We start from the raw sequence: 115,343 nt of genomic DNA on the forward strand, positions 1-115,343 counted from the left end.
ATCAGCCGCTGGGCAAGCTGGATCAGCACCTGATCGCCTGCTGGATGTCCATATGTATCGTTGATGGTCTTGAAATGATCGATATCGAGCGAAAGCAGGGACAAGCTCTCGCGCTGCTTCGCTGCCTGGAGCAATTCGCTCTCCAAATGCCGCTGGAACTGCTGGCGGTTATTCAGTCCGGTCAGAAAATCGGTCGTGGCCCGCACCTCAAGCTGGTTGAACAATTCATTAGAGCGCTGGATATACTCTGCAACATAATAGATGATAAGACCTGTGGCAAGAGAGGCGGCAAGCTCTATTGGAAAGACCTTCATGACAGCTTGGAAACTGTCCAAATTGTTAAGCAGCAGGGCAAACACGAGACCCATAGTAAGCAGATTACTGACGGTCATTTTACGCAGACGGGTCCAGGGTTTAAGCGCGATCCAACTGCAGCATACGCCGCAGAGCAGTAAGGAAAAGGCTGCAGAAAGAGAATTATAGGTAATATCATAGAAGAGGAGTCGGCTGACGGCCAGCAGGACAGAACAGACAGCAGCAGGAAGCCAGCCGAGATAAGCGCCAGCGATAATGATGGCCAGATGTCGCAGATTCGCGTAGGTGTTCGGTCCAATAGGGAATGAGTAACTCATCAGAATCATGCCGAAGAGCCCGAATATCAATCCGGCGACGATGCCTGCCTGAGGCGACATTGTACGGCCCAGAAAGTTGTATCGCTTGGAAAGACTGCCGGAGAGGAAGACGAATGTAACGAGAATGCAGAAATTAGTGAACAAGCTGGTAAGTAGGTCAATCAGCATATCTTTCAAAGGCCCCTTGCTTGGAGAATTGGCTAGATCGGATGAATTCAATGAACGGATAAGTCCATTTTAGCGAATTTTGCGGAAATGGCTATATAAAATATATAGGAGTCCTGACTATGGTTATTGACCGCATGCACTTTAGTATTTATACTTGATCTAAAAATAAATAAGAGGATGATCGCAATGAGAAACCTTAATCTGACTTCTCAACGACAAGCCGTTTACGATATCGTCCGGAATTCGCATGATCACCCAACTGCTGCGGAAGTGATGAACCGCCTGGTAGAGCAGGGACATAATCTTGCTTATGGTACAGTGTATAACTCGCTTCGTTACCTATCCGACAAGAAACTGATTCAGGAGCTCAAGCTCGGTGAGTCGGCGAGCCGATATGATGCCCGGATGGATGATCACCAGCATATTATATGCGAGGTGTGTGGGGCGGTGGATGAAGTGATGAGTCATGTTCCGGAAGAGTGGATCAACGAAGTCGCCAGCGAAACAGGGTATACCATTGGGCATGCCCATGTCGTATTCGGCGGAATTTGCCCGACTTGCAAAGGGAAAAACATGAATTAAAAAAACAGGGACTTTCGTCCTTGTTTTTTTAATGCTCCATTTACATTGGATATAAGAAAAGATCGCTTCCATAAGAAACGGTCTTTTTCGGTTTTATATGAGGATTATCAAGAAATGTATGAGAATATTAAAGGGATCGAGAAGGAAAAGAGACTGTGGAAGCTGAATTATAATTATATACATAAAGTTGTTGTTAACATCGAAGGACTGGCCTACTTAAGACCCAGAAGAAAGAGAGAGTGATCACATCTCATGAACAAAAATACGGTTATTTCTATCCGTACGAAGCTCGTTGCCACCTACATGCTTGTGCTGCTGGTGCCAAGCATGATCATTGGCTGGCAGACTTATCAATCGGCCAGCCATGAAGTGGAGGATCAATTGATCAACAACGCTCAGGAGAGCGTAGGTGCGGTCAACACCATCATTAATGCCAACATAAAGTCTAAAATTAAGGATATTGAATACTTTGCCGAACAGCTGAAGGCGGAAGATATTAACAGCGAAGCGAGCGGAGAGGTATCCTCCGGCATCCGGGCCAGATTACAGGAATATGCGGCGCTACATTCCGATGTGCTCGATATTTATGTGGGGACGAGCCGGGCCAAGTCGCTGCATGCCTCCGAGACCAAGCTGCCTAATGACTATGATCCACGCAAGGAGAATTCCTATGTCAATGCGTTGAAGGACAGCAAGGGGGTAGTGATCTCTCCAGCTTTTCAATCGGCTGATAAGCAGAATGCCGTTGCGATCTCCGCCGTACTGAAGAACGGGGATGGTGTTGTGGCCCTGAATCTGAATTTGGCTGAGCTGGGCGATCTGACAAATCTCAAGGTGGGTAAGGAAGGTTATATCTTAATCGTGGACAGCAGCAAGAAGTATCTGGTCCATCCTACAGAGACGATTGGAGTCGAATCCGGTGCTGATTTTGTGAAGAAAATGTTTGAACAGGAGAAGGGTTCCTTCGATTACGTGTATAAGGATAGTAACAAGAAGATGATCTTTATGGTCAACGAGCTGACGGGCTGGAGAATTGGAGGCACGATCAGCATGAACGAGGTGGACGGTGTAACAGCACCTATCCGTAATACTGCAGCGATGGTTATCGCTGGCTCTGTCTTGGTGGCGCTGGTGCTAATCTATATTAATGTACATTCCATACTTCAGCCGCTTCGCCGATTGAGAAAGGCAACAGAGGTGATCGCCGAGGGTGACTTGTCGAAGGATATCGGCGATTTCCGCAAGGATGAGATCGGCGTACTAGCTGAGAACTTCCAGTCCATGGTGGTCAATCTGCGGGGGATGATCGTTGGTGTACAAGAAATGACGGACAACTTGTCCTCCTCTGCGGAGGAATTGACCGCGAGTGCAGAGCAGACCACAAAGGCTATCGAGCATGTGACCATTGCCATTCAGGAGGTGGCCGGGGGAACGGAGCGTCAGGTCAATAGTGTACATAAAGGCATGGAGAGTACGGCAGCCACAGCCAACGAAGTGATGAAGATCTCGGGGGTTATGGAGCAGGTATCAGCGATGATGGATAAGACCTCGTTATCCGCCTCGGAAGGTGGCGATTCGGTCATCAGTGTCGTGGACAAAATCAATGGTATCCATGAGACGGTGGAAGAGCTTGGCAGTGTGATTGACAAACTCAATAGCCGCACCGACCAGATCACCGGGATTGTAGGGGTGATCAAGGGAATTGCCCGTCAGACCAACTTGCTGGCGCTGAATGCTTCCATTGAGGCCGCAAGGGCGGGCGAGCAGGGCCGCGGCTTCGCGGTTGTTGCCGCAGAGGTGCGCAAGCTGGCAGAGGAATCAGAGCGATCAGCGACCCGAATTGCGGATCAGATTACTTCCATCAACGGGGAGGTGGCGCAGGCCACCACCACGATGGAAGCTGCCAAAGAGCGTGTGTCAGAAGGAATTCTTGCGGTCGATACAACTGGCCGATCCTTCTCGCGTATCCGCAGAGCGGTAAAGGGTGCCGCCGAGAAAATCGAAGACATGAATGAAGCTGTCCGCACACTAACCTCAGAAACAGACAGCATGGAGAAGGCGATTGCCGAGATTCGCTTGATCACCGGTGAGGCTGCTGCCAGTACAGAGACGATCTCCGCTGCCGCACAGGAGCAGCTGGCTTCTGTAGAGGAGATCGCTTCATCGTCCGCCGATCTCAGCCATCTGGCTGAAGAGCTACAAAAGCTGGCGAGCCGCTTCAAGCTGGAGGAACGACAGTAGCTAATAATTCCTTTCCATCTCCTGGTGTTTACAAGTATACTGATAAGCAAAATAACAGGGTTACGATAAGGAGAGAGCAGATTTCATGGCAGAGCAATTAAAAGGTCTCACCATCGCCCTCGCCGGTGCGCGCAAGGCCGAGGAAATGACCAAGCTGGTACAGAATATGGGTGGAACAGCGCTGCTGCGGCCTGCCCAGGGAACCGTATTTCTGGATGATGATGCACTACGAGAAGGCCTGGAGAGCTGGATTGCCAGTCCCCCATACCTGGTGATTCTGACTACAGGCATTGGGCTGGAGGCCCTGTTCACCATGGCCGGTAGTATGGGGCTGGAGGAACGCTTTCAGGAAGTCTTGTCAGGCTCTCTTATTGCTGCTCGGGGCTATAAAACAGTTAATGCTTTGAAGAAAAGAGGGTTCACTCCTGTCGCTCGCGACGATGATGGCAGCAGCACGGGTTTGATCCGGGGGATGGAAGGACTGGATCTGCAGGGCAAGGACGTTCTGTTGCAGCTGCACGGTGACCCCGCACCCGTCCTGACTGACTGGCTGGACACCGTGGGAGCCGTAACCCGGCAGATCTTGCCGTATCGTCATACACCCCCTGAGCCGGGTGAACTGGAGAGGCTGCTGGAGGAGATTGTGACCGGCAAGGTAGATGCCGTGGCCTTTACCAGTGCGCCGCAATTTCGGTTTCTCTCTCAATTGGCTAAGGAGAAGAACAAGCTGGAGGAATTGCGGGAGGCTTTTGAAAATGACGTGCTCGCTGTGTCAGTCGGACGCATCACCTCTGCCGCACTTCAAGAAGAGGGGATTACGCGGATCGTTATGCCTGAACACGAACGAATGGGCAGCATGTTCGTGGAGCTTGGCCGCTATCTAGCTACGAGCCGTTAAGTAGATAAAGGGCGGCGGGAGGCCCGTAAAGCAGGCTGATCTAGAGAGCATTTTCGCCGCAATGGAGGGCGGAAATGCTTTTTTAACAGGAAGACAAATCTGCGGGGAAAGTCCGCTTTGGATGGACATACCGCGAGCTTTTCCTTAAAATAAAGGAAGCTCATACCAATTACACCAGACGAATAATAAGGAGGAGTGCACCTATGGACAAGAGAAAATGTCTGTTACTCGGTGACTACACCCATCCCCGTTTCCACCCCTTGCAGGGAGTGGATCAACAAATCGGTGAAATTTTGCATGAACTGCTGACCGTTCAATGTTCAGAGAATAAGAAACTGTTGCTGAGCGAGCATTTGGCCGGCTATGACTTATGTATTGCTTATAATGAATTATGGAACGAGACGGTGTCTCCCCAGCAGACGGCAGGGCTACTAAGCTATGTGAGCGGTGGCGGTGGGCTCATCGTTCTGCATACCGGCGTATCGCTGGCAAAGCGCTATGAGCTGGCCCAGCTAATCGGCGGGAAATTCACTACTCATCCGCCTTATGGTCCTTTGAAATTCCGCGTGCAGCAGCATGATATTACCGAGGGAATTGAAGATTTTGAACTGGCTGAGGAGCCATATCGTTTTGAATTTGATCCTTTCACAGAGAAAACTGTGCTTCTGGAGTATGAGGCAGATGGCGAATGGCTGCCTGCTGCTTGGTGTCACCGCTATGGTCAAGGACGAGTTGTCTATCTGATGCCGGGCCATCATGAGCCTACGTTCCGGCATCCTGCCATCCGGGAGCTGATCTTGCAGGCTGCCACTTGGGCCGCTCGCATTCCTCATACGTCCTAGAGAATAAAGGTCGCGTCGTTCTTTTGTGAAATGTCTGCTCGGTGGGGTATACTTTAACCATGACTTCTGTTTACAACAAAATGCAATCTTTGGGAGGAAAGAGCCATGAGTGATTTGTTTAAAAAAGCGATCTCTTTAGGAGTGGGCCTCACCATAGTCAGCAAGGAAAAAGTTGAGAAGACAGTCGAGGAGCTTGTGAAGCGCGGAGAGCTTGCGCCCTCCGAATCGAAGGCGCTAGTTGATCGACTCATCGAGCGGGGAGAGGAAGAGCGTAGCGTATTCAAGTCAGCCATACAAGAACAGGTACAACGTGTACTGACCGACCTGAAGGTACCGTCACATAAGGACATTGAGGCTCTTGAGGCCAAAATAGCCGGACTGGAGCACCGCGTAGCGGAGCTGGAGGGCATTTCCCGGCCCCAGGGAACTTTGCCGGAAACGCATAACGATTAAATGGCGGTCCGCATCAGGCATGCTGGACGTTATCGGGCGATAGCCATGGCGCTTATGCGTCATGGCTTTGGCTATATGGTGGAGGAACTGGGACTCTACCATCTTCTATCCCTCCCGCGCCGTCTGGTCACGCAGGAGGTTCATGAAAGCCTAACCCTCGGGGAGCGGATTCGCCGGGTGCTGGAGGATCTAGGGCCAACTTTTGTGAAGTTGGGTCAGCTCGCCAGCACCCGCTCCGATCTGCTGCCCGATTCCATTATTCAGGAGCTGGTGAAGCTCCAGGATCATGTGCCGCCGTTCTCGGCGGACACGGCCCGGTCCATTGTGGAGCAGGAATTGGACCAGCATGTGGACGAGATTTTTCAATCCTTTGAATATAAACCGCTTGCCGCTGCTTCCATCGGTCAGGTTCACCGTGCTGTGCTGCATGATGGGGTGACGGTTGCAGTCAAAATCCAGCGTCCTGGCGTGCTGCGGACGATGAGCCGTGACCTGGAGATCCTCCGCGACTTGTGTGCTCTGGCGGAGCGGCGCATGGACTGGGCCAAGCAGTACGGCCTGAGCCGTATGGCGGATGAGTTCTCCAGGTCTCTCTTGGGTGAACTGGACTACAGCCAGGAAGGGCGCAATGCAGAGAAAATAGCGGGTCAGCTAGGACAACGCGAGGGAATATACATCCCGGAGATTTATTGGGATTATACTTCAACAAGGGTGCTGACCATGGAGTACGTGGAAGGGATTACTTTGAACCGCCGCCAGGAGTTGCTGGACAAGGGTGTCAAGCTCAAGGAGATCGCACAGCAGCTTGTAGAGACGATGCTGAGTCAGGTGTTCATTCACGGCTTCTTTCATGCTGACCCGCATCCCGGTAACGTGATGCTGATGGATAACGGGAAGCTGGCCTTGATCGACTTCGGGATGGTGGGCCGCCTTAGTGATCAGATGCGGGAGCATTTATCTGCACTGATCATCGCCCTGATGCGCAAGAATACAGAAGCGATGGTGCGGGCGATCCTCAAGCTTGGCGTGATACCGGAGAATGCTGACCGGGTAGCACTGCATAACGATGTCGACCGCCTCAGGGATGAATATTATGATGTTCCATTCAATCAGGTCAGTATCGGCAAGGCGCTGAACGATCTTTTCGGCATTGCCCGCAAACACCGGCTGGTGATTCCGCCGGATCTGGCGATCTTGGGTAAGACGATGCTGACTATGGAGGGGGTCGTTGGGAACCTTGACCCCTCCTTCAGCATTGTCCAGATGGCCGAGCCTTTCGGCAAGCGGCTGGCTAAGGAACGTTTTACCGGCAGCCGGATTCAGCGCAAGCTGTGGGACGGGGTAGCAGACCTGGCCGAGAGTCTGATCGAGCTGCCGACACAGGCGCGTCAGCTCTCCGCGCTAGTCAGCTCGGGCAAGCTGAAGGTTGAGGTTGGACTGCCTGAATTGCAGTCGATCCAGCGCAAGCTGGACCGGATCGGCAACCGCCTATCCTTCAGCATCGTGCTGCTGGCCTTCAGTATCATTATGGTGGGGCTGATTATCGGCTCCGCGATGCGGGGCGAACCTTCGCATCTGTGGGATTTCCCTACGGTGGAGATTGGCGCGGTAGTGGCGCTGCTGATGTTCCTGTGGCTGCTGTTCTCGATTTTCAAGTCAGGCAGGTTCTAGCTGGCTGAAGCAAAGACAGCCATTTGGGGTATATTAATAGTGCTGACTAATGAAGCAGGAAATATTCTTGTCCATTTTCACCACAAAAGGCTGAGGATCAAGTACAATATAGAGGAACTTTCTAGACTCAAGCTGGATTCTCATGACGAAAGTGTTGAATATAAAGCAATGGAGTGCCGTCTGAACTGTCCGGTGACTAGCTGCCCTTGTAGAAACCGAACCTTGACGACTCCACTTGGTAATCAAGGATACATTGGGACGGAAGGGCTCCGGTGACGGAGTTCTTCCGCTTTTTGTTTGAAATATAAGAATTTATATGTTCTACACTATAAATTATCCTTATATTTCTCGCTGAAACGGATACCGTCCCTTAGTGGACGGCAAAGCCGTTTCTACTTGAATAGGGATGTTGCGGAAGGTCTGAAGTTTAGGAAGCGAAGAAATGCTAAGAAGCATCATTATTTTGAAGAAACAGTGAGGTGGAGAATTTGCCGGGATTTAAAGATTTGGGAGTTTCAGAGGTGTTGACTGGACTTCTTCAAGGACAAGGGATTGTCCAACCGACCCCCGTACAGCAGGAAGCCATTCCGCCGGTCGTACAGGGATTGGATGTCATTGCGCGGGCTAAGACAGGGACAGGGAAGACACTTGCGTTCCTGCTGCCGATTCTGGACAAGATCTATGTAGAGCGGGCTTATCCGCAGGCGCTAATCCTGGCTCCTACACGGGAGCTGGCTTTGCAAATTACAGAAGAAGCGCGCAAGCTGGCGCGCCACACAGGTGTCAAAATCCTCGCTGTATACGGCGGCCAGGATGTGGAGAAGCAACTCCGCAAGCTGGAAGGCGGCCGTCACTTGATTATCGGAACGCCGGGACGTCTCTTGGACCATTTGCGCCGGGAAACACTGGATCTCAGCGGGGTGAAAATGCTCGTTCTGGACGAGGCGGATCAAATGCTGCATATGGGCTTCCTGGAGGATGTTGAGACCATTATCACGGCTGTGCCTTACCGTCGCCAGACAATGTTGTTCTCGGCAACAATGCCAGATCCGATTAAGCGTCTTGCAGCCAATTATATGAAAGAGCCGCTGGATATCGTAATCAAGAGCGGTTCACCGATTCCACTGGACAATATCCGTCAGCAAGTCGTGGAATGCTCTGACCGGAACAAGGAGGAAGCATTGCAAGCCTTGATCGAGCGGGACCGTCCGTACTTGGCTATGATTTTCTGCCGGACCAAACGCCGGGTATCCAAGTTGAACGAGGCATTGCAGCAGGCCGGTTACGAATGCGATGAGCTGCATGGTGATCTGTCCCAAGCGAAGCGTGAAGCGGTAATGAAAAGATTCCGTGACGCCAAGCTGCAGCTCCTTGTTGCTACAGACGTAGCGGCCCGTGGCCTTGATGTTGAAGGCGTAACGCATGTCTTCAACTATGATATGCCGCTGGATGTGGACAGCTACATCCACCGGATCGGACGGACAGGCCGTGCTGGTGGCAAGGGCTTGGCGATTACTTTCGCCTCGCCGCGTGACCAGCAAGGCCTTGACATGATCGAGCAGGGCATCTCGCAGCGGCTTGATCGCCGCCGCTACGAGAAAGACGAGTTCGGCGTCGGTGAATTCTCCGCCGCTCAGGGCGGCGGAAGCCGCCAGGGCAGCCGCCGTGGTGCAGCTCCCGAAGCGGCACGGGCCGGTCGCGGACCGAAGACCGGCAGCCGTGGTGCAGGCCGCAGCGGCGGAGCGCCGCGTGCGGAGGCTGGTGCGCGTCAAGGCGGCGGTGGCCGCGGACGCGCCAAGGAAGCTGCCGTCTGGGATCAGCCGTCAGCTAGCTCCCGCCCGGGCCGCAGCGCTCAAGGCGGCGGTGGCCGCGGACGTGCCAAGGAAGCTGCCGTCTGGGATCAGCCGTCAGCTAGCTCCCGCCCGGGCCGCAGCGCTCAAGGCGGCAATGGCCCGCGTAGCGGCTACAGCGCTAATAGCTCGCACAGCGAAAGCCAGAGCGGCTATAGCGACAGTGGCTCGCGTGGCGGAAGCCGGAGCGGCTACGGCGGCAATAGCTCGCGCAGTGGAGGCCAAGGCGGCTACGGCGGCAATGGCTCGCGCAGTGGAGGCCAAGGCGGCTACGGCGGCAATGGTTCGCGCAGCGGAGGCCAGGGCGGTTACGGCGGTAATGGCTCGCGCAGTGGAGGCCAAGGCGGTTACGGCGGTAATGGCTCGCGCAGCGGAGGCCAAGGCGGCTACGGCGGTAATAGCTCACGCAGCGGAGGCCGTAGTAATAGTTCCGGCGGCCGTAAAGGCGGCGGGCGTGGCTCATCCAGATAAAGGCGATGGACAGGCGTAAGTAGACCTTGTTACCATAGTGCAGTTGGCGTTTACGCCGGCGACTATGGTAATATTTTTTTGGAATCTAACAAGTCATGGTGCGTCCGATTTTTCTTGATGAAACATTTCCGGTGGTCAGCCGGTCTTAATAGAGAAGAACACTGGCTTAGGAGGGAGAAGCAGTAACATGTCCAAAAAAGTAAGAATCCTGTTCTTATTCATCATTGTCGTTGCTATCGGCTGGGGAATCGGTAAATATACGATTCCTTCAGCCTCAAAGGAACAGGGGGCGGCAGCCAATCAGCAGGATGACCTTCAGGGTCAACCTGTGGCTTCCCCAGATCCATCGGCCGTTTCCGGTGAAAATGGCACGGACAAGCCTGGTAACGACGGAAACAGCGGTCCTGGTGGGGATCATTTAACACCGGTAACGGGGAGTCCGTCTAATTCCACCTCTGAACCGAACAGTATGACAGTAATGGTGAACAAGCAGTACGGACTGCCGGATAATTATAAGCCGGAGGATCTCGTTTATCCGAATGTGCGGTTTACGTTCAAGGAAAAAATCGAGAAACGGATGATGCGCAAGGAAGCGGCTACGGCACTGGAAGAGTTGTTTGCCGGTGCGGAGAAAGATGGCATTTATCTGGCCGGTGTCTCTGCGTTCCGTTCCCAGTCCACCCAGGTTGGTCTGTTCAACCGTTATGTGGAACGCGACGGAGAAGAGAAAGCTCGCAGATACAGTGCGGTGCCGGGGCATAGCGAGCATCAGACTGGACTAGCTATTGATGTGACAAGCAGTGACGGGAAGTGTGCGGCTGAAAGCTGCTTTGCCGGAACGCCGGAAGCCAAATGGCTGGCTGAACATGCAGCGGAGTATGGATATATCATCCGCTATCCGGAGGGCAAGGAGAAAATTACCGGATACATGTATGAGCCATGGCATATTCGTTATGTTGGCAAAGAGATTGCGGCTGATATTGTACAGAGTGGCGTTACGTTAGAGGAATACTATAACGCGGTTCCAGTGTCGCAATAAGCATAGACTTAGTATGATAAAAGGGGATGTCCCGTAAGCCATAGGCTTTATGGACATCCTATTTTGCATGGTCTGACCTAATGAGATGGATGGTGGTGGCTGGCTGAAGGCCGGTGGATTCTGCGTCGTGGCTGGTGGCTCGTAAGTGACAACCCGTACCCCGCAACAGAAATCCCGTACTCCGTAACAGTAACTGCAACTGTAACAGTAACTGCAACTGTAACAGTAACTGCAACTGCAACTGTAACAGTAACTGTAACTGTAACTGTAACTGCAACTGTAACTGCAACTGTAACTGCAACTGCAACTGTAACTGTAACTGTAACTGTAACTGTAACTGTAATCATAACTGTAACCGTGATCCGTAAGCGTGACGCGTATCCGTACCCCGTACCCCGCACCCCGTACCCCGTAACAGGTGCCTCTTACCCTGCGGTTTGAAATAAAGGCAATTTTGTACCTTAATTAATGGTGAAACCGCTGTATTCGCCAAATAAGTGCAATATTGTACCTTATATTCACGAAAAAGGCTCTTTTTCAAGCTGAGATGAGAATTAACATACAATTTTGCACTTAATTACCTAAATCACACGTATAGACACAAATTAAGGTACATTTTTGCCTCTATTCCCGATCCCCTCGACCTTCTAGGCCTAAGGCAATTATTCATTAGAGAGAAAAAGAGTGTTCCATAAGCCAAGAATGGCTCTTGGGACCACTTCTGCTAATACGCAGAGCAGCAGCGATTCTCTAATAATAGGAGAATCGCTGCTCTATTAGCTTTATAGTTTTGAAAATGAAGTGAATCTGTCGCAGCTCGTAGAAAACTCACTTTTGGGACAGCTCCTTTGTATCGTTTAGAGAACTTATCTCTTGATTATTACCGCCGGGAGAGACTCAAGAGAGATCCAAGAGAGATCCAAGAGAGATTCCTTCCAAATTACAACGCAAGCGTAACCTTGGTGAGGATGAGGTTTCATTCCTCTGATTTTGTCGACAGCCTAAGCTGCTCGTTTCGATAGCTCAGAGGGCTTTGTCCATAGCGTTTTTTAAAAGCTCTGCTGAAATAGCTGAGATCGGCGAAGCCGGCTTGCTCTGCTGATTCTGAGACAAGGGCGTCTGGTAGGCGAAGCAGCTCGGATGCTTTTTCCAGCCTGATCTGATTCATCCGTTCCACAATGGTATACCCTGTAAGCTTCTTGTACTGCCGGGATAAATGTCCGTAGCTCATATGCAGCGATGCAGCCAACTCTGTGACGCTCAGGCGGCCGCCTTGATAGTCCTCCAAATAAATCTCCACTTTTCGCACCAGTGGGTCCTGATAAGTCTTGGTTAACCCCGTCTGTCCGTCCATTGATTGCTGAAGGGTGCAGAGTTGCTCAAGCAGTCCGACGAGCAAGAGCTGAAGCCCAAGCTCCGAACGCTGCAAAGTGGCTTCACGTAGAAAATGCATCAGCATGGCTCCAAAGCCAGCTTCATCGCGGTAGGAGCCAGGCTTCCACTTTTGTAGCCGTAGTAGCCGTGCATACAAGGAATCCCCAGGCAAATTCTCCTCTGTTCCGTCTGCACGCCGAATCCGCCAGCGGAAACAGAGACCTTCGTGCGGATTCCCCTTAGTATACGTATGAGAATGGACCATGCCCGGGGGAATAAGGAAGAACTCGTCGGCTTGAACGCCGATGGATTCTCCGACGAAGTGCGTATCCAGCCGCCCGGTCAGCACATAGTTGAGTTCAAACCAGGTGTGGGCATGGGGCGGACATTTACTAGCGGTGCCGATTTGTTCAAAAATGATATCTACCCATTCAATAATGACATCCATCACCTGTATTTCTTGGCATAAGGTATTGAAAACAGGAGGAAGGGCGCTTTTCCAGTCGTTTAGTTCCATTTTGGATTGAGGCTTCTTTCTATTTTTGAAATGATTATATCATAATCGGACAAATATGCGTGTGTTTTGGAAATGTACGCAGACGTCATGCAGCCTCACAATGGAAGGGAGACGAATGACCTTACTGAAGGAGGCGGCAAGAGATGAAAAAATTGCATTTGCTCAGCAATGCCCACCTGGACCCCGTATGGCAATGGGAATGGGAAGAAGGGGCGGCGGCAGCTGTATCAACCTTTCGCGCAGCGGCGGAGTTTTGCGAGGAAGTCGACGGTTATATTTTTAATCACAATGAAGTGATTCTCTATAAATGGATTGAGGAGTATGAACCCAAGCTGTTTGCGCGTATCCAGCGGCTGGTGAAGGAAGGTAAGTGGAGAATCATGGGCGGTTGGTATTTGCAGCCCGATTGCAACATGATTTCCGGGGAGTCATTCGTTCGGCAGATTCTGCTCGGTAAAGCCTATTTCCGGGAGAAATTCGATGCTGAACCAACAACTGCAATCAACTTTGATTCATTCGGACATACTCGGGGATTGGTGCAGATTCTGGAGCAAGCGGGATATGATTCATATATCTTCATGCGCCCTGATGAGATGGATGCCCTTCCGGCGGGAGATTTTATCTGGGAAGGCTTTAATGGCTCTAAGGTGATGGCTCATAAGATCGAAGGCGGCTATAACACCAACATGGGCAAAACCCGTGAGAAAATCGAGCGGTGGCTGAACGACCACGGAGACCGTGACACAGGACTTGTTCTCTGGGGAGTAGGCAACCATGGCGGCGGGCCATCCCGTATCGATCTGGCACAAATCGGAGAGTTGATGGCGGAGCGGAAGGACTTCCAGATTATACATTCCACTCCAGAAGCGTATTTCGCTGATTTGCGAGCGACGACAGAGCTGCCGTCCTTTGCAGGTGATCTCAATCCCCGATTTGTGGGTTGTTATACCTCGATGATCCGCATCAAGCAGAAGCACCGCCAACTGGAAAATGAACTGTTTATGACGGAGAAAATGCTGTCAACGGCTGCGCTTCAGGGCTTGCTGTCGTATCCTGCGAGCGAGCTGCATGAAGCGCTTTGTGATCTGCTGACTGCCCAGTTCCACGATATTCTGCCGGGAACTTCGATACAGCCAGCAGAAGAAGCTTCGCTACGGCAGATTGATCATGGGCTTGAGATTGTGGCACGTTTGAAGGCGAGAGCTTTCTTCGCAATGGCTTCAGGACAGCCCAAGGCGGCGCTGAAAGAATATCCGATCCTGATCTATAATCCACATCCGTTCCCGGTGAAGGGCATTTTTGAATGCGAATTTATGCTGGAGGACCAGAACTGGAATGAAGAGTTCTCTATGCCTCAAGTATACAGGGACGGACAATTGCTTCCTTGTCAGCCGGAAAAGGAACTCAGCAACCTGAATCTGGACTGGAGAAAAAGAGTGGTCTTTGAGGCCGAGCTTGCCCCTTCCTCGATGAACCGCTTCGATACCCGGATTAAAATGTTAAAAGAGAAGCCGCTTCCCCAGTTAACACAGCAGGATGGGGTCTTCCGGTTTGAAACCGCAGATCTGCGCGTGGTTATTAACGCCGCGACTGGTCGGATGGATGAATACTCTGTCAAGGGTATATCATACCTGCGCAAGAATGCTTTTGCTGCGTTGGTGCTTGAGGACAATGAAGATCCATGGAGAATGGACACCATTGCTTTTGGCCCTGTAGAGGGCAGGTTTGAATTGATGAGTGAAGAAGAGAACCGTGTATTCTCTGGGGTGAAAAATCCACTTCCGGCGGTACGGGTTATTGAAGATGGTGCAGTACGCACGGTGATTGAATCGGTTCTGACTTACGGCAATTCCCGCATTTGTCAGCTCTACAAGCTGCCTAAGCAGGGGACAGAGATTGAAGTCGAGCTGCGTGTCTACTGGAACGAGAAAGACAAGATGCTCAAGCTGTCCATCCCTACGGTTTTGGAGCAAGGAGACTTCCTAGGCCAGACAGCCTTCGGGATCAATCCGCTGGATCGTGAAGGCAATGAGACGGTGGCCCAGAAGTGGATTGCAGTGGAGGATATGACGCAGAATATGGCCGTTACTTGCATCAATAATGGGATCTACGGCGGAGATTTCCGGCGGGGCGAGGTTCGTCTGTCACTACTGCGCGGCGCAGGATACTGTGCACATCCGATCGGGGACCGTCCAATTATGGTACAGGATCGTTTCCAGCCGCGGATGGATCAGGGCGAACGCAGCTATACCTTCTGGCTGAATGCAGGGGAGCTTGCAGATCGGAGAGACCGGGTAGATCGGGAAGCGCTGGTTCATAACGAACGTCCTTACGCATTGTCTTTCTTCCCATCAGGTGAGGGAGAACTTCTGGACTCCTTTATTGTGCTGGAAGATGACCGTATTCAACTTAGCGCCTTCAAAAAAGAGGAGCAAGGCGATGGCTATATACTGAGGCTGTTCGAGCCGACTGGCTCCGCTGGTTCCACCACCGTCAGTATTTCTACACTTGGCATCCGCAGGGAAGTCAGTCTGAAAGGATTTGAAATCAAGACATTCCGTATTCAGCCTGCCTCTGGTACCTTTGAGGAAATTCCACTCTGCGAACGTTAATATATTGGCTACGTCTAGCCGCCGGACAGTCCCCATGGACCGCTCGGCGGTTTTTAATTATCTTCAAATCTACAGTGATGTATGCACGATAAAGGATAGATATAGCGTACTTTTGAATTCGGACGGCAATAAGAGTAGAATAGAGAAAACTATTAAATTTTGAAGGGATGGTAGCACAATGTCGATCTATAGTTTTGCCGGGGTTACGCCTGCGGGTAAGGAAGTACCGTTCACAGAATATGAAGGCAAGGTGCTGCTGATTGCCAACACGGCCAGCAAATGCGGGCTGACTCCGCAATATGGAGAACTACAAAAGCTGTACGAGCAGTACGGAGAACAAGGCCTTGTAGTGTTGGGCTTTCCCTGCAATCAGTTTGCCGGACAAGAGCCAGGAACGAGCGAAGAAGCAGCGGAGTTCTGCCAGATTAACTATGGCGTGTCCTTCCCGGTATTTGCCAAGGTAGATGTCAACGGACCAGAAGCCAGCCAGCTCTTCGAGTATTTGAAGAAACAGCAGCCGGGTGAAGGCGAGAGCAGCGACATCCAGTGGAATTTCACCAAATTCCTCGTTGACCGCAGTGGCAATGTGACCGCTCGCTTTGAGCCAAAAGAATCGCCTGAAACAATGAAGGACAGCATCGAGTCCTTGTTATAATTTTGAATAAGCAAGAAATTTAGGGCTTACACCTTCTCCCGGACACGGCTTTTGGCTGTTGTCCGGGAGTTTTGCATATTTGGGCCTATTCATATCATGAAGTGTGAAAATAATCCTTGACGCTTTTCTTAGACCTTGTATCCTTTAATTGCAATGATACATAACAGGAATTCGCATAAGGCAGGAAATCATTCAGAATAATAACCGGCAGGAGGGTTCTGTACACAGCATGAAATTGATTACGGAAGTAGCGGCAGAAGTAGGAATTGGTGAACAACATCTGGAGCTGTACGGTAAATATAAGAGCAAGCTGGCGTCTTCACTCTGGGAGGAGCTTAGCCACCGTCCGGACGGGAAGCTCGTTCTGGTGACGGCGGTCAATCCTACACCGGCCGGAGAAGGAAAGACGCTGACAACGATTGGCCTCGCTCAGGCACTGAACGCTTCTGGGGTAAAGACAGTGGCTGCGCTGCGCGAACCTTCGCTGGGACCTTGCCTGGGCATGAAGGGCGGAGCTACTGGTGGCGGCCAAGCACAGATTGTCCCGGCAGACGAGATTAACCTCCACTTTACAGGAGATATCCATGCGGTAACGTCTGCGCATAATTTATTATCTGCGATGATCGACAATCATATTTTCCACGGTAATGCGCTGGATATCGATCCCCAGCGGATCGTATGGAAGCGCGTTATGGATATGAATGACCGCAGTCTGCGGAGCATTGTAACTGGTCTTGGGGACGGTAACGGTACCGTTCGGGAGGCTGGTTTTCAGATCACGACAGCCTCGGAGATTATGGCCGTGCTCTGTCTTTGTGATGATTTGTCTGATCTTAAGAAGCGGATTGGCCGGATTCTTGTAGGATATAACCGTCTCGGCCAGCCCGTCACAGCACAAGAGCTGGGTGCGGTGGAGGCTATGGCTGCACTATTGAAGGAAGCGGTGAAGCCAAATCTGGTGCAGACGCTGGAAGGTACACCGGTTATCGTACATGGTGGACCTTTTGCGAACATTGCCCATGGTTGCAGTAGTGTGATTGGTACTCGCTATGCGTTGAAGCTGGGTGATCTTGTTGTCACGGAAGCGGGCTTTGGCGCGGATCTTGGAGCCGAGAAATTCATGGACATTAAATGCCGTCAAGCGGGATTAACTCCTGCCGCAGCTGTGCTAGTGGTTACCGTGAAGTCCCTGAAGTACAACGGCGGTGTTGCTAAGAGTGAGCTCGGGTCCGAGAATCAAACAGCCTTGCTTGCCGGCATCCCTAATATGGAGCGTCATATTGAGAACCTGGGCAAGTTCGGGGTGCCCGTTGTTGTGGCCATCAATCATTTCGAGGGCGATAGTCCGGCCGAGATTGAGGCGATCCAGGCAGCCTGCCAACGCCTGAATGTGCCGTCAGCTGTATCCAAAGTATGGGCCGAGGGCGGAGCCGGCGGTCTGGAACTGGCGAGCGAGTTGTTGCAGGTGCTAGAACAGGACGGTGCAAATTTCGAACCGTTGTATGAGAACAACCTTGATATTGCGGACAAAATCACCACTATTGTGCGTGAAATCTATCGCGGTGCAGAGGTTGCCTTCTCTCCCGCAGCCAAGCGCAGCTTGGCTGTAATTAATCAGTTGGGTCTGAATGAGCTGCAAGTATGTATGGCCAAGACGCCGTATTCCTTCTCGGATCAGGCCAAGCTTCTTGGGGCACCAGTAGGCTTTACCATGGGCGTACGTGACATTACATTGTCACTAGGTGCTGGTTTTGCTGTAGTTATTACCGGCAACATCGTAACCATGCCAGGTCTTCCAGCTCGACCGGCAGCCGAAGGGCTGCACGTCGATGAGGGTGGCGAGATACATGGATTAGAATAAGGTTAGCTTCAATTGTAGCCCTGGGCTTTACTTGTCTTTATAGACGGTAAGGCTTGGGGCTTTATGTATTTATAGGCTTGGCTTAACGTTCATAATGACGCTCTGTCATGGAGAAGTTAAAGGTATCCGCGACTCAGCAGGGAGCAGACACAAAATACTTAAAATTGTGAACAATTTGAGGAATTGCAGAAATAGACTTGAAATGTGATAAAAATCACAATATAATCAGTTCATAAAGTGAAATAAATCACAAACAAATAATATATAAGCTTTTCAAATTGGAGGAGGAAGAAATCATGAAAGTAGCAGTCATTGGATGTACCCATGCCGGAACCGCAGCCATCGTTAATACCGCCCAGCTTTATCCGGACGCCGAGATTACGGTGTACGAACGTAACGACAACATTTCGTTCCTGTCTTGCGGGATCGCCCTTTATGTAGGGGGTGTTGTTAAAGACCCTCAAGGACTGTTCTATTCCTCGCCAGAGAAGCTCGCTGAGCTCGGGGTGAAGACGAATATGCGTCATGAAGTAATCGCGGTGGATACCAAAGCCAAGACACTCCGGGCCCGCAACCTCGCGAATGGACAGGAGTTTGATGATACCTACGACAAACTGATCATGACAACAGGATCTTGGCCGATTGTTCCACAGCTGGATGGCATGGATTTGGACGGTATTCTGCTCTCGAAGAACTACAACCATTCCAACACTATTATTGAAAGAGCCAAGCATGTAAACCGCATTACGGTCGTTGGCGCTGGATATATCGGAGTAGAACTGGTAGAGGCGTTCCAGATGAACGGTAAGCAAGTAACCTTGATCGACGGGGAAGAGCGAATTTTGAGCAAATACCTGGACGAGGAATTCACTGCTCCCATCGAGCAGTCTCTGAAGGATCACGGCATTACCTTGGCGCTTGGTGAGAAGGTCAGCTCTTTTGTCGGCGATAATGGTAAGGTTACGAAGGTTATCACAAGCAAAGGGGAGCATGAGACCGAACTGGTGATTCTCTGTATCGGTTTCCGTCCTAATACGGAGCTGTTGAAAGGTCAGGTTGAGATGTTGCCGAACGGCGCGATCGTTGTGAATAATTACATGGAGACCAGTGCGCCGGATGTCTTCGCCGCTGGCGACAGCTGCGCAATTCACTATAACCCAACTGGTAAAAATGCCTACATTCCACTGGCGACTAACGCTGTACGGATGGGTACCCTGGTGGCCCGTAATCTTGTTGCCCAAACGATTCCTTACATGGGTACGCAAGGGACATCTGGCATCAAGATCTATGAAGATAACATTGCCGGAACGGGACTGACGGAGGAAGCTGCCAAGGGTGAAGGTATGGAAGTCGATAGCGTTATGATCTTGGATAACTATCGTCCGGAGTTCATGCCGACATTCGAGCAAGTGCAGCTCAAGGTCGTGTTTGAACGTGCGACACGCCGTATACTGGGTGCGCAGATTATGTCCAAAATGGATTTGACGCAATCGATTAATACGATCTCAGTGTGCATCCAGAATAAGATGACGGTGGATCAGTTGGCCTTTATTGATTTCTTCTTCCAACCACACTACAACAAGCCGTGGAACTTCCTGAATACTGCCGGATTGCAGGCATTGCCGCAAACACTGGCTGTAAAAGAACCCGCGTTAGTATAAAATCATTGTCATTCAGACCGGAGCCAGATTACCCTGGCTTCGGTTTTTTTGCGTGTCCAAACGGTAATTATGACATGTCAGTGAAAATTTTCACTTGTCTTTTACAGTAGTGATTATTATCACGTTAATGTGTTATACGACACGCTACAATGGCATAAAGGAACAAATTTAAAGTATTAAAAGGGGATACGAACCATGGCTTATAACAAACCTCAGCAAATTGCTGAAGTAACGGTGGAGAACGGAATCAAGAAGGCGCACAATCCGCTGAGTACCGTCCTTATACTTGGCTTCCTGGGCGGTGCATTTATCGCTCTCGGGTTTTTGCTGGATATCCGCGTAATTGCCTCCGCGCCTAAAGAATGGGGCTCCATTGCGAATTTCATCGGGGCTGCCGTCTTTCCGGTAGGTCTGATTCTTGTGCTGCTGGCAGGAGCGGAACTGCTGACAGGCAATATGATGGCGGTGCCGCTAGCCTTTATGGCTAAGAAGATTTCATTCAAGGATGTCGTCAAGAACTTGACGCTGATCACGCTAAGTAACTTGGCGGGGGCCTTGTTTGTTGCCTATTTCTTCGGACATGTCGCCGGACTGACGTCAGACGGAGTGTATTTGGAGAAACTGGTGGATATGGCGGGACATAAGCTTGAAGCTGGATTCCTCCCGGCTTTCGTATCGGGTATCGGCTGTAACTGGCTCGTGGCTCTGGCGGTATGGCTCTCCTACGGGGCAGATAGCTTCAGCGGCAAAATCCTCGGCATCTGGTTCCCGACCATGGCGTTCGTCGCCATCGGCTTCCAGCACGTTGTAGCCAATATGTTTCTCATTCCGGCGGCGATCTTTGAAGGGCATTACTCCTGGTATGAGTACTTCATGAACTTTATTCCAGTCTGGCTGGGAAATCTCACAGGCGGGGCTATCTTTGTAGCGGCAGCATATTGGGCAGCTTACTTGCGTAAGGTGCCTACGGCGGTGCAAGCGGTGGACGGCATGTCTGTTGCGAGTGCGAAGAAGCATGCTTAATGCGTAGACCCACGGGGCTGCGTTGATGAACAGACATTCTCTAGGGTTCGCAGGTCCTGAAGTTAAGTGACAGGTCAGCGTCTCTAGGGAGTGTTTTTTTGTACGGTGACATAACAAAAATTCGCCGCACTTCCGACTCGGGGGAACGAAATCGAAGCGCACGGCGATTCTAATAGGGAGTGTTTCTTAGACTTCATTACCCCAGGAATACAGGAGTGAATCAGAATCAATCAAGACAAGAGAGAGCGGTCATTCCATTGGCTCTACTCACTTTGATATAATATTGCAATGCTGCGACAAAGCGGTAGTGTACAGGCTTGCCCTACAACTGCTAATGGGAGGATACTGGATGGAATTGACCACACCAATCTTATAGAGGATGTACATTAGTTATGAAGTTTTTATCTGCTTATCCTAAAGAAGTTAAAGTATTTCTGATTGCCAGCTTGATCAATGCGACAGGCAGTGCGCTGATGTGGCCGCTCGTGACTATGTATGTATTCGATGAGCTTGGCCGCAGCATGAAGGATGCCGGTCTGGTCATTCTGATTCAATCCCTGGGAGGGATTGCCGGTCAACTGCTGGGTGGCTCCCTGTACCATAAAGTTGGCGTGAACCGCCTGATCGTCGGGGCGCTTGCCATGAACGCCCTTGCGTTGTTCACACTTCCGGCAGCCAGTCAGAGTTGGACGATTTTCATGATTGTAATGGGACTTGTGGGGCTATTTAATTCGCTGTCACTCCCGGCGATTCAGGCCTTTATCGGCTTTCGCTTTGCCAAGCAGCGGGGTGAGCTGTTTAACATAGTCTACGTCGCCAATAATATAGGAGTGGCGCTGGGTACGGCCTTAAGCGGTTTTCTCGCCGATATCTCCTATATGCTGAGCTTTGTGATGAACGGTGTGACCTCGGCCGTGTTCGCCGTATTCTTCTTTATGTATCTACGGCGAGTCGGAACGGGACCGGAAGCAGAGGGAGCCGATTATAAAAAACAACAGCAACGCAGCCAGTCTGGCTGGCTGCTGATGGGGAATACAAGAATCTACCTCTATATGTCGGTAGCTTCGCTGTTCCTGCTGGTCGGCAACTCCATTTGGAACACAGGTGTATCACCGTTTATTATTTCGGAAGACTGGCCTAAGAAGGCCTATGGCTTTCTGTGGACGCTGAACGGTATTCTGATCTTTGCTGCCCAGCCTGTGATTAGCCTGCTGAAGCGCTGGCTGGCCAAAGATTCCACGGCCCAAATGACGGCCAGCGCACTGCTCTATTTGAGTGGCTATGCCGTGATCCTGAGCGTGCAGAATTACCCCGGCCTTATTCTGGCCATGGTATTGACCACGTTCGGTGAAATGTTAATCTCTCCGGCCATGCCGGCTTTCATCACCGAACATGCGAACCGCAGTGCCCCGTTCTACCTGGGGCTGAGCGGAGGCATTGGAGCCATCGGCAGAGTCATCGGCCCTTATTTCATGGGCAGTCTGTATGACAGTGGGGGATTGTCGCCAACCGCCTGGCTGGCGTGTGCCATGGCAGTGCTGTCCACCCTGTTCTTCATCATTCATGCCTACATCAATCGCCGGCGTGACTCGGCGGATCAGGCAACCGTATCATCTTAGGCATTGGCATGGGGAGCCATTGACCTGATATATATTCCAGAGTGTTGGGCAGGGGGAGAAGCTTATGCAACGAATGGATAGCGGGACGCTGATAATCAGGCCCTCGGAGATCAGGGATGCCAGTGATCTGATTGCGCTGGATCATCTCGTCTGGACCGAGGAGACGACACCGGGGCCTTTGAAATGGCGCTCGCGGAAGGATTATCTGCAGCATTCACCGCCTGGATCGCAGCTATTGGCTGTACTGGATGGCAGACTGTGCGGGTATGTTGGCTTTGGCAGTCCCAGCCAGATGGAGAGCCACCGGCATGTCTGTGAGATTAATATTGCTGTCCATCCGGAGTTTCGGCGGGCCGGTATTGGACGCCAACTGGTGGAAGCGGTCAAAAGACATGTCAGGGATTATGCAATTCGCAAGCTCCGCCTGCGTGTACTTGCAAGCAATGAGGCGGCACTGGCGTTCTACCGATCCTGTGGATTTCAGGAAGAGGGACGATTGCGGGAAGAATTTTATCTCGGCGGCCATTATGTCGATGAGATCTTCATGGGTCTTATGCTGACCAAGGGCCAAGAAGCGGGGACGGGTTCCACTTAAAAAAGCAACCCGTTCTCCATTGTGCAAGGAGAAACGGGTTGCTTGCTTACGGCTGATTGGCTAGCCCAGCAGCTGCCACTCACTACGCAGCAGGCCGTACACGGCGTGATTCACGTAGCCGTCCGGCAGCTGCTCTGCCTGGCGGATCACACCTTCCAGCACGAAGCCTAGCCGCTCAGGAATGGCACGGCTAGAGGCGTTGCCTTTGGCACACCGGATTTCTATCCGGTTCAGCTCCATCTCCAGCAGCGCGTAGTCGACGAAGACCCGCACAGCACTGGTCATGTATCCTTTGCCTTCGTAGCCTTCGCCCAGCCAGTAGCCGATGCCGACGGAACGATTATTCCAGTCGATCTCGTGGTAGCCGATCACGCCGGCCAGTTCACCTTGCACCCATAGTCCTGCTGAGAAGCCGCCGTTGTCACTACCCAGCTTTATGGCATTCTTGATAAAGCTGGCGATATGGGCCTGCTCCGTGACGCCGTCTACCCACGGTAGCCACTGTCTAAGTCGCTCCCGTGAGCGATCCACGAGCTGGAACATCGGGCGGGCGTGCTCCGGCGCCAGCGGCTTCAGCATAAGTTCTTCGTCTATAACGTAATTAAACAAGTTGCAGCCTCCTCTGCAGCCCATGGCCTGATCTGTCTATCTGCGCTGTTTCCATTCCAGCGCATAAATGTCTTCTTCCAGCGACTGCATCCGCTGCCCTACCAGGCTGCGGCAATCTTTGAGCGCTTCATTGTAGATGGAAGGGCCCAATTCTTGCAGGAAGAAGTCGAGCAGATTATCTGCGGCCAGGTGACCGATTGTCTCACCGCGCTCAGCCTCAAAGTGGTTGCGAATATTCTCTACAAGAAGCTCCCGCTGCTCTTTGGGCAGCTTAATGACTTTCACAGGCGAATCCCCCTTATAGATGTAAATTAAGGTAAAAAGGTTCTATGCTTTCATGCTACTCTATCGCCACGAGTGAAGTCAAAAGATTCATAGGTGCCGGAAGAAACCACTTGGCACCCTGTCCCCTTTTATTGAACAATCCCTGCGTAACGGGTATATTAGTAGGAAACATGTTCATACAAGGTAGTAGTAACATTCCAGAAGCGAAAGGTTGATATCTGTGGAGAATCGTAGTACCCCCTCCAATTTTATTAAGAACGTTATCACTGAAGATCTCCGCTCGGGTAAAGCCAAGGAAGTGATCACCCGGTTTCCACCGGAGCCGAACGGCTATTTACATATCGGACATGCCAAGGCGATTTGGATCAACTTTACCCTTGCGGATGAGTTCGGTGGCAAGACCAATCTGAGATTTGATGACACGAATCCCGTCAAAGAGGATATTGAGTTCGTCAATTCCATTAAGGAGGACGTGAAGTGGCTCGGCTATGAATGGGAAGAGCTGCGCTTTGCCTCCGATTATTTCGAGGAAATGTATGCGCGCGCTGAACTATTGATCAACAAAGGCAAAGCCTATGTGGACGATCTCAGCGCTGAACAGATCCGTGAGCTGCGCGGAACGTTGTCACAGCCGGGACAGAACAGCCCTTACCGTGAACGCAGTATCGAAGAGAACCTCGACCTGTTCCGTCGCATGCGTGCGGGAGAATTCCAGAACGGTGAGAAGGTGCTTCGTGCCAAGATCGACATGCTATCGCCGAACATTAACCTTCGTGATCCGGTCATTTATCGAATTTCCCATGCTCACCACCACAATACTGGCGACAAATGGTGCATCTATCCGATGTATGCCTTTGCCCATCCGTTAGAAGACGCCATCGAGGGTGTAACGCATTCTCTGTGTTCTCTGGAGTTCGAAGATCAACGTCCATTCTACGATTGGGTAATCGCGGAATGCGAAATGCCGTCTGTACCGCATCAATACGAATTTGGACGCCTCAATCTCGCTCAGACCGTAACGAGCAAGCGTAAGTTGAAACTGCTGGTTGATGAAGGCCATGTCGATGGCTGGGACGATCCGCGTATGCCTACGGTTTCGGGTCTGCGCCGCCGTGGTTATACACCTGAAGCGATCCGCAATTTTGTGTTCGAGACCGGAATCTCCAAGAACAACGGTTTGGTGGATTACCCGATGCTGGAGCATTTCATCCGTGAGGACCTTAAACTGCGCGTGCCGCGCACAATGGCGGTGCTTCGTCCGCTTAAGGTGGTCATTACGAACTATCCAGAAGGCCAAATTGAATGGCTGGAGGCGGAGAATAATTCGGAGAATGAAGAAATGGGCTCTCGCCAAATTCCATTCTCTCGTGAAATCTACATCGAACGCGATGACTTCATGGAGAACCCGCCAAGCAAATATTTCCGCCTGTTCCCTGGTAATGAGGTGCGCTTGAAGCATGCTTACTTCATCAAGTGCAATGAGGTTATCAAGGATGAGAACGGTGAGGTTATTGAACTGCATTGTACCTATGATCAAGAGACGAAGAGCGGCAGCGGATTTACAGGTCGCAAGGTCAAAGGTACGCTGCATTGGGTCGAAGCAAGTCAGGCCGTTCCGGCAGAATTCCGCCTCTTGGAGCCGCTCATTGCAGTAGAGGAGCCGGATCAAGCAGCGGACGTGGAAGGTCTGGATGAAGCAGGGGACAAGCCAGAACCAACCTTCCTGGATCAGTTGAACCCGAACTCCCTGGAGATTCTGCAGGGCTTTGTGGAGCCGGGCCTGAAGGACAGTGTGCCGCAGGACAAGTTCCAATTCTTCCGTCATGGCTACTTCAACGTGGACAGCAAATATTCAGCGCCGGGTCAGCCGGTCTTCAATCTGGTAGTATCCTTGAAAAGCTCGTTCCAACTGCCTAAATAAGCAATTTGGAATCACAGATACAAAGACCAGACATACAAAAGGGGAGTTTCTGCAGGCACTGAACAGTGCTGCGGAACTCCCCCTATTTGCATATGAACGCTGATTATAACTCTATTTCTTCCTCCAACAACGCTGGTTCTTCAGAGACAGGCTGATAGCGGCCGCGAATGACGAAAAGCCACATAAACCCGAAGCCGAGCGTTCCGATAAAGGTTAGGAATACGCTGCCTTGATACATGCTGAGGGCTCCGAGATTCTGGTACAACCATCCGCCGAGAATCCCGCCCAGAATCCCGGAGATTCCGCTCCAGGTCAAGGTGTAGAGCGCTTGTCCTGAAGATTGGTATGGACGGGGCACAAGCAGACGAGTTAACTGAGCACCAACATAGAAAAATCCACCAAAGGTAACACTGTGCAGAATCTGTATCAAGGCTACCTCCAGTGGCATCGTTGCATCGGCCATCAGCCACCATCGCAGCACGTACAGGGCGCTGACCAATGTCAGACAGCCGATCAGAACCGAGATTTTACGTTTCAGGAATCGTTCGCACAGGACGAATACGCCTACCTCCAAAATGGACGAGAGGAAGACAGCCAGTCCGATCATGGTTTTGGAACCACCCAAATCAGTGATATACAGCGACATGAACGTCGTATTCATCGTGTTCGGAATGGAAACGAGAATCCCGAAGAGAATAAAGCATAGGAAGAACGGATTAGCAAAAAGCTTGGTAAAGCCTCTGAACGGCAGCGGAGCCATCCCGATGGAATGATTCAGCTTGGGCAGTACCAGTAGCGATATCATTGAAGCGCATAACAGTGCTGCGAACAGATAGGATAATATGGATACTCCCATTCGATCAATAATGGGACCTACAGCTATAGCTGTGACGGCCCACCCCAGCGAGCCCCACAGCCGGAAAGACTGGAAGCGGTAGTTCGTTCCGTCTATATAATTCAGAATGATTGTATTACTCTGGGCAAACAACGGCCCTTGGAAGAAAAAGAACAAGATAATGGCGATGTAGATCATCTCATATGTATTCGCTTGAAAGACAAGTTGGGATAAGAGCAGTGTTCCCGTTAGCATAATCAGCACGATTCGGCGAATGTTCTGGTAACGGTTTGTCCAGATGCCCCAGAACGGGTTGGCGAAAATGGAAACGAGCGCACCCAGGGATATGACACTGCCGATCTCAAGTTTGTTCATCCCTACATCCTGCAGGTATAGTTGAAAAAAGCTGGTGAACAGGACCATGGTTCCATATACGAAGAAATTGAACCATTTCAAGGACGTGAAAGAAGATTGCATATGAAGGTTCTCCCGCAATTTGGGCACTCCTTTCCCGCTAAATGCCGTGTATATATTCGTTACAGCCGTTTTTAGGCAGCTTCTATCACTGTAACACGTGTTGAAAAGGGATACAAACCAACTTTTGAGCGGATTTCCAATTCTCTGGTGGTTTTTGCGTGATTGTCGTTATATATACAAGGTACAAGGTGCTATTTTTTAGATTATCCATGATTCACAGCGGCTATCCTGTCTTTTGCTCACTGGCTTCGCTATGTCCTAGATTTTAAATTGTTTAACTTCAGTTTAAACAGCAAAGGTATCATTGGATTTACGGGAGACAGGAGCTGAAAGCCACCTTCTAAGATATCCGAATGAAAAGGAGAACCTCCATGAACAGTAAAAAAACTGAAAAGACACAGGGGGCGGCACTAAAACCGTTCCTGACTCTGCTGAGAGAAACGAAGCCTTCCTACAGCCTGCTGACGACGGCCATTGCGCTCAGTGTCATCTCTACGCTGGTGGGTCTTGTAATCCCTATGTTCACCAAAACGCTGGTTGACGGTTTCTCACTGGCTTCCATAAGCAAACTGCAGATTGCCGGAATCATCGGAGCTTTTATTGCCCAGACGATTGCCGGAGGCGTGTCCATCTACTTGCTGAATTATGTGGGACAAAGGATGGTAGCGGGCTTGCGGGATCGGCTGTGGCGTAAGTTCCTTGTACTGCCGGTGTCCTATTATAATGATAACCGGACTGGTGAAAGCGTCAGCCGAATGACTAATGACACAGGAATCATTAAAACTTTGATCTCCGAACATTTAGCCAGTTTATTTACTGGAGTCATCTCGATTGTCGGCTCCATTGCCGTTCTGCTTTATTTGAATTGGAAAATGACTTTGGTGCTGTTCGCCGTGCTGCCGCTGTCGGCTTTAATATTGGTTCCGCTGGGTCGGCAGATGTACAAAATCTCCAAAGGGATGCAGGATGAGACGGCTTCCTTTACCGCCACGCTGAGTGGGGTACTATCGGAGATCCGGCTGGTCAAGGCTTCCGGCGCGGAGAAACGGGAATATGAGGCCGGCAGAAACGGGATTATGAACCTGTTGACCTTCGGTATTCGTGAGGGTAAGGTCAGTGCCATGATCAGCCCGCTGGTGTCTTTCGTCTTCATGATGTTGCTTGTTGTGATTATCGGTTATGGCGGCATGCAGGTATCGTCGGGGGCATTGACTGCCGGTGAACTGGTTGCTTTCATTCTCTATCTTATCCAAATCATTATGCCGTTGACTCAATTGACCACGTTCTTCACGCAAATTCAGAAGGCCAAGGGCGCTTCGGAGCGTATCATCGAGACCTTGGCGGCTGAAGAAGAGAACTACGAGGGAGAAGTGGAAGCGACAGCCTCTCATGGGCCGATCACGGTGGAAGATTTGAGCTTCGGTTACAAGAACGGTGAGAAGGTACTTAGCAATGTGAGCTTTACCATGCAACCAGGTCAGGTAACAGCCATTGTCGGCCCCAGCGGAGGCGGGAAGACAACATTGTTCTCCATGCTGGAGCGCTTCTATGAGCCCGAGAGTGGTGTGATTCGGCTGGGTGAGAAGCCTGTTACGGATTTTTCCTTGAAATCCTGGCGAAGTCTGATTGGATACGTGTCGCAGGAAAGTCCGCTGTTGGCTGGTACAATTGCTGATAATCTCTCCTACGGCCTCGAACGGGAAGTCAGCCTGGAAGAGATGCGCAGAGCAGCGGCCATGGCCTATGCCGATGGTTTTATCAACGAATTGCCGGACGGATATGAGACGGATGTTGGTGAACGGGGCGTGAAGCTATCGGGTGGACAGCGGCAGCGGATTGCCATTGCCAGAGCGCTGCTGCGCGATCCCGAGATTCTGATGCTGGATGAAGCAACCTCCAGTCTGGACAGTCAATCCGAGGCGGTAGTGCAGAAGGCGCTGACTAATCTGATGAAGGGGAGAACGACGATTGTCATCGCACATCGGTTGGCTACGGTTGTCCATGCAGACCAGCTTATTTTCATGGAAAAGGGTCGGATTACCGGTAAAGGTACACACGAAGAATTGCTAAACCATCATGCGCTGTACCGGGAGTTTGCTACCCAGCAGCTGCAAATGAATGAACCAGCTGCCTATAGCGGCAGCAAAGAGGAGGTTCTGGCAAGTAATGACCAAAATTCTGGTAGTGGACGACGATCCGCATATCCGCGAATTGGTGGAAGTGTTTCTGAGAGCTGAAGGTATAGAAGAGATTTACGGGGCTTCCGACGGGCTGGAAGCGCTCCGTGTTCTGGAGGACATCTCGGTGGATATGGCTATACTGGATGTTATGATGCCGAATATGGATGGCTGGGAGCTGTGTCGGCAGCTACGGAAATTGTATGACTTTCCAATTTTGATGCTGACGGCCAAAGGGGAAACGATGCAGATCGTGAAAGGCTTTGAGCTTGGCACCGACGACTATCTGGTCAAGCCGTTCGAACCGCCAATCCTGATTGCCAGGGTGAAGGCGCTGCTCAAGCGGTATCAGATTTCCGCTGCACAGAGTGTAGTGGTCGGTCATCTGCGAATGAACCGTAAAACCTACGAGGTGAACACCGGGGATGGGGAGATTACATTGCCGCTTAAGGAGTTTGAGTTGCTTTTCAAGCTCGGCAGTTATCCAGGGCAGACCCTGGCCCGAGAGCGGTTGATCGAAGATATCTGGGGTTATGATTTTGAAGGCAATGAGCGGACACTGGACGTGCATATCAACCGTCTGCGGGAACGATTCCCTAGAGAAAAATACGGATTCGCGATCCGTACGCTGCGTGGTCTGGGGTACCGCCTGGAGAGCGACATATGAATAAATCCAAGAAAGTCATCCGATTTTTGTTGTTCATCGGATTCCTCGGCATGGTTCTTCTTAGCTGGACTGGATCTTACTTCCTAATGAATTGGATATTTTCCAGGACTGGCCGTCCTGCTCAGGAATATACGGCAGGGCTACTCACCACGGTTGTGTCGATTGTGTTCTTCTTCGCGTTGGCGTTTTGTGTGTCCGGAACCTTCCGTGGGTGGGAGCGGGTCTTCTACAAGTCAATTATTGAAGGCCTCCGTAGAATTTCCACCGGTGATTTCAACGTCGTTCTGGCCAAGGATAAGGATTATGGTGAATTTGGCGAAATCGCTGAGAGCATCAACAAGATGGCCAGTGAACTGGGCCGGATGGAGACCATGCGTCAGGATTTCATCTCCAATGTCTCACATGAGATCCAATCGCCCTTGACCTCCATTCGGGGCTTTACCCGTGCGCTTCGATCAGAGACGCTCAGTCCGGATACCAGAATGCATTATCTCGACATTATTGAAGCCGAAAGCACAAGGCTATCGGGGCTGAGCGACAATCTGCTGAAGTTGTCTGCGCTGGAAGCGGGTAATTTTCCTTTTGAAAAGAAGGCTTACCGCCTGGATAAGCAGCTACGAGAGATGGTTCTGGCGTCCGAACCGCAGTGGCTGGAGAAGAATATTGAGGTGGAGGCTGAACTTGAGGGCTTAGAGGTACACGCCGTGGAAGATCTCATGAGCCAGGTCTGGACCAATCTGTTGCATAACAGTATTAAGTTCACTCCGGAGGGCGGAAGTATTCGGGTCCGGATGGAGGCTGTGGATTCAGTCGTTCAAGTCGAAATCAGAGATAGCGGGATCGGGATATCGGGAGAAGATCTGCCACGCATCTTTGAACGCTTCTACAAAGCAGACAAAGCAAGAAGTGCTAGTGGAGGTGGCAGTGGCCTCGGATTGTCTCTTGTGAACAAGATTATTGAGATTCACGGGGGGAGCGTCACGGCAACAAGCCGTCCCGGCGAGGGGACGGCTTTTGTAGTAAGTCTGCCTGTGCGAACCTCTTGAAGTGCCAGTTCATGTGCAGACGATTAATGTTTAAGACCTTTCTCCAGCAGCGCCCACAGCTGTTCGAGCTCTTGATCGATACCAGGGCGCTGCCATTCGTATGCATGGGATGGATGATGATAGCTTGCTGTGGCCTGCACGATGGAACGGGATAGTACTTCCGGCGGAGCCGAATCTGCAAGTATACCTTCCCGGACACCTCGTTCTATCACACTGCTCATCTGCTCATAGATGCGCTGGACATGGACTTCAATCAGTGCGGCCGAATCTACTGTAACATCTGCATACATTTTGAACATCTCCGGGTCTTCTGAGGCACAGCGACGTTTAAGCTCAATTAATTTCAGAATATAAAGCCGCAGCTGTACCAGCGGATCTCCTACTGTTTTCTGCGCAATCTCGGCTAGAGGGGCGAGAATCTGCTCCTCAAGCCATCTCTCTGTCACCGCCTCGCGCAATGCCACCTTGCTTGGATAATGCCTGTATAAGGTACCGTGGCTGACCCCGAGCAGCTTCGCCACATCGGTGACCGATGTTTTGTCCGGCCCGAAACGGCGTAAGGTCTGCTCAGCGGCATCCAGAATTTCTGTTTTGCTTAAGATTGAACTTGATTTGGATTGTGCCATGGATTCTTCCTCCTCCAGTGATAAAAGAATAGCATAACGGGTAGTAGAAGAGTATATTACACAAAAATGCTACAAAATTCGACAAGAGTTTACACTTCTTATCTATTCTTAATGAAGGAACTACATATTCATTACGTTCACTGGGGGTTTAACTATTTTGCAGAAGAAAAAAGTTCGTTCATTGCTAACCGCTGCTCTGGCAGTAATGACATTGGGACAGAACTTGTCGCTGCCTACAGCGTATGGCGCTTCAACGGAACCGATGACTAGTCCACCTTCGGGCGGCACCGGAAAATGGATGACTGGCGAATATCATGTGCATACCTATGAGTCAGATGATGCGCAGGAATCATTGAAGGATGTACTAGATACTGCTTTTGAGAAGAATGGTCTGGACTGGCTCTTCCTGGCTGACCATCTGCGGATGTCCGGACGTGACCATGAAGGCACGCCTCTGCCAGGAGGGTCCATTCCGATGTCCAAAGGAATTATTGACTATCAGACACCTATAATTAAAGGCCTTCAGGCTTCGGGAAAATATGTTGGCAAGACCATCTTCTCCGGATTTGAATGGGATATGCCGCAGTATGACCACGCTGCTATCGGTATTGTGACGAATGATCCAGGCTCAGCGGCATCTTTAAAAGCTGTCAATCAGTTCGAATACTTGTTCACTAACCGAGCTGAGAACCTCTTCGATCCTGCGGATGTTACCAAGTGGGCTGCGTTGGATAACAGAGCTTTCTCAACCAAAGCAGATACCCGAAAGGGGATCCAATGGCTCAGTGAGCACTATCCGGAGAGCTACATGCTGATTAACCACCCATCGCGCAAGAATGGCGGAAGCTCGGAGCTGAAAATTGAGGATGTCCGTGACTTCAACAACATTGATCCGCATGTGGCTTTCGGTTTCGAAGGGATGCTGGGTAACCAGATGTCTCCTGACCGGGGGGAAACAGCTGAAGTATACGGCGGAACTGACGTGAAAGTAGCTAAAGTTGGTGGCTTCTGGGATGCCCTGCTTGGCGAGGGCCGCAGATTCTGGAACTTCGCCAATTCCGACTTCCACTTCAAGACCAGCAGAGATAACAAATATTCTAGCGGATACTGGCCGGGGGAATACTCCAAGAACTATACCTGGGTCGATGGTTCAAGCGTTCAGAACATCGTTGACGGTATGCGTTCAGGTAAATCTTTCTCCGTCTTCGGTGATCTGATCAACGCATTGGATTTCAAGGCGTCCGGCGACGGCCGTGAGGAAGCAATGGGCGGGGAGCTTGAGGTTAAGCAGGGTGACAATGTGGAGGTTACCATCCGCTTCAAGAGTCCTGCGAAGAACAACAACGGTGATGCTGTCTCGGTGGATCATGTCGAGTTGATCTCTGGTGAAGTCAGCGGCAAGGTTCAGCCGAATACCCCTGAATATTCCAAACCAACGAATGATACTACTAAAGTCGTAGCCCGGTTTACTAGTGCAGACTGGACTAAGGATTCCGAAGGCTACAACGTGATTACTTACAAGCCGGGAGCGGCAGACAAGAGCCGGTATTACCGACTTAGAGGAACCAACCTCGGGCTTAACGTACCGGGAGAGACGAAAGACGGTGAGCCTTTACTTGATGTAAAGAATAACACTGTCGATAATGCTACCCGCTTCCAGGAAATCAACAGCCGCAACTATGGCGATCTGTGGTTCTACTCCAACCCGATATTTGTGAACGTAGAGCCATACACCGATAAGCAGGCTGTGGAAGATACGACAGCTACACTTAATCTCGGTGATACTAGCGGAATCATCGCAGATCTGAAGCTTCCAGCCGAAGGCCAGCATGGGGCCAAGGTTCAATGGGAGAGCTCAAACGCAGACGTGATTCGCGTCGCTGACGGAACCGGCTATATTACCCGTCCTGCTGCCGGACAGCCGGATGCGATGGTATCACTCAAAGCAACGATTAGTCGCGGTACACAGAGCGCTGTGAAGACGTTCGAGGTTACAGTAAAAGCCAAGGAATATACAGACCTAGAAGCTGTACAGTTGGCCAAAGAAAAGTTGACACTTGGCGATCTTAGCGCTGTGAAGAGTGACTTGTATCTGCCTGCTGCCGGTGGGCAGGGGACAAGTATCGTCTGGGAGAGTTCTAATCCAGTCTTGATGACCAAGGAAGGCAAGCTGGCTTTCCGTCCGAAAAAGGATACTTCGATTACCTTGACAGCAACGATCCTGCGCGGTAACGCTTCTGAGGTGAAGACCTTTGAAGTCAATCTTAGCGGGGACGACAGCATTACACCGCTTGAGCTTTCTGGGGTGATTCACACTGCAGATGGAGCTCAACAACCAAGTGGTGCCTGGAGTAACCAAGATTTCAATGTGAGTGTATCTGCCAGCGTTTATGTTCCAGGCACTACGGTTTCCCTGCAGGTGTCCCTGGATGGAAGTGGCGATTTCCAGCCTTACGAAAGCAAACATTCTCTGAAGATCACAGCTGAAGGACAGCATACGTTGGAGTTCCGGGCTACGGATTCGCTCGGTAATACGGCTACACTGCCGCTTGCTGTGAATATTGACCGCACAGCACCAGTGATCACGCTGAAGGGTGGCAGCACGATTACGTTGACCCAAGGCGATACCTTTGTTGATCCAGGTGCGGAAGTTACGGACAAATTAGGAATTGCAGGCCCTATCGTGGTTAGCGGTTCGGTGGATACCGGAACGCTAGGTACTTACAAGCTGCAATACAATGCTAAGGACTTGGCCGGCAATAGTGCCGTGGAAGTCGTACGTACGGTAATGGTATCTGCTCGCCCGGGTAATGGTAACGGTAATGGCGGGGCTCCTGCGCCAACTGCTACGCCGGTTCCAACTGTTACACCTACCCCGGTTCCTTCCCCGACTCCGGGAAATACTACGAAGCCATCCGCCGAAGGCGTGGAGCTTCAAGTCAATGCGGTGCAGGGAGGGGCTGCCAGTCTTAAAGATTCAGCCGATCTCAAGATCCCGGCAGGAGCACTGGCTGGCGACAGTAAAGTAGCGCTCAAACCGGTAGCACTTCCAGCTGGCGGAACACTGACAGCCGCTAGCTCTGGCGTTGAGATTACCAGTACTAATGCTGGCCTGCTCAATAAGCCGGTCGAATTGACACTGGTCTATGATAAGAACAAGATCACTTCCGGTCATAAAGCTGCGGTCTATTATTACAATGAACAGCGTAGCAAGTGGATTTATGTAGGTGGAGCAGACAATGCCGCTGGCAGTGTTACTACTAGCATTAATCATTTCTCCACTTATGCCGTGTTCAACTATCAAGCCCTGCCGATGACGGATTTGAACAATCATTGGGCTGAGGCCTACACGGATCGCCTGATTGGTATGGAAGTCATGAAAGGTTACGACGATCATAGCTTCCGTCCTGATGAGAAGGTGACTCGGACTCAATTCGCTACCCTCATTGCCAGAGCTCTGGGACTGCAGTCTTCCGGCAATGCTGTAAGCTTTGCCGATCAGGAAGCTATCCCGGCTTGGGCGGCAGGAGATATTGCGGCTGCTGTAGAAGCCGGAATCATCCGTGGTTATGAAGTCGGTGGCAAGACGATTTTCAAAGGGTCTGAGGTCATCACTCGCGCTGAAATGTCAGTGATGCTTGCAAGCGCACTGAACAGCGCACCACATAAAAAGACAAGCAGCAGCATCACCTTTGTGGATCGTTCCGCAATCCCGCAATGGGCGGCTGCGTCCATTGAGACCGGGGCTGCGGCGGGCATTCTGGGTGGGTTTGAGGATCAGACCTTCCGTCCAGAGCGCACAGCAACCCGTGGTGAAGCCGCAACGGCGATCTACAGATTGCTTGAGGCATTGTCCATTTAATACAGTCGTTATTGTATCTGACGGAATATAACGAAAAAGCCGCTTTCCCTGTTGGCTGGGGAAAGCGGATTTTTTGGCTTCCACATCCCGGTCTAAGGATGTGAGGCTGGTGAATTGCGGAAGAGCAAACAGGGGAGGAGATAGGGCCTACGACATCCCGGTCTAGGGATGGTGAAGGCAAATTGCTAGAGAGCAGCCAGAGAAGGAGATGGGGACCTACGACATCCTGGTCTAAGGCTGGTGGCGCTGTAAATTGCGGATCAGCCCGGCCAAGATGGACAGGCCAGTCTCTAGCTCTGCGACTGAAGCGTAAGTGTAGGAGAGCCGCAGATGGCGGCTGTCCCCGCGGTCGTACAGATCGCCAGTATTGAGCAGCAGGCCGGACTGCAGGGCTGCTTTGAACAGCTTGCGCAGGGGCAATGGCTGATGAAGCGACAGCCAGATGTAGAAGCCGCCCGCAGGTATGTTCCAGGTAGCCAGTTCGCTGAAATGGATCTGAAGCATCTCCAGGACTGCGTCTCGCCGCATTCGCAGTTGCTGTCGCAAGGTATGAGCATGCGCTTCATGATACCCGCCGCTCAGCCATCGGGCGGCGGCAAGCTGAGACAGGGAGCTTGCGCCATAGTCGCTCTGCATTTTAATATCGGCCAGACGCGCGACGACTGGTTCAGGGCCGGCGATCCAGCCAATGCGCAGGCCGGGACTGACGGCTTTGGATAAGGTCCCGAGGTGGAGGACACGTCCTTCATGATCCAGGGCTTTCAGTGGCGGAGGCGGAGGTGCATCCAGCCAAAGCTCCTGATAGGCCCCGTCTTCCAGAATCGGCAGACCAAGGGCGCCTGTAGTGGTCATCAGTGCATTCCGTCGCTCCTCATCCATCAAAATACCGGTAGGATTATGAAAGGTCGGAATGGTATATAACATAGCTGCATTGCTCCGGTAAGCCTCTTGCGCAATGCTGTCCGTCATTAGTCCCCGTTCATCCATTGGCAGGCCGCGAAACTTCACGCCTGTGGACTGGAAGGCATGGATAGAGTAGAGATAGGACGGTTTCTCCAGCAGGATGGCTGCGCCACGAGGCAACAGCCCCATGGCAATAAGCTGCAGTCCTTGCAATGACCCCGAGGTAATTAGGATGGAGGCGGGAGAAGTCTGAATACCGGATGCGGATAGCTTGTTGCTGAGGGCTGTTCGCAGTTCCAGACTACCAAGCGGCTCTTCGTAGGACAGCGGCAACAGTGGCTCGCACGCGAGTCCAGCGAGAATCTCCTGCATAACCTGACCAGGCAGCAGTTCCGGAGCAGGTTCACCTGTGCCAAGGCGGATTAGCCCCCGTTCATACTCCAATCGGTTAATGGCCTGGATGGTAGGCAGATTGGGATAATGGATGCCTTCCTCTACATAATCATTCCAGTTACCTGCCCGGACTAGTCCGCCGAAATTGATGGATTCCTGCTCGGTACTGGAATCACCACACTTGGGGGAGGGAGCAGCAATTCGAGTTCCACCGCCTCTGTTCCCCTCAATCAAGCCCATCGCCGTCAGTTGCCCCAATGCGGTTACAAGGGTGCTGCGATTGACACCAAGCTGTCGACACAGCTCTCGCTGTGGAGCCAGTCGCATGCCAGGGGGCCAGGCTCCACTATTGATTTTGCCGATAAAATAGTCTGTTATCTGGGCATGAAGTGGTAGCGTAGAGTTTATGTCTGGCTGCCATTCACCAGTGCCGCTGGCATTGGCCGTTCCTGATGATGAAGTGACGTTGAGAGTGTCCCCTGGAGACATGCTGTCTTTTGATGCAGGAGAAGGAAAAGCGGATTGCTTGGAAGTGGGCTGCACGGCAGAACTCCTTTATAAGAAAGATAAAATCGACATTGTCGAGGGGTAAGATGGGCTAGGTTAAGTTGCTTATTGTTTATATAGAACCTGTCTACAATCATGGAAGCCAAGGGGTTCACAATGTATATCTTTGCGCTGGTTGGGACTTTTACTGTGTTGAGTATATCCTGCGTTGAAGTATATCCTGAGTTGAAGTGAATTCTGCGTTGAGTATACCATGAACAGGTAGCTTTATTATGTCTTGGTTGGGTGTTGTTGAAGAACTTGGATGGTTACGGTTTATGTAGTGGGAAGGTACTATCAATGGGGCGCAGTTACGCTGCTCCGCACAGATTTCTCATCCTAAACGAATCATCAGGAGGTTCTTGCAAATGCTTGAAGCAGTTATACATGGAATTATATTGGCGTTTGGACTTATTTTGCCGCTGGGGGTACAGAATATATTCGTTTTTAATCAGGGTTCGCTGCATCCACGGTTTCGCGGCGTGCTGCCGGTAGTGCTGACCGCCTCTTTATGCGATACGCTGCTAATTGGTGCTGCTGTTGGTGGAGTTTCGCTGGTTGTCATGTCCGTGAGCTGGGTAACACCTGTAATTTATAGCGTGGGATTGGTTTTTTTAGCTTATATGGGCTGGAAAATCTGGGGTAGCGCTCCGACGCAAGGCGAGGTGAAAGTGCTATCGGCGAAGGGGCAGATTGCCTATGCCTTGTCGGTCTCCCTGTTAAATCCTCATGCACTGCTGGACACTGTTGGTGTCATCGGAACCAGTTCCCTGCAATATGGCAGTGGAGAACGGTGGATATTTGCCGGCGCGACGGCTGCTGTCTCCTGGCTATGGTTCATCGGACTTGCCGCCGCCGGGCGGTTGGTAGGACAAGCCGATCCTTCCGGCCGGATTCTGCGTGTGTTGAACAGGGTATCGGCGCTACTAATCTGGGCGATTGCAGTTTATATGGGGATGCAGTTGTGGAATATATGGAGTGGAGACCTGTGATTCTCTTGGATAGTTCTCCATCTTAGCGACTGGAATTGCTTGTCTTCCGCAGGCATATAATAGTTATAACACGGCTTGCAGAGGAAAATTAGAATCGACTGGGACCTCTGTGGAGATAGTGAAATTGGATGATTCCCGAGCGCCTGCCGATTCGCTGCTGAATTTGACAGATCTGCGACAATTGACGGGAATGGACATAGAATGCTCACTTAAAGCGTTTTATGGTTCCGATATAATTTAGATATAGAAAGAACATTGCATCCTTTTTCCAAGAACACAGCTAGGATACCGGAAGATGCCGAGCGGCTATTCCTTGCCGCGGTACCCGGGAATAACAATAGGGGAGGATTTGTCAAATGACCTTACAATCCGCTTCATCGCTTGTTGTGCCGGAGGCTTACACCCGTTGGCTGGAAAGTCGGGGATTAATATATCAATTGCTGGTGGATTTCTTCGGGAGAAAGCCATCTCTTTCGCTGGTGGCCCAGTGGTGCAGCAGACGCCAGATGAGCGTCGCTGCAGAGATGACCGAAGGTGGCCGCGAGCTTAAGCGTTACCTCTGCAGCCAGGAGCCTGGCGAGCTGCCGCAGGTCTGCAAGCAGGAGACAGAGGAATACACCCGGCTGATGAATGTGCGAGCTGCACGCGAAGCAGCTAACCGGGGCCGGGCTGAAGAATTCTGTAATGTCCTGTCCGATGTATATGCTTCGGCAGGAGTTGTATTTAAGAAATGCGGCGGTGAAGCCGATGATCATATTGCCATTGAACTGGAATTCATGGCAGTAATGCACGAACGGATGTTGTACAACTGCTTTACGGTGAGAAGTGCCATGGAGCTGCTGGAGATTCAGGTGGCTTTCTTAGAAGAGCATCTGTTGAAATGGACCCCGCAGTTCTGCGAAAGTCTTAATTCCTTAACGGAGAGCAAGCTATACCTAGGTTTGAGTCACATGTTGGAGGAATTTTTGCCGCAGGATCTGCAAATGCTGCGAGCCTGGAAGGCTTCGCTGGAGACAAGTGCTACATCTATGTCGTAAGAAAAGCCCGGGCAACCGGGCTTTTCTTCGTATGATCAGGTCAACGAGTCCATACTAGTTGGTTTATGTTTATGTACTTCAATTGCAGCGCGAAGCTGCTTTTGAAAGTAAGAGGGGGCGTCGACCGGGAGACGCCCCCTCTTTGCTTGCAAGTCACCGTTCTGCCCCGTGTCAGCCCCGGGACAGGACGGTGACGGCAACCCCGGCGGCAATGGCTGCCACATCGCCGGGGTTCACGAAGCCGGCAGCGCGCTGCAACGCTGCTGCCGTGCCGCAGGCCGCGCCGAGCGTAAGCCGCGCCGGCCAGTCACCCCCGGCCACAGCCGACGCCAGTAGGCCGGCGGCCGTGGCATCTCCACTGCCGAGTGGACTCACGGCAGTGACCGAAGGCAGCGTCACACGGTAACGCTGCCCATCCGCGGCGGCGACAGCGCCGCGGGGCCCCAGCGTGACGACAGCGTCACGCGCCCCTAGCTCCAGCAGCGCTTCCAGCGCCTGCCGAGCAGTGTCTTCGCTGCCGGTGTCTGCCAGACCGGCCAGCTCGGCGGCTTCGTGCTCGTTGGGCTTCACGAGCTCGGGCCGGCCTTGAAGGCCGAGGCGCAGAGCCTCGCCGCTGGCGTCCAGCATCACCTGGGCACCGCCGTGATGGGCGATATCCGCCAGCTCCGCATAGAGCCAAGGGGGGCAGCCCGGCGGAAGGCTGCCCGAGAGCAGTACCCACCGGGATCGGCGGGCCAGCTTCTCCAGCCTGCTGCGCAGGGCGGAAAGCGCCTCCCCGGTGATGACCGGCCCAGACTCGATCAGCTCCGTCTGGGTAGTAGAAGCAGAGTCGAGCACGGTCAAGGCCAGCCGTGTCTCTCCCTGCGTGACCTTGACGAAGTCGGCGTCGACGCCTTCTTCAGCCAGACCGGCGAGTAGCTGCTCACCCGTATATCCAGCGGCAAAGCCGCAGGCGGTTACCTCTGCCCCTAACTGGCTTAAAACCCGTGCGGCGTTGACGCCTTTGCCACCGGGAAGAGTCAGGGAATCGGTGATCCGGTGAACACCGTTTATTTGGAATCCCGGTACAGTATAAATTTTATCGACAGCCGGATTCAGCGTGACGGTTGTAATCATAATAGTTCTTCCTTTCTATAGGCATCCATAATTTCATTGTACTGTTCAGAAATCGCCTGACACAAGATGCCACACCCCCGTTACGCCGGATCCCTTCTGACGGGGAGATCCCTGTTACATGCCAAGAGGCCCCTCCATTTGCGGAGGGGCCTCTTGGATCATCCAATCGCTTTACAAGTAAAAGCTTTTTGCTTATAAGACAAACTTAAGATCGAACAGAAGGTTCGGTCGTCACTACAGCGGAATGTGTGGACTTCATTCGCTGTTGTCGCCAGATTTCTTCTTTATAAACTACTCCCAGCGGTTGAAATCTGGCGACAGCCTGTGCTTCCGATACGAATATAGTGAAGCTATAGACTTAGTTTTATTCTTCCACAGTCTTTCTGCGGAATTTCATCAGGAATTCGTATACTACCGGCACTACCACGAGTGTCAGGAGCGTGGAGCTGATGAGACCACCGATAACTGTGACACCGAGGCCCTTGGAAATGATACCGGCGCTGTTTTCGAGTCCGCTTACGAGCGGCAGCAATGCGCCAATGGTAGCGAGTGCTGTCATCAAGATCGGACGCAGACGCGTACCGCCTGCTTCCAGCAGGGCTGCCCTGGTGGTGAGTCCTTCTTTTTCTTTATGAATAACACGGTCGATCAGTACGATCGCATTGGTGACGACGATACCAATCAGCATCAGAGCACCCATCAGGGCGGAGACGTTCAAGGTCTCCCCGGCTAACAGCAGGGCAACCAGTGCTCCGATGACGGTGAACGGAAGTGAGAAGAGAATGGCGAATGGAGCAAGCCCGCCGCCAAAGGTAACCACCAATACGAAGTATACGATGGCGATTGCGGCAGCCATAGCGATACCAAGTTGTCCGAAGGTGTCATTAATCTGTTCTGTCACACCACCGAATTTAACAGTTACACCATCCGGCAAATTAAGGTCTTCGATTTTAGTCTTCACACTATTGGAAGCGGCGTTAACGTCATTAGCGATGATATTCGCCGTAACATCTACTTTCATTTTGCCATCCATACGAGTGATCGAGTCCGGTGAAGAGCCTTTCTCTACCTTGGCTACCTCACCGATCGGCACGCTGATGCCTAGCGGCGAAGTAAGATGCGCATCTTCCATCTCTTTGATGCTGGAATACGTATCTTTTTCGGTTTCGATATAGACGTTATAGTTTTTGCCATCCAGCTTGACCTCGGTCAGAACCGGACGTGCTCCAGCAGGGCTGAGCTTCATGGCGATTTGTCCGGCAGTAAGGCCCAGTGAGCTAAGCTTTTGCTGGTCCGCTACGATAGTGTATTGATCATAGGCTGCGGATAGACTTGTTTTGCCATCCTTGAAGTTGGTTGTATCCTTCTGTACAATTCCGGCAATTTCATCGGCTACAGGCTTCAATTGATCCAGATTGTCTCCGAAAATATTTACCGTCAGCGTATTGCCGCCGAGGCCGCCACCGGCCATCTCGGACATGTCGCCCCAGACTCCTTCCGGAACTTCCTTGGTGAGTCCTTCGATCAGATTCTTCTTCACGGATTCGAAATCAGGCGTATTGCTGTCGTATGCAACATAGAACAATCCCGACTTGCCGCTAGAACCGCCTAAGCTGAACGGGCTGCTTCCGCCGATGGAATATTGCATCTTATCCACGTGCGTCTGAGCCAAAATATATTTCTCCGCTTTCAGGCCCAGTGCCTGTACATCCTCCAGACGTTGTCCTGCTTTTGGTGAAAAGGTCAATGTAATGTTCTTCTCTTCCTGGGATGGCATGAAGCTGACGCCAATCGGCTTGATCAGGAACAGACTGCCCACCAGGAGGATAACAGCAACACCAAAAGTGACCAGCTTGTGATTCAAGCACCAATCCAGTACTTTCTGATACCAGGCAGACAATCTGTCCGGTTTATCATGATGATCGTTCTTCTTTTTGAGCCCGTTACGGAACAACGAGTGTGCCATTGCCGGTACAAGCGTGATGGCTACAATGAGCGATGCCAGCAGGGCAAAGACCATAGTCAAGGCAAAAGGCAGGAACAGCTCGCCAACCATTCCGCTGACAAAAGCAAGCGGCAGGAACACGGCGATCGTAACGATGGTGGACGACATAATCGGCACGAACATTTCGCGTGTTGCCGCGCTGATTAACTCTCTACCGCGCAGCTTCTCGCCCGATAGCGATAACCGCCTGTAGATATTCTCAATGACAACAATGGAGTCATCGACTACCCGTCCGATGGCTACGGTCATGGCGCCCAGTGTCATCATATTCAGGGTGATGTTCATCTGGCGCAAGCACAGAACCGCAATCAGCAATGAGAGCGGGATAGAGATGATCGAGATAATCGTCGAACGGATATTCCGCAGGAAGATCAGGATGATAATAACTGCGAACAAGGCACCGAAGGCAGCCTTGGATAACATTGTGCTTACCGAATCCTCAATCGGCTTGCCTTGGTCGAGCAGAACCGTCAGGTCGAGACCCTTGAATTGTTCTTTCAGCTCCTCGGTCTTCTTCTTGACACTGTTGACGACTTCAACGGTATTGGCATCATTGGCCTTAACGATCTGAATACCGATGGATTCCTTCCCGTTGGTACGGGAGATGGATTCGGAACGGCCTACAACTTCAATATCCGCCAATTCGCCAAGCTTGACGGTAGGTAGCCCTGCTCCGAGTGCTGCACGGGCTGCAGCATTCGCACCGGCTCCACCGTTATTTGCAGCGCCACCAGCAGCTTCTGGTGCTCCGGCCCCACCAGGTACTCCTGCACCTCCAGGTACTCCGGCAGAAGCCCCCCCGGTTGCGCCAGCACCGCTTGGCATTACAGGGATGGCGACATTTTTCAAGTCATCAATCGTTGTGACATTTCCATCAACAACGACGGCTTTCTGCGATTCTTCCATTTCGAATAGACCAAGTGGCACGCGTAGGGAAGAGCCTTGAACGATGCCTTTTACTGTATCTTCGGTCAGTCCATATTGTTTCAGCTTATCCTGATTGAATTTCAGCGAGACTTCCTTGACATACTGCCCGGCAATTTGTACGGAGGCCACGCCTTCAAGGTCTTCCAGTGCTGGACGGATGTCGTTCTCCGCAATGCTGGTCAATTCTTCAAGTGGCTTGGAGCCATCACCGGCAAGGCTGAGGGAGACGACGGGAAGAGAGCTGAGACTGAAGCGGGAAATCCTCGGCTTTTGCACGTTGTCTGGCAGGACGACCTCATTCAATGCCTCACGGACGGCCGCTGTCGCATTGTCCAGGTTGGTGCCGTAATTAAATTCAATGAAGATGCTGGAGGCGTTCTCCAGCGATGTGGAGGTCAGTGTCTTAACACCATCCACGTTGCGCAGCTTCTGCTCTAAGGGTTTGCTGACATCGTTCACGACCCCTTCTGGCGCAGCACCCGGATAAATCGTTGTGATACTCAGGTAGGGAATACTGATATTCGGCAGGGTCTCCTGCTTCATGGTCAGTCCGCTGTAGAGACCGGCAAAGACGATGATGATCGTCAGAAGCCAAATCGCAAATTTGTTTTTGAGTGAGAAATTAATCAGACTTTTCATGGCGTACAATTCAGCTCCTCTTGGTTATACATATAAGGTGATAACAACTTTCTTAATTCCTTCAGAGGTTCGGCAAGTTCGGGACAAGCCTGCAGGTTAAATAGCATTCCTTGAACGATGGCTCTCCGCGGGTGGGGAACCAGCATTTCCCCTTCCAGAATGATAAGTGAATCCGCGGCATCCTTCTGTTGTCTCGTCTTGAGAGGGGCGGCGCTGAGCAGGTCTTTCATTTCCTTAATCAACTGCAGCGGATTCTTGCGTAAGCTCTCCTCTTGACCCGCCAGCATCCCTACAACCATCGCATGTGAGATGAGCGGGGCGGGTTTGTCTGCAAGCAGGGAGGCCGTGATGATGTCCATCATATGAATAAGATGATCCGCCATGCGTGCCGTAGGTACATAGGATTCGGGGTGGAAGAGAACACGAACATAAGAACTGATCATGCCGTGGACGATCATGAATAAATCGCCTGTATAGGGCAAAATTTGCTCACCATAGACGTTCTCCATCTTAGACTGGAACCAGCCCATCATTGCCACATTACTCTTTTGCAGCCATTCGGGGATATCGGAATGGCCTTTTCCGGCAAAATCCTGAATTTGTCGCTGCAAAAACTCACGAAGCTCGTATACATGATTGAGGAGAATTTCGACCTGGTTCCGCAGTTTTTCGCGCGGTGTCTTCCCGGTCTCCTGTTCTGCGTGGACCAGCGGGTCACGGATCATCTTGAAGCAGTATATATAAATGCTGCGTTCCAGCTCCTCCTTGGATTTAAACAGGAGATAGAGGCTGCCCTTGGACATGCTGCTTAGCTCCGCGATTTCCTGCATGGAAGTGGAGGAAGAACCTTTCACAGCGAACAGTTGCATCGCCGTCTTGATAATCTGTTCTTTCTTGTCCTGGGTGCGGTCTGCCACCGACGAATCCCCTTTCTGACTAATGAGTTCTGAAATTGACTTGATAGTCATGAAAATTATATTACAACTTTCTGGGTATTACAAATTTACACTAAAAAAGGTTACAATTTTGTCGCAATTATCAATTTGCCATCGATTTTGTAGGAAGAACCCCTGTATTCATGTAATATATAAATGTGTCATTTTCGTGATGTAAAAAGAAGGTAGGTAGAATATGAGAAGAGGACTACAGGCAATTGTCATTATTGGAGCTTTTATAGCTTTTTATTACTTCGGCTTTGGTCTGTTCGGCAGTACCGGCACGACCATTATTAGTATTTTCTCTACATTAACGGTCATATCCATCGGACTTGCTATATCCATGGAGAACCGTAATCCTTCCACAACGATGTCCTGGATCTTGCTGCTGGCGCTGATCCCGGTAGTGGGACTTGTCTTCTATTTTCTGTTCGGACAGAACGTATTCAAGCGTCGTAAATATGATAAAAAGGCCCAGCTCGACCTGATGGCCTATGAGCGAATTGAGAACGATGCGCTGCGCACCCACTTTGATTGGTCGGAATTTGCGGAGCCACATCAGAAGCTGTTGGGGTTGTCACAACGGCTGGCACGGACGCCGATCTCCTGTACGTCGGAGACGCGGGTCTTAACCAACGGGGAAGAGACTTTTGGGACCCTGCTTCTGGAGCTGCGGCAGGCACAGCATCATATTCATATGGAGTATTACATCTTTCGGGCAGATCATATCGGGACACGCATCCAGCAGATCCTGATTGAAAAGGCGCGTGCCGGTGTCACCGTCCGATTCATGTATGATGCGGTTGGCAGCATTCAGCTCTCCAAGTCCTTTCTGAAGGAAATGAGCAATGCCGGGGTGCAAGTGGCGGCCTATGGCAACTCGACCTCCTTTTTCTCCAGTCGGGTAAACTATCGGAATCACCGCAAAATCGTCGTCATCGACGGCGATGTAGGTTTTATGGGCGGGCTTAACGTTGGTGACGAGTATTTGAGCCGCAGCAAAACATATGGGTTCTGGCGCGATACACATATGCTGGTACGTGGTGAGGCGGTACGGACGATGCAAATTATTTTCCTCCAGGACTGGATGCATACGACAGGGGAGAAGATTCTGGAGCAGGATTACCTGTCGCCCAAGCTGCGGTATATGGCTGGAGACGGGGCAGTGCAGATTATTGCCAGTGGACCAGATAATGAACGCCGGGCGCTCAAGAATCTCTTTTTCTCCATGATTACCTCTGCGCAAAAATCGGTATGGATTGCTTCTCCGTACTTCATTCCCGATGAGGATATTCTGACTGCACTGCGCGTTGCGGCAATGTCGGGGCTTGATGTGCGGCTGCTGTTTCCGGCCAAACCGGATAAGTGGATTCCGTTTCTGGCGTCCCATTCCTATTTCCCGGCACTGCTGGAATCTGGTGTGAAGATTTATGAGTATGAGAAGGGCTTTATTCATTCCAAACTGCTCATTACGGACGGGGAAATTGCTACGATTGGCACGGCAAATATGGACATGCGTAGCTTCCACCTGAATTTCGAGGTGAATGCATTGTTGATCCGGACAGAGAGTGTAGCGCGGATTGTCGAGGACTTCGAGCGTGATCTGCTCTCCACAAGGCTGATTGTGCATGAGGAATTCATGAACAAACGGTTGATGGAACGGGTGCTGGAGTCTGCGGCACGTCTGATGTCTCCGCTGCTGTAGGAGAGAATAAAAACCACTTGGACAGCCTTCTGTTAAGGTTCTCCAAGTGGTTTTTTTGAAAATATAACAAATTATATGTTTTACGCTATAAATCATCCTTAGATTTCTCGCTGAATCGGACACCGTCCCTTAGCGGTCGGCAAAGCCGTTTCTACTTGTGTCAGGATCTATTCAAAAAGTGGTGAACCCAATGAATTTCTGCATACGGAACACCATGTATTTGATCCACGTAACCCCACTTTGGTAAGCATCGAAGGGGAGACTGTAAGCTGCACCGTCGTTATTCCATAGAGAGGTGAAGTAGGTCTCCATTTCAGCGTATAGCGGCTGATCCTTCTGTACCGTTACCCACAGGTTATTCTCCAGATTGTAATCATTGAGATTTCGGGCTGTGAAGTTGGTAGATCCGCCGAGGATGACGGACCTCCCATTCTCCCTGGAGATAAAAAGCAGCTTGGCATGGTACTGCTCCTTCGTTGTATTGTACCAGCGGATGGCGATCTTTCCGTCTGAACGGCGGTTCAAATCCATGGCTACAGGCCGGTTAGGGATACCGATTTTATCTCTGCCGAACGCATTTTGATTGGGATCCAGCAGTAACCGGACGTGTGCACCACGTCTCGATGCATTAAGCAGCGCCTTAATGACCTTGTCATCGGCGAGATAGAACATGCCCATCCATACGGTGTCCCCTTGTCCCGCGGAGTTGATTGCTTCAAGCGTGTATTTATAGATTTTACCCTCTGTCAGATATCGGACTTCAAGAGGTTCTCCGGCGCTCCTCTCATTGGCCTGAGAAAATACGGGTTCCTCGCTCAGCAAGGGTCCTGCTCCAGAAAGATTCGCTGCAGCTTGCTCAGTCTGCAAAATATCGGCCAGAATGGGGCCTTGAACCTCCAGGGCGATATTCGAGTTGTAGGCGCTGGCATCGTGTATATTACCCGAGGAGATCAGCGCTGTTGTCTCATTCATAACCAGCTTGCGGTGGTTAGCTTTAACATTCAAGAGCTTCAAATAAGAGCGTACAGTGATTTTCGGACCGTTACTGGCCATCAGATTGGGAATCCACCCCTTGCCGGATTGTCCAAACCACTGAATGAAGGTACGCCAGATGGCAGAATATACGGGTGTGGAGTCTCTCAATTTATCGACATCTGTCATAATTACCGTGATGCCGGCAGCTCTCATCTCTTCTAGCAACGTGTTAGGTGCTGAATTGTAATTCGTATTAACTTCATCGGTAATGAACACAATCTCTATCTCGGGATAGGCTGCCTTCTGGGCGAGCAGTTTATCCGTGAGCTTTTTGCTGATAGGCGGGAAATGCTGATCCTTATGTGTGTAATTATTGAAAAGGAACATATCAATCACCAGAAACTTCCGGGACTCCTCGATGATCTGGAGAATGCGCGGCAGAATTTGCTCCTCCTGTGAGCCGTTTACCGTACCGTTCGCATGAGTCAAGTCATGCCAGAAATGTACTTGGCTGACCTTGTATAAGGGGCTTTCATAAGAAAGGCCGGATGGCAGCGGCTTATGGGTCTGGTAGATCATAACGGCAGTCAGCCACAATATACAGATGCCCACGATGAAAAGCATCCAGCGGCGGAAGGAGCGGGCGTTCCTTTTGGACAGATCTCCTCCACGGATGGTGTGGGATGGAGGCGAAGGGGAGGGCGCAGAGCGCCGACGGCCTGAATTCATGATAGTCCTCCTGTTGGACATTCGATTACTCCTCATCCATTGTATTTTAAGTATTGTAACCATCTATTACCGCTTCTAAAGGAAAACTAAGCAAATGGACTTAGAACAACAGCGGATGACAGCTTACAAAGGCTTATGTATAATGAATGTAAATAATTTGTATAAGGTTTGTGTATTCAAATATTAGGTTTTGCCGTGTGGGAAAGTGAGTGAATGGCAGCATGTATACCATAAAGCAGGTCGTTGAAATGTTAGGTGTCCCTTCGGTGACGTTGAGAGCCTGGGAGAACAGGTATCAGGCTGTAACCCCTGAACGGACAGAATCGGGGTACCGACTGTATACCCGAGATAACGTGGAAGACCTGCGCTGGCTGAAGGAACAGACTGAGCAGCAGGGCATAAGTATTTCACATGCTGTTCGACTGCTCAAGGCGAGGAAAAACCAACATCTGGATGAAGGGAGCGCCTCTAAAGGCGGAACCTCGCAGGATGCTTTCGAGAAGATGAACCATCAAATATACATTGCACTCTATGAGTTTCAGGGTGAACGTGCGAACGCGCTGATCGACTACGGCTTCTCTCTGTTCGGATACGAGGCCATGGTTCATCAGGTGTTGGTTCCGGTTCTGGTCATGGTAGGCGATGCCTGGGAGAAGGGGAACGCGACCGTGGCGCAGGAACACTATATTACGCATATGGTGACTAATCGTTTCTATCAATTTTTCCATGTTTTCCCTGTCGATGAGCATCTGCCGAAGGTGCTGGCCTTTTGCCCGGCGGGAGAACATCATCAGGTCGGACTGCTGTTATTTTCACTTTTTTTACGCAAGAACGGTGTAGAGGTCATCTATCTGGGTGCTAATACCCCTGAAGAAGGGGTGATGACCATGCTGGGGCAGCAGAGTAGCATCGGAGCGATATGCCTGTCCGTGACTAACCCGGAATTGCTTCCTTATACAGAAGAACTAATTCGGCGGCTCCAACAGAAATGTCCGGAAGCGGCGTTTATTGTGGGCGGCAAGGGATACGATGCATCAACTACCGAATCGGTTGCCCGGTATGTTATTAACGAGCCGCCAGATCGCTGGCAGCATTGGTTTGACGATGTATTTGCAGAGATGTTAAGGAATAAGTAAATCCCTGGAAAGGGAGAAGAGGATAACATTGTTTGTAGGGAATCTGCGGACTCACTTTGAAGTGAGTCCGCAGATTCCTTTTTTTGTTTACTCTTGCGCATTTACTAATTGGACTAATGATTGTATGATATTTGTATCATTTTTGTATAAGGTTATTTGTATAAGGTTTACACGAAAAAAAAGGGGTGCAAAGGAGAGATCATGGCGCTGCGAGAAAAGAATGCCGCAAAGGTTGCAGTTGTTGGAGCGGGGCCGGGAGGTTTAGCAGCTGCTATGCTACTGGCTGCAGAAGGATATCGGGTAGAGGTTTATGAGAAGCGGGATACAGTCGGTGGCCGTTCGGGTCTGCTTCAGCTTGGCGCTTACCGATTTGACCGGGGGGCTACTTTTCTTATGATGCCCCATCTGCTGGAAGAGCTGTTCACCGCAGCTGGCCGCTCCTTGGAGAATTACGTCACATTACTGAGGCTAGATCCCCTTTATTCACTGCATTTTGGTGAGACAGTATTTAAACCTTCAACTGATGGACTTCAGACGGAGGAGGAAATTGAGAGACTGTTTCCGGGTAACGGGAACGGTTATCGTCAGTTTATGGCTGATGAAGAGGATAAATTTGAACGGGTCATGCCATTGCTGCAGCGGCCCTTTCAATCTCCCAGGGATTACGTCAAAAAAGATGTACTGCGTGCACTGCCAAAGCTGCATGCAACAGATACAGTATATAATCGTCTCTCTAAATATTTTGCAGATGAGCGCTTACGCTATGCGTTTACGTTCCAGGCTAAATACTTAGGGATGTCCCCTTGGGAATGTCCAGGGACGTTCACTATACTCTCTTATTTGGAGCACCGTTACGGGCTCTACCATCCTATAGGCGGGATCAACAAAGTTCTTCAGGCGATGTCGGAGGTTATTGCCGAACATGGGGGAAGCGTCCACACCTCGTGCGGGGTTAAACAAATCCTGGTGCAGAATGGTCGTGCAAACGGGCTCTTGCTGGAGAACGGGGAGAAGGTGGAGGCTGACTATATTGTTCTTGGTGCTGATTTCGGTACAGCCATGACCGAGCTGTTTGAGCCAGGCCTATTGAAGAGGTACACGCCGCAGAAAATTGACCGTAAACGCTATTCCTGCTCTACAGCAATGCTATATCTAGGGGTGAGCGGGGCGGTGGATCTTAGCCATCACTCTGTGCATTTTGCGGAGGATTACCGTCGCAATGTCGAGGACATTACCCGCCGCGGCGTATTATCCGCTGATGCTTCTATTTATGTGCACAATCCCTCCGTCCTCGACCCAACGCTGGCGCCTGCTGGAAAATCTTCTCTATATGTACTGATGCCGGTCCCCAATTTGACGGCCGATATCGACTGGGCGCAAGAAGGGGCCCGTATACAGGAAGAGATGATGAATCGCCTGCAGCGTCTGCCCGGGCTTGCAGATCTGCCACAGCGTGTCGAGGAGAGTCTATTCTTCTCTCCGCTGGATTGGCAGAATCAGCTGGATGTCTATAACGGGGCTACCTTTAACCTCGCTCATAACCTTGGGCAGATGATGTATCTGCGGCCCCACAATACCTTCCAGGAGGTTGAGGGGATTTGGCTGGTTGGGGGCGGAACACATCCCGGGAGTGGCTTGCCGACGATCTTCGAGTCGGCCAAGATCAGTGTACAGCTACTCAAGGCACACGATGAAACTGTTCGCAGTAGAGCCTTTCGGGCAGGCTTTACCGGAAAGGGGGTCTCGCTGTGAGCCGGATCGCAATCGTTGGCAGCGGAATCGGTGGGCTCACAGCAGCGCTGCTGCTCAGCCAGCGTGGTGAAGAAGTAACGTTATTCGAACGCGCGTCGCAGGTCGGCGGACGGGTGGTTTTTGAAGAGGAGGGTCCGTACCGAATCGACCGGGGGCCAACCATTGTTCTTCTTCCGGAGATGCTGCTGGGCATTCTGGAGGAGGGGGGCCTTCCGCAGGAGAGCATCGAGCTGTTGCGCTGTGATCCGTTATATCGCATTCATTTTAAGAACGGTCAAGTACTGACCAAGGTTAACGGATTAGAAGAACAGGCAGCAGAAATAGAGAGGACATTTCCTGGCCAAAGCAAGGGATTTATACGATTCATGCAGACGATGTCCAATTTGTATCCGCAGGGCAAGTCTTCTTTTCTGGAACGGAACTTCAAGTCTCACAGAGCCTTCTTCAGTCCCAGGAATCTGGCGCTGATGGCCCGGCTTCGAGCCTATAAGAATTTGAGGGAAACGGTAGGACAATATTTTTCCAGTGAGGAAATGAAGGATGCGTATTCTCTGCAAAGTTTGTATATAGGCGGTGCACCCTTCCAGACCCCTGGCATCTACACGATGCTTCCTTATGCTGAGCATGCCTTCGGTGTGTGGATGCTGAAGGGCGGCTATGGCGAACTGCCGAGAATAATGGCCCGCGAACTGGAACGCCGGGGCGTAAGTGTGCATCTGGATACCGAGGTAGAGTCCCTAACAGTTCAAGAGGGTCGCTGTGAGGGGGTAGTGGTGAAAGGGGAGTTACTGTCGTATGATGCCGTTTTGTATAACGGCGATTTTCCGTACCTGGATGAGCTCCTGCCACCAAAAGCCCGGCGGCGTAAACGGCCTCCAGCCACATATACCCCTTCTTCGGGCTGTCTGCTAATCTACGTGGGGGCCTCCAGGCGATGGGAGGAATCGCTGACGCATCAATTCTTTCTCCCAGATAGTCTGAATGCCAGTCTACAGGAGTTATTCCACGATGGGCGTATTCCCCGAGATCCTTCTTATTATGTTTTTAATCCGGTGGCGCTGGATGAAAGTGCCGCTCCGCCTGGAGAGAGTGTGCTGTATTTTCTGGTGCCTGTCCCGTCTGCCTCAGGAGTGGATTGGGAGACGGCCGCAGAACGTGTGGCCTCTCAAGTGCTTGCCGACGCAGAGAAGCGTGGTTTTCCCGGGCTTGCAGCCAGCATGGTATGGCGTAAGGTCCGCACACCAGCTGATGCACAGAAAGAGGGCATGTACGGAGGCGGGAGCTTCGGCATCGCGCCCTTACTATCACAGTCAGGTGTATTCCGTCCACAATCGCAGCCTTATCCCATTAAGGGTTTGTACGCTGCCGGAGCATCCGTTCACCCCGGTGGTGGCGTGCCAATAGTCATGCAAGGTGCAAAGCTGGCAGTTCATGAATTGCTAAAGGAGATGAACTCATGATTGAACGTGTATTGCAGCAATGTGAAGAGATGATTAAGCAAGGATCTTCCTCATTTTACAAGGCCTTTGCCGGACTTCCTAGCCCACGCCGGGAAGCGGTGCATGTCATATACGCCTTTTGCCGGCTCATAGACGACAGTGTCGATGAGCCGGACAAATCGCCTTATAGTATTCATGAGCTTCGTGAGCATTTTCTCCATCTGGAGCAGGCGGAAGGGCATTTCATTTGGCCGGCCATTCGCTGGTTGTTCCGGAGCTTTCCGCAATTGAAGAAAGAGCCGTTTCTGCTGCAAATGGAAGGTCAACTCAAGGATTTGGTGTTTACACACTATGACACGCTGGAGCAATTGGAGTCTTACTGCTATCTGGTTGCAGGGACTGTTGGAGAGATGCTTCTGCCCGTACTTCGGGATGACGGGGGCGATGGGGTTCGTGCTTCAGGCATCGCTTTGGGGATCGGGATGCAATTCGTAAATATTATCCGTGACGTAGGCGAAGATCTGGAGCGGAGACGGCGATATATTCCACTAGAGGTTATGGAACGACATAGATACAGCGAAAAAGAGCTGGCACAGGGTGTGGTGAACGACCGGTTTATAGCAGTTCTTCAAGAGCTGAGAGAGGTGGCGCTCGGCTGGTTTCAAAGAGGGTTGGAGAATATTGAAACCTACCCGCCTGCCAGCGGATTGGCTGTGGAATTGGCGGCGGCTTATTATGCCGGAATTTTGGATAGTGTAGCTGCTGGTGGATACGATGTTTTCCGCCGCCGGGCCTATGTCAGCGATGAATCCAAAATGCTTATTTTTCAGCGAACACTAGCCCGTTATGCATTAATACTGGGAGAACAGGAAACGGCGGCAGGATTCCGATGATTCACTATCTGTTCTGGGTGTGGTATTTCGTAGGTGCGCTGCTATTGCTTCTGTTTGAAGTCCCGCGGCAATTACAGTTTTCCAATGCTCTCTTCCTTATTTTTTATGCTCTTTATGCTATCCATGTTATGAAGCGGGGGAAGCCCAAAATGTTGTCGGACCAATCGGCGATCAAAGGACAGCTTGTAAAGGGGTGGCTTCCTTTCATTGTGATCTGGACTGGAGGAATGACTGTAGAATGGGTCGGTGTTCATTCCGGAAGGTTGTTCGGAAGCTATGTGTATTCCGATATTCTGGGTCCGCAACTGTATGGCGTACCTGTTACGTTGGGTTTTGCCTGGATTGCTGTTGTTATTAATGCGTTCTTGATCACCCGAGATTTAGGGTTGTCCGGCGTTCGGCTGATTGTTGTCCGGGCTTATCAGGTGGGCTTTTGGGCTGTGCTCATGGATCTCGTACTTGATCCTGTTGCCCATGCCAGAGGCTTCTGGCATTGGAATGCGGATGGTGGATTTTATGGTGTCCCGGGCAGCAATTTTGTAGGATGGTTTATGGTGGGCGCTATGTTATCCCTAATCCTTCCCCAGAAGTCTGTAACATTCCAGGCCACACGGCTGGGTACGAGGCTGTATCAGGCGATTCTTATAATGTTCGGACTGCTAGGGGCACGAGAAGGATTGCCACTTTGTACAGTGATAGCCGTCATTGGTATTCTACTGTCGGAAGGGAGTCTGCGTTATGCTGGAAGCCACAAAGCAGAAAAGATTTGATCAGCTGTTTTATCACTATAATGCCCTATATCTGATCCGCCGACACTTCCGCTTTTTTGGCTCTGCCGGTCAGTTGGAGCCTCCGGGCTATGCTGGCAAGCCACTTCTTTATATCATGAACCACAGCTCCTGGTGGGATGGGCTGCTGGCCTATCACGCCGCCCGAATGCTAACGGGCGGCGATCACTATTTTATGATGGAGGAGAAGCAGCTGCGTAAATATGCTTTTTTTCGCAAGCTCGGGGCGTATTCCATCGACGCTAGTCGACCGGGGGAAGTTAGCGCATCTATGCGTTACTCAGCGGGTCTGCTTCAAGCTGGCGGCAGGGTCTGGATCTATCCCGAAGGTGAGATTCGACCGTTGGAGCAGCGGCCCCTGATGCTGAAGTCCGGTGTGGGGCTACTTTTGCGGCTCTGCCCTGAAGCTGTTGTAGTTCCCGTCACACTGTACCATGGCCTGTTCCAGCATTCCAAGCCGGAAGCCACCCTGCTTGTAGGGAAGCCGATGCATCGAAGCTGGAAGGCGCTGCACCGGGACGATATCCGTGATCAACTTCAGGGGATGCTGGAGGGGCAGCTTGATGCTCATCGGAGGATGGTTCAGGAACAGGGCGGACATGTGCCAGAGCTGTTCGCTCCTCTGATGAAGAGTGGAAGGTCCACTAACGAATGGTTCGATGCTGTGTTGGGGAAGCGGGGCAAGCTATGATTCAGTTTCTGCAGCTCCTGATGGCCATCTTGGTATTTCAAGGTATCTTTGCGGTATGGAACATCTCTCGATTTCCGAAGCTCGGCGTTACGACACGTAATATTAGGTCACGGCAGCGTTCTAAGTACAAGGTTCAAGGTTTGGAGTTGTCTATCTTGATCCCGGCCCGTGATGAAGCCACCAACATCGGGCCTTGTCTGGAGTCTGTTCTCAATTGCGGACTCCCTCCCGATACAGAAATTCTAGTGCTGGATGACAGTTCTACTGATGGAACGGCCGATGTCGCGCGTGATGCCGGTCAGGGCAGGGTCAGGGTAATGGCCGGACAACCGCTCCCTTCAGGATGGCTGGGCAAATCCCATGCCTGTGCCCAGCTTGCAGAGGCGGCGCGAGGGGAGTGGCTGCTGTATCTCGATGCAGATATAAGACTCCGGCCCGGCGCGCTGATGGCGGCGCTAACGACAGCCAGGGGGCAGGGCTGCGGGCTTATCACTGGGTTTCCACGGCAGACTACCGTCAGCTGGCTTGAAAGACTGATAGTACCGTTGATGAACTTCACCATTCTCTGCCATTTACCGCTTCCACTTGTCAGGGGATCCGGCGATCCCCGATTTGTAGCTGCACACGGTGGATTCATGCTCATACACAGGGAGACCTATGCTGACGCCGGGGGCCACGCTGGAATTCGCACTGAACTGGTAGATGACATGGCGTTGGCGCGCGCTGTTAAGAGAAGTGGAAATCCAGTCGCGCTGACGGATATAACCGATTACACCGACATGCGAATGTATCATAATGCCCGGGAGGTCTGGAATGGCTATCGCAAAAATATTTATGATGGTCTGGGCCGTCGCCCATTGCTGCTTCTGGCAATCCTGGTATTTTACATCTTGTTATATGTAATGCCGCCCGTGATGCTTGTTTTCGCAATTGCTGAAGGATACGGAACGGCAATGTTATGGTCTGCGGGAGGTATGATGACAGGGATGGCGATCAAGGGAGTCAGTGATGGCTCCGGCAAGCAGCCGTCTTGGTTGTGTCTCCTGATGCCGGTGAGTATTCTCTGTCTGGTAGGCATCTCTATCGCCTCTTGGCGGGGAGGTTTGCCGGGCCGAGGATATGAATGGAAAGGGAGGCGTTATCCATGAAACGGAAAGCTGTCATTCTTGGCGCGGGCTTTGGCGGTTTATCATGTGCCATAACGTTAGCGTCCAAGGGTTGGGAAGTTAAGGTGCTTGAGCGGCAGGATCGGCCTGGTGGCAAGCTGCAACGTATTGAATCGGACGGGTACACGTTTGACCGGGGGCCAAGTACGATTACGATGCCAGGTGTATTCCGCTCCCTATATAAATTGGCAGGTGTGGACATGGAAAACTACGTCCAACTGTATGAATTAGAGCCACGCACACGAAATGTTTTTTATGACGGAACAGTTGTGGATTTCTCCAGGGATATCGAGTTTATGAAGGCGCAGATTGCTGCATACAGTCCTCGGGATGCCGCACGCTATAGCGATTTTCTGGAGGAAGCAGCCGTTATGTTCAGACTGAGCGAAAAGGAGTTTCTGAACCGTCTTCTCCTCTCCTGGCGGGATAAAATGTCCCCCTCCCTGATCAAGGGTCTGCTGCGTGTAAAGCCGTTCCTCACGCTGCAGAAGCTGCTGTTGCGTTATTTCAGCCATCCCCATACCCTTGCGATGTTGGGGCGTTATGCTACTTATGTAGGCTCTTCTCCCTACCGTTCTCCTGCAATTTTCGCAATGCTGGCTTATTTGGAGGGGCAGAAGGGCGTGTATGGCGTGCGAGGCGGCACCTATCAGCTGATAGAAGGACTTCTTGCTCTTTCCGAGCGGTTGGGAGTGGAGATCATTACAGGCACTGAAGCCACTGACTTATCAGTCTTGAACGGAGTCGTGAAGGGGATTGAGACTTCTTCCGGCTTTTATCCGGCATCGACAGTTATTGTCGGCGGCGATGTACTCAGCATGAACCGGCTGCTGCTGCCGGAAGTCAGTCGTCCGCACATGAACGATCGAAACATAGCCGGGTACGAGCCATCCCTATCGGGCTTTGTGACACTTGCCGGGGTATCCCGACAATACGATGTGCTGCGGCACCATACAGTATTTTTTCCCGAACAGTATGAATTGGAATTTCAGGCGATCTTTGATGAGAAGCGTCCACCGCAGAATCCTGCCGTTTACGTCTGCCATTCCGGTTATTCGGAGACGGGGATGGCGCCTGCAGGAGGGAGCAACCTGTTTATCTTGGCCAATGCGCCTTATATGAATGATGCCTGTGTCTGGGAAGAGGAATCGTTGTCATACCGGGAACGCATCTTCAATACACTTGCAGGACACGGCATTGCCGGTCTGAGTCAGTCGGAAGTATTGCTCCATTACACGCCACAGGATATCGAGAGAGATACACTTGCGCACAGGGGAGCGATTTATGGGATTTCTTCCAATTCCGCACGTCAGACCTTTCTAAGACCAGGTAACCGTTCCCCGGATGTGCAAGGGTTATGGTATGTGGGAGGCACGACGCATCCCGGAGGCGGGACGCCTGTAGTTTCACTGTCAGGGCGGCTGGTGGGCGAACACATTGCCAGCAGAACCTAAGCTTTCAGAGAGAGATGGATGGCATTGTAAGTTCCTTTGAGAAGTTGTGTTATAATGAAGCATATTGCCAAAATGAACCGACTAAGGAGAGGATGGCTACTCTTCTGCAGAGGTAGAATAGAGGGCCGGGAACGGAGGAAGACCGAATGAATCATACACCACAGAATATGCCGACCGGGAGGGATGACAGGTCAGGTAACAACCGATCAAGAGAGCCGCAGACATTAAATGCTCGGGCCTCTGAGTCTTTGCTGCCGTCATCCACAACAGGAGAACGTAAAATCGAACATGTACGCCTTTGCCTCAATGAAGAGGTCGGAGGGAATGGAATTACGACAGGTTTTGATGATTACCGCTTCCGGCATAATGCCCTTCCCGAGCTTAATTTTGAAGACATTTCTCTGGACACTGTATTTCTGGGCAAAAAGCTGCGCACCCCGCTGCTGATCAGCTCCATGACCGGGGGCAGCGCTGCTACCGGCGCCATCAATGACCGGCTGGCTGAAGCGGCCGAGCGGCGTGGCTGGTGCCTTGGCGTAGGATCGGTCCGGGCCGCTGTGGAACGTTCCGAGCTGGCGTCGACCTTCCGTGTACGGGACAAGGCACCTGGCATTCCGGTCATTGCTAATATTGGAGCTGTGCAGTTATCGTACGGGTTTGGTGTGGATGAATGCCGGCGGGCCGTGGAGATTGCCGGAGCCGATTGGCTGGTATTGCACTTGAACGGCCTTCAGGAGGTATTCCAGCCGGAAGGAAACACCGGGTTCGCTGGGCTGCTGCCGAAGATTGAGAGGCTCTGCCGGGACCTTGGGGTACCGCTTGGCATCAAAGAGGTGGGCTGGGGCATCGATGGCGAAACTGCAGTCCGGTTGTACAATGCCGGGGCGGCCTTCATCGATGTGGCGGGAGCTGGCGGAACCTCCTGGAGTCAGGTCGAGAAGTTCCGTAGCATCGATCCTGTGCGGCGGGCCGCGGCGGAAGCTTTTGCCGATTGGGGCATTCCTACGGCTGAAAGTATCGCCGATGTCCGGGCTGCCGCTCCCCAAGGCGCCTTGATTGGCAGCGGTGGACTAAGGCACGGTGTGGATGCAGCCAAGGCGCTGGCGCTGGGCGCTGATCTAGCAGGCTTTGGCCGCAACCTGCTTGGCCCTGCTGTAGAGTCGGAGACCGTGCTGGACAATGCACTGGCTCAGGTGGAGCTGGAGCTGCGCACTGCAATGTTCGGTATTGGCGCACCTGATCTACACAAGCTACGAAGTACGCCCCGCTTGCTGAGAAAATAGGCTGTGACCAAGAATACTGATTTTGGGAAGGAATAATGATATGATCAAACTTCTTCAAATGGACGAGTCGACCTTTCAATTCTTTTTAAGCCAATCTACCAGGGAATATGCTGCTGAGAAGGTGAAATCAGGAGCTTGGGACCCGGATAATGCCCTTAAGCTGTCACAGGAAGCGATCACCCGCTTTCTGCCAAGCGGACTACATACAGAAGGTGCATATCTTTATTCGGTAGTGCATGAGGACGTTGAGGAGTCAATCGGGTATATCTGGTTCAATGTGACCGAAGGTCGCGGCGGGCGGGAAGCCTTCATCTATGATATTTACATCTTTGAGCCCTATCAGGGCAAAGGCTACGGCAAACTGACTATGCAGGCACTGGATGAAGAAGCAAGCAAGATGGGAGTCACCAAGATCGGTCTGCATGTCTTCGGCCAGAATACTCGGGCGTTTGAACTGTACAAGAAAATGGGATACATCATTACGGATATCTCCATGTCCAAAGAACTGAAGTTAGAAGAGGACCGTTCATAATTACGCGGCCAATCCATAAATGAAGCATGATGTGTTATGCTGATCAGATAAGACCTCGGGAGAGGTCTTTTTTGCGTTGGAGAGAGAAGGAATGTAAGTGTGAGATATATCTTTGAATTAGCACTAAAAGGAAAATATGATATGAATAGCGAGTTCAAACGGCAGGTCCAGCAATTTATTGCAGAAAGGGGAGACCAATATTGAAATCATTTATCAAATGGGTGATCTTTATAGTTATGACAGCCCTGACTCTCGTTGGCTGCAGCAGAGGTGGCAATTTCACCTCCAACAGAGCTACAGTCCCTGCCACGACCAAGAATATGCAAACTCTAACTTCAGCTACGTCTCCCCATTCAGCAATCTCTTTGACTATGAAGGAAAAGCTGGAGGATTTTGAATACATGTGGACCATTATGGAGGAGAACTACCCTTTCTTTGAGGTGAACAAAAGGCTGCATGGTAAGGATTGGTTGGCTGATAAGGACAAATACCGGAGTCAGATCGAGGCAACCGCAACGGATGAGGAGTTCTATAAAGAAATGAATATCACCCTTATGCAGCTGAATAACGGACACACTGGGCTGCTGGATCGAGCATTTTACAATCAACTGTTTAGCATTTATACTTCTCCTCAAATTTACGGTAGCGGTCCTTGGGCCGAGGTGCTAAAGCAGCCGAAAGTTCTGTCCCGCTATGGGCAGTCTCCTGCAGCTGAGCAGCAACGCTCTAACGAACAAGGTGATAGTGTCAACAACGCTACTGATCAAAGCGGAGCAAACGGCTGTGGGACAGGCAATATAAAAAAACTAATGATCCAGGAGAATGAAGCTGCTTACTTGGGAATCCGCAGTTTTGACACCAAGTTCATGAAGTGTGATGCTACCGAGATCCGTAACTTTTTGACACAGGTAAAAGACTACGATAGCTTGATTATAGATATCAGAGGTAATGGGGGAGGCAACAGCAGTTACTGGAGCAATTACATAGTACCTTTGCTTATCCAAGAACCTATTACCTACAATACGTACTATTTGTATAGAGGCGGAACTTTTGCTGACGAATTTTTAAATGCTCGGGGAATATTGTCGTTGGAACCCATCGCTAATATTGAGAATGAACATCTGCCCGCTCTGCCGCCTGAAGCTACTACTCTGTTCAAATCCTATACGAAAGAAACAAATGTTTTTGAGCCAGTGAATCCTGTTGGTTTTAAAGGGGATATTTATTTGCTTGTGGACAACTTTGTATTTTCTGCTTCGGAAGGCTTTGCGGCATTCGCCAAAGGAACCGACTTTGCTACGATTATTGGCGGTAGAACGGGCGGAGACGGGCTCGGAATAGACCCTCTATTGGTAGCTCTGCCGAACAGCGGATTTGTGTTCAGATTCTCCTTTCAAATGGGTCTTAGTTCGGATGGCAGCTGCAACGAGGAAGTGAAGACTACACCGGATGTAGAGGTCGACCCGGATACGTCCAAACCGTTGCTGAAACAACCTGCGATTAAGAAGGCCTTGGAGCTTGCGGCCTCCAGTTGAATGATCAAACGCTCTTTCCCTTGAGATCCAGTGTTGCTGGACCATTTGTTCTAATATATAATGGTTTAGATCGTACGACTTATCGGAGATCTGTTCCAAAATCAACTGAAAATAGGAGTTGTCATATAAATGGCTTTGAAAGCAGGAATCGTCGGGCTTCCTAACGTAGGGAAATCCACATTGTTTAATGCGATCACACAAGCGGGTGCAGAATCCGCGAACTACCCATTCTGTACCATTGACCCGAACGTTGGCGTGGTGGAAGTCCCGGATGAGCGTCTGGACAAGCTGACTGAGCTGGTTCAGCCGAACAAAACGGTTCCGACCGCGTTTGAATTTGTCGATATTGCAGGTCTCGTGCGCGGTGCGAGTAAAGGCGAAGGGCTTGGTAACAAGTTCCTGGCTCACATCCGTGAAGTGGATGCGATTGTTCATGTCGTACGCTGCTTTGAAGATGAGAACGTTACGCATGTCGACGGCAAGGTGAATCCGATCAGCGATATTCAGACCATTAATCTGGAGCTGATTCTTGCCGATCTGGAGAGCGTGGATAAGCGTATCGAGCGTGCACGCAAGAACCTTAAGGGCGGAGACAAGAAAGTTGTGCAGGAAGTTGAACTGCTGGAGCGTATCAAGGAAGCCCTGTATGACGATAAGCCTGTCCGCAGCGTAGAATTGACTGAGGACGAGCGTCTGATTATCCGCGACCTTCACCTGTTGACACAGAAGCCGGTATTATATGCGGCCAATGTCAGTGAAGAAGAAGTAGCGAGTGCGGATAGCAATCCATACGTACAGCAGGTGCGTGATTTTGCTGCTTCCGAGAATGCGGAGGTTGTGCCGATCAGTGCTAAGGTGGAAGCGGAAATTGCCGAGCTCGAAGGCGAGGACAAGGCGATGTTCCTAGAGGAGCTAGGTCTGGAAGAATCCGGGCTGAACCGTCTGATCAAAGCCGCTTACCGTTTGCTGGGTCTGTACACGTACTTCACAGCGGGCGTTCAGGAGGTTCGTGCTTGGACTATCCGTAAGGGAACTAAAGCGCCTGGCGCAGCAGGAGTAATCCACACAGACTTCGAACGCGGCTTTATTCGTGCCGAGGTTGTAGCTTATGATGATCTCGTAGCTGCCGGATCGATGAACGGTGCTAAGGAACGCGGACAGCTTCGTCTAGAAGGTAAGGAATATCTGGTGCAGGATGGGGACGTTATGCACTTCCGCTTCAACGTATAAGGAAGCAAAGGCCTATTTATAATAAAGGACAGCTTGGAGGTAGTGGTTTTCCTGGCTGTCCCCTTTTTATATAGAAAATATCCTGTGATCATGCCGATTCCCAGCGAAGTGAAGTGTAGCCAATTGCGAGGAACGGTGGTATAATATAAAGTCGTGTATATCTTTAGTTTACCGACATTTATTTCGCTTAAAAGATATTGAACTTTGAATCAGGAGAGGTGAATTCCCTTGTTGGACCGATTGCAATCCTTGGCGGACCGCTATGAGAAACTCAGTGAACTGCTTTGTGATCCGGATGTTGCAAACGACAGTAAGAAACTGAGGGATTATTCCAAAGAACAATCTGATCTGCAGCCCGCTTATGAGGCCTATGCTGAATATAAAAATGTAATGGAAGAGCTGGAAGCCGCGAGAATGATGCAGGCTGAGAAGCTGGACGATGAGATGAAGGAAATGGTCAAGATGGAGATCGATGACCTATCCTCGCGCCAGAGTGATCTGGAGGAGAAAATCCGTATTCTGTTGCTGCCTAAAGATCCTAATGATGATAAGAACGTAATCGTGGAAATCCGCGGCGCTGCCGGCGGAGATGAAGCGGCGCTGTTTGCGTCTGACCTTTACCGTATGTACACGCGTTATGCTGATGCACAAGGCTGGCGTATTGAACTGATGGATGTTAGCGCGAACGACCTTGGCGGATTCAAGGAAGTTATCTTCCTAATTAACGGCCGGGGTGCTTACAGCAAAATGAAATACGAAAGTGGCGCACACCGCGTACAGCGTATTCCAACCACAGAATCCGGAGGACGTATTCATACGTCTACTTCGACGGTGGCCGTAATGCCGGAAGCTGAGGATTTTGAAATTGAAATCCATGACAAGGACATCCGTGTGGACACCTTCTGTTCCAGTGGAGCAGGCGGTCAGTCCGTTAATACAACGAAGTCTGCAGTGCGCGTGACTCACGTGCCTACAGGCATCGTGGCTACCTGTCAGGACGGTAAATCGCAGAACTCCAATAAGGAGAAGGCGCTACAGGTTCTTCGTGCTCGTATCTCTGACATGAAGCGTCAGGAAGAAGAAGCGAAGTATGCTGGGGAGCGCAAAAGTAAAGTTGGTACCGGCGACCGCAGTGAGCGGATTCGTACGTACAACTTCCCGCAAAGCCGGGTTACTGATCACCGGATCGGCTTGACGCTGCACCGTTTGGAGCAAGTCATGAACGGGGAGATCACAGACATCATCTCGGCACTGTCGCTGGCAGAACAGACAGAATTGATGGAAAAAGGAGAATAATGCTTTGAAACACGACGTATATGTCATGCCTCGCGTGCAAAGCATCCGGGAAGCCTTTGCGGAGGCTTCTTCTTTTTTGAGCCGCAGCGGCTGCAACGAACCGCAGCGCAGTGCCCAGCTACTGCTGGAGCATGTGCTGGGCTTGTCCGGCGCGGCGTATTATATGGCGCTGGCGGATGCTTTTCCAGCGGATATCCGGGAAGCCTGGGAGACCGGGGTGACCCGCCGTGCATCCGGTGAGCCGGTGCAGTATATCATTGGCGAGCAGGAATTTTACGGCCGGGCTTTTGAAGTGACACCCGCGGTGCTGATTCCCCGGCCGGAGACGGAACTGCTCGTGGAAGCGATCCTGCGGTACGCCGGAGAGCTATGGCCGGCTGCTGCGCCGGGCGCAGCGGCGCACAAGGGCAGCGCGGCGGGTGGAGCCGCGCAAGAAAGCGGCGGCGCAGCCAAAGGCGCCGCACGTCCGCTGACCGCCGTCGATATCGGCGCCGGCAGCGGAGCGATCTCTGTCACGCTGGCGGCGGAAGCGCCGGCGTGGGTGGTCTGCGCCGGCGACATCTCGCCGGCGGCACTGGCCGTGGCCGGGCGCAACGCGCAGCGGCACGGCACGGCCGTGGACTTGCGGCTCGGCGACTTGCTCGAGCCGTTCGCGGGAATGGAGACGGATATTCTCGTCTCCAACCCGCCGTATATTCCCGGCGGTGACATCGCCGGGCTGCAGCGCGAGGTACGCGACCATGAGCCGCGCACGGCGCTCGACGGCGGCGCGGACGGTCTGGACCCGTACCGCCGCATGATGGAGCAGCTCCCGCTGCTCCCGGCTCCGCCGCGCCTGATTGGCTTTGAGCTTGGCTTCGGCCAGGCTGAGCAGGTGGCCGCGCTCCTGAAAGCTGCGGGTCACTGGAACGAGATCATCACCGTTGATGATCTCGCCGGGATTCCCCGTCATGTGCTGGGACTAAGAAGATAGCTCGGGAGCCGTTGTTATAAGTACAATGGCGACCGCTGGCTGCAAAGGATTTGTATTTTAAGTGAGCCGTCCCTTACAATAGACAATGGCGGCTGTTCAGTACATGATGAGTACCCGAAAGCCAGTAGAGAGCAAGGAGGCAGAACATGCTTCAGAAGATTAAAAAAATCGATGGCGTCGTCATAGTCGTTCTGTTGATCTTGATGTGCGTCAGTATTTCAGCCATATACAGTGTAACTCATGGGAGAGAAAAGCTGGACGGACACCATATCCAGATGCTGAAGTATTATGTGATCGGCTTTATTGCGCTGACCGGAATCACTTTTCTGGACTATAGAATATTAGTGAAGTACGCCTTATACGTATACCTCGGCGGTATTGGCTTACTGGTGCTTGTCAGCTTCATGGGCGAGACCAAAAATAATGCGCAGGGCTGGTTGTCGCTGCCAGGCGGCATGAGTCTTCAGCCTGCCGAGTTGTTCAAACTCGTGCTCATTCTTTTTCTGGCATCTGTGCTGGTGCGAAAGAATAAGAACAAGTTATCGTTCTGGCGTGATGTCATACCGCTGGCTGTGCTTACGCTAGTCCCCTTTCTAATTGTCATGACACAAAATGACTTAGGTAATGCATTGGCTTATCTTGTCATTCTGGTCGGGATGCTCTGGATCGGAAATATCAAGTTTACTCATGCGCTGATTGGACTGATCGTTATTGGGAGCTCCGCGGTTGCTGGGATTATGAGCTACATCCATTATCACGACGATATTAAAGTCTTTCTTACAGATATTGGTCGATCCCACTGGATCGAACGTTTTGATCCATGGCTTGTGCCTGATAAGGCCACGCCCAAAGCGAGCTACCATACGAAGAATGCCAAACTGGCTATTGCTTCTGGTGGGATGAGCGGTGAAGGATACATGAACGGTAGTTCCGTGCAGACGGATCGTGTACCATACACCTATTCTGACTCCATCTTTGTGCAGATTGCCGAGGAATTTGGCTTCGTGGGTTCCGCGCTGGTATTGCTGCTATATTTTATTCTCATCCATCGAATGATATTGATAGCCCTGGAAAGCAGGGATAGGGGAGGGCCATTCCTGATCGTCGGAATTGTCGCCATGATGCTCTATCAAATCTTTGAGAATATCGGGGCCTTCATCGGCCTGATGCCGTTAACGGGAATCACGCTGCCGTTCATCAGCTTTGGGGGAACCTCCCTGCTCATCAACATGGCCAGCATCGGTCTTGTCATGAGCGTACGCTTGCACGGACAAGAAGTAGAAGAGGATTTTCCTAATCCGAGCAATAACTATCAAGCACCTGCGAAGCAGGCATAGCTTTATAAGTAACATTACATCTGCTAAACCGCTGGAACTGTCTGAAAAGATAGTGCCTGGCGGTTTTTTTTGCGTTGTGTGAAGGGTTAGTGGGCTTCAAAGTGATGTGATGTATAAATTTGTATAATTCAGAGCGGGCATTTACAATAAATATACGAGCTACTCTTCTTTACAGTAAAACTAGTTTGCCTCCCCAACTAACGGCATTTTTGCATCTTATTTTTCGGAAAAGCACGCTGTACAGGGTATTCGGGAAGATTTAAGGTACAGAATTGCCGCTAATTACACTCCGGAGATCGTTAGGTGGATTTATCGCATGAAGGCGAATGATCTGTCGGGGGATGCAGGGGCTTTGAAAGAGTAGAAGTATGGTATAAGAGAAAATCTGTGGGCAATTCGACCGGTGGTCCGGGCATTCACCATAGTGACAACAGCGCCTTGAAGTGGATAGTGAGCTCTTCATATGAAGTAAGTTAGCCATAGCACGACATTGCTAGAAAAGTGCTGAAAATGAACGAGGATAAGGGGCAGATTGAACCATGCTGGAAAAATTGAAGAGAGTGGACCCTGTGATCGTTGTTGTGCTAATTATGCTGATGAGCATCAGTATATTTTCGATATACAGCGTTACAGTCGGGAGGATAAGCCCCTTGAAACTGGATGGTTTTCACCTCCAGATGCTCAAGTATGATCTCTTGGGGTTTATGGCTTTTATCTTGCTTGCCTTTGTGGATTACAAATTGTTTATCCGCTATGGGAAATACATTTATGCCTTGGGCCTTGGACTATTGGTACTGGTCATCTTCATCGGCAAAGAACAAAACGGTGCGCAGGGCTGGTTGAAGCTGGGGCAGCTAACATTGCAACCGGCCGAACTTTTTAAACTCGTTCTTATTCTGTTTCTGGCCTCATTCCTGTTGCGCAAGCAAGGGGCTGTTCTGACTTTCTGGAGAGGGGTCATACCCATTGGCCTACTGACGCTGATCCCTTTTGTATTAGTGCTTGTGCAGAATGATTTGGGAAATGCGCTCAGTTATATTGTAATAATGCTTGGTCTGGTATGGATCGGAAATATCAAATTCACACATGCACTGATCGGCCTGCTCCTGATCGGCGTTACTGGAGTCGGTCTCGCGCTGGGCTATATTCACTATCATGATCAAGCCGTGCAATTCCTCGGAGAGACGATTGGTAGAAAGCATCTGATTGCACGTCTGGACCCCTGGCTTGTCCCGGATTTGGCCACGGCAGATGCAAGTTATCATACCAAGAATGCTAAAATTGCTATCGCTTCCGGCGGTATGGGCGGGGAAGGCTATATGAACGGGGACTCTGTACAGGCCGGACGGGTACCTTATACGTACTCGGACGCTATCTTTGTACAGATCGCTGAAGAATTTGGTTTCTTGGGTTCTGCGTTTGTCCTGCTGCTCTTCTTTATTCTCATCCATCGAATGATTGTGATTGCGCTGGAGTGCCGGGAACGAAGTGGTACATTCCTGATAATTGGCGTTGCAGCTATGTTGCTATATCAGATTCTTGAAAATATCGGGGCGTTCATCGGATTGATGCCGCTCACCGGGATTACACTCCCTTTCATCAGTTATGGCGGAACTTCAGTGCTCATCAACATGGCTGCTATGGGCATTGTAATGAGCGTACATCTGCACGGAGGCGAGGCCCAGCCCGATTTACCTGTGCCTTCGGCTGGCTTGGCCAATTCCCGAATGCTAAAGGTTTAATTTGATAGATTACTAGGTTTGGCTTCTCTCTCTCTTGGACATACTGACGAATATGAGAGGTTAAGAGAGAGGGGCGGGCCGATATGAATAGCAATCCAGGTCATAAAGGAGATTCATTGCGTGTTACCTTTAAGTATACTGCCATTTTAATTTGTTTTTTTATGGTGATTCTCATGATGTGGGAAGGACAGAAAACGGATGCGGCCGTAGCTGAGTCGTCCATTCCTACGGAGTCGATCCGCCTGCGGATTCTGGCCAACTCGGATGGAACCCAGGATCAGCTTGTTAAACGTCAAATTCGTGATGCGGTGGTAGCCCAAATGAACCAATGGGTGTCTGGACTTGAGGACCCACAAAGTCTGGAGCAGGCCCGGGTCTTAATCCGTCGGCATCTGCCTGAGCTGAACACTTTGGTCGGTCAAGAACTAGAGCAGCGGGGCATCGATTATTCATATAATGTGGAGCTCGGCGTGGTTCCGTTCCCTACCAAAATGTACGGTGGCAAGGTGTATCCGGCTGGTGACTATGAAGCCTTACGAATTACACTGGGCGCGGGCAAGGGGCAAAACTGGTGGTGTGTCCTGTTTCCACCTCTCTGCTTCATAGATGCCGGGTCCGGGGATGCCGCAGCACCTGCGGCTGCCAAGGTGAAGACTGTATCTGCTGCCGGAGCGGAAGGTAAGGCTATCAACAAAGCTCTGGGTGAAAAGGCTGCGCAAGGAGACAAATCGACTACAGATCAGAATGGCGAGTCAGGAGAAACGCCTGCGGTGAAATTCTTCGTTTGGGAGCTGCTGCAAAACCTGTGGAACTGGATCAGTGGATTGTGGTCCTGAGGGCGGATATGGTAGTATTTTAAAAGCTGAGCGTCGCGGCTCCACAGGGTGGGGTCGTTTTTTAAAAGTTCAAAAGCAGCGTGATTTTGCCTGTTTTTATACGAAAATGCTCTGCTTGTAATCATTACTCTACTCTTTGGAAAGCTTGTGATATGTATGGAAAAGAACATCGAGACCAAGTTTGCCCTTCCACGGCAGACAGGAAATATAAAGGACACTAAGTACTGGAAGCTTCATCTGCTGAATGAGACGACAGAGGTTTCGCTAATAGAAAAAGAAGAAGATCATGCCACGATTTCTGCAACTGGGGCTTCGCTTATAGAAGAAGAAGCAAACCATGCTGCAATTACCGCAGCAGCAGCGCTTCTCCGGGAAGGAGGAACCGTAGCGTTTCCTACGGAAACTGTGTACGGCCTCGGGGCTGACGCCCGGAATACGGCAGCGGTTGAGGCGGTGTTCGCGGCAAAAGGACGCCCATCCGACAATCCGCTCATTGTGCATATCGCGGATCAGAAGGCGCTGGATGAATTGGTGGAGGAGGTTCATCCAACCGCGACAGCGTTGATGGAAGCCTTCTGGCCTGGCCCGTTAACGCTTGTGCTTCCCGTTCGGCCTGGCGTATTGTCCCCGAGAGTGACAGCGGGACTGGATACTGTCGGCATTCGTATCCCTAGTCATCCAGTGGCACTTTCACTGCTGCGTGAGGCCGGCTGTCCGGTAGCTGCGCCTAGCGCCAATCGTTCGGGCCGCCCGAGTCCGACGCTCGCCTCACATGTTATGGAAGACTTGAGCGGATTCATCGACGCTGTCGTCGATGGCGGTGCCGCCGGCGTCGGACTGGAATCGACGGTGGTACAGGTCCTGCCGGAAGGCACGGTGGCCGTGCTACGTCCCGGCGGAATCACCGCCGAGCAGCTGGCGGCGGTGGCTGGAGCGGGCGCTGTAGATACCGCGCCCGCCCATGCAGCCGAAACCGCAGCTGCGCCTGCGGTCTCGGCTGCGGGCCTGCCCGCTGGCGACAGCGCGGGCGAAGACAATGGCCCGGCTCCGCGTGCGCCGGGCATGAAGTACACGCACTACGCGCCGCGCGGCTGGCTCGGCGTTGTGCGCGGGTCTTCGCCGCAAGCCGTGGCGAAGACTGCGGCAGAGCTGCTGCAGGCGGCGCAGACTGACGGCGGGATCACGGGGCTGCTCCGCTTCGAGGAGCATGCCGCTTTCTATCCCGCCTCTCCTGCTGCCTGCGTGGTGTCCCTCGGCTCGATTCACTCGCCGGAGGAAGGAGCCCGCTCCCTATATGCCGCGCTGCGGCGCTTCGATGAGGCGGGAGCGACCTACATTCTGGCCGAGGCTTGTCCGGAAACCGGCCTCGGCGCTGCCATTATGAACCGGCTTATGAAAGCCGCCGGCGGAACTGTGATCGCGGTCGAGTAATCTCCCGCCCAGTGCCCATGCCCTTTTTCCCTGTTGTCATGTTTACCTTCTTGTCCGCATATTGTGGTTGTACAAGACATTTGCGATTTTGGGGGTATGGCCATGGGCTTAGGAGAGGTATATGCCGGTTGGGGACAGGTTGTAACGATTGCCATTATGGCAATTGCGCTGGGAATGGATGCTTTCTCCCTCGGAGTAGGGATCGGAATGAAAGGTATCCGCCTGCTGCATATCCTGCAGCTCAGCCTGCTTATTGCTTTCTTTCATGTGCTTATGCCTTTGCTCGGTCTAGTGACAGGGAGCTACGTCGGAAATTTATTGGGACAGGTTACCACCTATGCTGCCGGAGGGTTGCTGCTCCTTCTGGGCGGGCATATGATCTTTAATTCCTTTCGCTCGGGCGATGACAGTCCCAGGGTTTGGGATCATCGCACCTTTTGGGGGATGCTGTTGATCTCGCTCAGTGTCAGCGTAGATTCTTTTTCGGTAGGTGTATCTTTAGGGATGTTCGTGGACAGTATTCTACTGACTATACTGGCTTTTGGCATTTGCGGCGGGCTAATGTCGATTACAGGTTTGCTGCTGGGGCGGCATGTCAGTCGTGGGCTTGGTACGTACGGCGAGGCGATTGGCGGGGCGATCCTATTGGGGTTTGGCTTGCTGTTCATCTTCTGATACAATAACGGCACCGGAAGTATTCTAACTAATTATGTCTTCTGCCCATAGTTTTTGCCCAATCAAGTGATTTGAACGGTACTGAAAACTATGGCGGAATGAATTTAAATATTTATTGGGAGGTGGATAAACATGCTGCATATTTTATTCGTCTGCACCGGCAATACCTGCCGCAGTCCTATGGCAGAAGGGCTTCTGCGGAAGTATGCCAAGGCGCGCGGAGTGGAGCTGGAGGTGCGGTCTGCAGGAGTATCCGCCATTTCAGGCTCATCCATATCCAGACATGCTGCGGCGATACTGCGGGATGAGGGTGTGCTTGATCTCATGCAGTCCTCTCAGCTTACAGGTCAACAAGTAGCCTGGGCGGATCTTGTGTTAACACTGACAGGTAGTCACAAGCGGCATTTACTGCAATATTTTCCAGATGCCGTGACGAAGACATATACGCTGAAAGAATATGTACATGATGAAGCGTCAGTCACTGAAGATATCGAGGAGCTGGATAGCCTCTATGCAGAAGCAGAAATGTCCATTGCTCTTGGAGGGGAACCGGATGCTGCCGCACTGCAGCGGATCATCGAGATTCGTCAACGCATTCCGAGCTTTGATATTTCTGATCCCTTTGGTGGCAGTCGTGATGATTATGAGCTAACAGCTGCCGAGATCCGCAAGGCGCTGCATAGCCTGCTGGATAAGCTACAGTCTGTAAGACGTTTGTAAAGAAGGTTGATTTTCGGCTCTCTTTGCTTTAAGATGTAAGAAATATCGGTTCCGATGTAACTGGCGACAACTGTGGATCAAACCACGATGGAGCATCGGAATAAACGGCCGGTCGCCTGGGCAAAAGAGCAAATCCGCAGCTACCTGCGGACTGCTCTTTTTTGTTTGAAATAGATGGAATTATCTGACTATTAGATATGTATCCTTATATTTCTTACTTACAGATATGGGTGGTTTATAGCGTAATAAGAGTATCTGCCAGCCTCCGAAAGTCTTGGACTTTCGCTTCCTGGAGAGGTACAGCCGTATCTGTCCCTGAAGCGAAAGTGGTGATGATGAGGTATCGTCATAACATTTTAGGAGGTAGGGCAATGGATGAAATGAAGCAGAACAATTCTTGGGAAGAGCGCGCGGTTAACCCTGCAGGATCTGTCGGGGAAGAAGATCATTCTTCAGACAATGCACGCTTGCTCTCTGAGGCTACTGCCACTGTGGTTCGAGAGCTTGCTACGGCAGGGAAGCTGGGTCCCGGCAAGATTCTTGTAGTTGGAGCTAGCACCAGCGAGGTAGCCGGTGCCCGGATCGGGACTGGCGGAGCGCTGGCTGTGGCAGAGCAATTGCTTGCTGGCATTACTGAGGTAGCTGATGAACTCGGATTCCATCCGGTGTATCAATGCTGTGAGCATTTGAATCGTGCCTTGGTGATGGAGCGCTCTTTGCTGGATCGGTTAGGGTTACAGGAGGTTGCAGCTGTGCCGATTCCCGTCGCAGGAGGTTCGATGGCTGCTGCTGCCTATCGCTCCATGAAAGACCCTGTGCTGGCAGAAACCGTACAGGCTCATGCTGGTATTGATATCGGGGAGACGCTGATCGGCATGCATTTACGACGTGTGGCCGTGCCTTTCCGTCCTAGCCTGCGTTACATTGGAGAAGCTAGAGTGAACGCTGCATGGAGCAGACCTGCCTTGATCGGCGGCGAACGTGCCGTCTACCGGACACAGGAGCAAAGCGGAACCCCGCTCTGCGAATAACTTAATGGTTTTCACTAAACACAACATAAACACAATACTAGGGAGGAAATAAGAACATGGAACAATTGCGTAAGAGTGACCCGGCAGTACTGGAAGCGATGGGATTGGAGCTGAAACGTCAGCGCGCGAATATTGAGCTTATTGCCTCTGAGAATATCGTCAGCGAAGCTGTTATTGAAGCTATGGGTTCGGTGCTTACCAACAAATATGCTGAAGGCTACCCGGGCAAGCGTTTTTATGGTGGTTGTGAAGATGTAGACATCGTCGAAGATCTGGCTCGCGACCGTGCTAAGCAACTGTTTGGTGCAGAGCATGTCAATGTACAACCGCACTCTGGTGCACAAGCGAATATGGCCGTTTATTTGGCAGCCCTGAAGCCTGGTGACACTGTACTTGGTATGAACCTGGCTCATGGTGGTCACTTGACACACGGTAGCCCGGTTAATGCTTCCGGCTTGCTTTATAACTTCGTTGCTTACGGTGTGCAAGAGGATACTTTCCTTATTGACTATGATGAAGTGCGCAAAGCCGCTTTCAAACACCGTCCTAAATTGATCGTAGCTGGTGCAAGTGCTTATCCGCGTACCATTGATTTTGAAAAACTCGCTGCTATTGCCAATGATGTTGGCGCATTGTTCATGGTAGACATGGCTCACATCGCAGGTCTGGTTGCTGCAGGTTTGCACCCGAACCCAGTTCCACATGCTCACTTTGTAACAACTACAACACACAAAACGCTGCGTGGACCACGCGGTGGCTTGATCATCTGTAAACAACCTTGGGCAGCTGCAATTGATAAAGCTGTATTCCCAGGCACGCAAGGTGGACCACTGATGCATGTGATTGCTTCCAAGGCGGTTGCCTTCGGTGAAGCATTGCAGCCATCCTTCAAGACTTATGCCGAAAATGTTATCAAGAATGCTAAGGTATTGTCCGAGACATTGCTTGGTGAAGGCATTAACATTATCTCTGGTGGAACAGACAACCACTTGATGCTGATTGATACCCGCAACTTGGGTATTACCGGTAAAGAAGCGGAAAAGGTACTGGATTCCATTGGTATTACCGTGAACAAGAATGCTATTCCGTTCGACCCAACTAGTCCATTTGTAACTAGCGGTATCCGTCTGGGTACTCCTGCGGTTACTTCTCGTGGCATGGATGAGAAAGCGATGAGTGTTATTGGCCGGATCATTGCGAATGTGCTCAAGAATCCGAAGGATGAAGCGATCTTGACTGAGGCTGGCCGCCAAGTGGCTGAGCTGACAGATCAATACCCGCTGTACCCTGAATTGAAATACTAATCTGTATAATAATTTCAGTATTTGTACTGCCTTTCTGCCTCCGTGGGCCGGGATTCCGGCTCTACGGAGGTTTTTTTGTTGCATAATGTTCACAACTGGAAGATTGATTATGGATTGAAATGTATTGAAATCAATCATGAAAGTTCATGGAATTTTCAATAAAAAGCGTGATGAAATTGTGAAAAGTATGAAAAAGCTGAAGTTGTGCAGACTAAAGCACGTTTTCACAAGGTTGCAATAGACATTAGATGCATTTTAAATCCTTCCTCTGGATAATGATGTAATAATTGAACTGTTTTCGAAGAGTATTGTTGTAGTTTCTGTCGTAGGGTGAAAAGCGGCGGCGGTGATGATATAATAGATGAGATTTAGCCACAGAACAGGTGCAAAGCGCTTACTAGGGCTTGAGACTAAAGACTTTATAATTACCGGAGGGACAAGTTAATGGGAAAATTGGTGATTTGCGATCATCCTTTGATTCAACACAAACTGACATTTATTCGCGACGTGCGGACTAACACTAAGGAGTTCAGAGAGCATGTTGATGAAGTTGCCACATTGATGGCTTACGAGATTACACGCGATATTCCACTGGAGACAATAACCGTGCAGACGCCGGTTGCTGAGACACAAAGCAAGGTGATTTCCGGAAGAATGCTGGGACTGGTTCCTATCCTTCGTGCTGGACTTGGTATGCTGGAAGGCGTATTGAAGCTGCTGCCTGCAGCCAAGGTGGGTCATGTGGGCTTGTTCCGCGATCCGGATACGTTGCAGCCTGTTGAGTATTACGTCAAGCTTCCTACAGATGTGCAGGAGCGCGAACTGATTGTCATTGATCCAATGTTGGCTACTGGCGGTTCGGCCATTGCTGCTATTACTTCACTGAAGAATCGTGGCTGTACCCAAATTAAAATGATGAACCTGATCGCTGCACCGGAAGGTGTTGCTGCTGTGCATGAAGCTCACCCAGATGTGGACATTTATGTAGCCGCATTGGACGACCATTTGAATGAACATGGTTACATCATCCCGGGACTTGGCGATGCTGGTGACCGCCTGTACGGAACAAAGTAATCACGAATACTATAACTGAAGCTTATCTAGAAACAATTGCAACTATGGAGAAAGTGGGTAGGGGATATGTCCAAAATTAAAGTAATGACGATTTTCGGAGTGCGCCCCGAGGCGATCAAGATGGCACCCCTGGTTCTTGAGCTGGGGAAACATCCCGAACATATCGAATCTATCGTGTGTGTAACGGCCCAGCACCGTGAATTGTTGGATCAGGTGCTTGAGGTGTTCAAGATTACACCGGATTATGATCTGGATGTTATGAAAGACCGCCAAACCTTGAACGAGATTACCATTCGGGTGCTGGAAGGATTGGAGCCGGTACTTCGTGAGGCCAAGCCTGATCTGGTACTGGTACATGGTGACACGCTGACTACATTCCTGGCCAGTTATGCTTCATTCCTGCAACAAATTCAGGTGGGTCATGTGGAAGCAGGACTTCGGACCTGGAACAAACTCTCCCCTTATCCCGAGGAGATGAACCGTCAGCTGACAGGGGTTTTGGCCGATTTGCACTTTGCGCCGACAGACTGGTCCGCAGGCAATCTGAGACATGAGAACAAAAAAGAATCAAGTATTTATATCACAGGCAATACGGTAACCGATGTGTTTCAATATACCGTACAGCCGGACTACCAGCATCCTGTATTGGAATTTGCGTCAGGAAAAAGACTTATTTTGATGACGGCGCACCGCAGAGAATCACAAGGCGAGCCGCATCGTAATATTTTCCGGGCCGTAAAAAGAATCGCTGATGAGTTCGAAGATGTAGCCATTGTGTATCCTGTGCATCCGAGTCCAGCAGTTAAGGAACCGGCGCATGAGATCCTCGGCGGACACCCGAGAATCAAGCTGATTGATCCACTAGATGTCGTAGATCTGCATAATTTCTATCCGCATACCCACTTGATTTTGACCGATTCTGGCGGCCTGCAGGAGGAAGCTCCTTCATTCGGAGTACCTGTATTGGTGCTACGTGATACCACGGAACGCCCGGAAGGGATCGAGGCCGGAACACTGGAGCTTGTGGGGACGGACGAAGAGAAGGTGTATCAACGGACACATGCTCTGTTAACTGATCAGGAGCTCTATCAATCCATGAGTCAGGCCGCAAATCCATATGGAGACGGCAAGGCATCCGAGAGAATTGTCAATGCGATTTTGCATCATTTTGGAGTGGTTGAGGAGCGTCCGGAAGAGTTTCACAGAATGTTCACAAAAAATAAATAAAATCATTAAAACTAATATTCTGAATGAAATAAAATCAACATACAGTGAAACTGTACGGTTTATATGGTTTTGGAACGTTTTGCTGTGATTATTTTCATGTTTTCAAGGGTTTTTGAGCAATGTTCAACGAATTGACAAAGAGTCTGAGAATTCAGTAAAATTAGTTGGGATTGTAGCCATGAAACAGGAAAAAGACAGGGAAAGCCTTGGACGTACTGCTCTTGTCATTGGAAGTGCAGGTACCTTGTTAGCCGCTTACATTATTATAGGTTTCTTTCTCGCCAAATGGCTGAGAGACCTGATGGACGGTCACAATTATTGGCTGGCTATAGGCACGATCACCGGTATGATATTGGGGATTGTGAATGTGGTCCTGTTAATCAAAAAATTTTTGGGGGAGCAGAATGGATAATATGACTCCCATGATCAATACTGTCACCAGAGTGACCCTTGTCCTTATGGCAGGACTGGTAATGGGATGGGCTCTTCATCACGAGACCCGGACTGTTACCCTGGGCATGGCTCTGGGGCTGGTGGCGGGATTGGTAAATTTCCGATACCTGGCCGTTAAGGTCAGACGGGTAACGCAGAGTATTGCGAACAAGGAAGGGAATGCCTTCAATCTTGGTTTTGTCACACGGATTTGCTTCGCCATTTTGGTCACTATGTTCTCGGTCAAAATCGAGCATTTCTCGCTGGAAGCAACCATAGCCGGCCTATTTATTCCCCAGCTTCTCGCTATTCCTGCGGGAATATATCTGAGCATCAAGAAAAAAATGTAACCAGATTAAAGAGAAAGGGGGAGATGCTATGCATGCTATGCCGAAAATCATGCTTGGGGGAATTCCGATAGACTTGTCCGTCGTGCTGATGCTGCTGATCAGTTGTACAGTAGTGTTCGTTCTGGTCATGCTGTCGGTTCGTAATCTATCCGTGGAGAATCCTTCCAAACTTCAGAACTTTATGGAATGGGTTGTGGAGTTTGTACAGGGAGTCATTGGAAGTGCGATGGATCTGAAGAAAGGGAAGCCTTATATCTCTTTGGGACTAACCTTAATCCTGTTCATTTTCGTATCCAACTTGCTCGGACTGCCGTTTTCAGTCGTGACTGAGGCACATGGACCGGTTACTGTATTCGGACATGTGATTGAAGCTACGAAGAACCTTGCACATGGTGACCACGTTGAGATCCTTTGGTACAAATCGCCGACAGCAGATATCAATGTCACTGCGGGGCTGGCACTTATTGTGTTTGTACTAATGAACTACCTGGGCATCAAGCTCAACGGCAAGCATTATTTCAAACACTTTGTTGAGCCGTTTCCAATTTTCTTGCCGCTTAACATTATTGAGAACTTGGCCAAGCCTATCGCTTTGGCAATCCGGCTTTACGCGAACATTTTCGCGGGTGAGGTTCTGATTACTGTTATTCTGAAGCTGGGGGTTCTCAGTATACCGTTTCTGGCTGTATGGCAGGGCTTCAGTATTTTCGTTGGGGCACTGCAGGCGTTTATCTTTACGATTCTGACGATGGTATACATCGCGCAGATGACGATTCACGAAGAAGAAGCACATTAATGAGCTGTCGTGAAGACAAACGGCAGCCGCCGATCGTACCTTCGCGGGAGATATGTTATATCATTAAACACAATTTGAACCGAAATTAAAGGAGGATATTTACAAATGGAATTTTTGGCAGCAGCAATCGCGGTTGGTTTGGGCGCACTTGGCGCAGGTCTTGGTAACGGTATGATCGTTAGTAGAACGGTAGAATCCATCGCTCGTCAACCGGAAGCTCGTAACGCCCTGCAAACGACTATGTTTATCGGTGTAGGTATCGTCGAGGTTATTCCTTTGGCCGCAACAGTTATTGCATTCCTGATCATGTTTTCTTAATAAACCGTACCTACGGTTTGGCGGGGAGGGCAAGTGCCATCCGCGCCTTACTTTTGTATACGTCCGCAAGACGCGGTAATGGAAGGGAGTGACCTCAGTGGATATCGTTTGGACAAATATCGTTTTTTCAATCGCTGCGTTTTTGATTCTATATTTCCTGCTGAGCAAATTTGCGTTCAGTAAATTGTTCGGGATTATGGAGAAACGCCGTGAGCTGGTAATGCAGCAGATGGACGAAGCGGCGAAGACCAGAGAGCAGGCGGTCGCGTACGTGGAAGAGCAAAAGCAGGCGTTGAACAACGCACGCCAGGAAGCTCAGAACATCATCCAGCAATCCCAGATCACGAGCAATCAACAAATGGACAAGATTCTGGAGCAAGCCAAATCCGAAGCTTCTCGCATCAAGGACGAGGCTGTCCGGGATATCGAGAACGAGAAGAACAAAGCTGTCGAAGAACTTCGCAGCGAGATTGGTACAGCATCCGTACGGATTGCTTCCAAGCTGATCAAGAAAGAAGTAAGCGCGAGCGGCGAACAGGAGCAGCTTGTTGATCAATACCTCAAAGAGGTAGGAGGCAGATCATGAGCCGCGATACGGTAGTTGCGGGACGCTATGCCAAAGCGCTGTATAGCGCTGCGGTAGAGAAAGGAATTACGCTTCAGGTTGAAGAGGAGCTCAAGGCGGTAGTCGAAGTTCTTCATAACGACCAGGAAGTGAAACGCTTTATCCTGGCTCCACGCATCTCGCAATCCGACAAACTGAAAGTGCTGCGTTCTGTGCTTGAAGACAAGCTTTCACCGACCGTATTGAATACGGTTGAGCTGCTTGTGTCACGGGGCAGAACCGACATTTTTGCCGATCTGCTGGAAACATATATCAAAATTGAAGGAGACGCTCTCGGAATCGGAGATGCCACTGTATATTCAGCTTATTCGCTTAGCGAAGATGAGAAGGCAGCGGTAGCAGCCGAATTCGGTCAACTGGTGAATCGCAAGATTCGTGTGAAGAACGTGGTTGACGAGAGTGTGCTCGGCGGACTGAAGGTTGTTATCGGCGACACGCTGTATGATGGCAGTTTGTCCGGCAAGCTGGAACGTCTCGAGAAATCTTTTAACGATAAGCATAGAAGATAGGGGTGAGGATATTGGGCATCAGACCTGAAGAGATCAGCACTTTGATCAAAAGTCAAATTGAGCAATATAAAACCGATATCGAAGTTGCCGAGATTGGCACCGTCATTCAAGTCGGCGACGGTATCGCCCGTGTCTACGGTCTGGAAAACGCAATGGCAGGCGAATTGCTGGAGTTCTCCAACGGTGTAGTAGGCATGGCGCTCAACCTGGAAGAAAGCAACGTCGGTGTTGTTATCCTGGGTGAGTACAAGGAAATTCGTGAAGGCGATCAAGTGAAGCGTACAGGCCGCATTATGCAGGTACCGGTTGGCGAAGCCCTGCTGGGTCGTGTCGTGAACGCACTTGGACAGCCGCTCGATGGCAAAGGTCCAATCGCAACGACTGAATTCCGTCCTGTAGAAAACAATGCACCAGGTGTTATCGACCGTAAATCGGTTCACGAACCAATGCAAACGGGTCTGAAGGCGATTGACGCAATGGTGCCGATCGGCCGCGGACAACGTGAGCTCATCATCGGTGACCGTCAAACTGGTAAAACCGCAATCGCAATCGATGCCATCATCAACCAAAAAGGCAACGGCATGAAATGTATCTATGTTGCCATTGGACAAAAGCAATCCACAGTAGCACAGGTAGTGGAAACTCTCCGCCGCCATGGTGCGCTCGAATATACCATCGTTGTAACTGCATCGGCATCCGAACCTTCTCCATTGCTCTTTATCGCTCCGTACGCAGGCTGCGCAATGGGTGAGTACTTCATGTACAAAGGCGAGCACGTATTGGTTATCTATGATGACCTTTCCAAGCAAGCTTCCGCATACCGCGAGTTGTCCTTGCTGCTCCGTCGTCCACCGGGCCGTGAAGCTTTCCCAGGTGACGTATTCTACTTGCACTCCCGTCTTTTGGAACGTGCAGCGAAGCTTAGCGATGAGCTTGGTGGTGGTTCATTAACCGCGTTGCCGTTCATCGAAACACAGGCTTCTGACGTATCGGCTTACATTCCTACGAACGTAATCTCGATCACTGACGGCCAAATCTTCTTGGAGTCCGACCTGTTCTACTCCGGTCAACGTCCGGCGATCAACGTCGGTATCTCCGTATCCCGTGTAGGGGGATCCGCACAGATCAAAGCTATGAAGAAGGTTGCCGGCTCGCTCCGTCTGGATCTGGCCCAATACCGTGAGCTTCAGGCGTTCTCCCAGTTCGGTTCCGATCTTGATAAATCTACGCAGGCCCGTCTGAACCGCGGTGCTCGTATGATGGAAATTCTGAAACAGGGCGTGAATCAGCCGCTGTCCGTTGAGCATCAAGTAGTCAGCTTGTACACGGCTGTTAAAGGTCATTTGGATGATATTCCTGTCAAAGATGTTAGACGCTTCGAGAAAGAGTTCCTGGCATTCGTAGACAGCAGCGCTTCCGAGATCCTCAAGTCTATCACGGATACGAAGGATTTAACTGCGGATAACGAGACTGCATTGAAAGAAGCCATTGAGAAATTCAAAAGAGGTTTCGCGACTAGCTAAACCTTGATGATAAAGCTCCTTGGTTTGCGAGAGTAATGCCTGCAGAGCTTGTTAATAGAATGATTTCAGTGAAATTGAGCTTTGACGGTGTCAAAGCTCAAAGATTATACTTGCGAACTTTGCTTTGGCTTCGTCAAAGCAAAGTAGATGCTTACGAAGATAGCTTTGACTTCGTCAAAGCTTAGCAAATGCTTACGAAGTCAGCTTTGACTTCGTCAAAGCTTAAAGGTGGTGAAATCATGGCAAGAAGCATGCGTGATATTAAACGTCAAATCAAAAGCGTTAAAAACACCAGACAGATCACCAAAGCGATGGAGATGGTAGCTGCCTCCAAGCTCAGAAAAGCGCAGGAGAAAGCCGAGGCTGCCCGTCCTTATTCAGAGAAGCTGAAAGAGGTCGTAACGAGCATTGCCTCCGGTTCGGAAGGCATTCAGCATCCCATGCTGGTCAGCCGTCCTGTTAAAAAGACAGGATATCTCATCGTCACTTCGGACAGAGGTCTGGCCGGTGGATACAACGCCAATATTTTGCGTAAGGTGACTATGCTCATCGCAGAACGCCACAAGTCGAAAGACGAGTACGTTTTGTTCGTTATTGGCCGCAAAGGCCGTGACTTCCTGCGCCGCCGTGAGTACCCGATTATCGAGACGGTAACCGAGCTTTCTGATACACCGAAGTTTGCGGACATCAAGTCCATTGCCAACTCGTCTGTTCAGAAGTTCGTAGATGGTGACTTTGACGAACTGTATGTATGTTACAACCGTTTCGTTAATGCCATCACTCAAGTTCCGACCGTTGATCGGTTGCTGCCGATGGAGACAGTGAGCGAAAAAGATCATCATGAAGCCAGTGCCAACTATGAATACGAGCCTTCTCCTATGGGCGTTTTGGAAGTGCTGCTTCCGAAGTATGCCGAGACTCTGATTTATAGTGCAATACTGGACGGCAAAGCTAGCGAGCTGGGTGCAAAGATGACAGCGATGGGCAATGCAACGAAGAATGCGTCGAAAATGATCGGGGATCTTACCCTTACGTACAACCGTGCTCGTCAAGCGGCAATTACGCAGGAAATCACCGAGATCGTGGCCGGGGCAAACGCGCAGTCTTAAAATATATAGGGTGTTAAGCATCGCTTAACATTAGCTTATATTTTACGAGAATCGGGTGCCGCCAAAGCGATACGAGGTATCGCTGCCTTGTAGAGCTTAAGTTCTTCAAGGACGGCACTGTCGTTTCTCCTTAATGTAATAGCTTTCGAGGAGGGAAACTAAGATGAACAAAGGACGCGTTGTAAGCATTATGGGTCCGGTTGTGGATATTGAATTTGAACGCGGCCAGTTGCCCGAGATATTCAACGCCATTAAAATTGAGACCAGCCTGGAGAATGACCGCAAGATCGATTTGACGCTTGAGGTTTCCAATCATCTGGGTGACAATCTGGTACGTTGTATCGCTATGTCTACTACAGACGGGCTGGTACGCGGGCTGGAAGCTATCGACCAAGGAGGACCAATCTCGGTTCCTGTTGGCGAAGTGACACTGGGCCGTGTATTTAACGTACTCGGAAATCCAATTGATAACGGCGCAGAGATTGTAGCTGAGCAAAAGGATCCGATTCACCGTCTGGCTCCGACGTTCGATGAACTGTCTACCCAAGCGGAAATTCTGGAAACTGGAATCAAGGTTATCGACTTGCTTGCTCCTTATGCTAAGGGTGGTAAGATCGGTCTGTTCGGTGGTGCCGGCGTAGGTAAAACCGTAACGATCCAGGAATTGATCAATAACATTGCTCAAGAGCACGGCGGTATCTCCGTATTCGCGGGCGTGGGCGAGCGTACTCGTGAAGGTAACGACTTGTACCATGAAATGACGGACTCCGGCGTTATCAAGAAAACAGCGATGGTGTTCGGACAGATGAACGAGCCTCCGGGCGCGCGTCTGCGTGTAGCACTGACTGGTCTTACTATGGCGGAATATTTCCGTGATGTGGAAGGCCGCGACACGCTGCTGTTTATCGATAACATCTTCCGCTTTACTCAAGCAGGTTCTGAAGTATCCGCCTTGCTCGGACGCATGCCTTCCGCGGTTGGTTACCAGCCAACGCTGGCAACGGAAATGGGTCAATTGCAAGAGCGTATTACTTCGACGAAAAAAGGTTCCGTTACTTCCATTCAGGCTATTTACGTGCCTGCGGATGACTATACTGACCCTGCTCCGGCGACAGCATTTGCTCACTTGGATGCTACAACTAACTTGGAGCGTAAAATCTCTGAAAAAGGGATTTTCCCTGCGGTTGACCCACTGGCGTCCAGCTCGCGGATTCTCGCACCTGAAGTTGTTGGCGATGAGCACTATAACGTGGCTCAAGGCGTTAAGCAACTGCTTCAACGTTACAACGAGCTTCAGGACATCATCGCAATCCTCGGTATGGATGAGCTGAGCGAAGAAGACAAGGTGATTGTAGCCCGCGCTCGTAGAGTGGAACGCTTCTTGTCTCAGCCTTTCCACGTGGCCGAGCAGTTCACCGGTTTCAAAGGCAAATACGTGCCAATTAAAGAAACGGTTCGCAGCTTCAAAGAGATTCTGGATGGTAAGCATGACGATCTTCCGGAAGCGGCATTCCTCTTTGTAGGTACGATTGAAGAAGCAGTCGAAAAAGCGAAATCATTGTAACCCTGAGCTGAGTTAAGGCTCTCGATGCGAGCTTTACTGTGGTAAAGCTTTTAGGAGGAATGGAAGTGAACACTTTTCTATTGGAAATTGTCACGCCGGATCGTCTAGTCTACTCAAAACAGGTGAACAGCCTGACTGTACGTGGGGTAGAAGGCGAATTGGGTATTTTGCCCGGACACATTCCGCTTGTAACTCCACTTCAGGTTGCTCCGCTGTCCGTTAAGGCGGACGGTGTTACGATCTCAATCGCCGTACACGGCGGTTTCGTTGAGGTGCACAAAGACAAGGTAACCGTGCTGGCTGAAAGTGCCGAGCTGCCTAAGGATATCGATGTTGAGCGCGCCGAGGCGGCTAAAGAACGGGCTCAGCGCCGTTTGCAGTCGCGTAGCAAGCAGGACGATATTGATCATCGCCGTGCGGAGTTGGCGCTGCAACGCGCCGTTACACGGATCAAAGTGTCCACCGGAAAAGGACAACAGTAATAGTATGGCGGTCAAGCTTAAGGGCTTGGCCGTCTTTTTGTATCTTTCAGCTGGACATTGAGTAAATTACTGGATTCTTTTTAAAACACGATTTAAGGCCTTATGGAGGTTGTGAAAGTGAACATCTAGTGATATTCTAGGATATTGGAGCTATATTGTTTAAAAATTTGTAAAAGTACTGGATTCTTTTCCCCTACGCAAGTATGATATAAGAGTCGATTTCCGAGTAAGGTTACACGGGGGGTAAACATGAATGAAATGTTGACCGCGGAGTTGTCTGGCGCAATCGGCCGCAGCGGATTGGTCTCAATGGTTGTATCATTGCTCTGCGTTGTATTATCTTGGTGGGCTTTGCAGAACCTTAAGCTCGATCTCATCATAAGATATCCCAAGAGCCCGCAAGGTAGGCTGCTGCACTTGCTGCTAGCCATTGTTCTGGGCCACTTCGTGGCCGGATTTCTGCTGGATTATCTGGGGTGGAGCTCGCAGATCCGCCATATGTTTTAAGACGTAAGGGTTTGGTTATAAGTTCGTAGGCCATAAGTTGCAGTAAGACATCGAATAATAATTTTTTATTATGTCAACACTGAATTTTAAGGGATGTACTCGAAAAACAGGATGAAATGACGGAAAATGCGATAATATGACAGTGGCACTTAAATTAAGATTAACATTTATTTTAAGAAATAATGGACGCGGAGGGAAACCGAAATGAGCAAATTTATCGTCCGCGGTGGCAACAGATTGACCGGGAGCGTGAAAGTTAGCGGCGCAAAAAATTCCGTACTACCGATCATAGCCGCCTCTTTATTGGCAGAAGAAGGAGTTAGCGTCATTGTGGACGCACCTCCGCTTGACGATGTAATGACGATTAGCAAAGTGCTGGAATCTCTGGGGGCAGGGGTTACATACCAGAACGATATTATTGAGGTGGATGCCAGAAGTATCTCCTCCTGTGAAGCACCTTATGAATGGGTACGCAAAATGCGGGCTTCTTTCCTAGTGATGGGGCCACTGTTGTCCCGATTGGGACGTACAAGAATTTCTTTGCCAGGCGGGTGTGCAATCGGTACTCGACCTATTGATCAGCATTTAAAAGGATTTGAGGCGCTTGGTGCAGAGATCAGTCTCGGCCAAGGCTACATTGAAGCGAAAAGTAACGGAAGGCTGCGTGGAGCCAAGATTTATCTGGATGTAGCCAGCGTAGGCGCGACCGAGAACATAATGATGGCGGCAGCTCTTGCGGAGGGTGTAACCGTAATTGAGAATGCGGCCAAAGAGCCAGAGATTGTTGACCTAGCCAATTACCTGAATGGTATGGGCGCTATCGTTCGGGGTGCCGGCACAGGTGTGATCCGTATTGAAGGCGTTGAGTCTCTGCATGGCGTGAAGCATCATGTTATTCCTGACCGTATCGAGGCAGGTACTTACATGGCTGCTGCAGCGATCACAGGCGGCGATGTATATGTGGAAGGTGCGATTGCTGACCACTTGGGACCTGTAATTGCGAAGATGGAAGAAATGGGCGTAACCATTATTCCTGACGAGAACGGTGTGCGCGTGATCAGCGACAAGCCGCTGAAGGCTGTTGATCTGAAGACACTGCCGTATCCTGGTTTCCCGACGGATATGCAGTCACAAATGATGGCGTTGCTACTTCGCTCTGAAGGCACCAGCGTAGTTACCGAGACTGTATTTGAGAACCGCTTTATGCATGTGGATGAATTCCATAATATGAATGCGGAGATCAAGATTGAAGGCCGCTCCGCGATCGTGACGGGCAATGCTCGCCTCGTAGGCGCCAAAGTTTGTGCCACCGATCTGCGTGCCGGAGCAGCACTGATTCTGGCAGGCCTTGTGGCTGAAGGAACTACAGAAGTATCCGGAACTCACCATATCGACCGTGGATATGTTCATTTGGCAGAGAAGCTGTCGGGACTTGGTGCGGATATCTGGCGTATTTCCATGGAAGACGCTGCTACCGAGAAGGAAGAAGCTTCTAAGTCTGAGACTTCCAAAAGCAAGAACGAAGAAGCGAAACCTCGTTTCCAAGTTCAACCGACCTGGGTATAATATCAATTCATTTGCAAAAGTAAGCCAAGTGGCGTTCCTGCCGCTTGGCTTTTTTGTTCAACTCTCTTTCTCTCATTTCCTGTTCTAGCAGTTGGCTGAGATTCATATCTATAAGAATCAGCCAGTGGAGCACAGGAAGGAGCCATAGAGATGAAAGATTCCCGTTATACCCGGCGCTGGAAGAATCGGCGCCTCTCTTTGCGGCGCACGGCGCCGTATGCGAAGCGCCTAGCGCCTGCCGCTTGGTTGGCAGCGCCACTCCTCGCGGCGCTGCTGCTGCCTCTGGCCGTGATCGGTCCCCGGCACGGCCAAGCCCCGCCCCCTGCACCGCCGCAGCATACAGCGGCTCCGGCGGTGCAGGCCCCAGCTGCGGAGGGCACCCCGCAGCCGCAAGTCTCTGTCTATTTGTCGCGCAGCGGACAAATAGAGACACTGCCGCTGGAAGAGTACGTCAGCGGCGTGGTGGCGGCCGAGATGCCGGCCGACTTTGAGCTTGAGGCGCTCAAAGCACAGGCCGTAGCGGCCCGCACCTTTATTGCCCGTCGCCTCGTAGCCGGCGACGTCAGCGGCGTGCCAGTGCCGGGCGCGAATGTCACCGACACGGTCAACCACCAGGCTTACGTTTCGTCCAAGAAACTGAAACAGGATTTTACACAGACGCAGCAGGAGAAGATCCATCGCGCAGTTCTGGAGACTCGTGGCGTGATTATGACGTATAACGGACAGCCGATCACAGCCTCCTTTTTTGCATCCAGTGGAGGTTATACGGAAAATTCGGAAGAGTATTGGAAGGGAGCGGTGCCCTATTTGCGCAGCGTAGCCAGTCCATGGGATAAAGAGATTACCCCCAATTATGCAGTAACCTCAGCGTTCACGGTTCAGGAGCTGATGTCCAAGCTGGGAGCGGGTAAGGGAGCTGTCCCGGTAATCAAAGATCTATCGGCGTCCGCCAAGGACGGAACCACTTCCCCGTCAGCGTTGCCGATGGAAGTGTTGTCTTTAACTACAGGGCACCGGATCAAGGAGATTTCTATCGGTGGGCAGGTGTTTACCGGCCGGGAAGTGCGGGAGAAGCTGGGGCTGCGGTCGAGCCAGTTCACCTGGAAGCGCAAGGGTGAACAGATTCTAATCACCACCTACGGTAATGGTCATGGTGTAGGTATGAGTCAGTGGGGAGCGAACGGGATGGCCAAGGAGGGCGGAACGGCTACGCAAATTCTCAAACACTATTACACGGGAATCACCTTCACGCAAGTCTCAACTCTTTTGAAAAAATAACTTGAAAGATACGTATAAAAGCAGATTGCCCGGTAACACTGGTTACTGAGGTGATAAACTATGAATGAACAAGACAAAAACAAAACAACCCATGATGAATCTCTCAAAAATAAGCAGGGAGATTCAGGTGCGAAGCCTTCTTCATGGAACAGACTGTTATCCAAGCGGTGGGTATTTCCGGCAGTCTACACGGCGGCAGCGGCAATTATACTAACCTTGGTGTGGGTCTATCAGGATGCGGGTACTAAACCGCTGACTCAGGACACCGCCGCCGTTGTCAACAAGGAAACTGGAGACGACCAAAGCATTCCAGCAAACGGAAATCCCGATTCCATGGAAGTAGTGGCTTCAGCAGAAGACATTGCCTGGCCGGTGAGCAACCCCGCTGAGATTGAAGTGGTCAAGCCGTATTATGACGAGAACGGGACTGAAGAAAATCACGTAGAAGCGATGGTGCAATATAACGACACCTTTACGCCTAATACGGGAATTGATATCGCCCGTGAAGACAACAAGCCATTTGATGTTAAGGCTGCACTGAGCGGTAAAGTGGAACGGGTGGAGAATCATCCGGTCAATGGTACGGTGGTTGAAATTACTTCAGCCGGTAACCTGAAGACAGTGTACCAAAGTCTGGGTGAAGCCAAAGTGAAGCAAGGTGACGAAGTCAAGCAAGGAGATATTCTTGCTTCAGCCGGACGCAATGAAGTCGAGAAAACGCTCGGCAATCATGTTCACTTTGAAGTGTACAAAGACGGCAAGCTTGTGAATCCTTCGGATTTGCTTCCAGAGCGCAAATAATTATTTTTTCGAAAGGCAGGGGGCGGATGCCCTCTGCTTTTTTTGTATACAGGACTTTATAAGTCCTACAGCGGCCTAGTAATCATTGCCTGCTTACACGGACAATCAAGAGCGAGCATGCCCTGATTTACGGTTGTCCACCAAATAAAATGAGCCTCCCACAGCTTGTCATGTCCTGAAAGCGCGAATATATAGGCCCGCCACTCATATAATGTACCAAACTATCCACAGTTGGGAGGCGGGAGCGTGCACGATTACATCAAGGAACGTACGATCAAAATTGGACGCTGCATCGTGGAAACAAGGCACACGGTCCGAACCATAGCCAAGGAATTTGGCGTTTCAAAGAGCACGGTGCACAAGGATTTGACGGAGCGTCTACCTGAGATCAACCCTGATCTGGCTGATCAGGTGAAGCACATTCTCGAATATCACAAATCCATCCGACATCTGCGGGGGGGAGAAGCCACAAAGATCAAATATAAAAAGACCACTGGAAAAAAGCGTGAGGTTGCTGTAGCGTCAAAGCCATAACATTTTCGGAATTTTAAGGAATATTTAATTTTAACGCATTGTATAAATCCCCTAAAGTATGGTATTTTTAAATTTGGTACTATATATGTTGAACTAAAGAAATAGATCTAATGACCTACTTCTTACGTAGGGTCGAAAATGGTCATATCATTCTTTGGTTTATATAATTTGCAGTTCATTCTAAAATAACACTTTGGGGGCTCTTTCATTATGCTTAGCAAGGATATCGGAATCGATCTCGGCACGGCCAATGTGCTCATTCATGTTAAAGGAAGGGGAGTCGTTCTGGATGAACCTTCTGTGGTCACGCTTGAAAGTGATACGAAGAAAGTCCTTGCGGTGGGAGAGCAGGCCCGGCGGATGGTAGGACGCACACCCGGGAATATCACGACGATCCGTCCACTTCGGGACGGGGTTATCGCCGATTTTGAAATTACGGAAATGATGCTGAAGTATTTCATCGACCGCGTGGGTGGCCGCAGTTGGTACGCACGGCCCCGCATTCTCATTTGCGCGCCTACGAATATTACTTCTGTTGAGCAGAAGTCTATTCGGGAAGCGGCGGAACGCAGTGGGGCCAAAGAAGTATTCATGGAAGAAGAGCCGAAGGCCGCAGCGATTGGTGCGGGAATGGATATTTATCAACCAAGTGGAAACATGGTCGTCGATATTGGCGGCGGAACGACGGATGTAGCCGTATTGTCCATGGGCGACGTCGTTACCGCCTCTTCGATTAAAGTTGCAGGGGACAAGTTCGACGATGCCATTTTAAAATATATTAAGCAAAAATATAAACTGTTGATCGGGGAGCGCACTGCCGAGGATATCAAGGTGTCTATCGGTACGGTACGTCCAAGCGGCATGCAGGCGGAGCTTGATATCCGCGGACGTGACATGGTCAGTGGACTGCCGCAGACCTTAACCATTTCCTCCAGTGAAGTGCAGGAAGCTCTGTGGGACCCGGTTTCTTCTATAGTTGCTGCTGCCAAATCGGTGCTTGAACGTACACCGCCTGAGCTGTCGGCAGATATTATCGATCGGGGTGTTGTCCTGACCGGAGGCGGTGCGATGCTGAACGGATTGGACGAGCTGCTGGCAGAACAATTGCACGTGCCTGTCTGGATTGCCGAAGATCCTATGCATTGCGTGGTTAAGGGAACGGGCATCATGCTGGACAATTTGGACAAGGTCGTTAAGAAAAAGTTCTAGGCAGCCGATAAAAAGGAATAGAAGAAGACCTAGGAAGGGGACATCCTTTAATGCTAAGAGGACTGTACACGGCTGCCGCCGGCATGGTTACGCAACAGCGCCGGCATGATACGGCAACGCAGAATATCGCCAACTTGAATACAACGGGGTACAAGCAGGTTGACAGTGTCAGCCATGCGTTTCCTGAAGCGCTGATTTCCGCCATGAATAATGGCGTGACGAAGCCGATCGGACGGATCAACACAGGTGTATTTGCAGAGCAATCCATTTCCCAATATTTGCAGGGTGATCTGATTGAGAGCGGCAAACCGGTCGATTTTGCACTGGACACGAATTTACAGGTCGTAGACCCCGTTACAGGCGAGAATATTACGTTTGACGGATCAGGCAAGTATACCAGTCCCCAGGGAGAGGTAATTTACCGCCCCCAAGCCTTTTTTACTGTACAGGATAATGACGGCAACAATTTATATACACGCAACGGAAGCTTCACGGTCACTCCGACAGGCAATGTACTTAGTGCAGGCGGGTTCAAGGTGCTGGATGATCAAGGCAACCCGCTGGTCTTGACAGAACCGCAGGACAACCTTAAAGTGGACGGGCAGGGGAATTTGCTGGATCCTGAGACAGGGCAGCCCTCGGGAACGAAGATTGGCATCAGTGTGATCACCAAGCCCCAGGAATTGGTGCGTGATGGTAACGGTGTATTTCATGCTGAGGATGTCAATACTGCGGGTATCCGGTTCGCGAATAATGAAGATAACCTGAAGGTTCGTCAGGGCTTTCTGGAGAACTCCAATGTGGATGCAACTCAGGTGACTGTAGATCTGAACGCGGCTTACCGGGCATATGAAGCGAATCAGAAGGTTATCCAGTTCTATGACAGCAGCCTGCAGAAGGCTGTTAATGAAGTTGGCAGGGTATAGGAGGGTTGATTCATGAATAACTCAACGATCAGTGCAGCGGTCTCCATGTCCAGTCTCCAGAAGCGTCTGGATATTATTGCTGATAACGTCGCAAATGTGGATACGGTTGGTTACAAAGCCAGAAAAGGCTCCTTTGAGGATGTATTAACCCGTGTACAACAGCAGTCGCCTGATTTTAATCAGCCGGGACGGAATACACCGCTTGGCTTCAACATGGGGTTTGGCGTGCGTTTATCCCAGGTGGCAAACGATTGGGAAGAAGGTCCCTTGAAGGAGACGGGGAAACCGACAGATCTGGCTCTTCAAGGAAACGGAGTATTTGGTATTCAGGTGAACGGAGATACGGTATATACACGCTTGGGTGATTTTCATTTTACCCCGGATATCAATAATGCGGCGAACATGCTACTAGTGGACAATCAGGGTCATTCTGTATTAGACACACAGGGAAATCCGCTTACGGTGTCTGCTAACGTTATTGCAGCGATTGACGAGACAGGACGAGTGCTTACCAAGCAGCGGGAAGATGGTCCTGTGACGGAGGGCCCGCGAATCATGATTGCTGAGCCGCGGAGCAAGGACGCACTGCAAGCTATCGATGGCAGCTATTATAAATTAGCAGATGGCATCACAGCACAGCAGGCTTTTGTGGAGCCGGCAGCAAATGGGGCATCGGCCGTTGGGGTGCGCTCCGGCTGGCTGGAGCAATCCAATGTGGACCTCAGCAAGGAAATGACTGAACTGATGCAGATTCAGCGCACGTACCAGCTGGCTGCCCGGGCCCTGACCTCCAGTGACCAGATGCTTGGCCTGGCCAATAACATGCGTGGGTAGGTGAAGTAATGAGTCGTCAGAATCACGATAAGCAGGAAGAAGATCGTACACCGGTGAAGAAGCGGGGCGTGCGGAAGTGGACCATTATCCAGTGGTTTCTGATTCCATTGCTGCTGGTGGCTGCCCTTGCAGGCGGCCTGGTTGCCGGGTATGTTGTACTAGGTAAAAAAGAATTCAGCGATGTGCTGCAGTGGAGCACATGGAAGCATGTCTATGATCTGGTTTTTGCTCCCTGACCGGGGCACTCACGGGAACTCCCTTGTTGACAAGGGAGTTTTCTTTTTTATACTGAAAAATGTATAATGATGGGGGACTAAGTCGACAAAAAGGGCCCTCTCCGCCAGGCTGCCGCGTACGGTGGAGAAAGCCCCTTATCTGAACCTCCACTTCTGCAGGTGGTGAAGGATAATATAGTTTTTGCCGAAGCAGACTGAGTTTATGCAGTCTGGCTTAAGAAAGTATGACTTAAGTGCAAAGCTGTAGCAGCAAGCTACTGTAAACACGCGGTACATCCGAAAGGAGTTTTGTCATAATGTTGAATGTTAATGAAATTCAAGAAATTATCCCCCACCGGCCTCCATTTCTGCTGGTGGACAAAATTACCGAAATAGAAATGGGCAAACGTGCAGTTGGCATCAAAAATGTAACGGTGAATGAACCTTTCTTTGCAGGTCATTTTCCCGGATATCCTGTTATGCCAGGTGTGCTGATCACCGAGGCGCTGGCTCAAGTGGGCGCAGTGGCAATCTTGGGTGTTGAAGCTAATCGTGGCAAGATCGGCTTTTTGGCCGGGCTTGACGGCTTCCGCTTCCGCGGTCAGGTGGTTCCAGGTGATACCCTGGTGCTTGAGGTGGAAATTACCCGCTTGAAGGGAAGTATTGGCAAGGGACAGGCCACAGCAAAAGTGGACGGCAAGGTTGTTGCATCCGGAGAAATCATGTTTGCATTGAATTGATACCCTATAAATGATATATGGACAAGGAGAGATTCATATGACCCAATTAAGCCCGAAAGCTGCAGAAACGCTAGAACACTGGTTACAAGACCCTTCGGTGGACGAATCTACTAAGGCGGAGCTGCGTGCGCTGGAGAATGACCCACAGGAGCTTGAGGAACGTTTCTACAGAGATCTGGAATTTGGTACTGGCGGTCTGCGCGGCGTTATTGGTGCAGGTAGTAATCGGATTAACCGTTACACAGTAGGCAGAGCGACTCAAGGCTTCGCTGAGTATATCTTGGAGCAGCACACTGGAGAAGGCCGTCCTTCTGTCGTGATCGCTCATGATTCCCGCCATTTCTCGCCGGAGTTTTCCCTTGAGACTGCACTTGTGCTGGCAGGCAACGGGATTGAAGCCTACTTATATCCTTCACTGCGTTCTACTCCACAGCTGTCTTTCAGTGTTCGCTACTTGAAAGCAACCGGCGGTGTAGTGATTACGGCGAGTCATAACCCTCCTGAATATAATGGCTATAAGGTATATAATTCTGAAGGCGGACAGCTCGTCCCGCATGAAGCGGAGAAGGTCATTTCCTACATAATGGGGGTAGATTCCTTCGATGCCGTAAAACGTATTTCTCAAGAAGAGGCCGAGAGTCAGGGATTACTGCATTGGCTGGGTGAGAAGGAAGACGAGGCATTCACCGATACCGTCGCTGCGGTTAGTGTAGCGCGTGAGGAGATTGCAGCGAAGCTTGGCCGTGATTTCAAAATCGTATACACGCCGCTGCATGGTACAGGTAACCATCCTGTTCGCCAGGTATTGGAGAAAATCGGATTCACGCAAGTGCATGTAGTGCCAGAGCAGGAGCAACCGGACGCCGAGTTCAGTACAGTGAAATCGCCGAATCCGGAGGAGCGCGAAGCCTTTACATTGGCAATCAAGCTGGGTGAAGAACTGAATGCCGATCTGCTGATCGGAACAGACCCTGACGCAGACCGCATGGGTGCTGTAGTGCGTGACAACGAAGGCAAGTTCGTCGTGCTGTCCGGCAACCAGTCCGGTGCACTTATGATTCACTATTATCTGAGCCGCCTGCAGGAGCAGGGCAAGCTTCCTAAGAATGGTGCAGTGGTCAAAACCGTTGTAACGAGTGAAATGGGAGCTGCTGTTGCCGCTCACTATGGCGCGACTATTTTCAATACATTAACAGGCTTCAAATATATTGGTGAAAAAATGACCCAGTTCGAAGCATCCGGCGAGTACACTTACCTGTTCGGCTATGAAGAAAGCTATGGATATCTGGCCGGCAACTATGCTCGCGACAAGGACGCAGTGCTGGCGGCTATGCTAATCGCTGAGGCTGGGGCTTACTATAAAGCACAAGGTAAAACATTGTACGATGTCCTTCAAGAGCTGTACGAGCAGTTTGGCTACTTCCTGGAAAGTCTGGAATCACGCACTTTGAAAGGGAAAGATGGCGTAGCACAAATCCAGGGAATTATGAGCGACTGGCGCAGCAACCCGCCGCAAGAAATTGCTGGCTCGGCTGTCAGTGAAATTCTCGATTTCTCTCTCGGTCTGAACGGACTGCCGAAGGAAAACGTTCTTAAATATATGCTGGCTGACGGTTCATGGTTCTGTCTGCGTCCTTCCGGCACAGAGCCAAAAATCAAAGTTTATTTTGCAGTGCGGGGTCAATCGCTGCAGAATGCTAAGGATAAGATAGCGGCTCTGTCCCAGCAGGTTATGGCTCGTGTCGATGGCAAATAGGAAATAAAACAAGAAATTGGATTTCTCCTGGTGATCAAAGCCCGGGTATAATGTGGTGAAGCGGGGGCTTGGGCCGGATAACAGGTGCTGTTATGCTTAAGCCTCCAGGATGCTTTGCCCGGTACGCCGGGCTTTTGATTTGTGAAGAAAGGTCTTTTAAGTGAAAGAGGAGGTACTTTGGTGCAGCAAAAATGGCAGCGATGGAATATATCTTCGAGAAAGTGGCTGTGGATAATAGTTGTGGTCGGCCTTGTAGCTGCCCTGCCTGTTGTTTACGATCGGCTGGTGACGGAGAAATCATCGAAGACGGTAGAATTGGTATTTGATTATCGGGATCTGGTGCAAGTCTCCAGCTACCGATCAAACCCGCAGGATTATATTTCGGAACAGCTGGATCGCCTGAAGGAAGCTGGCGTGCAAAGCATGGCTATCTATGAAAGTACGTTGGATGATTTTCGCCGGGCCCGTCGTTTGATGATGTGGGGGGCGGCAGATATCGCCAACCTGACGGATACGATTATCCCTGAAAATCAAAACTATACGTATGTTCTTTTTACAAGTGCAAAGAATCATGATGCGCTAGCACCTCTGCTACGTGACAAGTTCGCGGAACTGGGTATTGCTACAAGAGATTGGAGCTTCCGCGGTCAAGAAGGGCTCATTATCGAGACTCCGATTGAGAATGCTACGATGAAGCCTATTCAGCCGGACCCGATTACGCTGGATATGCTGCATGCCAAGGGATTCAACATCGTACCCCGGTTTGTAGATTCCTTACCGTACAATGAAGCATCCGTGAAAAAGATGCTGGACCATTATGCAGACCTTGGCGTAAAACGGATTCTTTTTGAAGGGGAATCTGTCAAAGGATTTAAGGATGACGAGGAATTGCATAGTCTCACAGCCTTCGCTAATCTTCTCAAGGAACGTGGGATTGGAATTGCAGCCATTGAGAATATAAAGAAACAGCAGAAGGGTTTCAATAAGCTTGCTTATATGCTCGATTACAATGTAACACGGCTGTATTCCCTGAGTGAGGCGGATTCCTCCCTAAAGCCCGATGTTATTGCGGATCGGTTCGCATTGGCTACCAAGGACCGCAATATTCGCATGCTGTATTTGAACACGATCGCCACAAGAGATACGTCCAAGGCTCAGATCTCGGATACGTTGGATAATCTGATTAAGAGCCTTAGCGAGCCTGGGGGCGCAGTCGACAAGATCAAGGATAATGGTTTTACGTTGGGACAAGCTACAGCGTTTGATGTTCAGCACTCGCCTTATCAGCGTTACTTCAAGCTGGTGGCAGTGGTTGGCGCCTTGGCATTGGTAGCTTTGATGGTCTCTTACTTTGTTCCATGGCTTACACTCCCTGTCTGGGTACTGGGGCTAATTGCAGGGGCGGGGCTGAGACTTTTGCGTCCTGAACTATTTGAGCAGGCCTTGGCGCTAGCGGCGGCTATTAGTGCGCCAACTGTAGCTACCGTGCTTGCCATCCGTAAAATCAATCAAATGGGACCTCCAGTTCGCAGCAGCGAAGCTGGAAGTAAATTAAGCAAGAATAGCAGCACCTTTGTTGTAATGAGTCCTCAGCGGCGTCTGACACACAGTCTGGTCTTATATGTGAAGACAGCGCTGATTTCTCTGAGTGCGGTGCCGTTCATGATAGCTTTGCTTAACAACATTACCTACAGCCTCGTCTTGAATCAGTTCCGCGGGGTTAGCTTGCTGCATGTTGCACCAATCGGACTCGTGGCGTTGTACGTGCTCCTATATCGGGGAGAGTTTGCCTTTAACAAAACAGGTAAGCTGCTGCGGACACCGATCACGCTATTATGGGTAATCGCAGCCGGAGTAATTGGAATTATCGGTATGTATTACTTGAGCCGTACCGGTAACAGCGGCAGTGTAACGCCGATCGAGAAGGTATTCCGTACATTCCTGGAGAACACTGTAGGTGTCCGTCCACGGAATAAGGAGTTTATGCTCGGGCACCCGTTGTTTATTCTAGGGGCATTCCTGGCCTTTAAATATCGGAATGCAGCCTTCGTGATGATTGTGGCTGTTATTGCACAGCTCTCAATGGTTGATACCTTTGCACACATCCATTCACCGGCTCTGATCTCGCTGATTCGTGGTCTGCTTGGTCTTGGACTCGGCTTGATCATTGGGATTATCGCTGTTGTTGTTTGGCAGATCGGGGAAAGGTGTTGGAAAAGATGGTCGCCACTCCTCAAACGATAGTCATTTCGGGTTATTACGGTTTCCAAAATAGCGGGGATGAAGCTGTTCTGCAATCCATTCTGAATGCATTGCAGAAGCAGTCGGCAGCCGCTGGAGTATCTATTGAACCTGTCGTTTTGTCGATTGATCCTGAGTGGACGACGGCCAATTATGGAGTGAAATCCGTACATCGGATGAAGCTGAAAGAGGTACGGAAGGCAATAGCGGAAAGCTCTGGCCTCATCAGTGGTGGCGGAAGTTTGCTCCAGGATGTGACTGGCAGTAAGACAATTCCTTATTACCTGGGCATTATCAAGCTTGCTCAGTGGATGGGGAAGCCGACCTTTATTTATGCCCAAGGCATTGGCCCGGTTAATCGCAAGTTGTTCCATCCTTTGATCAAATCGGTTTTTCGCAAATGTGCTTATATTTCTGTGCGGGACGAGCAGTCCCGCCAGCTTCTGCACAGTATGGGGCTTGGAGGGAAAACTGTTGAGGTTGTGCCAGACCCGGTTATGGGACTGTCTTTACCTAATGGACAAGACGGGAAGGCTGATGCCGTAACGACAGCAAAGCTTAACTTTGCTAATGCTAAGACGAACTCTGTCTACACTGAAGATGCCGATGTAGGAAACGATGTTTCTTTACCGGTAGTCGGAATATCGGTGCGTTACTGGGAAGCGAATCGTGCGGAGCTGAAGGCGATTGCGGATGGCTTGCTGAAGGTCGCTGAAAAAACACCGCTGCATTTCAAATTCCTGCCGTTCCACCATCCATCTGACAATGAAGCCTCCCGTTATGTCATGGATCAGCTTAAAGAAGCGGTATCGAAGGAAAGTAAAATCAGTATTTGTGAGGATGCGCTCCATCCATTGCAAATGTTGCGTGAGGTTGAAGAGTGTGATGTGTTGCTCGGAATGCGGCTGCACAGCCTAATCTACGCAGCAGGCAGACGTGTGCCGCTGATTGGTATCTCCTATGATCCCAAGATCGATCATTTTCTGAATAGAATCAATTGCCAGCCTGTGGGCGCAACGGCTACGCTGGATAGCGAAAAGTTGGCTGCCCAGGTTCTTGAGCTTTTAAAGAATGGAAGCGTCTGGAGGACGGAACGGGAGTCGCTTATTGCTTCTTTGGTCAGTGATGCTGAGTCGCCGGCTCGGCATATTGCAGAATATTTACACCGCAAAGGGTGATATAGAGTGAAAGCAGATAGTGTGATACCTACAGTCCCTATTTTCGGTATTCGGGTATCCAAAGTAGACATGACCGCAACGGTCTCCTATTTGACTGAGGTTGTGCATACCCGCAAGCCGCATCAGGTTATTACCGCCAATCCAATTATGGTTATGGCAGCATTGGATGATCCGGCCTATATGAAGATCATGCAATCAGCTGAATTGGTTGTGCCTGATGGTACAGGCGTGGTATGGGCAGCTAATTATTGTCATCAGCCTGTAGCTGAGCGTGTCGCGGGTTTTGACTTGTTACATGAATTGCTACATGCTGGGGAAAAATATAACTGGAAAGTATATCTTCTGGGATCAACTCCTGAAGTAATTCAGGAGACTGCAACCCGGTTGAAATCGAAATTTCCGGGAATTGTCATCGTGGGTTACCGTGATGGATTCTTTGGCCTCGCCGAAGACGACGGCGTTATTGCTGACATTGTCGAAGCCGCTCCGGACATGTTGTTTGTCGCCCGTGGCGCAGACAGTCAGGAACCTTGGATTGCCAAGTACAAATCAAGGCTAGCCGTTCCGATCATGATGGGAGTTGGGGGAAGCTTTGACGTCATTTCCGGTAAAAGCCGCCGAGCGCCGGTGGCTTTCCAGAAGATGCGTATCGAGTGGCTATACCGTCTGCTCAAAGAGCCTACCCGTTACAAAAGAATGCTTGCCCTGCCGAAATTCGCAATAAAAGTGGTGCGTGAGAAAGATAAAGTAACAAAAGTGGAGTAAAATGATGATTTTCGCCGATAAAGTAGGATAATTAGCCTAGAAACGGAATTGGAATTCTTTTTTGGAACAGCGTATAATTCAATGCGGTAGAGAAATGGGGGTTGACTGATCAAATGTTAATCATATACATCGCCGGATTTATCGTGTGTATGGGCCTAGCGTTGTTACTGACACCGCTCGTGAAGAAGTTGGCCATCAAAATTGGTGCAACGGATGTACCGAATGCCCGTAAAGTGCATACGAAGATTATGCCTCGCCTTGGCGGGTTAGGTATTTTTCTGGCGTTTGTGGTAGGCTTGCTTGCCGTATCACCGTTCATACCGTATGAATTTACTACGCGGGAGGCCAACTTCATCAAAGCATTGCTGAGTGGCGGCGGACTGATCGTTCTTCTTGGAGGATTGGATGACCGTTTTGAACTATCGGCAAAGGTGAAGCTACTGGGCCAGATTGCCGCAGCCTGTATCGTTGTATTCGGCTTCGGAATTACTGTTGACTTTGTAAACATTCCTTTTAATAATACGTATTCCTCATTGGAAAGCTGGATTGCTATTCCGCTGACCATTTTCTGGATTGTAGGGGTAACCAATGCCGTGAATCTGATTGATGGATTGGACGGGCTCGCAGCTGGTGTATCCGGAATTGCGATAGCTACCATTGCTGCAATGGCTTTTATTATGGGTAATATTATGGTTGCACTGCTGTGCCTGCTGCTCCTAGGTAGTATTGTTGGTTTCCTGTTCTTTAATTTCCATCCGGCTAAGATTTTTATGGGAGATACGGGTTCCTTGTTCCTGGGCTTCAGCCTGGCGCTTCTGGCCCTGCTTGGATTTAAGCAGATTGCTGTCGTCTCGTTCATTACCCCGCTATTGATCATCGGAGTGCCACTATCGGATACCTTCTTCGCCATTGTGCGGCGGAAGCTGCAGAAGAAGCCGATCTTCGCTCCAGACAAAGGCCATCTGCATCACTGCTTGCGTGAACTTGGGTTCAGCCATCGCCAGACGGTGATGATCATCTACGGTATTGCCACGTTCTTCGGAATTCTGGCAGTTATCCAGTCTTCCGCAGCTCTGTATGAGGCGAATTGGGTTACCTTCGTCGTCATCTGTATTATGTTGTTCTTCCTGCAGATCGGCGCTGAAATCATCGGGTTGGTGGGTAAGACCAAACGTCCGCTGCTTACTATGCTAGCCCGTTTGCGGTTAAAGGTAACACAAGAACGAGGATCGAAAATGTAATCAATACTGTGATAGCTCGTCTAAATATACAGTACCGTTAAAGCCCGTCCATTTCAGGATGGGCTTTTTACATAAACGCAATGGAGAATCATTTTATCTACTTATTGAGCCATTTTCCTTCAATTTAACCTCAGTAGGACCGATAAAATAAGTAATATCATCAAAAGGGAGAGATTAATGACATGCAGCGCATGAGAAAGACATTGGTATGGATGCTTCTGTCAGCTTTGCTAGTATCCTTGTTCCCAGTGGGACTTGCGAATACTGCTTTTGCAGCAGATCCTGTCCTTAAGCCTACAAGCTACTTTACGCCAGATGATACGGTGTTGCGGAATACAGTTGATTTGACGATGTTATCTGGTGCAAAACAAATTTCTAGAACGAATGTATTACAAGTAACAGATTCCAATTTGTTAGTTACAGGTACTTTCACCAAGGTGACCGGCTCGACGCTGGGCGCTAACGTTCAACTTTTGAATTGGGATCAGCAAAATAATAAATGGGTTGACGATGCGACTCATGTGATGCCAGGTGTCGTTCAGATCGACAACGAAAGTCCTGACAATCGCTTTAAGGCTAATGTAACGTTGTATCCGGGGATCAACCGGATTACATTTACCGGCTCACAAGGAAACAATGACCGTTCGGAATCATTTTATGTATTATTTGATAAGGTTCCTTATGTAGAGAAGCTTCAGGTTCTCGGAGGATCGGACAAGCTCGACTTGAATGAGGGCGCTCAGTTGGTAGTGGCCACCAAGGAGATCACTCTGGAAGGAAAGGCGCAGAACGCTTCCAAGATAACCGTGTCCATCAATGGTGGAAGTCCTCTCGGTACTTCACTTCTTCAAGATGGGACTTTCTTCTCCCAACGCATGGAGCTTAATCCTGGAGTGAATAATTTAAAATTAGTGGTACAAAATGGTTCGGATACTTTAACATTTCAGTACAGCATTTTTTATTTTGATGATAAGAGTCCGATAGTTGCCTTGTATCTGGGGGATTCAAACGACCATGTTCAGGATTTACTGAGCAAGGACCAGCCCGTCTTCGTTGAAGATAACGACACAGCCAAATTGTTTGTTCAGATGATGGTACAGGATGCGGGTAACGCTTTTCAAACTAATGGGGTAGTTAAACTTAACGACACCACGCTTTCACCAAATTTTGGTGGTGGAATAGAAATTGACAGCAGTGGGAAGCTGACTTTGACACAAGGCTCTGAGATCTTGGTCCCGGCTCCGAAGAAGGATTCACCTTCTTACCGTCTTGTCACTTTCAGTGTTCCGCTAACCCTGAAGAAGGATACAGCGACGCCACCTAATCGATTGCAGGATCAAGTTCATAGCCTTTCAATTGCTTACGGAACTAAAACCGTAAATCGTTCTGTTGATTTTCAGTATATGAAGGGCAAAACCGTTATTACAGATCTGAGGCTTTTGCCCGGATATAATGGAACTGGAGTGGTACCTCCAGGTGTACCTTTAAACGGTTCAAAGGTCAGCTCAGGTGAGTTTTATATTTTGGTAAAAACGAATAGCAAACCTAGCGACGAAACACTGGAAGCAAGCTATTTACCACTGTCCACCAAAGCACTGAATCCAGTGAAACTTATTGCGAAGTCTGACACAGAGTATATCTATAAAATAAGTGATTTTCAAAATGGTAATCAGACGGTTCGTTTTAATTTAAAAGGTTCCAGCGCCTATAAGGATGCCACGATTTCCTTTGCATCCAAGAACTACATCTATGTAGCTAATCTTGCGGATGGTCAGACCTATAACATTAATTCAGAAGCGAGTAAAACCTTTAAAGTAGAAGGACAGTATATTGACTTCGATAATCTGAAAAGTGATTACTTTGTTGCTGAGGCATTTGTTAACGGAATAAAAGTTGGGTCTACTAAAGACGCCGCTACTAAAGATTGGATCAATAAAGAAACTGGGAAATTTAGTATTACACTGACAGTTGATGCTGCAAAAGGTCCATTAGTATATGGAGAAAATAAAATTACCTTTACCGGGACGGGTGTTGACACTCAGGGGCAAACCCGGGAAGTACGTAAGGAACTACGAATCTACATTGTAGATGAGAATGTTTCTACTATTAGTAAATTTCAACCTGCGGTAGGTGTGGGAAGACCTGATTTCCCGGTCAGAGATTTCTTATCAACAGACCAGGCGATTTCCAAGCTGTTTAATTTGACGCCTGATTTTATTTTCAAAGACAATAAATATGATACTAGCCTGAAAACGTATGACCTGGTGCTAAGAGGAAGCGGCGCAGTGAAGATGAATCTAAATATGGGGACTAAGAATATCCTTTCTGTAGACCTCCCTGCAACCCGAAGCGATTCGGATAAAGAAACCGTTCAGTTTGCTGACAAGACATATACCTATAATTTTGCTGGCAGCCAGAGAGACTTTATTATGCGTATTCAGGATCTCACCAATGACGCACCAGGAACCTATGTATACACACTGGAGCTCATTAATAGTACAGGCGCTAAAACAAGCCAACGTCTGGAGATCGTAAGGGGCGTGAGCGCATATCGTATTCTTTCGCCACAGCCTTCTGTCGGCACTCAATATATCGTGAACAAGAACTTCGTTCATTTTGATATCGAGGCTGAAGGTGCAACGGACATCATTATTGATAAGGAATCTGCTGTGAAACGTCCTGATCTCGGGACTAACAGATTTGTACTGGATTATGTAGGCCTCAAGCAAGACAAATCGAACAAGATCAAAATTCAGATTGTCCGTGGTAGTGCAACGAGTACAGATACCATTGACATCTACTACACAGGTACAGTAGGTGTAGACGCGCAGTATATGGCTCCTAAAGTAGCAGACAAATATAGTGTGTTTAACAAAGGACTGGAGCTATCTTTCCCTAAGGGCACAGTCATGCAGAGTACAGATACGCGAAACTTAACCAAGTTTTATCCTGATACCAAGCTTCGGTTCGGGATTGCCGAGCCGAACACAGGCATCGTCGAACGGAGAAATGATTATGGCAACGTAATCGGGTTCCCGCAAAACTTTGAGGACAGCGGAATTCCAATATGGAAAATACCGGACGAGTTCACCCTTCGCTTCAGTTCTACTTTCAAAACCAATAACTTTGGACGTATTTCTGATGTTTACTGGATCAGTGGAGGATTAGGTGAGCTTGGGACGACCTCGACTGCAGGGCACATTCCTGCAACAAACGGCTTAGCTCCATATTCTGTGGACGGATTGTTCGGTGACCCGCAGATTCCGCTTGAGCGCCGAATTACCCCTTCTAAACGGGGAACATTGACTTTGGCTTATGACCCTAATGTGGTAGAAGAAGCAGGGAATATTGTTACGGTATTTAAATATAACGACAAACGGGAATGGGAGAACATTGGCGGAACCGTTGACGCCAAGAAACATACCATTAGTGTTCCGTTTGACGAGTTTGGCTACTACATGGTTATGAAGATGAATCGTGGCTATAATGATGTAACTAATCACCAATGGGCCCGTAATATTCTAAATGCCTTGTATGCCAAAGGTTTTATGAATAACCTTCGCTTCGAGCAATTTGGTACGGATGATCAGACAACAAGAGGAGAGTTCGCAACCCTTCTGGTTAAAGGCATGAACCTTCCGCTCAATTATGATGATAAGAAGACCTATGCCGACCTAGTTCCTGGTGCCAGCTCTATTACCTGGGACTACGCACACATTGAGACTGCTGCAAGGGCAGGAATTGTTACTGGACTTACAGACGGTGTGTTTGGACCGGATCAGCCGATTACAAGAGAACAGGCAGCTGTAATGATCGCCAGAGCGCTGAAACTAAAATTGCCTGCTAATGATCAAAAGTTAAAAGATGCTGTAGCGAAATCATTTATCGACTCCGGGAAAATCGATTCATACGCCTTGCCGGCCATTCAGGCGGTATCGGCGGCTAAAATTATGAACGGGGCAGCAGTGAATACACCTGGACAGAAGAAGGCTACGTTCAACTTCAATCCTAAATCCAACATGACAAGAGCAGAAGCAGGTAAAATCCTGGTTGAATTATTGAAGAAGAGCAGCAATATCTTCCCTAAAAACCTAAGTTAGATAAAAATAGGCTTTGAACTTATACGTGTTCTTAGCAGGGCTAAATGCATAATTTCAATGCGGAGGGTTGAGTACTCACCCTCCGTTTTATTGTTTACTCCTATCGTGGCCTAACTTTCTATTCAAATAGAAATTAGGTATAATGAGCTTACGGGATTTTCAATTCATTAAATCTGAAACAAATCAGAGGTAGCTACATATAATTCTTGCGAAAATTGTTCACGTCATTTTTTATTACCAATTACAATTCTTTGTAATCTGCTCCCATTTACGTTACAATAACGTAGAAAATATTATTTTCTGAAAGGTGAAAGCCATCGATGAAACCGATTTTATCAAAAGCTCAACTGGATTACATGAAAGCCAAGAATATGTTTGAGAATAGAGCAAAGGTATTGGAGAAGGAAATTGCAGCTAAGCGCTCACTTCAGGAGATTACCCAGGAGATTATGGAAGAGTTAGTACAGGCTACTGGCTTCCATGATGCATACAACGACCTTGTAATTGCTGAGAACGCACTGATTGAATGGTCTCACTCTACAATTAAACATGAGAAGAGTTACCGTGAGAACCGTGTAGCCATTGATGCCATGTATGATAATGTAAATTCTAGCCCAGAGAAACGCCAAGAGCTCATTCAGCTCTCTATGAAGATTCGATAAGCTTATGCATAGAACAGGGCGCTTATGCGCTATAGGGTGTCTAGCCAGTCCACAGTGACTTTGTTAGGCACCCTATTTGTTACCCATCAGATTTTTTTCTGCAATAAATGGAGGAGATTCAGACAGTTTGTCTTAACAAATATTGCTTAATGACGCCTTGGAACTCGCTATGCTATACTATTTTCCGTACCCACCCATCATTAGCAATAGTTAGTAATACATACATTTGTAGCTTCTATTGGGGCGGAGCCGGAAAGAAATTTCGAAATTATTTTTTAGAAACCGCAACTTTTCCAAACCTGCTGCGTTTAAGGTGTAGAGTCACTTACACAGAGCACCAAAGACAGTGTTCAATTTATAAAGCAATTTATCCAAATGGAAAAATTAGCTTTACGTGACTTGAGGCACATTGTATAATACTTAGGTAGAATTAGGAATCTAGTATTATCATGCCTTTAATTTGTTTACCAGTTTCTGTGATACCCGTCACAGACATTATTTATACTTAATTGCTCAACTCGGGAAAGGGGGTGCATCGGCTAATGAGTGACATGAGCTACCCTACTAAAGAAAATTCTCAGTTCATGAACGTCCAAGGAGGAGAAAAAAAGGTTATGAAGAAAATTTTATCCGTAGCATTATCTACAGCAATGGCATTCTCGATGTTTGCCTCTGTAGCGTTTGGTGACGCAGCAGCAACAACTCCGCAACAAAAATTCGATGCTTTGGCAGCAAAAGGTATCCTTAACGGATTCCCAGATGGTAAAGCTCACCTTGAAAATGATCTGACTCGCGCTGAGTTCGCTAAGATCGTTACTAAATTGTTTGACCTGCCTGAAGTGACTAACAAATTGTCTTACAAAGACAAAGGTTACACTGCAACTAACTGGGCAGTTCCTTACATCGAAGCTGTTACTGCAGCTAACCTGATGGAAGGTAAAGATACTGTTAAAGGTATCTTCGACTACAACGGTAAAGTAACTGTTGAAGAAGTAGCGACTGTATTGTTCCGTGCGTTGAAACTGGAAGCTCCAGCTACAACTGACAACAATGCATCTGCATGGGCTAAAGGTTATGTTCAAGCAATCATCGACAAAGGTTTGATTGCTAAAAACATTGCCTTCAAAGCTAACGCTACTCGTTCTTTGGTAGTAGAAGCAGCTTACGCAGTTGACCAACTGAGCAGCACTCCAGTATTGACTGTTGCTTCTGCGGAAGCGATCAGCCCAACTAAAGTGGTTGTAACGTTCTCTGACAAAACAACTACAACTGTTGAACTGACAACTGCACTTGTTGCAGGTGCTGAAACTTCAATCACTTTCAAACATCAAGATAAAGAGTACACTACTAAAGTAACTTTGCAAGCTCCTAAAGTTATTGACGTAGAAGCTCCAAACGCTAAGCAATTGGTTGTTAAATTCAACCGTGCTGTTGATACTGACACTATTGCTGAAGACGGTAAAGTGATCAAAGATGTAGTTCAAGTAACTGCATTGAGCGGTGCTCCTGCTGTGACTACTACTGGCGCTGAAGTATCTTTCAACGCTGATAACACAGAAGCTAAAATCACTGTTCCTAACCTTGAGTACCTGAAAGGTCAATACACAGTTGTTGTTAGCGACGCTGTTAAGACAACTTCCGGCGAAAAAGTTGCTGCTTTCACTAAATTGTTGACTGTTGCTGATACAACTGCACCTACAGTAGCTACTATCAATGCAGTTGCTAAAACAACTACAAACAAAGTATATGTGAAATTCAGCGAGCCTGTTAAACCAGCTGGTATCATTGCTTATGTGAATGGTCAAGCTGCAACAGTACAAAGAGATACTTATGACACATTCGTATTGACTACTGCTAACCTGACTAGCGGTACTACTTACGATGTATCCCTGAACAACGTAACTGACTTCGCAGGTAACGTTGCTAATCCTAACCCAATTAAAACTTCTGTAACAGTTGTTTCCGATGTTGCTGCGCCTGTAATTAAGAGTGTAACACCAATTGGTGACCGTTATGTTGAAGTTAAGTTTGATAAGAAAGTGAACAAAGATTCCCTGGTGGGTAATGTTCGTTTGCTTGATGCTAACGGTGATAGCAGAGGTGTGTTCACAGTCGTGACTACATCTGATAGCGACACTATCAAATTGAGATCGCCACTGGGCAGCCTGCCACAAAGCGGAACTTTCACTGGTTCCATCGTGTTCGGTCAATCCGTACGTGATACTCTTGGTAACACTTTGAGTGCTGCTGCTACTCAAGCTATCACATTCACTAAGGACACAACTGCTCCAGGCGTAGTAAGTGCTACTTACTCCGCTAAAGGCTTGGTTATCAAGTTCAGCAAAGAAGTAGTTCTTGATACTGCCGCCACTAACAATAAAGCAATCACAATCGTTAATGAAGCAACAGGTCAAGTATCTGCTACACTTTATGTGAAAGATGGTTCCTTGTCTTCTGACAAGAAAACATTGACTTACGCAGCTGCCCTTGGTGGTGCTGATTACACAGTACGCTTGCCACAAGGCTTGGTAACTGATGATTCCTTCGCGAACAATGCTTTTGTTGCTACAACAGTTGCGTTGAAAGTAGGATCTACTGTTACTAACGATACTGAAAGACCTGAAGTTAAGAGCATCGTTGCTCATAACAACTTCGCAGTAGAAGGCGGTGTTGTAGTAACTGGTGATGTATACTATGATATTACAGTTACAGATAATGAAGCATTGAATGTTCAATCGCTTAGAGATGTTAACAGCTATACTCTAGATGATAAAGCACTGCCTGTTGGAACTCTTGTAACAATTGAAAAAGTAGGCAAAGATAATGATCCAAAAGCGCCTAAAGAAGCTGTTGTAAGAGTAACAATCCCAGCAAGCACTTTCGCTAAAACTCAAGAATACAAATTTACAGCATTCGGTATCGCCGATAAAGCTGGAAACGGAATTCTTGTTGCTGAGAACAAAACAGTTCTGACTGACCGCGTGAAACCAACTCTTGCTTCTGCAGCAGTTTCTAGTGGAGATAAGACAGTTCTGGTAGTTGCATTCTCCGAAGATGTTAAAGAAATCCGTAATGAAGATCTTATCTTCAAAATTAACGATGTTGAAGTTGCTCCACATGTCTTGGTAGCTGGAACTCCTACAGTTGCAACTACAGTACGTGCTGGTGCAGGTTCTGATGCTGGTAAATTCTACTTCTCATTCAAAAACATTGATGGCACTAATGGTCTCCAAGACCTTAATGCTAACAACATCAATACAGTTACTGTGGAAGTAAGAAAATCTACCACAACTCCAGTGAAATTCGATAATGCAATTAAAGATATTGCTGGCAACGCAGTTGTAACTGGTACTGTTGTATCCGCTAAGTAATCTCCGATTACTGAAGCAAAGCATAGCCTCTTCGGAGGCTATGCTTTTTTTATAGCCATTTCAGATCATATTAAGGAGGACATTGATGAAACCGGTATGGAAAGCTTCACTTGCAGCGTTGTTATTAATCGGTGGAATATGGGCTGGATCGGTGATGAATATTACTGCCGAAGGAGCTGGTGTGGGCTCACAGCCTGGAACAGCAGATGATCCTGTAGTGACAAAGAGTTATGTAGACCAACAAATTCAAAAAGCTTTGCAAGGTGGTACAGTTGTAGCGCCTACTGCGACAGTGGCTCCAACAGCTACAGCCGTTGCAACTCAAGCACCTACAGCTACACCAGCCCCAGCTAACACAACAAGTAACGAGTCCGTCATTGTCGATGTAAAACCAGGCCAAACCTTAATTGCTTCAGCTGGTACAGAATTTATCGTACGTGCCGGCAAAGCGGTTATCTTTTCACAGGATGCCAATGGTGTTGCTGATTTAACAGATGGTAAAGATTTGGGTAACGGAGTATCCGCGCCCACTAACCACTTACTATCGTTCCCCCGCGATGGACGAGGCATTGTTGTTCAAGAAGGACAAACACTGGGGCTCGTGGTTATGGTTCGTGGTGGATATACTTTGAAATAACAAAGGATTAACGTGCATCTGTTATTTCTTTTATATTAATCATGCCCATGTATAGAAACGACTATACTTAAAAATTATATATAGATAATGTTTGTTTCAAGCGGCACTCATTTCCTACATTAACAAACATTAAGCCGATTGAAGGTATCTCCATATGCGCACAATAGACCTGTATTCTTACAATATGCAGGAGGTGCAACACATGGCAGGTAATAATCGTAAAGTCGTACCTGAAAGTCGGACGATGTTAAAACAAATGCAATATGAAATTGCAGCTGAATTTGGACTGTACGGATCATCTTATGGTGGTGGAGCGGATACGGAGTTTGCATCTGAGCTCGGCTTTACGGGTTCATCTTCACGAAGTCAATACCTAGGACATCTGACTTCCAGAGATAACGGTTCTGTTGGCGGAGAAATTACGAAGAGACTTATCCAGCAAGCGCAACAATCATTGCTTTAATCATGATTTCCCATGGTACCAACGAAACCGGGCGGAATTGACAGCTTCTTTTAAATAAGATAATATGACTTCTGAGGAAAGCAATCGACCTTTTCCCTGTGGAAAAGGTTCATTTTTTTGAAGACACACACATTTTAGCTGCTTTCTAATATATTCTTCTGGACTATTGAGCTGTTAAAAGATTCATATAATTGGTATGGGAGGTTGATATTCATGTCTATCAAGGGACGCCACTTATTCACTTCTGAATCAGTAACAGAAGGGCACCCGGATAAAATCTGCGATCAGATTTCTGATGCAGTACTTGACGCTTTTTTGGCGAATGATCCAAATGCGCGCGTAGCCTGCGAAGTAGCAGTAGCAACGGGACTAGTATTAGTTATTGGTGAAATCAGCACCAAATCGGAATATGTAGATATTCCGGCGATTGTGCGCAACACGATTAAAGAAATTGGTTACACAAATGCCAAGTATGGTTTTGACTTTAATACTAGTGCTGTGCTGACTTCTTTGAACGAGCAGTCCGCAGATATCGCCCAGGGGGTTAATGCCGCTCTCGAGAACCGTGATCCAGCACAGGTTGCCGAAGAAACTGCTAATATTGGTGCAGGTGACCAGGGTCTAATGTTCGGCTTTGCAACCAATGAGACGCCAGAACTGATGCCACTTCCAATCGCTTTGTCTCACCGGATCGCTCGTCGTTTGTCTGAAGTACGTAAGAACGGTACTTTGGATTATTTGCGCCCAGATGGCAAAACTCAGGTTACTATTGAGTACCAGGATGAGAAGCCTGTACGCGTTGACGCGATTGTTGTATCTACACAACACGCGGAAGAAATCTCGCTGGAACAGATTCAAGCGGATATCAAGGAGCATGTAATTCTACCTGTAGTTCCTGCTGAACTGCTTGATGGGGAGACCAAATACTTTATTAACCCTACAGGTCGATTTGTAATTGGTGGACCACAAGGTGATGCCGGTCTGACTGGACGTAAAATCATCGTGGATACCTATGGCGGTTATGCACGTCATGGCGGAGGTGCATTCTCCGGTAAAGATCCAACAAAAGTAGACCGTTCTGCAGCGTATGCAGCACGTTATGTAGCTAAGAACCTTGTAGCTGCGGGCCTTGCCGACAAATGTGAAATCCAGTTGGCTTATGCCATTGGTGTAGCAAATCCTGTCTCCATTAATGTGGATACATACGGTACAGGTAAAATCAGTGAGGAAAAGCTGTCGAAGCTGATCAGCGATAACTTTGATCTTCGTCCTGCCGGTATTATCTCCATGCTGGATCTGCGTAAGCCGATCTATAGACAAACGGCAGCTTATGGACATTTTGGTCGCACTGATGTCGATCTCCCATGGGAGCGCGTAGACAAGGCTGAATTGCTGAGATCCTTGTCGGGCATCTAAGCCAGAAATGGCTGTCGGCCGAGTAATTTATATATTTCCAGGTATAATATTTTGATCATATAACACCTCCAAATCACTACTTCGTTTGAAGTGGTAATTTGGGGGTGTTTTTTTGTCCGAGCACGAGTTAATGATGTTGAAATATCCCTGCCATAGCTCTACTAAACTTTGGAAGCCCTTCAACCGAAATATAAGAGTATATGGACTTTGATAAAAATGTGAAGTACGGCTTGAGAGGAGTTATCGAAAGATGAAGAGGAAAATCTCCATGTGGACGGCATTCTTTTTAGCAGGAGAATTATTATTAGGATCGGTTAGTACATCATTCGGAATCGGGAGTTCGGCAGTGTATGCTGCTTCTGAATTTGGTATTAATGTCTCCCCCGGACCGGGAGCAGCTTTTGTAAATGTAGCCACTACACTTAGATTGAGCTTTGACAGAGTGGTGAATCCCCAAGCTGGGGAAATTAGCATCACCCCCAAAGGTGCCACTACCCCTTTTGTAACGATTCCTATAGGCAGCTACGGGTTGATAGGCACTTCCAAGGATTATGAGTTGAAATGGGGAGCTGGACAACTACTGGCCCCGAATAAGACCTATACAGTTACAATACCGAAAGGCGTGTTTAAAGATGCTGATGGCAATGAATCAGCACTTACCGTGTGGGATTTCACAACTGCTCCCGAGGCCAATAATACGATTGCTGTTAGTGAATTCTCTCCTGCCAACAATGCAAGAGTAGATGCTGGCACCTTGTCGCAGATTAGTCTGAAGCTTAATAAGAAGCTGCTGCCGGGCGGTGGCACTGTTAAGCTGATCTCCTCAGCCGACAATTCAACAGTGCAAAGCTTTAGAATGGCTGACGGTGAACCCGGAGTGGATATACAGAGCAGTGCGGAGGCAACTTCAGTCACTTTAAGCCTGGCCAATAAGCTGAAGGTTGGGGCGAATTATTATGTATTGATAGATGCCTACGCGTTCAAGGATGAAGATTCCAGAACGTTCGCAGGGATCTCCAGCGGCAGTGTTTGGTCATTTTCAACCAAAGCAGTAGCAGACTTCCCGGTAACTCCTTATCCGGCAAACGGCGCGGGAGAAGTATCGACCACAGGAGCGCTTGCACTCACCTTTGACCGTCCGATGAAGCCAGTATCCGGAGTGATTACAGTGGCTGCCGGCGGGGTCCTAGATGGTAGAACCAGATGGCTTGATGTTAATTCTACCGGGGTCACCGGCGGAGGCAGCAATGTGATAACATTGTATCCGGCATCTACAGCATCTCCACTGTTGAACGGTACTGCCTACACTGTCTCAATACCTCAAGGTTCTTTTTATGATCAGGACGGTAATGTGTTCCCGGCTTCAGGTCCATACACTTGGAGCTTTACAACAGTCTCCCAGGCAGGACCCAGTGTATCTTCATTGAATCCGACCGACCGTAGCGAAGGTGTGCCGATCAACAAAACATTTGCAATTACGTTTAGCCGGGATGTCAATTTCAATAGTTCCCTAGCTAATGGTGTTACTTTATTTAAAAGCAATGGAGTCAAAGTCCCAGCTTCCGTTTCTAAAGGAGCTACGGGCAGAGAGTACATCATTACACCGTCTGCAGCATTGGATGGAGATACAACCTACTACATAGATATCGCTAAAGGTGCTTTTACCGATGCGACAGATTCCAAAATTGTGTACGATGGTTTAAGCGGAAAGAACTCTTGGAGCTTCCGTACATCAGTCGTTGATAAAACAGCGCCACAGCTATCAAGTGCGCAGCTTGAAAATAATCGGACGATTCGACTGAAATACAATAAATCATTGAATTCTTCGGCTGCGCTACTGACCTCTAGTTTTGCGGTGACCGTAAATGATGAAAAACGGCCTATTGATAGTGTCTATATTCAAGGTGATAGTGTATTTGTAGTACTAAGCACAGGTGTAGCTGTCGGTCAGGTTGTTAAAATCACTTATTCCGGCGGATTGCGCACTATTCAGGACACCAGTGGGAATGCCGCAAGCACCTTTTCTTCCAGAGAGGTAACGAATACGATTGAATCTTCAATGCCAACACCCAAGGATGGAAGGATCTCCAATCGATCAGTGGTGCTTAATTTTAATGATACCCTCAAACCTGTACATTCCTACGCATACAGTCAGTTCTTAGTAACAGCAGATGGATATTCACTTGGTGTCAGCTCCATCAGCTCCAACGGGAATTCTGTATATCTGACCGTGAATGGTGACGCTGGGAACGGAGCGGTAGTTCGGGTATCGTATTATGCGTCCTCGTATCCTTTACAGAATCAATTTGGACAAAATATTGCGGACTTCAGTGAGTTTTTTATTAGGAATTCTAACGATACCATTCCTCCAGTATTCCAAGGCGCCACGGGTGCTGGTAACAAAATTACGCTGAGCTACAATGAAGGGCTATCTACAACAAACCTGCCAATGAACAGTCAGTTTTCTGTGCTTGTCGGTAATTCACCCAACTATGTAACCAATGTAGCTGTTAGCGGTTCACAGGTCATCTTGACACTGCAGAGTGCTTTGCCGGTGAACAAGGACGTGACGATTTCTTATGTACCGGGTACAGCGGGAATAAGCGATCTGAACGGTAATTTTGCAGCCTATATTAACCTGCAGCCGGTGACGGTGACGTCAACTACGGCAGTGAGTGACATTACAAGCGCTACGGTCAATGGGGATGAGCTTACTGTGACGTTCAGTAAGAATATGCAGGCTTCATCTACCTTGTATAATAATCAGTTCGGAGTAAGAGTCGACGGTAGCACAGTGGACGTGCAAAGTAATACGTTGTCAGGTAACAGCTTAAAGCTCGTGCTTTCGTCTATGGTGAAGAGTGGTCAAAAAGTGGATTTGTCATATATCGGTTCAAGCCAGATCAGGGATCTTAGCGGTAATGCCCTAGCTTCCTTTAATGGATTGGCTGTTCAGAATCTGACTGGTTCGACATCGGGTAATGGCAACCGCCCCTCTTACCTTGGGACGCTTGCGGCTAGTGAATTTGGAGTGGAATATGCGCTTTTGAAGAGTGATTCAGCGTCTATAGCTAATGACCTTTCATTGTATAATCAACCTGCTAAAAGATACGGCCTAACCTCGGAGAGAGTATCAGCAAGTTATGATTATCTCTTGAAGACGGGAGCGCCTGTACTTGCTATTGAGGTACCTTCTACGGATAACTCAGCGTATGTAACGATTCCTTTAAAACCATTGCAGGATGTGGTTGGCCGGAATAAAAATGCGAAGCTGGCCATTCGTTTCGGCGAGCATTTGTACACTATTGCACTTGGTGATATTGATATGAACCGTCTGGTAACCAGCCTGGGTTCCGATGTCAGCAATATCTCACTCATGTTCCGTATGGAAGGCGTGCCGGTTGGTACATTTGGAACGCTGGAGCAAAAGATTCAAGGCCAAGGAATGCAACCTGTCACGAGATTAATGGATATACGTGTGAATGCTGCGGCAGGTACGAATTTCTCGAATTCTGTAGCAGTGACTGCAGGTGGGGAGTATACCGCACGTACGACTGCCACTTTGAATAATGCCCAAACTTCGGCTGCTCGTATGGACCTTACGTATAATGATGCAGTTTATCTGCCTACAAAAATGAGTAAAGCAGGTAATTATACTCTTCTTACAGCTCGGACCTCTGGTAATCTTGTGCTGGGGACATTTTTGTCGCTGCGCTCTTTCTCAGATATGACGAAGCACTGGAGTAAAAACGTTGTCGCAGAACTGGCAGCCAAAAATATTATTGATAGTAGCTACGGTTATAACTTCATTCCGGAGCAGAAGATCACACGAGCAGAGTTCGCTGTTATGCTGAGCAGAGGTTTGGGTCTGCAAGGAGATCGTGAAAGTGCACAGCGGTTCCGTGATGTTCAGCCAAATACGCAAACCGGGGATTATATCGGAGCCGCGGCCAAGGCTGGTATTATAACAGGAAATACAGATGGAACCTTCCGTCCGAGTCAAAATATAACCCGTGAGCAGATGGCGATTATGATGATTCGGGCATTGGATTATACAGGGAATACCGCTACACTCAACGGAAGCGCAGCAACAGCACTGAGCATTTTCAAGGATAAGGCTAAGATACAGAATCAAAGTGCCGAGTTTGTGGCCAAAGCGGTTCAATCTGGTATTATTCTCGGCCTGCCAGGAGGAACCTTCCTGCCACAGGGTAATGCCACCCGTGCAGAAGGTGCGGTCATGCTGCAACGGATGCTGAGCAAAGCAGGGTATTTGTAACAACTGAATATTCACGAATAAGAAGTTAAAAAACTATCAAGCCCGGTTCATAGAGCCGGGCTTTTTTTGTCGGCACAGCCATGAAGCAAGTTCGCTACTGCACGAACAATTACCGCTAGGAAAGCTCTTAATCTCGCAATTTTCGCAACTTTTCGGGCTAAATCAAGTCTATTATTGATGTATACTAGGAAAATAGGGCATGGATTTCCAGACTTTGAGAATAGAATCAAAGAGTAGAATAAGAGATGGGAGAGTTATTCTGAAATGAACAATGCTTTCACGGGTAAGCAGCGCAACGAGTCTGTGCAGGAGAGAAGAGCAACGACTGCAAAAAGATGGGTCGCCGCCTCATTGGCAGGTGTGCTTTGGATCATGCCGGTGATCGGCAGTGAAGTTATAAGTCCATGGACAGCGAGCAATGCTTCTATTGCAGCTGCGGCAACGGCACTAACCGTCAACAAGCTCAGCGAGGATGTTATTACCTCTGGAGCCGTTATGATGAAGTATAAATATACCGCAGTTCGCTCAGGAAAAAGCGCTACCGGATTGGCAGATGTGATCCGTGTCGACCTGAGCAATCCGTATGTTTCCCTGGATGTTATGACCGGCAAGGGCGGTACGCTGACTACTCGCCAAAGCACTGGAGGTATGGCAAAGGAAACGGGCGCAGTAGCAGCGGTAAACGGAGATTATTTTAATACTGGAGGAGAAGGTTCTCCTATTGGCGGTCAAGTATCTGGTGGGGTGCTTGTGTCGACCCCTTCCCAGTTGGATGGCATGTATGCTTTTGCCGTGACCAAAGACCGGAAACCGATTATAGATGAGTTCAGTTTCCAAGGGACGGTATCCTCTGGGGATGGAAGTCAATTCCCGCTCTCAGGTGTTAATAAAGGGGCTTATAATCCGGAAGGTGGCACTTCTACCTACAGTCATGCGAATGCCCTGTACATATATACTGATGTATGGACGGCGCTGGATCGGCCCAAGAATAGTTCTACTACCCCTACTGAGGCTCTGGTAGAGAACGGTGTAGTCACTAAACTCTCGGAAAATGCTGCGCTGCCGATAGCTGTCCCCAAGGGTGCTTTTATTCTGCGTGGACATGGACAAGCAGCCAAGTTTATGACCGATCATTTGACGGTTGGTCAACCCGTAACCAGCACTTATTCACTTATTTCCAAAACGACACAGCAGGCTTTG

At 49.7% G+C, this 115,343-nt stretch carries 92 protein-coding genes and 1 riboswitch (2 of these 93 only partly in view); of the genes, 80 read left to right on the forward strand and 12 right to left on the reverse strand.

What is annotated here, in order from left to right; genetic code table 11:
- Positions 1–800 carry the 5' portion of a GGDEF domain-containing protein gene (locus AC3Y23_RS12080; RefSeq protein WP_379199083.1) on the reverse strand. The gene continues 343 nt to the left of window position 1, outside the view, so only the first 800 of its 1,143 coding nucleotides appear in the window; the start codon lies at positions 798–800; the stop codon falls past the left edge of the window.
- 186 nt (positions 801–986) lie between these two features.
- Here AC3Y23_RS12080 and AC3Y23_RS12085 point away from each other — a divergent pair, with 186 nt between their 5' ends.
- The 8 genes from AC3Y23_RS12085 to AC3Y23_RS12120 all read left to right on the forward strand — a co-directional run bounded on the left by AC3Y23_RS12085 (position 987) and on the right by AC3Y23_RS12120 (position 10,847).
- Entirely contained in the window at positions 987–1,382 is a 396-nt protein-coding gene (locus AC3Y23_RS12085) for a Fur family transcriptional regulator (protein WP_379199085.1), read from the forward strand.
- A gap of 252 nt (positions 1,383–1,634) precedes the next feature.
- A complete protein-coding gene (locus AC3Y23_RS12090; RefSeq protein ID WP_379199087.1) occupies positions 1,635–3,623 on the forward strand; it encodes a methyl-accepting chemotaxis protein in 1,989 nt (662 codons plus the stop codon).
- 85 nt (positions 3,624–3,708) lie between these two features.
- Positions 3,709–4,521, forward strand: a complete 813-nt coding sequence (locus AC3Y23_RS12095; protein ID WP_379199089.1) for a uroporphyrinogen-III synthase — start codon at positions 3,709–3,711, stop codon at positions 4,519–4,521.
- Positions 4,522–4,724: 203 nt separating this feature from the next.
- On the forward strand, positions 4,725–5,363 hold the full coding sequence (locus AC3Y23_RS12100; RefSeq protein ID WP_379199092.1) for a ThuA domain-containing protein: 639 nt from the start codon (positions 4,725–4,727) through the stop codon (positions 5,361–5,363).
- Between the two features lie 105 nt (positions 5,364–5,468).
- Positions 5,469–5,816 carry a phasin family protein gene (locus tag AC3Y23_RS12105; RefSeq protein ID WP_379199094.1) on the forward strand — a complete coding sequence of 116 codons (348 nt, stop codon included), beginning with the start codon at positions 5,469–5,471 and terminating at the stop codon, positions 5,814–5,816.
- Positions 5,817–7,487 (forward strand): ABC1 kinase family protein, encoded by a 1,671-nt coding sequence (locus tag AC3Y23_RS12110; protein ID WP_379199096.1) that lies wholly within the window; start codon positions 5,817–5,819, stop codon positions 7,485–7,487.
- Between the two features lie 488 nt (positions 7,488–7,975).
- Complete coding sequence (locus AC3Y23_RS12115) at positions 7,976–9,808, forward strand: DEAD/DEAH box helicase (protein ID WP_379199098.1); 1,833 nt, start codon at positions 7,976–7,978, stop codon at positions 9,806–9,808.
- 187 nt (positions 9,809–9,995) lie between these two features.
- Positions 9,996–10,847 (forward strand): M15 family metallopeptidase, encoded by an 852-nt coding sequence (locus AC3Y23_RS12120; protein WP_379199100.1) that lies wholly within the window; start codon positions 9,996–9,998, stop codon positions 10,845–10,847.
- Between the two features lie 77 nt (positions 10,848–10,924).
- Here AC3Y23_RS12120 and AC3Y23_RS12125 read toward each other — a convergent pair whose 3' ends face one another.
- Together AC3Y23_RS12125 and AC3Y23_RS12130 are read right to left on the reverse strand one after the other, a co-directional pair.
- Positions 10,925–11,248, reverse strand: a complete 324-nt coding sequence (locus AC3Y23_RS12125; protein WP_379199102.1) for a hypothetical protein — start codon at positions 11,246–11,248, stop codon at positions 10,925–10,927.
- Positions 11,249–11,823: 575 nt separating this feature from the next.
- Entirely contained in the window at positions 11,824–12,669 is an 846-nt protein-coding gene (locus tag AC3Y23_RS12130; RefSeq protein WP_379199104.1) for a helix-turn-helix transcriptional regulator, read from the reverse strand.
- 212 nt (positions 12,670–12,881) lie between these two features.
- On the opposite strand from AC3Y23_RS12130, the gene AC3Y23_RS12135 reads away from it, so the two are divergent.
- The 7 genes from AC3Y23_RS12135 to AC3Y23_RS12165 all read left to right on the forward strand — a co-directional run bounded on the left by AC3Y23_RS12135 (position 12,882) and on the right by AC3Y23_RS12165 (position 22,764).
- Positions 12,882–15,350, forward strand: coding sequence for a glycoside hydrolase family 38 N-terminal domain-containing protein (locus AC3Y23_RS12135; protein ID WP_379199106.1), 2,469 nt, complete (start codon positions 12,882–12,884; stop codon positions 15,348–15,350).
- Between the two features lie 178 nt (positions 15,351–15,528).
- A complete protein-coding gene (locus tag AC3Y23_RS12140) occupies positions 15,529–16,005 on the forward strand; it encodes a glutathione peroxidase (protein ID WP_379199108.1) in 477 nt (158 codons plus the stop codon).
- A 229-nt stretch (positions 16,006–16,234) separates the two neighbouring features.
- On the forward strand, positions 16,235–17,866 hold the full coding sequence (locus AC3Y23_RS12145; protein WP_379199110.1) for a formate--tetrahydrofolate ligase: 1,632 nt from the start codon (positions 16,235–16,237) through the stop codon (positions 17,864–17,866).
- 296 nt (positions 17,867–18,162) lie between these two features.
- Entirely contained in the window at positions 18,163–19,527 is a 1,365-nt protein-coding gene (locus tag AC3Y23_RS12150) for an FAD-dependent oxidoreductase (protein ID WP_379199112.1), read from the forward strand.
- Between the two features lie 195 nt (positions 19,528–19,722).
- A complete protein-coding gene (locus tag AC3Y23_RS12155; protein WP_379199115.1) occupies positions 19,723–20,550 on the forward strand; it encodes a formate/nitrite transporter family protein in 828 nt (275 codons plus the stop codon).
- A 392-nt stretch (positions 20,551–20,942) separates the two neighbouring features.
- A complete protein-coding gene (locus AC3Y23_RS12160; protein ID WP_379199117.1) occupies positions 20,943–22,169 on the forward strand; it encodes an MFS transporter in 1,227 nt (408 codons plus the stop codon).
- 64 nt (positions 22,170–22,233) lie between these two features.
- The gene (locus AC3Y23_RS12165) at positions 22,234–22,764 is read left to right on the forward strand and encodes a GNAT family N-acetyltransferase (protein WP_379199119.1); all 531 of its coding nucleotides are present in this window, start codon (positions 22,234–22,236) and stop codon (positions 22,762–22,764) included.
- A 60-nt stretch (positions 22,765–22,824) separates the two neighbouring features.
- Here AC3Y23_RS12165 and AC3Y23_RS12170 read toward each other — a convergent pair whose 3' ends face one another.
- Positions 22,825–23,373: a GNAT family N-acetyltransferase gene (locus AC3Y23_RS12170; protein ID WP_379199357.1), complete on the reverse strand. Its 549-nt coding sequence runs from the start codon at positions 23,371–23,373 to the stop codon at positions 22,825–22,827.
- A gap of 36 nt (positions 23,374–23,409) precedes the next feature.
- Positions 23,410–23,658 carry a DUF2164 domain-containing protein gene (locus AC3Y23_RS12175; RefSeq protein ID WP_379199121.1) on the reverse strand — a complete coding sequence of 83 codons (249 nt, stop codon included), beginning with the start codon at positions 23,656–23,658 and terminating at the stop codon, positions 23,410–23,412.
- Between the two features lie 220 nt (positions 23,659–23,878).
- On the opposite strand from AC3Y23_RS12175, the gene AC3Y23_RS12180 reads away from it, so the two are divergent.
- Complete coding sequence (locus tag AC3Y23_RS12180; protein ID WP_379199123.1) at positions 23,879–25,579, forward strand: glutamine--tRNA ligase/YqeY domain fusion protein; 1,701 nt, start codon at positions 23,879–23,881, stop codon at positions 25,577–25,579.
- Positions 25,580–25,682: 103 nt separating this feature from the next.
- On the opposite strand, the gene AC3Y23_RS12185 is transcribed toward AC3Y23_RS12180, so the two are convergent.
- Positions 25,683–26,891 carry an MFS transporter gene (locus AC3Y23_RS12185; protein WP_379199125.1) on the reverse strand — a complete coding sequence of 403 codons (1,209 nt, stop codon included), beginning with the start codon at positions 26,889–26,891 and terminating at the stop codon, positions 25,683–25,685.
- Between the two features lie 371 nt (positions 26,892–27,262).
- Between AC3Y23_RS12185 and AC3Y23_RS12190 the strand changes: the two genes are divergently transcribed.
- Genes AC3Y23_RS12190 through AC3Y23_RS12200 form a run of 3 tightly spaced genes read left to right on the forward strand, consistent with a single transcriptional unit; the run spans position 27,263 to position 30,781 of the window.
- On the forward strand, positions 27,263–29,128 hold the full coding sequence (locus AC3Y23_RS12190) for an ABC transporter ATP-binding protein (protein WP_379199127.1): 1,866 nt from the start codon (positions 27,263–27,265) through the stop codon (positions 29,126–29,128).
- Entirely contained in the window at positions 29,058–29,735 is a 678-nt protein-coding gene (locus AC3Y23_RS12195) for a response regulator transcription factor (RefSeq protein WP_379199129.1), read from the forward strand. The genes AC3Y23_RS12190 and AC3Y23_RS12195 overlap by 71 nt, the downstream gene beginning before the upstream one ends.
- A complete protein-coding gene (locus tag AC3Y23_RS12200) occupies positions 29,732–30,781 on the forward strand; it encodes a sensor histidine kinase (RefSeq protein ID WP_379199131.1) in 1,050 nt (349 codons plus the stop codon). Before AC3Y23_RS12195 ends, AC3Y23_RS12200 begins: the two co-directional genes overlap by 4 nt.
- Before the next feature lie 23 nt (positions 30,782–30,804).
- Here the strand turns inward: AC3Y23_RS12200 and AC3Y23_RS12205 are convergent, their stop codons facing one another.
- The gene (locus AC3Y23_RS12205) at positions 30,805–31,407 is read right to left on the reverse strand and encodes a TetR/AcrR family transcriptional regulator (RefSeq protein WP_379199133.1); all 603 of its coding nucleotides are present in this window, start codon (positions 31,405–31,407) and stop codon (positions 30,805–30,807) included.
- Between the two features lie 157 nt (positions 31,408–31,564).
- Here AC3Y23_RS12205 and AC3Y23_RS12210 point away from each other — a divergent pair, with 157 nt between their 5' ends.
- Entirely contained in the window at positions 31,565–35,269 is a 3,705-nt protein-coding gene (locus AC3Y23_RS12210; protein WP_379199135.1) for an immunoglobulin-like domain-containing protein, read from the forward strand.
- A gap of 231 nt (positions 35,270–35,500) precedes the next feature.
- Here AC3Y23_RS12210 and AC3Y23_RS12215 read toward each other — a convergent pair whose 3' ends face one another.
- Complete coding sequence (locus AC3Y23_RS12215; RefSeq protein WP_379199137.1) at positions 35,501–37,108, reverse strand: aminotransferase-like domain-containing protein; 1,608 nt, start codon at positions 37,106–37,108, stop codon at positions 35,501–35,503.
- Between the two features lie 371 nt (positions 37,109–37,479).
- On the opposite strand from AC3Y23_RS12215, the gene AC3Y23_RS12220 reads away from it, so the two are divergent.
- A complete protein-coding gene (locus AC3Y23_RS12220) occupies positions 37,480–38,103 on the forward strand; it encodes a LysE/ArgO family amino acid transporter (RefSeq protein ID WP_379199139.1) in 624 nt (207 codons plus the stop codon).
- Between the two features lie 356 nt (positions 38,104–38,459).
- Entirely contained in the window at positions 38,460–39,140 is a 681-nt protein-coding gene (locus tag AC3Y23_RS12225; protein WP_379199141.1) for a TorD/DmsD family molecular chaperone, read from the forward strand.
- Positions 39,141–39,311: 171 nt separating this feature from the next.
- Here the strand turns inward: AC3Y23_RS12225 and AC3Y23_RS12230 are convergent, their stop codons facing one another.
- From AC3Y23_RS12230 to AC3Y23_RS12240, 3 genes are all read right to left on the reverse strand, one after another.
- Positions 39,312–40,256, reverse strand: a complete 945-nt coding sequence (locus tag AC3Y23_RS12230) for a 1-phosphofructokinase family hexose kinase (protein ID WP_379199143.1) — start codon at positions 40,254–40,256, stop codon at positions 39,312–39,314.
- 364 nt (positions 40,257–40,620) lie between these two features.
- Entirely contained in the window at positions 40,621–43,827 is a 3,207-nt protein-coding gene (locus AC3Y23_RS12235; protein ID WP_379199360.1) for an efflux RND transporter permease subunit, read from the reverse strand.
- The gene (locus AC3Y23_RS12240) at positions 43,824–44,744 is read right to left on the reverse strand and encodes a TetR/AcrR family transcriptional regulator (RefSeq protein WP_379199145.1); all 921 of its coding nucleotides are present in this window, start codon (positions 44,742–44,744) and stop codon (positions 43,824–43,826) included. Before AC3Y23_RS12240 ends, AC3Y23_RS12235 begins: the two co-directional genes overlap by 4 nt.
- A 214-nt stretch (positions 44,745–44,958) precedes the next feature.
- On the opposite strand from AC3Y23_RS12240, the gene cls reads away from it, so the two are divergent.
- On the forward strand, positions 44,959–46,467 hold the full coding sequence (gene cls, locus AC3Y23_RS12245) for a cardiolipin synthase (RefSeq protein ID WP_379199147.1): 1,509 nt from the start codon (positions 44,959–44,961) through the stop codon (positions 46,465–46,467).
- Positions 46,468–46,638: 171 nt separating this feature from the next.
- On the opposite strand, the gene AC3Y23_RS12250 is transcribed toward cls, so the two are convergent.
- The gene (locus AC3Y23_RS12250) at positions 46,639–48,171 is read right to left on the reverse strand and encodes a phospholipase D family protein (protein WP_379199149.1); all 1,533 of its coding nucleotides are present in this window, start codon (positions 48,169–48,171) and stop codon (positions 46,639–46,641) included.
- 221 nt (positions 48,172–48,392) lie between these two features.
- Here AC3Y23_RS12250 and AC3Y23_RS12255 point away from each other — a divergent pair, with 221 nt between their 5' ends.
- The 57 genes from AC3Y23_RS12255 to AC3Y23_RS12535 form a co-directional block, all read left to right on the forward strand.
- Positions 48,393–49,307 carry a MerR family transcriptional regulator gene (locus AC3Y23_RS12255; protein WP_379199151.1) on the forward strand — a complete coding sequence of 305 codons (915 nt, stop codon included), beginning with the start codon at positions 48,393–48,395 and terminating at the stop codon, positions 49,305–49,307.
- Between the two features lie 201 nt (positions 49,308–49,508).
- Positions 49,509–51,059 (forward strand): phytoene desaturase family protein, encoded by a 1,551-nt coding sequence (locus AC3Y23_RS12260; protein ID WP_379199153.1) that lies wholly within the window; start codon positions 49,509–49,511, stop codon positions 51,057–51,059.
- Positions 51,056–52,519, forward strand: coding sequence for a phytoene desaturase family protein (locus AC3Y23_RS12265; protein WP_379199155.1), 1,464 nt, complete (start codon positions 51,056–51,058; stop codon positions 52,517–52,519). The genes AC3Y23_RS12260 and AC3Y23_RS12265 overlap by 4 nt, the downstream gene beginning before the upstream one ends.
- Positions 52,516–53,391, forward strand: coding sequence for a phytoene/squalene synthase family protein (locus AC3Y23_RS12270; protein ID WP_379199157.1), 876 nt, complete (start codon positions 52,516–52,518; stop codon positions 53,389–53,391). The genes AC3Y23_RS12265 and AC3Y23_RS12270 overlap by 4 nt, the downstream gene beginning before the upstream one ends.
- Positions 53,392–53,540: 149 nt before the next feature.
- The gene (locus AC3Y23_RS12275; protein ID WP_379199159.1) at positions 53,541–54,161 is read left to right on the forward strand and encodes a carotenoid biosynthesis protein; all 621 of its coding nucleotides are present in this window, start codon (positions 53,541–53,543) and stop codon (positions 54,159–54,161) included.
- Positions 54,130–54,870, forward strand: coding sequence for a lysophospholipid acyltransferase family protein (locus AC3Y23_RS12280; RefSeq protein ID WP_379199163.1), 741 nt, complete (start codon positions 54,130–54,132; stop codon positions 54,868–54,870). The genes AC3Y23_RS12275 and AC3Y23_RS12280 overlap by 32 nt, the downstream gene beginning before the upstream one ends.
- Entirely contained in the window at positions 54,867–56,018 is a 1,152-nt protein-coding gene (locus tag AC3Y23_RS12285; RefSeq protein WP_379199166.1) for a glycosyltransferase family 2 protein, read from the forward strand. Before AC3Y23_RS12280 ends, AC3Y23_RS12285 begins: the two co-directional genes overlap by 4 nt.
- The gene (locus AC3Y23_RS12290) at positions 56,015–57,490 is read left to right on the forward strand and encodes a phytoene desaturase family protein (RefSeq protein ID WP_379199168.1); all 1,476 of its coding nucleotides are present in this window, start codon (positions 56,015–56,017) and stop codon (positions 57,488–57,490) included. The genes AC3Y23_RS12285 and AC3Y23_RS12290 overlap by 4 nt, the downstream gene beginning before the upstream one ends.
- A 146-nt stretch (positions 57,491–57,636) precedes the next feature.
- Positions 57,637–58,773, forward strand: a complete 1,137-nt coding sequence (gene fni / locus AC3Y23_RS12295) for a type 2 isopentenyl-diphosphate Delta-isomerase (protein ID WP_379199169.1) — start codon at positions 57,637–57,639, stop codon at positions 58,771–58,773.
- 40 nt (positions 58,774–58,813) lie between these two features.
- Complete coding sequence (locus AC3Y23_RS12300; protein WP_246316935.1) at positions 58,814–59,305, forward strand: GNAT family N-acetyltransferase; 492 nt, start codon at positions 58,814–58,816, stop codon at positions 59,303–59,305.
- A 200-nt stretch (positions 59,306–59,505) separates the two neighbouring features.
- Positions 59,506–60,840: a S41 family peptidase gene (locus AC3Y23_RS12305; RefSeq protein ID WP_379199172.1), complete on the forward strand. Its 1,335-nt coding sequence runs from the start codon at positions 59,506–59,508 to the stop codon at positions 60,838–60,840.
- Positions 60,841–60,969: 129 nt separating this feature from the next.
- Positions 60,970–62,070 carry a redox-regulated ATPase YchF gene (gene ychF, locus AC3Y23_RS12310; RefSeq protein WP_379199174.1) on the forward strand — a complete coding sequence of 367 codons (1,101 nt, stop codon included), beginning with the start codon at positions 60,970–60,972 and terminating at the stop codon, positions 62,068–62,070.
- A gap of 228 nt (positions 62,071–62,298) precedes the next feature.
- The gene (gene prfA, locus AC3Y23_RS12315; protein ID WP_379199176.1) at positions 62,299–63,366 is read left to right on the forward strand and encodes a peptide chain release factor 1; all 1,068 of its coding nucleotides are present in this window, start codon (positions 62,299–62,301) and stop codon (positions 63,364–63,366) included.
- 4 nt (positions 63,367–63,370) lie between these two features.
- The gene (gene prmC / locus AC3Y23_RS12320) at positions 63,371–64,339 is read left to right on the forward strand and encodes a peptide chain release factor N(5)-glutamine methyltransferase (RefSeq protein ID WP_379199178.1); all 969 of its coding nucleotides are present in this window, start codon (positions 63,371–63,373) and stop codon (positions 64,337–64,339) included.
- Between the two features lie 146 nt (positions 64,340–64,485).
- The gene (locus tag AC3Y23_RS12325) at positions 64,486–65,676 is read left to right on the forward strand and encodes an FtsW/RodA/SpoVE family cell cycle protein (RefSeq protein WP_379199180.1); all 1,191 of its coding nucleotides are present in this window, start codon (positions 64,486–64,488) and stop codon (positions 65,674–65,676) included.
- A gap of 539 nt (positions 65,677–66,215) precedes the next feature.
- The gene (locus tag AC3Y23_RS12330) at positions 66,216–67,418 is read left to right on the forward strand and encodes an FtsW/RodA/SpoVE family cell cycle protein (protein WP_379199182.1); all 1,203 of its coding nucleotides are present in this window, start codon (positions 66,216–66,218) and stop codon (positions 67,416–67,418) included.
- A gap of 83 nt (positions 67,419–67,501) precedes the next feature.
- On the forward strand, positions 67,502–68,254 hold the full coding sequence (gene spoIIR, locus AC3Y23_RS12335; protein WP_379199184.1) for a stage II sporulation protein R: 753 nt from the start codon (positions 67,502–67,504) through the stop codon (positions 68,252–68,254).
- Between the two features lie 156 nt (positions 68,255–68,410).
- Positions 68,411–69,685 carry an L-threonylcarbamoyladenylate synthase gene (locus AC3Y23_RS12340; protein ID WP_379199186.1) on the forward strand — a complete coding sequence of 425 codons (1,275 nt, stop codon included), beginning with the start codon at positions 68,411–68,413 and terminating at the stop codon, positions 69,683–69,685.
- Positions 69,686–69,787: 102 nt separating this feature from the next.
- Positions 69,788–70,360, forward strand: a complete 573-nt coding sequence (locus AC3Y23_RS12345) for a manganese efflux pump MntP (protein ID WP_379199188.1) — start codon at positions 69,788–69,790, stop codon at positions 70,358–70,360.
- A 132-nt stretch (positions 70,361–70,492) separates the two neighbouring features.
- A complete protein-coding gene (locus AC3Y23_RS12350; protein ID WP_379199190.1) occupies positions 70,493–71,080 on the forward strand; it encodes a low molecular weight protein arginine phosphatase in 588 nt (195 codons plus the stop codon).
- A 46-nt stretch (positions 71,081–71,126) separates the two neighbouring features.
- A riboswitch (ZMP/ZTP riboswitch) is annotated at positions 71,127–71,209 on the forward strand.
- A gap of 242 nt (positions 71,210–71,451) precedes the next feature.
- Positions 71,452–72,111, forward strand: a complete 660-nt coding sequence (locus tag AC3Y23_RS12355; RefSeq protein WP_379199192.1) for a TIGR01440 family protein — start codon at positions 71,452–71,454, stop codon at positions 72,109–72,111.
- Between the two features lie 56 nt (positions 72,112–72,167).
- Complete coding sequence (gene glyA / locus AC3Y23_RS12360; protein WP_379199194.1) at positions 72,168–73,415, forward strand: serine hydroxymethyltransferase; 1,248 nt, start codon at positions 72,168–72,170, stop codon at positions 73,413–73,415.
- Positions 73,416–73,859: 444 nt separating this feature from the next.
- Positions 73,860–74,489: a uracil phosphoribosyltransferase gene (gene upp, locus AC3Y23_RS12365; protein ID WP_066379093.1), complete on the forward strand. Its 630-nt coding sequence runs from the start codon at positions 73,860–73,862 to the stop codon at positions 74,487–74,489.
- Between the two features lie 66 nt (positions 74,490–74,555).
- The gene (gene wecB / locus AC3Y23_RS12370; protein ID WP_379199197.1) at positions 74,556–75,716 is read left to right on the forward strand and encodes a non-hydrolyzing UDP-N-acetylglucosamine 2-epimerase; all 1,161 of its coding nucleotides are present in this window, start codon (positions 74,556–74,558) and stop codon (positions 75,714–75,716) included.
- Positions 75,717–75,894: 178 nt separating this feature from the next.
- The gene (locus AC3Y23_RS12375) at positions 75,895–76,128 is read left to right on the forward strand and encodes an AtpZ/AtpI family protein (protein ID WP_066379089.1); all 234 of its coding nucleotides are present in this window, start codon (positions 75,895–75,897) and stop codon (positions 76,126–76,128) included.
- 10 nt (positions 76,129–76,138) lie between these two features.
- Positions 76,139–76,498, forward strand: a complete 360-nt coding sequence (locus AC3Y23_RS12380) for an ATP synthase subunit I (RefSeq protein WP_379199199.1) — start codon at positions 76,139–76,141, stop codon at positions 76,496–76,498.
- A gap of 28 nt (positions 76,499–76,526) precedes the next feature.
- Entirely contained in the window at positions 76,527–77,294 is a 768-nt protein-coding gene (gene atpB, locus AC3Y23_RS12385) for a F0F1 ATP synthase subunit A (RefSeq protein ID WP_379199201.1), read from the forward strand.
- 105 nt (positions 77,295–77,399) lie between these two features.
- Positions 77,400–77,612, forward strand: a complete 213-nt coding sequence (atpE, locus tag AC3Y23_RS12390; protein ID WP_039877624.1) for a F0F1 ATP synthase subunit C — start codon at positions 77,400–77,402, stop codon at positions 77,610–77,612.
- 97 nt (positions 77,613–77,709) lie between these two features.
- Positions 77,710–78,198: a F0F1 ATP synthase subunit B gene (gene atpF / locus AC3Y23_RS12395; RefSeq protein WP_379199204.1), complete on the forward strand. Its 489-nt coding sequence runs from the start codon at positions 77,710–77,712 to the stop codon at positions 78,196–78,198.
- Positions 78,195–78,746 (forward strand): F0F1 ATP synthase subunit delta, encoded by a 552-nt coding sequence (locus tag AC3Y23_RS12400; protein ID WP_379199206.1) that lies wholly within the window; start codon positions 78,195–78,197, stop codon positions 78,744–78,746. Before atpF ends, AC3Y23_RS12400 begins: the two co-directional genes overlap by 4 nt.
- An 11-nt stretch (positions 78,747–78,757) precedes the next feature.
- A complete protein-coding gene (atpA, locus tag AC3Y23_RS12405) occupies positions 78,758–80,269 on the forward strand; it encodes a F0F1 ATP synthase subunit alpha (RefSeq protein WP_379199208.1) in 1,512 nt (503 codons plus the stop codon).
- Between the two features lie 239 nt (positions 80,270–80,508).
- The gene (gene atpG, locus AC3Y23_RS12410) at positions 80,509–81,378 is read left to right on the forward strand and encodes an ATP synthase F1 subunit gamma (RefSeq protein ID WP_379199210.1); all 870 of its coding nucleotides are present in this window, start codon (positions 80,509–80,511) and stop codon (positions 81,376–81,378) included.
- 163 nt (positions 81,379–81,541) lie between these two features.
- Positions 81,542–82,942: a F0F1 ATP synthase subunit beta gene (atpD, locus tag AC3Y23_RS12415; protein WP_379199212.1), complete on the forward strand. Its 1,401-nt coding sequence runs from the start codon at positions 81,542–81,544 to the stop codon at positions 82,940–82,942.
- A 65-nt stretch (positions 82,943–83,007) separates the two neighbouring features.
- Positions 83,008–83,424 carry a F0F1 ATP synthase subunit epsilon gene (locus AC3Y23_RS12420; protein ID WP_379199214.1) on the forward strand — a complete coding sequence of 139 codons (417 nt, stop codon included), beginning with the start codon at positions 83,008–83,010 and terminating at the stop codon, positions 83,422–83,424.
- Between the two features lie 249 nt (positions 83,425–83,673).
- Complete coding sequence (locus AC3Y23_RS12425) at positions 83,674–83,931, forward strand: DUF1146 family protein (RefSeq protein WP_379199216.1); 258 nt, start codon at positions 83,674–83,676, stop codon at positions 83,929–83,931.
- 204 nt (positions 83,932–84,135) lie between these two features.
- Positions 84,136–85,497, forward strand: a complete 1,362-nt coding sequence (gene murA, locus AC3Y23_RS12430; RefSeq protein WP_379199218.1) for a UDP-N-acetylglucosamine 1-carboxyvinyltransferase — start codon at positions 84,136–84,138, stop codon at positions 85,495–85,497.
- 150 nt (positions 85,498–85,647) lie between these two features.
- A complete protein-coding gene (spoIID, locus tag AC3Y23_RS12435; RefSeq protein ID WP_379199220.1) occupies positions 85,648–86,775 on the forward strand; it encodes a stage II sporulation protein D in 1,128 nt (375 codons plus the stop codon).
- Positions 86,776–86,835: 60 nt separating this feature from the next.
- On the forward strand, positions 86,836–87,576 hold the full coding sequence (locus tag AC3Y23_RS12440) for a peptidoglycan DD-metalloendopeptidase family protein (RefSeq protein ID WP_379199222.1): 741 nt from the start codon (positions 86,836–86,838) through the stop codon (positions 87,574–87,576).
- Positions 87,577–87,822: 246 nt separating this feature from the next.
- Positions 87,823–88,110 carry a sporulation transcriptional regulator SpoIIID gene (gene spoIIID, locus AC3Y23_RS12445; RefSeq protein WP_019915029.1) on the forward strand — a complete coding sequence of 96 codons (288 nt, stop codon included), beginning with the start codon at positions 87,823–87,825 and terminating at the stop codon, positions 88,108–88,110.
- Between the two features lie 210 nt (positions 88,111–88,320).
- Positions 88,321–89,319 (forward strand): rod shape-determining protein, encoded by a 999-nt coding sequence (locus AC3Y23_RS12450; RefSeq protein ID WP_379199224.1) that lies wholly within the window; start codon positions 88,321–88,323, stop codon positions 89,317–89,319.
- A gap of 50 nt (positions 89,320–89,369) precedes the next feature.
- The gene (locus AC3Y23_RS12455) at positions 89,370–90,245 is read left to right on the forward strand and encodes a flagellar hook-basal body protein (RefSeq protein ID WP_379199226.1); all 876 of its coding nucleotides are present in this window, start codon (positions 89,370–89,372) and stop codon (positions 90,243–90,245) included.
- Between the two features lie 12 nt (positions 90,246–90,257).
- On the forward strand, positions 90,258–91,079 hold the full coding sequence (locus AC3Y23_RS12460) for a flagellar hook-basal body protein (RefSeq protein ID WP_379199228.1): 822 nt from the start codon (positions 90,258–90,260) through the stop codon (positions 91,077–91,079).
- A gap of 8 nt (positions 91,080–91,087) precedes the next feature.
- Positions 91,088–91,315: a DNA-directed RNA polymerase subunit beta gene (locus tag AC3Y23_RS12465; protein WP_379199230.1), complete on the forward strand. Its 228-nt coding sequence runs from the start codon at positions 91,088–91,090 to the stop codon at positions 91,313–91,315.
- Positions 91,316–91,611: 296 nt separating this feature from the next.
- Complete coding sequence (gene fabZ, locus AC3Y23_RS12470; RefSeq protein ID WP_379199232.1) at positions 91,612–92,034, forward strand: 3-hydroxyacyl-ACP dehydratase FabZ; 423 nt, start codon at positions 91,612–91,614, stop codon at positions 92,032–92,034.
- 37 nt (positions 92,035–92,071) lie between these two features.
- On the forward strand, positions 92,072–93,790 hold the full coding sequence (locus AC3Y23_RS12475; RefSeq protein ID WP_379199234.1) for a phospho-sugar mutase: 1,719 nt from the start codon (positions 92,072–92,074) through the stop codon (positions 93,788–93,790).
- Positions 93,791–93,970: 180 nt separating this feature from the next.
- Positions 93,971–96,034 carry a DUF5693 family protein gene (locus AC3Y23_RS12480; RefSeq protein ID WP_379199236.1) on the forward strand — a complete coding sequence of 688 codons (2,064 nt, stop codon included), beginning with the start codon at positions 93,971–93,973 and terminating at the stop codon, positions 96,032–96,034.
- Positions 96,010–97,209 carry a polysaccharide pyruvyl transferase CsaB gene (gene csaB, locus AC3Y23_RS12485; RefSeq protein ID WP_379199238.1) on the forward strand — a complete coding sequence of 400 codons (1,200 nt, stop codon included), beginning with the start codon at positions 96,010–96,012 and terminating at the stop codon, positions 97,207–97,209. The genes AC3Y23_RS12480 and csaB overlap by 25 nt, the downstream gene beginning before the upstream one ends.
- Before the next feature lie 6 nt (positions 97,210–97,215).
- Positions 97,216–97,974: a WecB/TagA/CpsF family glycosyltransferase gene (locus AC3Y23_RS12490; RefSeq protein WP_379199240.1), complete on the forward strand. Its 759-nt coding sequence runs from the start codon at positions 97,216–97,218 to the stop codon at positions 97,972–97,974.
- 113 nt (positions 97,975–98,087) lie between these two features.
- A complete protein-coding gene (locus tag AC3Y23_RS12495; protein WP_379199242.1) occupies positions 98,088–99,215 on the forward strand; it encodes a glycosyltransferase family 4 protein in 1,128 nt (375 codons plus the stop codon).
- Positions 99,216–99,406: 191 nt separating this feature from the next.
- Positions 99,407–103,315 (forward strand): S-layer homology domain-containing protein, encoded by a 3,909-nt coding sequence (locus AC3Y23_RS12500; protein WP_379199244.1) that lies wholly within the window; start codon positions 99,407–99,409, stop codon positions 103,313–103,315.
- A 320-nt stretch (positions 103,316–103,635) separates the two neighbouring features.
- Positions 103,636–103,977: a hypothetical protein gene (locus AC3Y23_RS12505; RefSeq protein WP_379199246.1), complete on the forward strand. Its 342-nt coding sequence runs from the start codon at positions 103,636–103,638 to the stop codon at positions 103,975–103,977.
- A gap of 542 nt (positions 103,978–104,519) precedes the next feature.
- Positions 104,520–107,348 carry an Ig-like domain-containing domain gene (locus AC3Y23_RS12510; RefSeq protein WP_379199248.1) on the forward strand — a complete coding sequence of 943 codons (2,829 nt, stop codon included), beginning with the start codon at positions 104,520–104,522 and terminating at the stop codon, positions 107,346–107,348.
- Between the two features lie 85 nt (positions 107,349–107,433).
- On the forward strand, positions 107,434–107,985 hold the full coding sequence (locus AC3Y23_RS12515) for a hypothetical protein (protein ID WP_379199250.1): 552 nt from the start codon (positions 107,434–107,436) through the stop codon (positions 107,983–107,985).
- Between the two features lie 202 nt (positions 107,986–108,187).
- Complete coding sequence (locus AC3Y23_RS12520; protein WP_379199252.1) at positions 108,188–108,448, forward strand: alpha/beta-type small acid-soluble spore protein; 261 nt, start codon at positions 108,188–108,190, stop codon at positions 108,446–108,448.
- A 213-nt stretch (positions 108,449–108,661) separates the two neighbouring features.
- Positions 108,662–109,864, forward strand: coding sequence for a methionine adenosyltransferase (gene metK, locus AC3Y23_RS12525; RefSeq protein ID WP_379199254.1), 1,203 nt, complete (start codon positions 108,662–108,664; stop codon positions 109,862–109,864).
- A 250-nt stretch (positions 109,865–110,114) separates the two neighbouring features.
- The gene (locus AC3Y23_RS12530; RefSeq protein WP_379199256.1) at positions 110,115–114,143 is read left to right on the forward strand and encodes an Ig-like domain-containing protein; all 4,029 of its coding nucleotides are present in this window, start codon (positions 110,115–110,117) and stop codon (positions 114,141–114,143) included.
- Between the two features lie 264 nt (positions 114,144–114,407).
- Positions 114,408–115,343, forward strand: the beginning of a protein-coding gene (locus AC3Y23_RS12535) for a stalk domain-containing protein (protein ID WP_379199258.1). Its footprint extends 1,794 nt past the window's final position; 936 of the gene's 2,730 nt are visible here — the first part of the coding sequence; its start codon is at positions 114,408–114,410; the stop codon falls past the right edge of the window.

The sequence above is a fragment of the Paenibacillus sp. MAHUQ-45 genome, from assembly GCF_058133325.1.

Excerpts from the sequence above, each read along its gene's own strand:
- AC3Y23_RS12255 (WP_379199151.1), top strand. The coding sequence starts at position 48,393 with ATGTATACCATAAAGCAGGTCGTTGAAATGTTAGGTGTCCCTTCGGTG.
- AC3Y23_RS12350 (WP_379199190.1), top strand. The coding sequence starts at position 70,493 with ATGCTGCATATTTTATTCGTCTGCACCGGCAATACCTGCCGCAGTCCT.
- atpB (WP_379199201.1), top strand. The coding sequence starts at position 76,527 with ATGCATGCTATGCCGAAAATCATGCTTGGGGGAATTCCGATAGACTTG.
- upp (WP_066379093.1), top strand. The coding sequence starts at position 73,860 with ATGGGAAAATTGGTGATTTGCGATCATCCTTTGATTCAACACAAACTG.
- AC3Y23_RS12220 (WP_379199139.1), top strand. The coding sequence starts at position 37,480 with ATGCTTGAAGCAGTTATACATGGAATTATATTGGCGTTTGGACTTATT.
- AC3Y23_RS12495 (WP_379199242.1), top strand. The coding sequence starts at position 98,088 with ATGTTAATCATATACATCGCCGGATTTATCGTGTGTATGGGCCTAGCG.
- AC3Y23_RS12275 (WP_379199159.1), top strand. The coding sequence starts at position 53,541 with ATGTTGTCGGACCAATCGGCGATCAAAGGACAGCTTGTAAAGGGGTGG.
- AC3Y23_RS12145 (WP_379199110.1), top strand. The coding sequence starts at position 16,235 with ATGAAATTGATTACGGAAGTAGCGGCAGAAGTAGGAATTGGTGAACAA.
- csaB (WP_379199238.1), top strand. The coding sequence starts at position 96,010 with ATGGTCGCCACTCCTCAAACGATAGTCATTTCGGGTTATTACGGTTTC.
- spoIID (WP_379199220.1), top strand. The coding sequence starts at position 85,648 with ATGAAAGATTCCCGTTATACCCGGCGCTGGAAGAATCGGCGCCTCTCT.
- AC3Y23_RS12270 (WP_379199157.1), top strand. The coding sequence starts at position 52,516 with ATGATTGAACGTGTATTGCAGCAATGTGAAGAGATGATTAAGCAAGGA.
- AC3Y23_RS12090 (WP_379199087.1), top strand. The coding sequence starts at position 1,635 with ATGAACAAAAATACGGTTATTTCTATCCGTACGAAGCTCGTTGCCACC.
- AC3Y23_RS12200 (WP_379199131.1), top strand. The coding sequence starts at position 29,732 with ATGAATAAATCCAAGAAAGTCATCCGATTTTTGTTGTTCATCGGATTC.
- AC3Y23_RS12530 (WP_379199256.1), top strand. The coding sequence starts at position 110,115 with ATGAAGAGGAAAATCTCCATGTGGACGGCATTCTTTTTAGCAGGAGAA.
- AC3Y23_RS12380 (WP_379199199.1), top strand. The coding sequence starts at position 76,139 with ATGATCAATACTGTCACCAGAGTGACCCTTGTCCTTATGGCAGGACTG.
- AC3Y23_RS12165 (WP_379199119.1), top strand. The coding sequence starts at position 22,234 with ATGCAACGAATGGATAGCGGGACGCTGATAATCAGGCCCTCGGAGATC.
- AC3Y23_RS12205 (WP_379199133.1), bottom strand. The coding sequence starts at position 31,407 with ATGGCACAATCCAAATCAAGTTCAATCTTAAGCAAAACAGAAATTCTG.
- AC3Y23_RS12150 (WP_379199112.1), top strand. The coding sequence starts at position 18,163 with ATGAAAGTAGCAGTCATTGGATGTACCCATGCCGGAACCGCAGCCATC.
- AC3Y23_RS12520 (WP_379199252.1), top strand. The coding sequence starts at position 108,188 with ATGGCAGGTAATAATCGTAAAGTCGTACCTGAAAGTCGGACGATGTTA.
- AC3Y23_RS12475 (WP_379199234.1), top strand. The coding sequence starts at position 92,072 with ATGACCCAATTAAGCCCGAAAGCTGCAGAAACGCTAGAACACTGGTTA.
- AC3Y23_RS12345 (WP_379199188.1), top strand. The coding sequence starts at position 69,788 with ATGGGCTTAGGAGAGGTATATGCCGGTTGGGGACAGGTTGTAACGATT.
- fni (WP_379199169.1), top strand. The coding sequence starts at position 57,637 with ATGAATCATACACCACAGAATATGCCGACCGGGAGGGATGACAGGTCA.
- AC3Y23_RS12235 (WP_379199360.1), bottom strand. The coding sequence starts at position 43,827 with ATGAAAAGTCTGATTAATTTCTCACTCAAAAACAAATTTGCGATTTGG.
- glyA (WP_379199194.1), top strand. The coding sequence starts at position 72,168 with ATGGAACAATTGCGTAAGAGTGACCCGGCAGTACTGGAAGCGATGGGA.
- AC3Y23_RS12195 (WP_379199129.1), top strand. The coding sequence starts at position 29,058 with ATGACCAAAATTCTGGTAGTGGACGACGATCCGCATATCCGCGAATTG.
- AC3Y23_RS12355 (WP_379199192.1), top strand. The coding sequence starts at position 71,452 with ATGGATGAAATGAAGCAGAACAATTCTTGGGAAGAGCGCGCGGTTAAC.
- AC3Y23_RS12330 (WP_379199182.1), top strand. The coding sequence starts at position 66,216 with ATGCTGGAAAAATTGAAGAGAGTGGACCCTGTGATCGTTGTTGTGCTA.
- AC3Y23_RS12465 (WP_379199230.1), top strand. The coding sequence starts at position 91,088 with ATGAGTCGTCAGAATCACGATAAGCAGGAAGAAGATCGTACACCGGTG.
- AC3Y23_RS12110 (WP_379199096.1), top strand. The coding sequence starts at position 5,817 with ATGGCGGTCCGCATCAGGCATGCTGGACGTTATCGGGCGATAGCCATG.
- AC3Y23_RS12375 (WP_066379089.1), top strand. The coding sequence starts at position 75,895 with ATGAAACAGGAAAAAGACAGGGAAAGCCTTGGACGTACTGCTCTTGTC.
- AC3Y23_RS12135 (WP_379199106.1), top strand. The coding sequence starts at position 12,882 with ATGAAAAAATTGCATTTGCTCAGCAATGCCCACCTGGACCCCGTATGG.
- metK (WP_379199254.1), top strand. The coding sequence starts at position 108,662 with ATGTCTATCAAGGGACGCCACTTATTCACTTCTGAATCAGTAACAGAA.
- AC3Y23_RS12230 (WP_379199143.1), bottom strand. The coding sequence starts at position 40,256 with ATGATTACAACCGTCACGCTGAATCCGGCTGTCGATAAAATTTATACT.
- spoIIR (WP_379199184.1), top strand. The coding sequence starts at position 67,502 with ATGAATAGCAATCCAGGTCATAAAGGAGATTCATTGCGTGTTACCTTT.
- cls (WP_379199147.1), top strand. The coding sequence starts at position 44,959 with ATGAGAAGAGGACTACAGGCAATTGTCATTATTGGAGCTTTTATAGCT.
- AC3Y23_RS12450 (WP_379199224.1), top strand. The coding sequence starts at position 88,321 with ATGCTTAGCAAGGATATCGGAATCGATCTCGGCACGGCCAATGTGCTC.
- atpG (WP_379199210.1), top strand. The coding sequence starts at position 80,509 with ATGGCAAGAAGCATGCGTGATATTAAACGTCAAATCAAAAGCGTTAAA.
- AC3Y23_RS12260 (WP_379199153.1), top strand. The coding sequence starts at position 49,509 with ATGGCGCTGCGAGAAAAGAATGCCGCAAAGGTTGCAGTTGTTGGAGCG.
- ychF (WP_379199174.1), top strand. The coding sequence starts at position 60,970 with ATGGCTTTGAAAGCAGGAATCGTCGGGCTTCCTAACGTAGGGAAATCC.
- AC3Y23_RS12285 (WP_379199166.1), top strand. The coding sequence starts at position 54,867 with ATGATTCAGTTTCTGCAGCTCCTGATGGCCATCTTGGTATTTCAAGGT.
- AC3Y23_RS12425 (WP_379199216.1), top strand. The coding sequence starts at position 83,674 with ATGAATGAAATGTTGACCGCGGAGTTGTCTGGCGCAATCGGCCGCAGC.
- wecB (WP_379199197.1), top strand. The coding sequence starts at position 74,556 with ATGTCCAAAATTAAAGTAATGACGATTTTCGGAGTGCGCCCCGAGGCG.
- AC3Y23_RS12130 (WP_379199104.1), bottom strand. The coding sequence starts at position 12,669 with ATGGATGTCATTATTGAATGGGTAGATATCATTTTTGAACAAATCGGC.
- AC3Y23_RS12400 (WP_379199206.1), top strand. The coding sequence starts at position 78,195 with ATGAGCCGCGATACGGTAGTTGCGGGACGCTATGCCAAAGCGCTGTAT.
- AC3Y23_RS12325 (WP_379199180.1), top strand. The coding sequence starts at position 64,486 with ATGCTTCAGAAGATTAAAAAAATCGATGGCGTCGTCATAGTCGTTCTG.
- AC3Y23_RS12140 (WP_379199108.1), top strand. The coding sequence starts at position 15,529 with ATGTCGATCTATAGTTTTGCCGGGGTTACGCCTGCGGGTAAGGAAGTA.
- AC3Y23_RS12510 (WP_379199248.1), top strand. The coding sequence starts at position 104,520 with ATGAGTGACATGAGCTACCCTACTAAAGAAAATTCTCAGTTCATGAAC.
- murA (WP_379199218.1), top strand. The coding sequence starts at position 84,136 with ATGAGCAAATTTATCGTCCGCGGTGGCAACAGATTGACCGGGAGCGTG.
- AC3Y23_RS12300 (WP_246316935.1), top strand. The coding sequence starts at position 58,814 with ATGATCAAACTTCTTCAAATGGACGAGTCGACCTTTCAATTCTTTTTA.
- AC3Y23_RS12440 (WP_379199222.1), top strand. The coding sequence starts at position 86,836 with ATGAATGAACAAGACAAAAACAAAACAACCCATGATGAATCTCTCAAA.
- AC3Y23_RS12505 (WP_379199246.1), top strand. The coding sequence starts at position 103,636 with ATGAAACCGATTTTATCAAAAGCTCAACTGGATTACATGAAAGCCAAG.
- AC3Y23_RS12155 (WP_379199115.1), top strand. The coding sequence starts at position 19,723 with ATGGCTTATAACAAACCTCAGCAAATTGCTGAAGTAACGGTGGAGAAC.
- AC3Y23_RS12500 (WP_379199244.1), top strand. The coding sequence starts at position 99,407 with ATGAGAAAGACATTGGTATGGATGCTTCTGTCAGCTTTGCTAGTATCC.
- AC3Y23_RS12160 (WP_379199117.1), top strand. The coding sequence starts at position 20,943 with ATGAAGTTTTTATCTGCTTATCCTAAAGAAGTTAAAGTATTTCTGATT.
- AC3Y23_RS12100 (WP_379199092.1), top strand. The coding sequence starts at position 4,725 with ATGGACAAGAGAAAATGTCTGTTACTCGGTGACTACACCCATCCCCGT.
- AC3Y23_RS12340 (WP_379199186.1), top strand. The coding sequence starts at position 68,411 with ATGGAAAAGAACATCGAGACCAAGTTTGCCCTTCCACGGCAGACAGGA.
- AC3Y23_RS12250 (WP_379199149.1), bottom strand. The coding sequence starts at position 48,171 with ATGAATTCAGGCCGTCGGCGCTCTGCGCCCTCCCCTTCGCCTCCATCC.
- AC3Y23_RS12085 (WP_379199085.1), top strand. The coding sequence starts at position 987 with ATGAGAAACCTTAATCTGACTTCTCAACGACAAGCCGTTTACGATATC.
- atpE (WP_039877624.1), top strand. The coding sequence starts at position 77,400 with ATGGAATTTTTGGCAGCAGCAATCGCGGTTGGTTTGGGCGCACTTGGC.
- AC3Y23_RS12290 (WP_379199168.1), top strand. The coding sequence starts at position 56,015 with ATGAAACGGAAAGCTGTCATTCTTGGCGCGGGCTTTGGCGGTTTATCA.
- AC3Y23_RS12515 (WP_379199250.1), top strand. The coding sequence starts at position 107,434 with ATGAAACCGGTATGGAAAGCTTCACTTGCAGCGTTGTTATTAATCGGT.
- atpD (WP_379199212.1), top strand. The coding sequence starts at position 81,542 with ATGAACAAAGGACGCGTTGTAAGCATTATGGGTCCGGTTGTGGATATT.
- AC3Y23_RS12105 (WP_379199094.1), top strand. The coding sequence starts at position 5,469 with ATGAGTGATTTGTTTAAAAAAGCGATCTCTTTAGGAGTGGGCCTCACC.
- fabZ (WP_379199232.1), top strand. The coding sequence starts at position 91,612 with ATGTTGAATGTTAATGAAATTCAAGAAATTATCCCCCACCGGCCTCCA.
- AC3Y23_RS12460 (WP_379199228.1), top strand. The coding sequence starts at position 90,258 with ATGAATAACTCAACGATCAGTGCAGCGGTCTCCATGTCCAGTCTCCAG.
- AC3Y23_RS12225 (WP_379199141.1), top strand. The coding sequence starts at position 38,460 with ATGACCTTACAATCCGCTTCATCGCTTGTTGTGCCGGAGGCTTACACC.
- AC3Y23_RS12120 (WP_379199100.1), top strand. The coding sequence starts at position 9,996 with ATGTCCAAAAAAGTAAGAATCCTGTTCTTATTCATCATTGTCGTTGCT.
- AC3Y23_RS12185 (WP_379199125.1), bottom strand. The coding sequence starts at position 26,891 with ATGCAATCTTCTTTCACGTCCTTGAAATGGTTCAATTTCTTCGTATAT.
- AC3Y23_RS12095 (WP_379199089.1), top strand. The coding sequence starts at position 3,709 with ATGGCAGAGCAATTAAAAGGTCTCACCATCGCCCTCGCCGGTGCGCGC.
- AC3Y23_RS12280 (WP_379199163.1), top strand. The coding sequence starts at position 54,130 with ATGCTGGAAGCCACAAAGCAGAAAAGATTTGATCAGCTGTTTTATCAC.
- AC3Y23_RS12190 (WP_379199127.1), top strand. The coding sequence starts at position 27,263 with ATGAACAGTAAAAAAACTGAAAAGACACAGGGGGCGGCACTAAAACCG.
- AC3Y23_RS12455 (WP_379199226.1), top strand. The coding sequence starts at position 89,370 with ATGCTAAGAGGACTGTACACGGCTGCCGCCGGCATGGTTACGCAACAG.